At 53.6% G+C, this 115,343-nt stretch carries 95 protein-coding genes (2 of these 95 cut by a window edge); 73 read left to right on the top strand and 22 right to left on the bottom strand.

What is annotated here, in order from left to right:
* Together QSV34_RS01075 and QSV34_RS01070 are read left to right on the top strand one after the other, a co-directional pair.
* On the top strand, positions 1-2,894 hold the 3' portion of the coding sequence (locus QSV34_RS01075; protein WP_289151230.1) for a TonB-dependent receptor. 382 nt of this gene lie to the left of the window's left edge; 2,894 of the gene's 3,276 nt are visible here — the last part of the coding sequence; its start codon lies off the left edge, out of view; its stop codon occupies positions 2,892-2,894.
* A 110-nt stretch (positions 2,895-3,004) separates the two neighbouring features.
* A complete protein-coding gene (locus QSV34_RS01070) occupies positions 3,005-4,369 on the top strand; it encodes a TlpA disulfide reductase family protein (RefSeq protein ID WP_289151228.1) in 1,365 nt (454 codons plus the stop codon).
* 66 nt (positions 4,370-4,435) lie between these two features.
* On the opposite strand, the gene QSV34_RS01065 is transcribed toward QSV34_RS01070, so the two are convergent.
* The 3 genes from QSV34_RS01065 to QSV34_RS01055 all read right to left on the bottom strand — a co-directional run bounded on the left by QSV34_RS01065 (position 4,436) and on the right by QSV34_RS01055 (position 10,444).
* A complete protein-coding gene (locus QSV34_RS01065) occupies positions 4,436-5,512 on the bottom strand; it encodes a CsiV family protein (RefSeq protein WP_289151226.1) in 1,077 nt (358 codons plus the stop codon).
* Complete coding sequence (gene mfd / locus QSV34_RS01060) at positions 5,509-8,955, bottom strand: transcription-repair coupling factor (protein ID WP_289151224.1); 3,447 nt, start codon at positions 8,953-8,955, stop codon at positions 5,509-5,511. The genes QSV34_RS01065 and mfd overlap by 4 nt, the downstream gene beginning before the upstream one ends.
* Positions 8,956-9,244: 289 nt before the next feature.
* Complete coding sequence (locus QSV34_RS01055) at positions 9,245-10,444, bottom strand: NAD/NADP octopine/nopaline dehydrogenase family protein (RefSeq protein WP_289151222.1); 1,200 nt, start codon at positions 10,442-10,444, stop codon at positions 9,245-9,247.
* 114 nt (positions 10,445-10,558) lie between these two features.
* Here QSV34_RS01055 and QSV34_RS01050 point away from each other — a divergent pair, with 114 nt between their 5' ends.
* Complete coding sequence (locus QSV34_RS01050; protein WP_289151221.1) at positions 10,559-10,789, top strand: SlyX family protein; 231 nt, start codon at positions 10,559-10,561, stop codon at positions 10,787-10,789.
* Positions 10,790-10,956: 167 nt separating this feature from the next.
* On the opposite strand, the gene olsF is transcribed toward QSV34_RS01050, so the two are convergent.
* The 5 genes from olsF to QSV34_RS01025 all read right to left on the bottom strand — a co-directional run bounded on the left by olsF (position 10,957) and on the right by QSV34_RS01025 (position 18,671).
* Positions 10,957-12,660: a bifunctional ornithine lipid synthase OlsF gene (gene olsF / locus QSV34_RS01045; RefSeq protein ID WP_289151219.1), complete on the bottom strand. Its 1,704-nt coding sequence runs from the start codon at positions 12,658-12,660 to the stop codon at positions 10,957-10,959.
* Between the two features lie 118 nt (positions 12,661-12,778).
* Positions 12,779-13,780, bottom strand: a complete 1,002-nt coding sequence (locus QSV34_RS01040; RefSeq protein WP_289151217.1) for a YhdH/YhfP family quinone oxidoreductase — start codon at positions 13,778-13,780, stop codon at positions 12,779-12,781.
* A 9-nt stretch (positions 13,781-13,789) separates the two neighbouring features.
* Positions 13,790-15,688: a propionyl-CoA synthetase gene (locus QSV34_RS01035; protein ID WP_289151215.1), complete on the bottom strand. Its 1,899-nt coding sequence runs from the start codon at positions 15,686-15,688 to the stop codon at positions 13,790-13,792.
* 419 nt (positions 15,689-16,107) lie between these two features.
* A complete protein-coding gene (locus QSV34_RS01030; protein WP_289151214.1) occupies positions 16,108-16,797 on the bottom strand; it encodes an exonuclease domain-containing protein in 690 nt (229 codons plus the stop codon).
* A gap of 14 nt (positions 16,798-16,811) precedes the next feature.
* Entirely contained in the window at positions 16,812-18,671 is a 1,860-nt protein-coding gene (locus tag QSV34_RS01025) for a DUF294 nucleotidyltransferase-like domain-containing protein (RefSeq protein ID WP_289151213.1), read from the bottom strand.
* A 186-nt stretch (positions 18,672-18,857) separates the two neighbouring features.
* On the opposite strand from QSV34_RS01025, the gene QSV34_RS01020 reads away from it, so the two are divergent.
* The 16 genes from QSV34_RS01020 to QSV34_RS00945 all read left to right on the top strand — a co-directional run bounded on the left by QSV34_RS01020 (position 18,858) and on the right by QSV34_RS00945 (position 38,498).
* The gene (locus tag QSV34_RS01020; RefSeq protein ID WP_289151211.1) at positions 18,858-20,180 is read left to right on the top strand and encodes a DcaP family trimeric outer membrane transporter; all 1,323 of its coding nucleotides are present in this window, start codon (positions 18,858-18,860) and stop codon (positions 20,178-20,180) included.
* A gap of 75 nt (positions 20,181-20,255) precedes the next feature.
* Positions 20,256-20,528, top strand: a complete 273-nt coding sequence (locus QSV34_RS01015; RefSeq protein ID WP_289151209.1) for a DUF4212 domain-containing protein — start codon at positions 20,256-20,258, stop codon at positions 20,526-20,528.
* 13 nt (positions 20,529-20,541) lie between these two features.
* On the top strand, positions 20,542-22,248 hold the full coding sequence (locus QSV34_RS01010; RefSeq protein ID WP_289151207.1) for a sodium:solute symporter family protein: 1,707 nt from the start codon (positions 20,542-20,544) through the stop codon (positions 22,246-22,248).
* Between the two features lie 229 nt (positions 22,249-22,477).
* Entirely contained in the window at positions 22,478-25,936 is a 3,459-nt protein-coding gene (locus tag QSV34_RS01005; RefSeq protein ID WP_289151205.1) for a PAS domain-containing hybrid sensor histidine kinase/response regulator, read from the top strand.
* Positions 25,933-26,577, top strand: coding sequence for a response regulator (locus QSV34_RS01000; protein ID WP_289151203.1), 645 nt, complete (start codon positions 25,933-25,935; stop codon positions 26,575-26,577). Before QSV34_RS01005 ends, QSV34_RS01000 begins: the two co-directional genes overlap by 4 nt.
* A gap of 140 nt (positions 26,578-26,717) precedes the next feature.
* The gene (locus QSV34_RS00995; RefSeq protein ID WP_289151202.1) at positions 26,718-28,553 is read left to right on the top strand and encodes an SLC13 family permease; all 1,836 of its coding nucleotides are present in this window, start codon (positions 26,718-26,720) and stop codon (positions 28,551-28,553) included.
* A gap of 213 nt (positions 28,554-28,766) precedes the next feature.
* Positions 28,767-30,233 (top strand): glyceraldehyde-3-phosphate dehydrogenase, encoded by a 1,467-nt coding sequence (locus QSV34_RS00990; protein WP_289151201.1) that lies wholly within the window; start codon positions 28,767-28,769, stop codon positions 30,231-30,233.
* Between the two features lie 379 nt (positions 30,234-30,612).
* Entirely contained in the window at positions 30,613-31,962 is a 1,350-nt protein-coding gene (locus QSV34_RS00985) for a Na(+)-translocating NADH-quinone reductase subunit A (RefSeq protein WP_289151200.1), read from the top strand.
* A gap of 5 nt (positions 31,963-31,967) precedes the next feature.
* On the top strand, positions 31,968-33,188 hold the full coding sequence (locus QSV34_RS00980; protein ID WP_289151198.1) for an NADH:ubiquinone reductase (Na(+)-transporting) subunit B: 1,221 nt from the start codon (positions 31,968-31,970) through the stop codon (positions 33,186-33,188).
* Complete coding sequence (locus QSV34_RS00975) at positions 33,181-33,948, top strand: Na(+)-translocating NADH-quinone reductase subunit C (protein ID WP_289151196.1); 768 nt, start codon at positions 33,181-33,183, stop codon at positions 33,946-33,948. Before QSV34_RS00980 ends, QSV34_RS00975 begins: the two co-directional genes overlap by 8 nt.
* Positions 33,949-33,951: 3 nt before the next feature.
* On the top strand, positions 33,952-34,617 hold the full coding sequence (locus tag QSV34_RS00970; protein WP_289151194.1) for an NADH:ubiquinone reductase (Na(+)-transporting) subunit D: 666 nt from the start codon (positions 33,952-33,954) through the stop codon (positions 34,615-34,617).
* On the top strand, positions 34,617-35,234 hold the full coding sequence (gene nqrE / locus QSV34_RS00965) for an NADH:ubiquinone reductase (Na(+)-transporting) subunit E (RefSeq protein ID WP_289151193.1): 618 nt from the start codon (positions 34,617-34,619) through the stop codon (positions 35,232-35,234). The genes QSV34_RS00970 and nqrE overlap by 1 nt, the downstream gene beginning before the upstream one ends.
* 21 nt (positions 35,235-35,255) lie before the next feature.
* Positions 35,256-36,482, top strand: coding sequence for an NADH:ubiquinone reductase (Na(+)-transporting) subunit F (nqrF, locus tag QSV34_RS00960; RefSeq protein WP_289151192.1), 1,227 nt, complete (start codon positions 35,256-35,258; stop codon positions 36,480-36,482).
* 319 nt (positions 36,483-36,801) lie between these two features.
* Positions 36,802-37,716: an FAD:protein FMN transferase gene (locus tag QSV34_RS00955; protein WP_289151190.1), complete on the top strand. Its 915-nt coding sequence runs from the start codon at positions 36,802-36,804 to the stop codon at positions 37,714-37,716.
* Positions 37,717-37,829: 113 nt separating this feature from the next.
* Entirely contained in the window at positions 37,830-38,069 is a 240-nt protein-coding gene (nqrM, locus tag QSV34_RS00950; RefSeq protein WP_289151188.1) for a (Na+)-NQR maturation NqrM, read from the top strand.
* Between the two features lie 222 nt (positions 38,070-38,291).
* Entirely contained in the window at positions 38,292-38,498 is a 207-nt protein-coding gene (locus QSV34_RS00945) for a cold-shock protein (protein ID WP_289151186.1), read from the top strand.
* A gap of 72 nt (positions 38,499-38,570) precedes the next feature.
* Here the strand turns inward: QSV34_RS00945 and QSV34_RS00940 are convergent, their stop codons facing one another.
* Positions 38,571-38,876 carry a hypothetical protein gene (locus QSV34_RS00940; RefSeq protein WP_289151184.1) on the bottom strand — a complete coding sequence of 102 codons (306 nt, stop codon included), beginning with the start codon at positions 38,874-38,876 and terminating at the stop codon, positions 38,571-38,573.
* Positions 38,877-38,957: 81 nt separating this feature from the next.
* Here QSV34_RS00940 and QSV34_RS00935 point away from each other — a divergent pair, with 81 nt between their 5' ends.
* The 3 genes from QSV34_RS00935 (at position 38,958) to QSV34_RS00925 (ending at position 42,344) form a co-directional block, all read left to right on the top strand.
* Positions 38,958-40,292 (top strand): lipoprotein-releasing ABC transporter permease subunit, encoded by a 1,335-nt coding sequence (locus tag QSV34_RS00935; RefSeq protein WP_289151182.1) that lies wholly within the window; start codon positions 38,958-38,960, stop codon positions 40,290-40,292.
* A 140-nt stretch (positions 40,293-40,432) separates the two neighbouring features.
* Positions 40,433-41,125: a lipoprotein-releasing ABC transporter ATP-binding protein LolD gene (lolD, locus tag QSV34_RS00930; RefSeq protein WP_289151181.1), complete on the top strand. Its 693-nt coding sequence runs from the start codon at positions 40,433-40,435 to the stop codon at positions 41,123-41,125.
* Positions 41,118-42,344: an FtsX-like permease family protein gene (locus QSV34_RS00925; protein ID WP_289151179.1), complete on the top strand. Its 1,227-nt coding sequence runs from the start codon at positions 41,118-41,120 to the stop codon at positions 42,342-42,344. Before lolD ends, QSV34_RS00925 begins: the two co-directional genes overlap by 8 nt.
* A gap of 63 nt (positions 42,345-42,407) precedes the next feature.
* On the opposite strand, the gene QSV34_RS00920 is transcribed toward QSV34_RS00925, so the two are convergent.
* Positions 42,408-42,932, bottom strand: a complete 525-nt coding sequence (locus QSV34_RS00920) for a DUF2062 domain-containing protein (RefSeq protein ID WP_289151177.1) — start codon at positions 42,930-42,932, stop codon at positions 42,408-42,410.
* A 209-nt stretch (positions 42,933-43,141) separates the two neighbouring features.
* Here QSV34_RS00920 and QSV34_RS00915 point away from each other — a divergent pair, with 209 nt between their 5' ends.
* From QSV34_RS00915 to QSV34_RS00865, 11 genes are all read left to right on the top strand, one after another.
* Entirely contained in the window at positions 43,142-43,816 is a 675-nt protein-coding gene (locus tag QSV34_RS00915) for a GntR family transcriptional regulator (protein ID WP_289151176.1), read from the top strand.
* A gap of 114 nt (positions 43,817-43,930) precedes the next feature.
* Entirely contained in the window at positions 43,931-44,821 is an 891-nt protein-coding gene (gene prpB, locus QSV34_RS00910) for a methylisocitrate lyase (RefSeq protein ID WP_289151174.1), read from the top strand.
* Between the two features lie 112 nt (positions 44,822-44,933).
* Entirely contained in the window at positions 44,934-46,055 is a 1,122-nt protein-coding gene (gene prpC / locus QSV34_RS00905; RefSeq protein WP_289151173.1) for a bifunctional 2-methylcitrate synthase/citrate synthase, read from the top strand.
* Positions 46,056-46,139: 84 nt separating this feature from the next.
* Entirely contained in the window at positions 46,140-48,740 is a 2,601-nt protein-coding gene (acnD, locus tag QSV34_RS00900) for a Fe/S-dependent 2-methylisocitrate dehydratase AcnD (protein WP_289151171.1), read from the top strand.
* Between the two features lie 121 nt (positions 48,741-48,861).
* Positions 48,862-50,043, top strand: coding sequence for a 2-methylaconitate cis-trans isomerase PrpF (gene prpF / locus QSV34_RS00895; protein WP_289151168.1), 1,182 nt, complete (start codon positions 48,862-48,864; stop codon positions 50,041-50,043).
* 16 nt (positions 50,044-50,059) lie between these two features.
* The gene (locus QSV34_RS00890; RefSeq protein ID WP_289151166.1) at positions 50,060-50,668 is read left to right on the top strand and encodes a histidine phosphatase family protein; all 609 of its coding nucleotides are present in this window, start codon (positions 50,060-50,062) and stop codon (positions 50,666-50,668) included.
* Positions 50,669-50,759: 91 nt separating this feature from the next.
* Complete coding sequence (locus tag QSV34_RS00885) at positions 50,760-51,110, top strand: YciI family protein (RefSeq protein WP_289151164.1); 351 nt, start codon at positions 50,760-50,762, stop codon at positions 51,108-51,110.
* Positions 51,103-52,365 carry an RNA polymerase sigma factor gene (locus QSV34_RS00880; RefSeq protein ID WP_289151163.1) on the top strand — a complete coding sequence of 421 codons (1,263 nt, stop codon included), beginning with the start codon at positions 51,103-51,105 and terminating at the stop codon, positions 52,363-52,365. Before QSV34_RS00885 ends, QSV34_RS00880 begins: the two co-directional genes overlap by 8 nt.
* Before the next feature lie 14 nt (positions 52,366-52,379).
* The gene (locus QSV34_RS00875) at positions 52,380-52,757 is read left to right on the top strand and encodes a YciI family protein (RefSeq protein WP_289151161.1); all 378 of its coding nucleotides are present in this window, start codon (positions 52,380-52,382) and stop codon (positions 52,755-52,757) included.
* A gap of 254 nt (positions 52,758-53,011) precedes the next feature.
* On the top strand, positions 53,012-53,386 hold the full coding sequence (locus QSV34_RS00870) for a BlaI/MecI/CopY family transcriptional regulator (protein ID WP_289151160.1): 375 nt from the start codon (positions 53,012-53,014) through the stop codon (positions 53,384-53,386).
* Positions 53,379-54,575 (top strand): M56 family metallopeptidase, encoded by a 1,197-nt coding sequence (locus QSV34_RS00865; RefSeq protein ID WP_289151158.1) that lies wholly within the window; start codon positions 53,379-53,381, stop codon positions 54,573-54,575. Before QSV34_RS00870 ends, QSV34_RS00865 begins: the two co-directional genes overlap by 8 nt.
* 24 nt (positions 54,576-54,599) lie before the next feature.
* Here the strand turns inward: QSV34_RS00865 and QSV34_RS00860 are convergent, their stop codons facing one another.
* Genes QSV34_RS00860 through ylqF form a run of 3 tightly spaced genes read right to left on the bottom strand, consistent with a single transcriptional unit; the run spans position 54,600 to position 57,114 of the window.
* On the bottom strand, positions 54,600-55,457 hold the full coding sequence (locus QSV34_RS00860) for a CvfB family protein (RefSeq protein ID WP_289151157.1): 858 nt from the start codon (positions 55,455-55,457) through the stop codon (positions 54,600-54,602).
* A complete protein-coding gene (locus QSV34_RS00855; RefSeq protein ID WP_289151155.1) occupies positions 55,454-56,176 on the bottom strand; it encodes a hypothetical protein in 723 nt (240 codons plus the stop codon). The genes QSV34_RS00860 and QSV34_RS00855 overlap by 4 nt, the downstream gene beginning before the upstream one ends.
* Positions 56,176-57,114 carry a ribosome biogenesis GTPase YlqF gene (gene ylqF / locus QSV34_RS00850; RefSeq protein WP_289151153.1) on the bottom strand — a complete coding sequence of 313 codons (939 nt, stop codon included), beginning with the start codon at positions 57,112-57,114 and terminating at the stop codon, positions 56,176-56,178. Before ylqF ends, QSV34_RS00855 begins: the two co-directional genes overlap by 1 nt.
* Positions 57,115-57,239: 125 nt before the next feature.
* Between ylqF and rdgC the strand changes: the two genes are divergently transcribed.
* Entirely contained in the window at positions 57,240-58,175 is a 936-nt protein-coding gene (gene rdgC, locus QSV34_RS00845) for a recombination-associated protein RdgC (RefSeq protein ID WP_289151151.1), read from the top strand.
* Position 58,176: 1 nt separating this feature from the next.
* Here the strand turns inward: rdgC and QSV34_RS00840 are convergent, their stop codons facing one another.
* The gene (locus QSV34_RS00840) at positions 58,177-58,803 is read right to left on the bottom strand and encodes an NYN domain-containing protein (RefSeq protein WP_289151149.1); all 627 of its coding nucleotides are present in this window, start codon (positions 58,801-58,803) and stop codon (positions 58,177-58,179) included.
* Positions 58,804-58,956: 153 nt separating this feature from the next.
* Entirely contained in the window at positions 58,957-60,222 is a 1,266-nt protein-coding gene (locus tag QSV34_RS00835; RefSeq protein ID WP_289151148.1) for a glycosyltransferase, read from the bottom strand.
* Positions 60,223-60,272: 50 nt separating this feature from the next.
* Between QSV34_RS00835 and QSV34_RS00830 the strand changes: the two genes are divergently transcribed.
* Positions 60,273-61,097, top strand: a complete 825-nt coding sequence (locus QSV34_RS00830; protein WP_289151146.1) for a M90 family metallopeptidase — start codon at positions 60,273-60,275, stop codon at positions 61,095-61,097.
* 41 nt (positions 61,098-61,138) lie between these two features.
* Here QSV34_RS00830 and QSV34_RS00825 read toward each other — a convergent pair whose 3' ends face one another.
* Positions 61,139-61,594 carry a YchJ family protein gene (locus QSV34_RS00825; protein WP_289151144.1) on the bottom strand — a complete coding sequence of 152 codons (456 nt, stop codon included), beginning with the start codon at positions 61,592-61,594 and terminating at the stop codon, positions 61,139-61,141.
* 100 nt (positions 61,595-61,694) lie between these two features.
* Here QSV34_RS00825 and rapA point away from each other — a divergent pair, with 100 nt between their 5' ends.
* Positions 61,695-64,589 carry an RNA polymerase-associated protein RapA gene (gene rapA / locus QSV34_RS00820; RefSeq protein WP_289151142.1) on the top strand — a complete coding sequence of 965 codons (2,895 nt, stop codon included), beginning with the start codon at positions 61,695-61,697 and terminating at the stop codon, positions 64,587-64,589.
* Between the two features lie 663 nt (positions 64,590-65,252).
* On the opposite strand, the gene metG is transcribed toward rapA, so the two are convergent.
* Complete coding sequence (gene metG / locus QSV34_RS00815; protein ID WP_289151140.1) at positions 65,253-67,286, bottom strand: methionine--tRNA ligase; 2,034 nt, start codon at positions 67,284-67,286, stop codon at positions 65,253-65,255.
* Positions 67,287-67,369: 83 nt separating this feature from the next.
* On the opposite strand from metG, the gene apbC reads away from it, so the two are divergent.
* Together apbC and QSV34_RS00805 are read left to right on the top strand one after the other, a co-directional pair.
* A complete protein-coding gene (apbC, locus tag QSV34_RS00810) occupies positions 67,370-68,188 on the top strand; it encodes an iron-sulfur cluster carrier protein ApbC (RefSeq protein WP_289151139.1) in 819 nt (272 codons plus the stop codon).
* Between the two features lie 92 nt (positions 68,189-68,280).
* Positions 68,281-68,754, top strand: a complete 474-nt coding sequence (locus QSV34_RS00805; RefSeq protein WP_289151137.1) for a deoxycytidylate deaminase — start codon at positions 68,281-68,283, stop codon at positions 68,752-68,754.
* Between the two features lie 152 nt (positions 68,755-68,906).
* Here the strand turns inward: QSV34_RS00805 and QSV34_RS00800 are convergent, their stop codons facing one another.
* Positions 68,907-70,271 carry an SPOR domain-containing protein gene (locus tag QSV34_RS00800; protein WP_289151136.1) on the bottom strand — a complete coding sequence of 455 codons (1,365 nt, stop codon included), beginning with the start codon at positions 70,269-70,271 and terminating at the stop codon, positions 68,907-68,909.
* Positions 70,272-70,401: 130 nt separating this feature from the next.
* Between QSV34_RS00800 and fliK the strand changes: the two genes are divergently transcribed.
* The 3 genes from fliK (at position 70,402) to QSV34_RS00785 (ending at position 73,823) form a co-directional block, all read left to right on the top strand.
* Positions 70,402-71,763, top strand: coding sequence for a flagellar hook-length control protein FliK (gene fliK / locus QSV34_RS00795; protein WP_289151135.1), 1,362 nt, complete (start codon positions 70,402-70,404; stop codon positions 71,761-71,763).
* Positions 71,764-71,778: 15 nt separating this feature from the next.
* Positions 71,779-72,072 carry an EscU/YscU/HrcU family type III secretion system export apparatus switch protein gene (locus QSV34_RS00790; RefSeq protein ID WP_289151133.1) on the top strand — a complete coding sequence of 98 codons (294 nt, stop codon included), beginning with the start codon at positions 71,779-71,781 and terminating at the stop codon, positions 72,070-72,072.
* 182 nt (positions 72,073-72,254) lie between these two features.
* Complete coding sequence (locus tag QSV34_RS00785) at positions 72,255-73,823, top strand: sensor domain-containing diguanylate cyclase (protein ID WP_289151131.1); 1,569 nt, start codon at positions 72,255-72,257, stop codon at positions 73,821-73,823.
* An 89-nt stretch (positions 73,824-73,912) separates the two neighbouring features.
* Here the strand turns inward: QSV34_RS00785 and QSV34_RS00780 are convergent, their stop codons facing one another.
* Positions 73,913-74,851, bottom strand: coding sequence for a GGDEF domain-containing protein (locus QSV34_RS00780; RefSeq protein WP_289151129.1), 939 nt, complete (start codon positions 74,849-74,851; stop codon positions 73,913-73,915).
* Between the two features lie 244 nt (positions 74,852-75,095).
* Between QSV34_RS00780 and QSV34_RS00775 the strand changes: the two genes are divergently transcribed.
* The 6 genes from QSV34_RS00775 to recJ all read left to right on the top strand — a co-directional run bounded on the left by QSV34_RS00775 (position 75,096) and on the right by recJ (position 84,581).
* Complete coding sequence (locus QSV34_RS00775) at positions 75,096-77,360, top strand: S9 family peptidase (RefSeq protein WP_289151127.1); 2,265 nt, start codon at positions 75,096-75,098, stop codon at positions 77,358-77,360.
* 230 nt (positions 77,361-77,590) lie between these two features.
* On the top strand, positions 77,591-78,004 hold the full coding sequence (locus QSV34_RS00770) for a DUF6210 family protein (protein ID WP_289151125.1): 414 nt from the start codon (positions 77,591-77,593) through the stop codon (positions 78,002-78,004).
* 248 nt (positions 78,005-78,252) lie between these two features.
* On the top strand, positions 78,253-79,263 hold the full coding sequence (locus QSV34_RS00765) for an aspartate carbamoyltransferase (protein ID WP_289151124.1): 1,011 nt from the start codon (positions 78,253-78,255) through the stop codon (positions 79,261-79,263).
* Positions 79,264-79,356: 93 nt separating this feature from the next.
* On the top strand, positions 79,357-80,550 hold the full coding sequence (locus tag QSV34_RS00760) for a 1-acyl-sn-glycerol-3-phosphate acyltransferase (RefSeq protein WP_289151122.1): 1,194 nt from the start codon (positions 79,357-79,359) through the stop codon (positions 80,548-80,550).
* 116 nt (positions 80,551-80,666) lie between these two features.
* Positions 80,667-82,808 (top strand): ATP-dependent DNA helicase DinG, encoded by a 2,142-nt coding sequence (gene dinG, locus QSV34_RS00755; RefSeq protein ID WP_289151120.1) that lies wholly within the window; start codon positions 80,667-80,669, stop codon positions 82,806-82,808.
* Between the two features lie 45 nt (positions 82,809-82,853).
* A complete protein-coding gene (recJ, locus tag QSV34_RS00750; RefSeq protein WP_289151119.1) occupies positions 82,854-84,581 on the top strand; it encodes a single-stranded-DNA-specific exonuclease RecJ in 1,728 nt (575 codons plus the stop codon).
* A gap of 107 nt (positions 84,582-84,688) precedes the next feature.
* Here recJ and QSV34_RS00745 read toward each other — a convergent pair whose 3' ends face one another.
* The gene (locus QSV34_RS00745) at positions 84,689-85,315 is read right to left on the bottom strand and encodes a TetR/AcrR family transcriptional regulator (protein WP_289151117.1); all 627 of its coding nucleotides are present in this window, start codon (positions 85,313-85,315) and stop codon (positions 84,689-84,691) included.
* Between the two features lie 130 nt (positions 85,316-85,445).
* Between QSV34_RS00745 and QSV34_RS00740 the strand changes: the two genes are divergently transcribed.
* From QSV34_RS00740 to lysS, 8 genes are all read left to right on the top strand, one after another.
* Positions 85,446-87,797 carry a TolC family protein gene (locus tag QSV34_RS00740; RefSeq protein ID WP_289151115.1) on the top strand — a complete coding sequence of 784 codons (2,352 nt, stop codon included), beginning with the start codon at positions 85,446-85,448 and terminating at the stop codon, positions 87,795-87,797.
* 145 nt (positions 87,798-87,942) lie between these two features.
* Positions 87,943-89,022 (top strand): efflux RND transporter periplasmic adaptor subunit, encoded by a 1,080-nt coding sequence (locus tag QSV34_RS00735; RefSeq protein WP_289151113.1) that lies wholly within the window; start codon positions 87,943-87,945, stop codon positions 89,020-89,022.
* Complete coding sequence (locus QSV34_RS00730; protein WP_289151112.1) at positions 89,019-92,099, top strand: efflux RND transporter permease subunit; 3,081 nt, start codon at positions 89,019-89,021, stop codon at positions 92,097-92,099. Before QSV34_RS00735 ends, QSV34_RS00730 begins: the two co-directional genes overlap by 4 nt.
* Positions 92,100-92,175: 76 nt before the next feature.
* Positions 92,176-92,574, top strand: coding sequence for a MerR family DNA-binding transcriptional regulator (locus QSV34_RS00725; RefSeq protein WP_289151110.1), 399 nt, complete (start codon positions 92,176-92,178; stop codon positions 92,572-92,574).
* Positions 92,567-93,649, top strand: coding sequence for a permease (locus QSV34_RS00720; RefSeq protein ID WP_289151109.1), 1,083 nt, complete (start codon positions 92,567-92,569; stop codon positions 93,647-93,649). Before QSV34_RS00725 ends, QSV34_RS00720 begins: the two co-directional genes overlap by 8 nt.
* A 196-nt stretch (positions 93,650-93,845) precedes the next feature.
* A complete protein-coding gene (locus tag QSV34_RS00715) occupies positions 93,846-94,994 on the top strand; it encodes a TlpA family protein disulfide reductase (protein WP_289151107.1) in 1,149 nt (382 codons plus the stop codon).
* A 96-nt stretch (positions 94,995-95,090) separates the two neighbouring features.
* Positions 95,091-96,195, top strand: a protein-coding gene (prfB, locus tag QSV34_RS00710; protein WP_289151106.1) for a peptide chain release factor 2 whose coding sequence is annotated in 2 segments (ribosomal slippage) — positions 95,091-95,171 and positions 95,173-96,195 — 1,104 coding nt in all. Because the reading frame shifts where the segments join, the coding sequence is not laid out codon by codon here.
* Positions 96,196-96,293: 98 nt separating this feature from the next.
* The gene (lysS, locus tag QSV34_RS00705) at positions 96,294-97,865 is read left to right on the top strand and encodes a lysine--tRNA ligase (protein WP_289151105.1); all 1,572 of its coding nucleotides are present in this window, start codon (positions 96,294-96,296) and stop codon (positions 97,863-97,865) included.
* A 219-nt stretch (positions 97,866-98,084) separates the two neighbouring features.
* Here the strand turns inward: lysS and QSV34_RS00700 are convergent, their stop codons facing one another.
* Together QSV34_RS00700 and QSV34_RS00695 are read right to left on the bottom strand one after the other, a co-directional pair.
* Entirely contained in the window at positions 98,085-98,735 is a 651-nt protein-coding gene (locus tag QSV34_RS00700) for an energy transducer TonB (protein ID WP_289151103.1), read from the bottom strand.
* Between the two features lie 123 nt (positions 98,736-98,858).
* Positions 98,859-99,296 carry an excinuclease ATPase subunit gene (locus QSV34_RS00695; RefSeq protein ID WP_289151102.1) on the bottom strand — a complete coding sequence of 146 codons (438 nt, stop codon included), beginning with the start codon at positions 99,294-99,296 and terminating at the stop codon, positions 98,859-98,861.
* A 170-nt stretch (positions 99,297-99,466) separates the two neighbouring features.
* Here QSV34_RS00695 and QSV34_RS00690 point away from each other — a divergent pair, with 170 nt between their 5' ends.
* From QSV34_RS00690 to QSV34_RS00605, 18 genes are all read left to right on the top strand, one after another.
* The gene (locus QSV34_RS00690; RefSeq protein WP_289151100.1) at positions 99,467-100,210 is read left to right on the top strand and encodes a beta-ketoacyl synthase chain length factor; all 744 of its coding nucleotides are present in this window, start codon (positions 99,467-99,469) and stop codon (positions 100,208-100,210) included.
* Position 100,211: 1 nt separating this feature from the next.
* Positions 100,212-101,018: a lysophospholipid acyltransferase family protein gene (locus QSV34_RS00685; RefSeq protein ID WP_289151099.1), complete on the top strand. Its 807-nt coding sequence runs from the start codon at positions 100,212-100,214 to the stop codon at positions 101,016-101,018.
* Positions 100,969-101,229 (top strand): phosphopantetheine-binding protein, encoded by a 261-nt coding sequence (locus QSV34_RS00680; RefSeq protein ID WP_289151097.1) that lies wholly within the window; start codon positions 100,969-100,971, stop codon positions 101,227-101,229. The genes QSV34_RS00685 and QSV34_RS00680 overlap by 50 nt, the downstream gene beginning before the upstream one ends.
* Positions 101,229-101,489 carry an acyl carrier protein gene (locus QSV34_RS00675; RefSeq protein ID WP_289151095.1) on the top strand — a complete coding sequence of 87 codons (261 nt, stop codon included), beginning with the start codon at positions 101,229-101,231 and terminating at the stop codon, positions 101,487-101,489. Before QSV34_RS00680 ends, QSV34_RS00675 begins: the two co-directional genes overlap by 1 nt.
* The gene (locus QSV34_RS00670) at positions 101,489-102,055 is read left to right on the top strand and encodes a COG4648 family protein (RefSeq protein WP_289151094.1); all 567 of its coding nucleotides are present in this window, start codon (positions 101,489-101,491) and stop codon (positions 102,053-102,055) included. The genes QSV34_RS00675 and QSV34_RS00670 overlap by 1 nt, the downstream gene beginning before the upstream one ends.
* Positions 102,045-103,814, top strand: coding sequence for an ApeI family dehydratase (locus QSV34_RS00665; protein ID WP_289151092.1), 1,770 nt, complete (start codon positions 102,045-102,047; stop codon positions 103,812-103,814). The genes QSV34_RS00670 and QSV34_RS00665 overlap by 11 nt, the downstream gene beginning before the upstream one ends.
* Entirely contained in the window at positions 103,807-104,577 is a 771-nt protein-coding gene (locus QSV34_RS00660) for a glycosyltransferase family 2 protein (protein ID WP_289151090.1), read from the top strand. Before QSV34_RS00665 ends, QSV34_RS00660 begins: the two co-directional genes overlap by 8 nt.
* Positions 104,574-105,530 (top strand): lysophospholipid acyltransferase family protein, encoded by a 957-nt coding sequence (locus tag QSV34_RS00655; RefSeq protein ID WP_289151088.1) that lies wholly within the window; start codon positions 104,574-104,576, stop codon positions 105,528-105,530. The genes QSV34_RS00660 and QSV34_RS00655 overlap by 4 nt, the downstream gene beginning before the upstream one ends.
* Positions 105,520-107,073, top strand: a complete 1,554-nt coding sequence (locus QSV34_RS00650; protein ID WP_289151087.1) for an HAL/PAL/TAL family ammonia-lyase — start codon at positions 105,520-105,522, stop codon at positions 107,071-107,073. The genes QSV34_RS00655 and QSV34_RS00650 overlap by 11 nt, the downstream gene beginning before the upstream one ends.
* Complete coding sequence (locus QSV34_RS00645; RefSeq protein WP_353738334.1) at positions 107,060-107,500, top strand: acyl-CoA thioesterase; 441 nt, start codon at positions 107,060-107,062, stop codon at positions 107,498-107,500. Before QSV34_RS00650 ends, QSV34_RS00645 begins: the two co-directional genes overlap by 14 nt.
* Positions 107,501-107,504: 4 nt before the next feature.
* Positions 107,505-108,137, top strand: coding sequence for a LolA family protein (locus QSV34_RS00640; RefSeq protein ID WP_289151085.1), 633 nt, complete (start codon positions 107,505-107,507; stop codon positions 108,135-108,137).
* A 2-nt stretch (positions 108,138-108,139) separates the two neighbouring features.
* Positions 108,140-110,467, top strand: a complete 2,328-nt coding sequence (locus tag QSV34_RS00635) for an MMPL family transporter (protein ID WP_289151083.1) — start codon at positions 108,140-108,142, stop codon at positions 110,465-110,467.
* Positions 110,457-111,698, top strand: coding sequence for an NAD(P)/FAD-dependent oxidoreductase (locus QSV34_RS00630; protein ID WP_289151081.1), 1,242 nt, complete (start codon positions 110,457-110,459; stop codon positions 111,696-111,698). Before QSV34_RS00635 ends, QSV34_RS00630 begins: the two co-directional genes overlap by 11 nt.
* Positions 111,699-111,829: 131 nt before the next feature.
* A complete protein-coding gene (locus QSV34_RS00625; protein WP_289151079.1) occupies positions 111,830-112,270 on the top strand; it encodes a DUF3261 domain-containing protein in 441 nt (146 codons plus the stop codon).
* Positions 112,267-113,478 carry a beta-ketoacyl-[acyl-carrier-protein] synthase family protein gene (locus QSV34_RS00620; protein WP_289151076.1) on the top strand — a complete coding sequence of 404 codons (1,212 nt, stop codon included), beginning with the start codon at positions 112,267-112,269 and terminating at the stop codon, positions 113,476-113,478. Before QSV34_RS00625 ends, QSV34_RS00620 begins: the two co-directional genes overlap by 4 nt.
* Positions 113,471-113,917 (top strand): hotdog family protein, encoded by a 447-nt coding sequence (locus tag QSV34_RS00615; protein ID WP_289151075.1) that lies wholly within the window; start codon positions 113,471-113,473, stop codon positions 113,915-113,917. The genes QSV34_RS00620 and QSV34_RS00615 overlap by 8 nt, the downstream gene beginning before the upstream one ends.
* A 22-nt stretch (positions 113,918-113,939) precedes the next feature.
* Positions 113,940-114,665 (top strand): 3-oxoacyl-ACP reductase FabG, encoded by a 726-nt coding sequence (fabG, locus tag QSV34_RS00610; RefSeq protein WP_289151074.1) that lies wholly within the window; start codon positions 113,940-113,942, stop codon positions 114,663-114,665.
* On the top strand, positions 114,665-115,343 hold the 5' portion of the coding sequence (locus QSV34_RS00605; RefSeq protein WP_289151073.1) for a beta-ketoacyl-ACP synthase. The gene runs 548 nt beyond the window's last position; the window shows 679 of its 1,227 coding nt (coding positions 1-679); the start codon lies at positions 114,665-114,667; its stop codon lies beyond the right edge, outside the window. Before fabG ends, QSV34_RS00605 begins: the two co-directional genes overlap by 1 nt.

Raw genomic sequence — 115,343 nt, 5'->3', positions numbered from 1 at the left:
ATGCGACAAAGATTGAGGTGGATGAAGAGGTTGTTATTACGGGTAGTCGTTTGGCGACGGATAAGTCAAAGATTGCTGGTCAAGTATTTACCTATGACAGCTCATATATTGAGGCATCTGGTGAAACATCTCTTGAGCGTTTTTTGAGGCGGTTGCCGCAGAATTTTCAAGGTACATCAGCATTCGCAGGGAGTTCATTAAATGGAGCCACGAACTTAACAGGAGCCTCTACAGTTAACTTACGTGGCTTGGGTAGTAATTCTACCTTGATATTGGTAGATGGTCGCCGTCGCAGCAGCGATGGTCTATTCGGCGGTGTTACCGACGTTAGCGGTATTGTTCCTTTGTCTCAGGTAGAGCGAGTCGAAGTTCTATTGGATGGTGCTTCAGCCATTTATGGCTCCGATGCAGTCGGTGGTGTGGTAAACATTATCACCAAAAAAGACTACCAGGGTGTAAATGTTGGCGTCGAATTTGGCGAACCAGGATCGGGCGGTTTTAATGAATATAAATTCTTTGCCGATGGTGGAATTAGCTGGGAAGGAGGGAGCCTGAAATTAGGATTTGAATATGACCAACATACTGGGTTGGTAGCGGACCAAAGCGGGCTTGGATTAACTGATCCACAAACTAATACCGTGAATTTGTTTAATTTGCCTCGTCCTGGCTTTACGCCACAGGCGGTAGCTGGCCCATTACTGTATAACGGCAATGGCATGAATATCACAGTGAGTGAATTTAATGCCCTTGACCCCGCTGACCAAGCTAACTTCACTGCTATCAACGCAGTGACCTTGCCCACTGGATTTAACCAGGATAGTGATATAAATGACATCACCAATCTAATGGCTACAGATAATTCGGTCACAGGTACTGGGGAGGCAGATGCTGGAACGTTACTACTGCCAGAAGAAGACAGTTATGCCATCAATCTTGCTTTGGATCAAAAGCTGACTGACAGTCTCCATTTCAGAGGTACACTGGATTACTCAACTCGTGAAACTACCAGCAATGGCAGTGTTCCGGGAATCCTTGAACGTGTCGATGATGGCAATCCATTTAATCCATTTGATCGTACATTTAATTATGTAGCCCTGTTATCCGATGCACCAAGAAGTTTTGATTTTGCAGATTCGGATCGTTGGAACCTTGATTTGGAATTGTCCGGTGATATTGGTAACGACTGGCACTGGGATGCAGGCTTTTCTTATGGCCGTAGCACTATCGATGGAATTAGAGGCCCGAGGGTTGATCGGGAAACTATAAGGAATGGATTTGCCAGTAATGGTGGCACTCAGGAAGTTTCTGTTGCTGTAGGAGCGCCAGCGCCCAGTGCGGATTGTGTATTTAATCGTACTCAACCGGGATTTTTTGGTGCACCATCTACAGATGTTTATGACTGTGCTGAACCTGACCCAATTAATCCATTCGCCAGTTTGAGTGGTTTTCTGTTGCCAGAACAGCTTTCGAACACTCGCAATGAATTGACAGTAGTTGATGCAAATATTAATGGTTCTTTATTCTCGCTACCCGCTGGGGATGTTAGTTTGGCCATAGGTGTTCAATGGCAGAGCAGGGAAATTAATTCGGCCTCAGAATTTTTAGTGAGTGCAAACACAGTTTCTGCGGTTGGGGCGAATCCTTTTGATGCCTCTATCAGTCGAGACTCCCAGTCAGTTTACATTGAAAGTCTTGTGCCATTAATTGGCGAGAGCAATAGTTTGCCTTTGATGCAATCGCTTGACCTGACACTGTCTGGTCGTTATGACTCTTATGACGCGCCGGATGCAACTCGTAGTTTGGATGTTCCACTTCCTGATCCCGCTGACCTTGAAGCGGTAGCTGAATTTGAAGCTTTTAATACGCCGGTTGCAGCTGGTGGCGATGGAACTTGGGGTAGTGGTTTAATTTGGGGTGTTAGCGACCAGATTCGAGTTCGTGCCAACTGGCAGACTTCGTTTCTTGCTCCGCAGTTGAATCAGCTTTTTAGGTCAACGGATCCTCGATTTGATGGGCCATTCGCATTTTTGTTTGTAGAAAATGAAGATGGTTCACTCGGTTTTGTTTTCTTTGATCAGCAGCTGGCGGGGGGTAACCCTAGGCTGGAAAATGAAAATGGACGGTCTAGGAATATTTCTATTGAACTGACACCGGATTTTATTCCCGGTTTGACCGCAACTCTTGCTCATTCAAAAACAGATTATGTAAACCGTATTACAACTCTCAACAGTAATGGTGCCATTGTTAGTCTCGATAACCTTCCCAGCGATGTTATCGTTGGTGTTGATGAAGACGGTGAGCAGACATTTACTTTGGATACACGTTTTACTAATGCAGCAAGCCTTAATCGCTCTGGATATGATTTTAATTTGAATTATTTACTGTCTACAGATGCTGGGGATTTCGGTTTTGATTTGTTGTTATCAAAAATCAATAAACATGCCTTTCGGCCAGATGTTGCCGATACGCTCATTGATGTTGTCGGAGTCAGTGAGGATTCGCGTTTTAATGGAGTTCCCAAGTATTCAGGTAATGCACAGGTTAGCTGGTTTGGTGATGGCCTTTCTGCTTCTTTAAACATTAATCAGAGAAGCACTACTAAGAGAAGGACTTTTGGCGGAGGCGGTGATCTTCTATTCACCGAAGTATTTAAAGCTGCAGATACCGTAAACCTTACTTTGAGCTATGACTTTGACAGTGGGAGTTTATTTGACGCGCCAGCTTGGATGGACGGCGTTAAAGGAACCTTTGGTGTTGAAAATCTCACCAACGATTTCAGTGAGAGCAGTGTGGTAGTGGCTGAGACTGGAGATGTAAGGCGTGGAAGTGCCAATGTATTGAATGCACTAGCTCGCGGTCGGGTATTCAATCTCCGCCTGCAAAAAGAGTTTTAATTCTTGACTGATAAGCACACAGGGACGTGTGTATTTTTATTATCGACTGTGTCCGTTGATAAGGACTTTTGACGAACACAGCGATTTTGATATTTTTTTGGAGGGTTCTAATGAACAAATTTTTTGCTTTTACCGCCAGCCTGGCATTTTTAATTGGCGGTTGTAATGCCGATACAAATGCTGGCCAGCAAGCGTCAAACTCAGCGGCAGAAGCGCCATCTCAATCAGGTAGTTATACCTTGTCCGGCGATTTGTCTTCCCGTTACGTCAGTGGCGACCTGGTTATTTGGGTAAATGAGCCCAAGCAAAAAGCCAAGGCAGCAACGATGAGCTCTATGGCTGCAGCCACAACAGCCACCAAAGCCGCTAAACCGGCTAAAGCCACCAAGGCCAGCTCAGGTGCTGTTGCTATGGGTGCGGCAATGTCGATGTCTGCGCCTGCCGACGACAGCGCGTTGTACAACAGCCTTAATGTTGTGGCTGAGGCGAAACTGGAGGATGGCCGCTTTACGCTTTCCGGTGAAGTGGATGAAGTCCGTCAAGTGTACTTTTATGTGCTAAACGCTCGCTCCAAAAGTGGCGCGCGGTTGGCACCCACAAAAGGTCAGGGTTTCATCCTGGAACCGGGCAACCTCACCATGTCGTTTGATGAAAACAGCACCTTTGCTGTAACAGGCGGCACCTATAACGATGCGGTGTACAACTCCTGGAAACTGTCGCCGGAATATCGCGATACTAAAGCGGAAATGAATCGCCTGTATCGCTCGGTAGATGGTGAGTCAGAAGAACAAAAGCGCGCTCGTCTTGATGCTGCAGCGGAAGCACAACACAAGATGCTGAATCTGGAAACAGAAGGCCGTAAAACAGTCGCTATGACTCACCCGGATGTGCTGGCTCGCAAACTGGCTATCCAGACTGCCTGGCTTGGTGGGCGCTGGATGTTGCAGTCGGCCTATCAAATTCGGGAAATGGCCCCTCAGGATGCATGGGTACACGGCTATATCGCCAAACAGGAAGCGTATTACGCCAAGCGAGATCGCAACGAAAGCATCGCTAAAGTCGGCGGTGATATTAAGGACTTCGATGCTGAAACTCTGGCGGGAAAAACGGTTTCTCTGAAAGATGTCCGTGGCAAAAACAAATATGTGTTGCTGGAATTCTGGGCGTCATGGTGTGGCCCGTGCCGAGCAGAAATTCCCCATATGAAAAAAGCCTATGAGGAATACAACGCCAAGGGGTTCGAAATTTTCTCCTTCACCATTGACGATGACAAGGACGCCTGGGCCGATGCTTCAGAAGAAGAACAAATGCCCTGGATCGACACCGGTTTTGGCAGCGAGAGTGAGCCTACGGTGCTCTACGAAGTAACTGGTGTGCCCGCTAACTATCTGGTGGATGGTGAAACCGGTAAGGTGGTTGCTCGCAATCTACGCGGGCATAAGCTAGACGAAAAGCTGGAAGAATTGTTGAAATAAATTGTTACGGTTATTCCTGATTCAAAAAAATCCCCGCAATCGCGGGGATTTTTTTGCTTTGATAATCTACTGACTGCCTTTCAATAACAGTGGTGCCGGTACCGGCTCATCCACTTCAGCCTTCGGCTCCGGCACTTCGTAATGGGTCACCTGCACCAGAACCCCCATTTTCGGGTGATCCAGATAGTGCAGTTCATCGCGGCGCATGCGGCGGCTGGTTTTAAACAGGTTGATTTCGTCCGCTTTGTATTGCGGCCCCTCTGGAATGAGCTCGCCAATCTGGAACAGTGGTTGGCTGTTTAGCGGCTCCAGAGTCAGTTCTTCAAATTCACCAGGATTCTGACTGTCTGGGGACAGCTCCAATTCATCAGTAATTTCCACTTGCGGCTCTATGTCAGCAATGGGGTACTCCGGCAGCAGTGGCCAAATATCCTCGGCGCCTTCGAAGTTTTCAAAGCCTTCAAATCGCTCGAATCCGGGTTGTTGTTGATCCAGGTTTTCCACAAAACGGCTCAGCCACAAGTTGGTTTCCAAATGCAGGTAGCGGGAGCGCACCAGGCGCAAGCTGCCTTCCAGTTGAAAGTGCTCGCCGTAGCGGTCACCGGCGCGTACAAGAATCCAGGGTGCCTGGGCAAAACCAATACCCGGTTGGCGCCAGGCCTGGTGGTAGAGCACCTGATAGCCGGAACGACGGCGCAGGGCGGTGGCGTAGTTGTTGAGTTGGCGCTGGTCCGATTCCAGTACCTGGAAAGGTTTTTCTTTTTCGGGTTCGGGCTGTTCAGGTTCCTGTGTGAATAAAATCGAAGTCGGTGTTTCAGCGGGCGCTTGCTCTACGACTTCAACAACCTCTGAATCGCCTTCCTGACTGTTTTCTTCGCTTTCCGCTTCGTCAATGATCTTGTTTGGATCGAATAGCTCCAGGTGATTGCCAGGGTATTGTAGTGTGACATCCCGGCGCGGCTTTTCCTGACCGTAGTGGTCGGTTTGCTGAAAGATAATGACTTCCACCTGATACCACTTTTCTGCGTCGTCAGCGGCTGTCGCTGGCAGGGCCAGCAGTAGCAGCGGGAGACGAGAGACGAGAGACGGGAGACGCAAAGGCCAACCACTCCCTAACCGGGTTTTCCGTCTCTCATCTCTCATCTCTCATCTCCCTTCAGTGTCTCTAGTAATTTTTTCACAGTATTAATACGCAAATCGCTGGTTTTCATGGCGGCGGAAAAGCGCAGCTCAGTGGCACCCTGGAAACGATAACGGTCTGGCTGCTGTTGCACAAGCTGCACGATGGTAATGGGCTCCACCGAAGTGTTAGGGCCAAAGCTGATGCCGCCGCCTGTGGCGTTGGCCTCGATCTTGGTGATACCCAGCGCTTCCGCCTGTAAGCGCAGCTCAGTGACCCGAATCAGGTTCTTCAAATATTCAGGCAGCAGGCCAAAGCGGTCGATCATTTCCACCTGCAGCTCTTTCAGTTCCGCACTGTTGCGGGCGCTGGCCAGGCGTTTGTACATCTGCAGGCGCATGGGTACGTCGGGCAGGTAGTCGTCGGGGATCAATGCAGGAATACGCAGATTGATCTCCACGTTGTCGTGCATGGCCGCTTCCACGTCCGGTTCTTTGCCATCCTGAATGGCTTGTACGGCTTTTTCCAGCAGTTCCATATACAGGGTAAAGCCGATGCGCTGGATATGGCCGCTCTGTTCGTCCCCCAGCAATTCTCCGGCACCGCGAATTTCCAGGTCGTGGGTGGCCAGGGTAAAGCCGCTGCCCAGGTGGTCGGCGGCGCTGACGGCTTCTAGCCGTTTGACGCCGTCTTTGGTCATGGTTTTCGGGTGGGGTGTCAGCAGGTAGGCGTAAGCCTGATGGTGAGATCGACCCACCCGGCCCCGCAGTTGGTGCAGCTGGGCGATGCCGAATTTGTCGGCGCGCTCGATAATAATGGTATTGGCGCTGGGCACATCGATGCCGGTCTCGATAATGGTGGTGCACACCAGCAGGTTAAAGCGCTGGTGGTAGAAGTCGGACATCACCTGTTCCAGCTCGCGCTCGCGCATTTTGCCGTGGCCGATGCCAATGCGGGCTTCCGGGATCAATTCCTGTAATTCCCGGGCTACATTGTCGATGGTTTTCACTTCGTTGTGCAGGTAGTACACCTGACCGCCGCGCAGGGTTTCCCGCAGTATGGCTTCGTGAATCAGGCGGGTTTCGCTCTGGCGAATAAAGGTTTTTACTGCCAATCGTTTGGCTGGTGGTGTGGCGATAATGGATAAATCCCGTATGCCGCCAAAGGCCATATTCAGGGTGCGAGGAATTGGGGTGGCGGTCATGGTGAGAATATCCACTTCCGCACGCAGCGCTTTGATCACTTCTTTCTGACGCACCCCAAAGCGATGCTCTTCGTCGATAATCAGCAGCCCCAGGTTTTTGTACTTGATGCTGTTATTTAGCAGTTTGTGAGTGCCGATCAAAATATCCACTTTGCCTTCAGCGGCGCGCTGGATTACTGAATCCTGTTCTTTGGCGGTGCGGAAGCGGGACAGCACTTCCACGGTCACCGGCCAGTTGGCGAAGCGGTCTTTAAAGTTTTCGTAGTGCTGCTGGGCCAGCAGGGTGGTGGGCACCAGAATAATTACCTGCTTGCTATTGCTCACCGCAATAAAGGCGGCGCGCATGGCCACTTCGGTTTTGCCAAAGCCCACATCGCCACACACCAGGCGATCCATGGGCTGTTCCGCCAGCAGGTCTTTTTTTACGGCGTCGATGGCGTCCTGCTGGTCGGGGGTTTCCTCAAACGGGAAGTCGCGGCTAAAGGACAGGTAATCCTGTTGTGGGTCACTAAAGCTGAAGCCTTTGCGGGCAGCTCGTTGGGCGTACACCTGCAGCAGCTCTGCGGCGGTATCGCGAATTTCTTTGGCGGCTTTGTCTTTGGCTTTCTGCCAGCTTTCACTGCCCAGCCGGTGCAGGGGTGCTGTGTCTTCTTCAGAGCCGCTGTAGCGGCTGATCAAATGCAGGGAGGATACCGGCACATAGAGTTTGGTGTCGTCGGCGTATTCCAGGGTCAGGAATTCCTGCATTTCGTCGTTGACGCCGATGGTTTGCAAGCCCCGGTAGCGGCCTACGCCGTGGTCGATATGCACCACCGGCGCGCCTTCCCGCAGCTCGGTGAGGTTTTTGATGACGTTGTCCGCCTGATCCTGAGTGCGGGAGCGACGGCGGCGTTGCATTACCTGCTGGCCGAATAAGTCGCCTTCGCTGATCAAGCATATAGACGGCTGTTCCAGGGAGAACCCGCGATCCAGCGGCGCGATAGTAATAGCGCTGGTGTGGTCGCTGCTTAAGAATTCCTGCCAGCTGGAAACCTCTACGGGCTGCTGGCGGATGTCGGCCAGCAATTCCAGCAAGGTTTCCCTGCGGCCAGCGGATTCGGCGCAAAAGAGGATACGCTGCTTTGGCTGTTCCAACAGGTGACTTTCAAGTGCCAGTAACGGGTTGCTGGCGCGAGAATCCACCGCTACTTCCGGTGCCGTTCGTACCGCAAAATTGCTGGCCCCGGCACCACTTTGCTGGCCGCTGTTAATATCTATTCGCGGCCATTGTTTGAGGGTGGCAAACAGTTCGTTGACGGGCACAAACACTTCGGTTGGCGGCAACAGTGGCCGTTCCCGGTCGACGCCGTATTCTTCAAAGCGGCCGCTGGCCTCTTGCCAAAACTGCTCGGCTGAGTTTTCCAGATTCCCACTGGTAAATACTTGGGTATCGCTGGGAAGGTAGTCGAACAGAGTCGCGCACTGCTCAAAAAACAAAGGCAAAAAGTACTCGATACCTTGGGAAGCAACGCCATTGCTGATGTCCTGATACAAGGTGGAGTTGCGTGGGTTTACTTCAAAGCGGCTGTGCCAGTTGTCTTGAAAGCGACGGATGCCGGTTTTATCCAGCGGCACCTCTTTGGCGGGCAGCAGGTCGATGACGTCCAGCTGGTCGATGGTGCGCTGGCTTTCCGGGTCGAAGCTACGCAGGGATTCGATTTCGTTGTCGAACAGGTCGAGGCGGAAGGGGTGTTTGGAACCCATCGGGAAGATATCCACCAGCGCGCCTCGCACGGCGTATTCGCCGTGTTCGTAGACCGTATCCACACATTGGTAGCCGGCCTGTTGCAGCTGTTCCCGCAAGCGGTCCACATCCACAGTATCGCCGGCTTTGTACACAAAGGAGTGGCCGCTGATAAACGACGGCGGCGCCAGCCGGTGCATCAGGGTGGAGGCGGGCACAATCAGAATGCCCTTGCTGACCTGGGGCAGGCGATGCAGGCAGCGCAGCCGCTCGGAGACAATATCCTGGTGAGGGGAAAACAGATCGTAGGGCAGGGTTTCCCAATCCGGGAAGTGCAGTACAGGCAGTTCGCTATTAAAGAACGACAGCTCCGTCTCCAGCTGCGTCGCTGCTTTGGCGGCGTCGGTAATCACCAGCGTCAGGCCGTCAAACTGCTGCGCCGCTTCGCTGATGGCCAACGCCGGGCCAGCCCCTTGCAATCCAGCCCAACGGTGCTTTTGGCCAGCGGCAGGGGGTTCGGGCGGGTGCAGTAACGGCATGGGGTTCTACTTCTGGCGGGTGCGTTGGAGGCGCTATTTTAGCGGGGTGAGTGTTGGGTTAGAAGGGGCTTTCCCCTGTAGGTCGGCCTTTAGGCCGACACAAATGTTTGGGGGCGATCAGAAGCTGGTGGCTTTGGGGTTTGGGTGGCGATCAGGAGCCGGAGAGACTTTTCCAGACACGCCGTGCTTTCTTTCATAAAGTAAGCATCCGTGTAGGCTCCTCTGCGGCATCCCTGCCGCAGAAGATCTGGAAAAGCCTCTCCGGTTCCTGATCTTCATGTCGAGTGCCCTACAGTTGGGCCAGTTCCGTAATCCCAAACCGCTGCGGCGCGTGAGTTTCCCCCACATCTCGACCGCACAGCTTGCCATCTACCACATACTCCTTGCCCATATGCTGTTGGGCCCAGGTAATCACAGTATCAATGGTCGGTGTTGCAACACTAGCCAGGTCGGCAACACCTTTGTATACGCACAATCCCAGAGGAATGTCCTCGGTAAAGTAACGGTTGGCGAAGTCTGGCTCCCAACCACCTTCCACTTCTTTAAAGGGACAGCGAAAGCCTTTATAGGCCGGGTTAGTACGGAAGAATGTCGCCAGGTCTGGCGAATTGTCTTCGTACACATAGCGGGTTAGAAAGTCGTAGATATGGGGTACTTCGATGGCTTCCTTGCCGGCGGCTACCAGCCCGTTACCAATAGCTATAAGGTCTTTATTTAGTGCGTTCATCATGTCCGCTGCAGCTTCGGTCATGCCTTCGTAAAACAGCGGGTTTTCCGGCAGTGTTTGTCCCGGCTGCCAGTCTTTGCAAAGGGTATAGAGGCGGGAAGGATGCAGGATGGCGTTTACCGGGTACAGGGTGGCGCTGAGAAAATGGCCGCAGCTTTCTGTGTGGCCGAACAGTTTTTCATTCAGCGCGATGATGTCGTTGGTGGCGCTGGTGGGTAGCACACCCACCCGGTAGTTATGCTTGAACTCCTGAACTTCCACCTGCTTGCCGTAATCGGTAATGCGGCAGTTAAAGGGCATAGGCAGAATAGCAAATAGCACCAGTTGATCCACCAAGTCTCCAAGCACTTCTCGCGCCACCCAGTCGAAGCCTCCCTGGCCAGGAGTGACGCCGATAGCCATGCCAGGTTTTAGATGCGGCTTAATGGTTTCCAGAACGCTCTGGTAGGCGAAAGAGGGCAATGGCAGTAGCAATACGTCACTACCGGGAATCACCTCTGTCGGGTTGGCGGAGATTATTTCCGGTTTGCCGTTAACAGTACCTTTCACTGGATTGTGTTCGGCAAACTCGGCGCTGATATGGCCTTGTTCGGCAACGCCGTTGGCCATACGCTCCGCCTCGTCCCCAAAGGTGGCCAGTACCCGTGTGCTGATTCCCCGCGACGGCAACAGCGCCGCCAGCACGTGGGCGGCATTGCCACCGCCGATAATGCAAACGGTTGGGGTTTGTGTATTGATGGATATGTTGGCCGTGGGGTTCATTGGGTGGTCTCTGGGTATTGTTATTTTGCCGGCCATGATACCCGCTCATTGCCGCGAATGGACCTATCAAATGAGGTATTATCCCGCCTGATTGACAGAGGACAAACGCCCACCATGAGCACTCCCCCAATGAGTACTGACAACGACCGCATTATTGAGCTGGAAACCAAGCTGGCTTACCAGGAAGATACCATTCAGGCACTGAACCAGGTGGTGTGCAAGCAGCAGGATCAGCTGGATCAATTGCAACTGGCCTGTGAAACTCTGATTGAGCGTTTTAAGGATATAGATGCGGGTGGTGCTGGCGGGCAAGGTGGCGAAGAACCACCGCCACCGCATTATTGAAGTTTTTGTTATTTTGTCATTCTGAGCGTAGCGAAGAATCCTGGTATTCAGCTAAGCAAAGAGATCCTTCGCTTTCGCTCAGGATGACAAAAAATTGAAAAAAAGCCCCCTGTTTCCAGGGGGCAAACTCACTATTGCGAGGGGGTTAATTCGGTTGTGTTTGCGATTCAGGAGCTGATGCCCAGATAGCGTTCCCGGCGGTTGGGCTTTAGCTTGGTCAGGTCGACCATAATCAAACCATCGATGGCGTTTTTGAAATCCGGGTCAATGTTAAAGCCGGCAAACTGCACACCGTTGGATTCGCAGATTTCCGTGTACTGTTTGTACAGGGTTGGCACGCTGCAGTTCATGTGGCTGAGTTGGCTTTTCAGGGCGGCGAATTCTTCGCGGTAGTCCTTGCCAGGAAATTGCTGTTGCAGTTGTACTTTGCGATCCGCGGCGATGGTGTAGGGCAGAGTGCAGTCCACCAGGTTTTGCCGGGCCGGGAAGTGGTTGCTGTAAAAATGCACGATCATGTCTTTGGCGTGCTGGGAATAGGTGTCGCTCAATGTCACCGGGCCGAACAGATAGCGGTATTCTGGGTTTTCACGCAAAAAGGCGCCAATGCCGTACCACAGGTATTCCAGACTGCGTTTACCCCAGTATTTGGGTTGCACAAAGCTGCGCCCCAGTTCCAGGCCGCGCTCGAAATAAGGCTTCATGGTGTCGCGGTAGTTGAACAGGGTGGCGGAGTAGAGGCTGCTTTCACCCATGTCGTCCAGCGCTTTGCGGGCATCGCAAAAGCGGTAGGCACCGGCAATTTCCAGCTCGATGGAATCCCACAACAGCAGGTGCATGTAGTGCTGGTCATACAGGTCGTTGTCGCGGCGGCTGCCGGAGCCTTCGCCCACCGCGCGGAAGGCGATTTCCCGCAGGCGGCCCACTTCGCGCATGATGCTGGAATTGGCCCGGTAGTGGTACAGGTAAATGTGCTTGCCGTCGCTGGTTTCCCCCAGCCGTTTGCACTGTTCAATTTCTTCTTTCAACAGAGCGCGGTTTTCCGGGTGGGAAACCGCCACCTCAGTACCGAATACGCCGCGCTTGCCTTTGCCAATGCGGTACAGGTGGTGTTTGAACAGGCGCACTTTGCCGCGCATGGGTACTGCGACCTGCTGGTAACTGTCGTAGCTGATGGGAGCGCCGATGCGAATGTCGATGCAGCTGCTGGCGTGGCGGAACATCTCCCGTACTCGCCACAGGGTGGAAACGGGCCGCGCCATAAAACTCAACGCGTAGAAGAAGGCGGAGTTGCGGCCGTCCACATACACCGGCAACACCGGAGATTTGGTGCTGCTGGCCAGGCGCAGGAAAGTAGAATTCCACTTTTTGTCGCGCACCCCTTTGATGCTTGGGCTGGAAACATTGTCAGCGGGAAATACGATAAGCGCGCCTTCGTTTTCCAACTGTTGTCGCGCCTCGTTCATCTGTTCGCGATTGCAAGGGTTGGTCAGCAGCAAAGATTGCAGCGGCTTGATGCTGGCGAGTAAATCGTTGGCCAGCACTTTCACGTCCGGGCGAATTTCGCGCACCATTTTCAACAGCGCTAAACCGTCCAGCGAGCCGATAGGGTGGTTGGCAATTATTACTGCGCGGCCGGTATTGGGAATGGATTCGCGCTCGTTATCACGCACCCGGTAACTAAAACCAAAGTGCGCCAGGCACTGTTCGACAAAGTCGAAGCCTTCCAGGTGAGCGTAGTCCTGCTCAAATTGTTTGAAATCCTTTTCGTGAAACAGCAGCCGCAGCACTTTGGTGAGAGGGCGGGCAATCAGCGGTTTGTTTTCTACCGCTTTGGGGCAGTGCTGCTGCACCAGATTTTCCACGTCGAGCATAAGCGAACCTGTAGCCAGTTTTTCGACAAACTAGCGACCCGCAATGACAGCTGTGTAGCAGATTTGTGTCAGTTTGGTGACGGGCAAGGTGTGCTGGGGTGTGACTATCGAGAAGGATTTACCGGTTCAGGTTAATCAGCGTCCTGCCTGTCAGCTGCCCCTGCAAGATACCCTGAATATTTTGTTCCAGCTGCTCCAGAGTAATTTCTTTGTACAGCGCCAGCAATTGTTCTGGCCGCCACTCGTTAGCTAGCTTATTCCAAACCTGGGTGCGCTCTTCTAATGGGCAGTCCTGGGAGTCTATTCCGGTGACGGTGATGCCTCGCAAAATGAATGGGAATACGGTTAACGGCAGGTCGGGAGAGGCGGCATTGCCGCAAAGGGTAGCCACGCCCCAGGGTTTTAAGGATTTGATGATGTTGGCGAGTATGGTGCCGCCAACTGTATCCACGGCGCCGGCGAAGCGCGCTTTCAGCAGTGGGCGGCTGTTATTTTCGTTGAATTCTTCCCGGCTGATGACATCTTGCGCGCCCAGTTGGTGAAGAAAATCCGCATCTTTACCAGAGATGGCCACCACTGAATAACCCAGCTTTGCCAGCATGGCTACCGCCAGCGAGCCAACGCCACCGCTGGCGCCGGATACCACAATGGGGCCGCTCTGCGGTTTCAACTGGTTGCAGATATGGTTGACACACAGGCCCGCGGTAAGCCCGGCGGTGCCGAGAATCATGGCTTGTTTCTGATCGAGCCCGGCAGGCAGTGGCAGTGCCCAGGCGGCCGGTACACGTATGTACTGTGCAAAGCCGCCATCGGTATCCATGCCCAGGTCAAAGCCGGTGACAATCACGGTATCACCGGCTGAAAAATTCCCATTGCTGCTTTGTTCAACAACGCCCACCGCATCAATGCCCGGAACGTGGGGGTAGTGACGGGTAACACCTTTGTTGCCGGTACTGGACAGGGCGTCTTTGTAATTCAGGGACGAATAGCTGACTCGAATCAGTAGCTCATCCGTCAGTGGTTCTGCCAGCAATTCCGTCAAAGAGCGTTGCTGTAACGAACGCTCGAATTGGCCGTTGTTTTCTTCCACCACCAGGGCGGTGTAGTGCTGCTGGTTCATCGTTGTTTGTCAGGCCCCACTGGCTGCTGCCAGTTGTTGTTTGATTTCGTCCAGTATGGCTGGATCGTCGATGGTTGAGGGTACCTGATAGTCCCGGCCATCGGCAATTTGGCGCATGGTACGGCGCAGTATTTTACCGGAGCGGGTTTTTGGCAGGCGATCCACCACCAACGTCGTTCTGTAACAGCTGATGCCGCCAATTCGGCTGCGCACGTCCTGGCGCAGTTGTTCCGACAGGGCCGCGGGGTCGATATCCTGGCCATCTTTCAGCACCACTAACCCCATGGGCATTTGACCCTTGAGTTCATCGGCCACGCCGATCACGGCACATTCGGCCACCGCTTTGTGAGCGCCGACTATTTCTTCCATTTCACCGGTGGAGAGGCGGTGGCCGGCCACGTTAATGACATCGTCGGCGCGGCCCATCACATATAAATAACCGTCGTCATCTTTGTAGCCTTCGTCACCGGTGACGTAGTAGCCGGGGAATTGCTTCAGGTAACCGGCTTCAAAACGTTGGTGATTGCCCCAGATGGTAGCCAGTGTGCCGGGAGGCAGGGGCAGCTCTATGGCGATAAGCCCCCGGTTGTTGGCGGGCAGCGGCTCGCCGATTTCATCGAGTATGCGCACCTGATAGCCGGGCATGGGCACGGTGGCAGAGCCGGCCTTGGGTTCCAGCAGTTCCAGCCCGGCGGGGTTGCCGGCAATGGCCCAGGCGGTTTCTGTTTGCCACCAATGGTCGAGTATCGGCAGCCCGGTATGTTTGCTGAGCCAATTGTAAGTGGAGGGGTCGAGACGTTCCCCAGCCAGGTATATGCGCTCCAGGCTGCTTAAATCCTGCCCTTGTAGCAACAGCCCTTGTGGGTCTTCCTTGCGTACTGCGCGGAAAGCGGTGGGCGCGGTAAACATGACTTTGACGTTGTGTTCCGCGCATACCCGCCAGAACGCTCCGGCGTCTGGTGTGCGTACCGGTTTGCCTTCAAAAAGAATGGTGGTGCAGCCAGTGAGCAGCGGCGCGTAAACAATGTAGGAGTGGCCGACTACCCAGCCCACGTCGGAAGCGGCCCAGTAGGTATCTCCGGCCTGTACGTCGTAAACGGTTTTCATACTGTAGCGCATGGCCACAGCGTGGCCGCCGTTGTCTCGTACCACTCCTTTGGGTTTGCCGGTGGTGCCGGAGGTATAGAGAATGTACAGCGGATCGCTGCCTGAAACCGCTACCGGGTCTGCCGGTTGCGCGTTGGCCATTAGCTGATGCCAGTCTATATCCCGCGGTGTTTGCATCTCGGCCTGGCATTGCTGCCGTTGCAGCAACACGGTGTGTTCCGGTTTGTGCCCGGCTTCGGCAATGGCTTGATCCACCATGGGTTTGTAGGCAATGACTTTGTCTACTTCAATGCCGCAGGAGGCGGTGATCAGCACTTTGGGCTTGGCGTCGTCGATGCGCACTGCCAATTCGTGGGGCGCAAAACCGCCAAAAACCACTGAGTGCACAGCCCCCAATCGGGCGCAGGCGAGCATGGCAACCGCTGCTTCCGGCACCATGGGCATATAAATTACCACCCGGTCGCCTTTTTCCACTCCCAGTTGGCGCAAGCCACCGGCAAGTGTTGCCACCTGATCGCGCAGTTCTTCATAGGTGAGTGTGTATTGGCTATCGGTTACCGGTGAGTCGTAGATTATGGCGGCCTGCTTACCTCGGCCCTGTTCAATGTGGTAATCCAGGCACAGGTAGCTGGTGTTCAATTCACCATCGCTGTACCAGCGGTAGTAGTCGTTGTTGTCTTTGCTGAGAATGGTTTGCGGCTTGCGATACCACTGAATCAAGTCCGCCTGTTCGCGCCAGAACTGTTCCGGGTTGTCACTGAATTGGCGATAGTGCTGTTGGTAAGGCTGTGTGCTGGCCATGGTTGTCTCTCGATTACCGTTCTAATTATCCATTACTGTAGTAGAGAACTGCGGAGGTAAGAATTCGACATTGGTCGGGTTTTGTTTGAAGGGAGCTGTGGTGGCGACCAGAAGCCGGAGGGGCTTTTCCAGACACGCCGTTAATACGTCCATGTAGGCTTGGATGCGACGTCCCTGTCGCATACAGTCTGGAAAAGCCCCTCCAGCTTCTGATCTTCATGCCGGACATCGCGCCTTTTTGTATTTTTGGTTGGAATGACTGACAAACCTGCTACAGCCTGAGGTGCTGAGGTTTTCAGACCTTTGGCCGCAGGGATAGCGGCCAAGGAGCGTACAGGGATGTATTTACAGCGTGTCTGGAAATCTCAGTACCTCGGGCTGACGCCGCATATAAAATGACTGCCACGTTAAAAAGTAATTTATTTTTTCAAAAAATACTTCAACGGCAATTGGCGTTGATCGCAGATATAACTCACTTGCGCCAAAAATAATTCCGCCGTAGCCAGGGCATCTGCCAGGGCGTTGTGGGCGTTGTAGCTGGGCAGGTTGTAGCGCTCCCGGCAATTGAACAGGCGCAGGCCATCCTGGGGCAGTTGTTCCATCTGGCCGTTACCGGCCAGGCGTTTTTTTTCAATCTCCAACGTGTCAACAAGCTGTGCCAGCAGTGGCACGTTAAACAACTGCTTGCACACTGGCTGGATAAAAGACAGATCAATGGCGCCACTGTGTAAAACCAGTACCCGCCCGCGCAAAGCGTTTAACAAGTGTTTTATGGCGTCGGCAATGGGCAGGGCATTTTTCAATTCGCTGTCGTGTATGCCGTGGATGGTGGCGCTTTGCCCAACGCCCAGATGGCTGTTGACCAGAATATGGTTTGCTTCAGCGAGGATGATTTTGCCGTTAATAACCGGCACAAAGCCAATGCTTAAAATGTGGTCTTTGTTCGCATCCAGACCGGTCATTTCCAAGTCCGCTACCAGGTATTCGGCATCGCGAAAGTCTGCCTTTGGTGATGGTGGCAGAGTGGCCAGATAGCTGCGCATGCAGTTGTCACTGCACTGTTGCAGCAGCTGTTGACGACGGTGATTGTTTAACCAACGGCGTATCATTTATATCCGCTCACTTACATCAATCCACTGGTGAATTCCCTGCGCATTACCGACTGCGCATCCACAATCATTGCAAAGGCATCACGCAGCTGGTGACGTACCAGGCTGGATAAAGAACGGGGGTCGATGTGGTTGTCTGCTGTTTTTCCCTGAGTCAGTAACTCGCCTTGATGTTCCAGTCGAAGGTGGGAAATAAATTCCTGGGCATCCAGCAAATTGCGGGCGCTTTTTAACGACAACACGTTGTTGTCCACGGCGTTGAGCAGCCGTTGCCGAGTGCTGATTTCGCTATCGCCACTGGCCAGTGCGTAGATGCGCGCAAGATCGGTAAGCGGCATGATGCCGCGCAGTTTTACGTCAAAGCGGTTTTTGTGCTCACCGCTGTGTTCCAGTACAAAATTTTTGAAAAACCCCAGAGGCGGAGTCAGTTGCAAAGCGTTGGCGGTGAGCTGGGCCAGAAAAATATTGTTGCTGCGAGCTGCGTTTAATATGCCCTGTTGCAGTTCTTCAAATAAATAATCGGCACCGTACACCGGGCGCATGTCGAAAAAAATACTGGCGTGCATTAATGCCTTGCTGGATGGTTGGTGAATCCACTGCATAAACTCTTTGTGCCATTGCTCCAGTGGCTGCCGCCAGCGCAGGGTGCTGGCCATAATGTCGCCGGGACAGTATTTGTAGCCGCACAGGTTGAGGCCGTCGTTGACGTGGCGGGCCAGTTGCTGAAAGTAAGGGGCATCTTGTTTTTTCAGGTTGTTACTGATTAACAGGCCATTATCCTGGTCGGATACGGCGGTCTGGTCACGGCGCCCCTGGGAACCAAATGCCAGCCACACAAACGGCACTGGTGCAGGTCCCAATTTTTCCGTGGCCTGGGTAATTAACTGGCGGGTGAGGGCGTCGGTGACGGAAGTGAGCAAACGGCCAATTTGTTCGGCGGTGGCGTCTGCCTGTATCAGGTTGCGCAATAGTTCGGGAATGTCCCGCGACACTTTTTGCAGGCCTTCGGCGTCTGTTTGTTTGCCCAACTCACCAATTAAATACACCGGGTCGGATTTTTGCGAACGCACCAGGTCTGTGGCGGTGATCATGCCGATTGGTTTTTTACCGTTACCGCCCACAATGGGCACATGGTGAATGTCTTTCTCGGTCATTAACAAGGTGGCTTCGAATACCAGGCTGTCGGCGCTAATGGTGGCCAGGTTGTGGGTCATAATCTCGTGGACCTGGGTACTGTAATCGCGGTTTTCGGCCAGTACCCTGGCGCGCAGGTCGCGGTCAGTGACCAGACCGCAGAGTTTGTCGTCGTCCACCACCATCACCGCCGAAACCCGTTGTTCTGTCATCCGTTGGGCTACCTGGGCTACGGTTTCGGTGTGGTGTGCCACTACAGGTTCGCGGCCAATCAGTTCGGATAATCGCTGGGTTAAGTGGAAGCTGTTGTCACGTACTCGCAGGGCGCCGCGCAGGCGCTTGGCGTGGGCCTGGTTAAAAAAGCGGTCGAAGGGGCGGTTGCTGGCGCGCAGTCTGGCGAATATGTCTTCATTCAGCAGGTACACCAAACCATCTTCCAGAGCGTGAACGTGGTTGGTGATGGCGTGGCCGGTCAGCAGGGAAGGAAAGCCAAAGTAGCCGCCGGGTTCGGCTCGGTCCAGCAGTTCATCGTTTTCATTGCGAATTTCAAAGGCACCACTGCGCACTATGTACAAGCGGGGTGTTTCCTGGGCGGTGAGGTTGAGATCGCTGCCTTTGCGGTAGTAATCAATCTGGATATTGCAGGCGGCCATTGTCACCAGGTCATCCGGCAATTGATCGAATGGCGGGCAGGTTTGAATAAAATCCCGTACTGCCTGAATTTCTACGCTGATGGTCATTGGGCTTCCTCACTTTTTCCCACCACAACTGTCTCTCCTGTGGGCTGTTTGTGCCATTACACAAACGTCTAATAGCAGCGCTTTTTGTCATTAGCTATAAGTCTATTTTGCGACCTTGGTCGTATGGTTGGTGGCAGGCAATTCCCTTACATATAGCGGCACTCAAAAGAACTGCGAGGGGAAGTAATGAAAACCAACAACAAGAAGAAAATACTAATTTCAGCACTGGCGGCGCCAATGGTACTGTGCTCTGCCACTGCACTGGGTGACGATAACAGTCAATTGTTGGAAAAACTTAAATTACTTGAACAAGAATTGAGCGCGGTCAAGTCCGCATTGGCGAAACAGGGCGAAGAACAGAAAAAACAGGCTGCGGCTGTGCAAGCGGCAGTGGCAAAAAGCGAAAACAAAAGTGGCACCAGTTTTAATTACGGGGGCTTTATCAAATCCGACTTTATGTACAGTAACTATTCCGGCGGCGAGCGGGCCAATGCCGGCATCGGTGATGAAATTCTGGTGCCTTCGGTGATTCCGGTTGGCGGCAGCAATGGCGCTTCCCGTTTGGACAGCCATATCAAAACTTCCCGCTTCTGGTTTAAAACCAGCACCGATACCGCCGCCGGAGCCATTGATAGTCATATTGAGCTGGATTTTCTTACCGCCGAAGGCAACGAACGGATTTCCAATTCCGCCGGTGCCCGTGTGCGTCACGCTTACCTGAACTGGCATTACGCCGAAGACGCTTCGTTATTGGTGGGGCAAACCTGGTCTACGTTGATGACCCCCGGTGCATTACCTGAAGCGGTAGATTTTATTGGCCCTACCTCCGGTGTGATTTTCAACCGCCAGTCGCAAATTCGCTGGACTAAAAAGCTGGCCGCTGGCGGCGCAGTAAAAGTGGCTTTGGAAAATCCCTCCAGCAGTGTTCTGGATGCAGGAGGCGGTATTTCTGGTGCCAACTTTGACGACAGCACCCTGCCAGACCTGGTGGTTCGCTATGATGGCAAGGCGGGGAACCTGACATACGGTTTGGCGCTGCTGGGCACCGAAGTGGGCTTTGATAATGGTGTGACTTCCGCAGAGGACTTCGGCGTGGGCTTCAGCCTGGCGGGCAAATACCTGTTTGCTAATGGCGACGACCTGAAATTCCAGTTTAATCATGGTCCGCTGGGGCGCTTCCTGGCGCTGCAACCATTCCGCGCGGCGGCATCAGAAACTGGTGGCGATATATCTACCATCGACCAAACCGGAGGCTACGTGGCTTATCGTCACAAGTGGAACGACAAACTACGCAGCACCTTTATGTATGCCATGGCGGATACCGATATTCCCGCCGGGGCCTCGCTAGCCAATACCGAATCGGTGTCCAACTACAACGTGAATCTGATTTACTCGCCCACGCCGAAATTGTCGTTTGGTGTTGAGTACATCGATGCAGAGAGAGAGTTGGCCAATGGCCAGAGTGGTGACTTAAAGCGCTTACAATTTATGGGTAAGTACGCGTTTTAAACGAACGTCATTCCCGCGCAGGGATGACGATGTAGAGTATTACGAAACAACAAAAGCAACGATAGTGAGGTAGTTATGAGCTTGGTAACGAGTGAAAAATCCAAGGCTTACTGGAAAGAGAATTTGCGGTTGATGCTGATTCTTTTGGCCGTGTGGTTCGTGGTTTCCTACGGCTTCGGCATTCTGTTGGTGGATGCTTTGAATACCATTCCCCTGGCGGGCTTCAAGCTCGGTTTCTGGTTTGCCCAACAGGGTTCCATGTACGTATTTGTGGCACTGATTTTTGTCTACATCCGCGCTATGAAAAAGCTCGATCGCAAATACGATCTTCACGAAGACGACGACTAAGTAGGGGGCAACAATGAGTATTCAAGTTTGGACGTATCTGCTGATCGGTTTGTCGTTTGCGTTGTACATTGGCATTGCCATTCGCGCTCGCGCCGGTTCCACCAAAGAATTTTACGTGGCTGGTGGCGGCGTTCCCGCGGTGGCCAACGGTATGGCCACTGCAGCGGACTGGATGTCGGCGGCTTCATTTATTTCTCTGGCGGGAATTATTTCCTTCCTGGGTTATGACGCTTCCGTTTACCTGATGGGCTGGACCGGCGGCTATGTATTGCTTGCACTGTGCCTGGCACCTTACCTGCGCAAGTTCGGCAAATTTACCGTGCCGGACTTTATTGGCGACCGCTATTATTCCCAGCTGGCGCGCACGGTAGCGGTTATCTGTGCCATCTTTATTTGCTTTACCTACATTGCCGGGCAAATGCGCGGCGTGGGTGTGGTGTTTTCCCGCTTCCTGGAAGTGGAAGTCACCTGGGGTGTGATCATTGGTGGTGTGATCGTGTTTTTCTACGCCGTACTCGGCGGTATGAAGGGCATCACCTACACACAGGTGGCGCAGTACTGTGTGCTGATTTTTGCCTATATGGTACCGGCGATTTTTATCTCCCTGCTGATGACGGGCAACCCCGTGCCACAGTTGGGTTTCGGTAGCGAGTTGGCGGATGGCTCCGGAGTGTCGTTACTGGACAAGCTCGACGGCTTGTCGAAAGAGTTGGGCTTTACCGCTTATACGGATGGCAAGAAAAGCACTATTGATGTGTTCTTTATTACCGCCGCGCTGATGGTCGGCACCGCCGGTTTGCCCCATGTGATTGTGCGCTTCTTTACGGTGGCGAAAGTTCACGATGCCCGCCGCTCTGCCGGTTGGGCGCTGCTGTTTATCGCCATTCTGTACACCACTGCACCGGCCGTTGCCAGCTTTGCACGGGTGAACATGATCGAAACCATTAACGGCACCGACGGCGCTGGTACCTTGCAGGAGGAGTCTCCTCAATGGGTGACCAATTGGCAGGAAACCGGATTGATCAAGTGGGAAGATAAAAACCAGGATGGGCGTATGTTCTATTCCGGCGATGAGCGCAACGAAATGAAAATCGACCGCGACATCATGGTACTGGCCAACCCGGAAATCGCTCAACTGCCCAACTGGGTGATAGCGCTGGTGGCTGCCGGTGGCATTGCTGCGGCGTTGTCCACATCGGCAGGGTTGTTGTTGGTGATCTCTACGTCCGTTTCCCACGACCTGTTAAAACGCAATTTAATGCCCAATATCAGCGATCGCCAGGAGTTGGGTTACGCCCGTATTGCCGCTGCGGTGGCGCTGGCTGCGGCTTCTTATCTGGGGATTAATCCGCCGGATTACGTGGCATCGGTGGTGGCGTTCGCGTTCGGTTTGGCGGCGGCCAGTTTCTTCCCGGCCATTATTCTGGGGATATTCTCCAAACGCATGAACAAGGAAGGAGCGATTGCAGGCATGTTGACCGGTATTATTTTTACCGCCGCCTACATCATCTACTTCAAGTTTGTGCACCCGGAACTGAACAGCGCCGAGCACTGGTGGTTTGGTATTTCCCCAGAGGGCATTGGCACCCTGGGTATGTTGCTGAACTTTGTGGTTGCCCTGGTGGTTCAACGCTTTACCGCCAAGACCCCGGACGAGATTGGCGAACTGGTGGAAAGCCTGCGTTACCCGAAAGGAGCGGGTGAGGCTCATGTGCACTGATCCATAAATACCGTTATCAACTATTACCTACCTGTTTGGCCGCCCTTGTTTGAATTCATGGGGCGGCCTTTTTTTACTTGCCGGATAGGAGGGTTGCTCCACGTCAATAACAAAAAAATGCTGGATGGTAGGATGTTCGACCAATGTCGGATTTTGCGCGGCTGCAAAATCTGACATTTTGTCAGCAAGGTGGGTAGATAGGCGTTTTAAAAGCGCACAAAAATAATACGTGACAACACAATCGTTCTTACTGCTATTGGCGCTGAGTTACATGGTGCTGCTGGTGTCCATCGCCTGGTGGGCAGAGCGTCGTACCGGCTGGTTTTCCCGGCTGCATCCTTATATCTACAGTCTTACCTTGGCAGTGTACTGCAGTTCCTGGACCTATTTTGGCGCGGTGGGCACTGCTGCTCAGCACACCTGGGAATACATGCCCATCTACCTGGCACCAGCGCTGTTGTTTGTGTTTGGTATGGGCTTTTTGCAAAAACTGGTATGGACCGGTGCGCGCCATAAGACCACCTCCATCGCAGATTTTATCGGCACTCGTTATGGCAAACGGCAGATTCTGGCAGGTTGTGTTGCCCTGGTGGCGGTTATCGGTTCTCTGCCCTATATCGCTTTGCAATTGAAAGCGGTGTCGCTGGCCATGGATACCCTGGGCACGCCCATAGACAGCGATGCCATTGCCGGTTACGAATTCGACAGTGTGATGATGGTGGCACTGTTGCTGGCGTTGTTCTCCATGATTTTTGGCACTCGCCACGTTGAGGGCCGGGAGCGCAACCGCGGCATGATGTCGGCGCTGGCGTTCGAATCAGTGGTGAAACTGTTTGCCCTGTTGGCGGTTGCCGGTCTTGCCCTGATGATCGCTTTTGATGTGAACAGCAACCCGGCCGGCATACAGGCCATCGTCGAGAGCAATTATTCAGCCTGGGCAGACACACCCTTTAACAGCCGTTACGTCACCATGGGTTTGCTGGCACTGCTGGCGATTATCTGCCTGCCCAGACAGTTTCATGTGATGGTGGTGGAATACCAGGATCGCCGCGATCTGACAAAATCCCGCTGGCTGTTTCCGCTGTATCTGTTGTTGATTATGTTGGTGGTATTGCCCATTACTTTTGTGGCGCAACATTACTTTTTGGGCAGTGATGTATCGGCAGAAACCTTTGTATTGCGTTTGCCTATGGACAGCGGCTTCCCGCTGTTGAGCCAGCTGGCATTTATCGGTGGTTTCTCCGCCGCCAGTGGCATGGTGATTGTTGCGGTTGTCACCCTGTCGGTGATGATTTCCAACGAAATTCTGGTGCCATTGCTGCTGCGCTGGTGCAGCCGCTGGTTCCGCCCTGAAAGCCTGGGCCGCAATCTGCGCTGGATTCGGCGTATCTGCATTCTCGCCATGATGTGGGGCGGCTGGGCAGTCAACCAGTTGATTATTCGCAACGAAAGCCTGGCGGGAATCGGCCTGGTGTCTTTCGCCTGTTTTGCCCAGCTGGCCCCGGCATTGGTGGCAGGTATTTACTGGCGTCGCATTCACGCCCGCGGAATTTATGTGGGGCTGGTGGTGGGTTTACTGGCCTGGTTTTACTGTTTGTTGTGGCCGCTGTTGCTGGCGGATAACAGCCCCATACTCAGTGACGGCCCCGCCGGAATCAGTTGGTTGCGTCCTCAGGCGTTGCTTGGCGTGGACTTCCTTGACCCGCTCAGTCACGGGGTACTGTGGAGTCTGTTGCCCAATATGTTGTTTATGGTGCTGGTGTCTTATGGCAGCAGGCCTGGCGAGCAGGATATTACCCAGGCAGATGCTTTTGTAGGGCTGGATTTTCAGCCTGGACAATCACAGCAACCGCTGGCGTTGTCCAGTATTCAAACCGGCAGGCTACGCCTGGTGATTGACCCGTTTCTCAGCGCTGAGCAGCGACATCAGTTGTGGCGCGATTGCGAGGAACAGGCGCGCCAGCGATTGCTGGACGACGACTGGGCGCCGGAGTTTGTGGTTAATCGGGTGGAGCAATCACTGGCGGGGTTTATTGGCGCCGCTTCCGCACGCAGCACCATCAAACGCCTGGCCAGTGCCAAACAGCTGCAATTGCGTGATATTGCCGCGCTGGTTGGTGGCGCTTCGCAACAGTTGCAATTCAGCCGTGAACTGTTGCAGACAACGGTGGAAACTGTCACCCAGGGCATTATGGTAGTGGACAGCGAATTGCGAGTGGTTGCCTGGAACCACCGCTATCAGGAGTTATTTGATTACCCACCTCGCTTGCTCTACGTGGGCTGCCCCATTCGCGAGGTATATCGCTACAACGCCGAGCGGGGGCTACTCGGAAACGGCGGTAACACTCCGGCAGAAATCGACAAGCGCCTGGAACAGCTGCGCGCTGGATCCACGCATCGCTCAGAGCGCACTCTGCCCAGTGGCATTACCTTGCAGGTGGTGGGTAACCCCATGCCCAACGGGGGGTACGTAACCACCTATACAGACATCAGTGATTATCAGCTGGTATTAAACGAGCTGGAAAAAGCCAAGGAAAACCTGGAAGAACGCATTGCCGAGCGCACCCTCGAACTGCATCAGGTGCACGTCAGCAAAACCCGTTTTATGCAGGCCACTTGCCACGACCTGTTACAGCCCATCAGTTCCGCACGCCTGTTTCTGGACGTGTTCAAAAATCAGCCGGACAAAACCGATTCTGGAGAAGTTGAACAACAGTTGGGTTATATCGACAAATCGCTCACCGCTGCTGAAAATTTAATTGCCGCGCTGCGGGAAATATCCCGCCTGGATAGCGGCAAGCTGGTGCCGCAATTTTGCAATTTCAATATTGGTGAGTTGTTGGAAGAACTGGCGGTTGAATTTCGCCTGGTGGCAGAAACCAAAGGCATTGCCCTGCATTCGGTGCCTTGCTCAGTGTGGGTGTGGAGCGACCGGCATTTACTGCGGCGAATACTGCAGAATTTTCTCAGCAACGCCATACATTACACCAGACGCGGGAGGGTGCTGTTGGGTTGCCGTCGGGTGAACCGGCAGCTGCGTGTGGAGGTGTGGGATACCGGGCCGGGGATTGGCAGCGATGCCATGGAAAAAATCTTTGAGGAATTTGAGCGCCTGAGCCCAGGAGCCCGCGGAGTCGATAAAGGGCTCGGCCTGGGGCTGACTATCGCCCGCCGCATGGCCAAGTTATTGCAGCACCGTATTCAAGTGCAATCCGAACCTGGCAATGGTTCGGTTTTCAGTGTTGAACTGAATCGCGGCGAAGTGGGCGAGGGAGCAGTGGATGTGCCTTCGGAGAATCAGCAGGCAGTAAATTTGCAGGGACTCAGAGTGTTCTGCGTGGATAACGAGGAGGATATTCTGCGCGGTATGCAAAGCCTGTTGCAGCAGTGGGGTTGTCAGGTTAGTTGCGCCCAAAACCGCACGGAGGTTGAGCAGCTGGTGGCATTGCAGCAACCCCCCCATGTGTGGCTGTTGGATTATCACCTGGAGCAACGCCTCAACGGTGTCGAACTGCTGTCGCAATTACCGCAGCCCTATAGTGATGTGCCGGTGATTGTTATCAGCGCCGACGCCAGCGAACAAGTGGCCAATAAAGTCACAGCTGCAGGCTATCAGCAGATGTTCAAACCAGTGGATACAAAGCGTCTCGCGGCGATTTTACAAACCATTAAAGGTGACAAAACATGAAAAAAACCATCGTTGCTGACGACCACCCGCTGTTTCGCACGGCCATATCCCAATTATTGAACAACCTGGACAGTGACATAGAAATGCTGCAAGCGGACAGTATGCAGAGTTTGCAAACAACGCTGGCAGAGCACCCGGACGCTACCTTGGTGTTATTGGATTTACATATGCCTGGCGCTCACGGTTTTAGTGCCCTGGCTTACCTGAAAGGCCACCACGAGGGTATTCCTGTGCTGGTGGTGTCTGGCGATGAGCGTCCGGAAGTGGTGCGCCGCGCCATGGAGTTTGGGGCGCGGGGCTTTTTGCCCAAATCGTCCAGCCCTGAACAGATTGCCACCGCTATTGAAACGGTGAATAACGGTCAACAATGGTTGCCTGCGGAGATTGGCCAGGGGTTGGCGCCGGATGAAGACGAAACCCGCATCATGGAGGCCATAGCGACGCTGACGCCACAACAGTACCTGGTACTGACCATGTTGGCAGAAGGGCTGTTCAACAAACAAATTGCCTACGAACTGGATGTCACCGAAGCCACAATCAAGGCGCATATGACGGCGATTTTTCGCAAATTGGGAGTGCGCTCACGCACCCAGGTGGCGCTCGCGGTGGGCAAGTTAAACCTTGACCCACCGGAGGCGTGATTTTTTCAGGATAAGGCGAAAATTGCCCTTAAGAGTGCCATTCTTGAATGCCTCTACTTTATGGGTACGGACTGCGGTTCAGTAGCGTGCTTTGACGTGTTAGCATGCCAATCCTCCGGGTCACAATAAAGATAATTACCATGGAAATTGTTTCTGGAACCCTGAATGGCCACGCTATTGCGTCAATGATTTTGACCGCATTTGCGCTGTTTCTGTTTTCCCGTGAACGTATTCCCCTGGAAACTTCCAGTTTGTTTGTGGTGGTGCTGCTTACCATCGGCTTTACCCTGTTTCCCTACACCAGCGCCGAGGGCGTTGCCCTTAGCCCCACCAGTTTTTTCTCCGGTTTTGGCCACCAGGCATTGATTGCGGTCTGTGCGCTGATGATTGTGGGCCATGGCCTTGTGCGCACCGGTGCGCTGGAGCCAGTAGGCCGGGTATTGGCCAAGTTGTGGGGCTACAGCCCGTTCCTGTCGCTGTTTGTGGCCCTGGTGGTGGCAGCGCTGCTGAGTGCGTTTGTGAACAACACGCCCATTGTGGTGCTGCTGTTACCCATTCTGGTAACGGTGGCCAGTCGCACCAAAACGTCGGTATCCGGCACCCTGATGCCCATCAGCTTTGCCACCATTCTGGGCGGCATGCTCACCACCATCGGCACCTCCACCAACCTGTTGGTGGTGAGCGTGGCAGCGGATTTGGGGCTGGAGCAAATCGGCATGTTCGATTTCTTTGTCCCCGGCCTGGTGATGATGGGGGTAGGGGTGTTGTACCTGTGGCTGATTGCCCCGCGCCTGTTGCCCACTCGCGGTGCACTGGTGGACGACGATTCGCCGCGCATTTTTACGGCTCATATTTATATCCCTGAAGACAGCCACTGTGTGGATTGCACGGTGCGCGAGATTATTGAGAAAACCGACGGCAATATTCAGATTACCCGTATACGCCGCAGCAAACAGAACTATGTATTCCCGCTGCCGGATGCCACGGTGCGGGCAGGGGATCGCCTGCTGGTTCGGGATACCCCCAGCAAACTGAAAGAGTACGAATCCCTGCTCAGTGGCAAACTGTTTTCCTCGGGCAAGGTGGTGGATGAGGAAAACCCCCTTACCGCCCCGGATCAACATATGGCGGAGCTGGTGGTGGATCGCGGCTCGCCACTGGTGCGCCGCACCCTTAACGAGATTCGCTTTTTGCACAGTTATCAGGTGGCGGTAATCGCCATTCACCGCAAGGGCCGGGTGCTGGAAGAAATGCCCTATGGCATTGCCAAGGTGAAATTGCGCCTGGGGGATGTGTTGTTGATTCAAGGCCCTGGCGAGAACATTGAAGATATCCGCCGCAGCGGCCAATTGCTGGTGCTGGATGCCACCACCGAATTGCCCCATTCCCATCGTGCCCACCGGGCGTTGTGGGTGATGGCTGCGGTGATTGTGGTGGCGGCGCTGGGGATTTTGCCCATCGCCATCAGTGCGGTCTGTGGCGCGCTGTTGATGATGTTTACCAATTGCCTGACCTGGCGGGATGTGCAGCGGGCCTTGAGTGCGCAAGTGGTGCTGATCGTGGTGGCCAGCTTGGCCTTGGGTAATGCCCTGATATCCACGGGGGCAACAGATTGGCTGGCCTCCGGGTTTGTCAAAGTTGCCGCTTATTTACCCATCCACGGTCTGTTTGCCGGCCTGGTGCTGTTAATGGCGATACTCACCAATGTGGTCTCCAACAACGCCGCTGCAGTTATTGGTACCCCCATCGCCATCAGCATTGCCCAGCAGCTGGGACTGCCCCCGGAAGCCTTTGTGCTGGCGGTGTTGTTTGGCGCCAACATGAGCTTCGCCACGCCCATGGCTTACCAGACCAATTTGCTGGTGATGAACACCGGTAGTTACAGCTTTATGGACTTTGTGCGCGTTGGTGTGCCTTTAACCGTGATTTTGTGGCTCACCATTAGTTGGTTGTTGCCGCAGATGTATGGCTTTTAGGTAACTGTCATCGCGAGCGCAGCGCGGCGATCTCCATCCACAGCGCGCCTGCCTAAAGCACTCCAAAGTCACGAGATTGCCGCGCCACTTCGTGGCTCGCAATGACCGTAAATCGCTACCCCAATTTGATTGCCTGTTTTGTGACCATTTTGTTGCATAGCCGGGTTTGAGCCCGGATAATAACGCCCACTTTTTTCACCGCAATGGCAGGACATGACCGTGACCGACCCAAGACCCCAACCCGCCGACTTCTTCGCTGACTGGAAAGAGCGTGAAGCACTGGCAGAAGCGATGATTCCCATCATTGGCAAGCTCAACCGTGAGCGCAATGTGGGGATTTACCTTTACGATCGCACCCTGGTGAACCAGTCTGTGATCGATATCATGAAGGCCCACCGCCGGGTGCGCCAGGTTGAGCACAACGAGGTTTCTGAGTTTGAAACCTACCCCATGCTGCAAGCGCTGCTGAACCTCAATTTGGGTCACGCCCATATCGACCTGGGTAAGCTCACCTCCAAGCACATGGATCAGGGTAACGGTCAGTCGCCGGAAGAATTCCTACGGGTAGAGCTGGCGGATGCCCTGAATAGCGATTCCAAGCCACTGCCTCAACCTCAGGATGTCGTGCTGTACGGTTTTGGCCGTATTGGTCGCTTGATGGCGCGCCTGCTGGTTGAGAAAGCCGGTGGTGGTGATGTGATGCGTTTGCGGGCTATTGTGGTACGCCGCGGCAAGGCCAAGAACGACCTGGTAAAACGCGCCAGCCTGCTGCGCCGGGATTCGGTGCACGGCACCTTCCACGGCACCATTCGCATCGACGAAGAAAACGAAGTGCTGGTGTGTAACGGCAACCCCATCAAGATTATCTATGCCAACAACCCGTCAGAAGTGGACTACACCGAATACGGTATCAATAACGCCATTGTGGTGGACAACACCGGTGTGTGGCGCGATGAAGCGGGCTTGGGCCAGCACCTGGAATGCCCGGGTGTTTCCAAAGTGTTGCTGACGGCACCGGGCAAGGGTAGCCTGAAAAATGTGGTGTACGGCATCAACCACAAAGATATTCTGCCGGAAGACAAAATCATCTCTGCCGCGTCCTGTACCACCAACGCCATTACCCCGGTGTTGAAAGCGGTGATGGACAAGTACGGCGTTGAACACGGCCATGTAGAAACCGTACACGCCTTTACCAACGACCAGAACCTGATCGATAACTACCACAGTGCCGAGCGCCGTGGCCGCGCCGCGCCACTGAATATGGTGATTACCGAAACCGGTGCTGCCAGCGCGGTTTCCAAGGCACTGCCAGAACTGGAAGGCAAACTCACCGGCAACGCCATTCGCGTACCTACGCCCAATGTGTCTATGGCGATCCTCAATCTGAAGATGGGCAGCGCCAGCAACAAGGACGAGTTTAACGAGTACATGCGTTCCGTGGCGCTGCACTCACCGTTGCAGCAGCAGATCGACTTTACCGAATCTCCGGAAGTGGTATCCAGCGACTTTGTCGGTTCCCGCCACGCCTGTATCTACGATGCCAAGGCCACCATTATCTCCGGTGACAGCGCGGTGCTGTACTGCTGGTACGACAATGAATTTGGCTACAGCTGCCAGGTAGTGCGCTGCTTGGAAGAAATGGCCGGCGTTTCCTGGGATGTGTATCCGAAGGAGGTTTGATAGGGCGTTTTGTCCGATCTGAACCCTTGGAAAACCTCGCTTCGGCGGGGTTTTTTGCTTTTTGTTTCGTGTCGCACGTTACGGGTTGCGGGCAGTTCGCAGCCGAAACCCTAAATCCGCAACCCGAAACACATAACCCGCAACCGATAAGTCTTTGATTTCCTCGGTGCTTCCTGCCCGTTAAGGGTGGTAATAACCCCGACCGATGTCTGGTAATCAAGCGCGCCTGCCTTTATAATTCGGCGCCGTTTGGTCTGTAATTTTCAGGCCGCTGATAATACCTAAAATGCAAATGAATTGGCGTGTTCCGGGGCTCTGACTGAGTGCTACGGAATACCATAAAGTCTTCTTTTTAATACTGCGTGAGTAGGCACCACCTATGAATAAAATCCGTCGCGGATTGGACTTACCTATTGCGGGCGCGCCCGAACAGGTTATTCAGGATGGTCCCGCTGCAGGCTCTGTCGCCGTTATTGGCTTTGATTACCATGGTATGAAACCCACCATGGCGGTCAAAGTGGGGGACAAGGTCAAGCTGGGCCAGGTTCTTTTTACTGACAAGAAAACCCCCGGAGTTAAATACACCGCTCCCGCTGCAGGCACTGTTAGCGCAGTTAACCGTGGCGAGCGCCGTGTGTTGCAGTCGGTGGTGATCGACGTGGAAGGTGACGAGGAAGTCACTTTCCAGCAGTTCGATGTTGCAGAACTCGGTTCTCTGGAGCGGGAAAAGGTTGTCGAGACTCTGGTGGACTCCGGCCAGTGGCAAGCATTGCGCACTCGCCCGTATTCCAAAGTGCCGACACTCGACGCAGTGCCCAGCTCTATCTTTGTAACAGCTATTGACACCAATCCGTTGGCTGCCGATCCGGCCGTTATCATTGCTGATCGCCGTGATGACTTTGTCAATGGTTTGAAGGTGCTGACCAACCTCAGCGGTGGCAAGGTGCACCTGTGCACGGCTGGCGGCGTAGACGTACCGGGTTCAGATATTCCCGGAGTGGAAGCTCACCAGTTTGGTGGCCCACACCCCGCTGGCCTGGCCGGAACTCATATCCACTTTGTGGACCCGGTGGGCGCGGACCATAACAAGTTTGTCTGGACGATTGGCTATCAGGACGTTATTGCCTACGGCGCGCTGTTTGCCACTGGCCGCATCGACACCTGTCGTGTGGTGGCGGTTGCAGGCCCGCAGGTGAACAACCCTGGCCTGGTTCGCACCCGTTTGGGCGCCAATACCGATGAGCTGATCGCTGGCAATGCCAAAGAGGGTGAAAACCGGGTGATTTCCGGTTCTGTGCTGTCCGGCCGTAAGGCGTCCGGCGCATTCACTTACCTGGGCCGTTATCACAATCAGGTGTCGGTGATTGAAGAAGGTGCTATTCGCGAAGTGGTTCGCTACCTGTCTCCCGGTGTCAATCGCCACTCCGCCATGCCTATTTACCTGTCCAGCCTGAGCAAAGGCAAAAAGCTCCACTTTACCGCTAACGTTAATGGTAGTGAGCGCGCCATGGTGCCTCTGGGTCAGTACGAAACAGTGATGCCCCTGGATATTCTGCCCACTCAGTTGCTGCGTGCGCTGATTGTTGGCGATACCGATATGGCGCAAAAACTGGGCTGCCTGGAACTGGACGAGGAAGATCTGGCACTGTGCACTTACGTGTGTGTGGGCAAGTACGAGTACGGCCCCATCCTGCGCAACAATTTAACCCGCATTGAGAAGGAGGGCTGATCGCGATGAGTCTTCGCAATTATCTCGAAAAGATCGAGCCCGACTTCCATAAGGGCGGCAAGCACGAAAAGTGGTTTGCACTGTACGAAGCCATTGACACCATCTGCTTCTCGCCCAAGGCAACCACCAAGAACGCCTCTCACGTGCGCGATGGTGTTGACCTCAAGCGGGTGATGATCACCGTTTGGCTGGCCACTTTCCCGGCCATGTTCTACGGCATGTACAACGTTGGCCACCAGGCCAACCTGTGGCTGTCGACTCTGGCAGATCCTGCAGCGGTTGAAGGCTGGCGTATAGCGGCTACTGCTTCGCTGGCGGGTTTTAGCCCCAACAGCATTTACGACTGCATCATTCACGGTGCCATGTACTTCCTGCCTATTTACGCTGTCGCCTTTATTGTCGGCGGTTTCTGGGAAGTGCTGTTTGCCATGAAGCGCGGTCACGAAGTCAACGAAGGCTTCTTTGTAACTTCTATCCTGTTCGCCCTGTCTTGCCCACCTGACCTGCCCCTGTGGATGGCCGCCATCGGTATTACCTTTGGTGTGGTGATCGGCAAAGAGGTGTTTGGCGGTACCGGCAAAAACTTCCTTAACCCGGCGCTTACCGGCCGTGCCTTCCTGTTCTTTGCTTACCCGGCGTCTATGTCCGGTGATGCGGTATGGGCTACTGGCGCTGCCACTATGGTGGATGGCTTTACTGGCGCTACGGCGCTGTCTATTGCCTACAGCGACGGCATTGCCGTGCTGGAGCAGCAAATCAGCTGGCTGGATGCCTTCTACGGCAATATCCAGGGTTCCATTGGCGAAACCTCTACTCTGGCCATCTTTATCGGCGGCGCCATTTTGCTGGCCATGAGAATTGCCTCCTGGCGCATTATGCTGGGTGTGATGCTGGGTATGATCGGTCTGTCTACGTTGTTGAACGCAGTGGCCGGCGACAGCTCCAACCCGATGATGCATATGCCCTGGTACTGGCACATGGTTGTTGGTGGCTTCGCGTTCGGCATGGTGTTTATGGCCACCGACCCGGTGTCCGCTTCCATGACCGATACCGGCAAAGTTTACTTCGGTATGCTCATCGGTGTGATGGTAGTACTGATTCGTGTACTCAACCCCGCATTCCCTGAGGGCATGATGCTGGCGATTCTGTTCGCCAACCTGTTCGCGCCCCTGATCGACCACTTTGTGGTGGAAAGCAACATCAAACGGAGGCTGGCACGTGGCTAAAGATACGGTAAAACATACGATACTGGTTGCCCTGATACTCTGCCTGGTTTGCTCCGTGGTGGTATCCGGTGCAGCGGTTGGCTTGCGCGATATGCAAAAAGCCAACAAAGAGGAAGACAAGAAGGGCAACATCCTCAAGGCCGCTGGCCTCTATCAGGAAGGTGTGTCCATCGACGAGCAGTTTAAAACTGTGACCGCGAAGGTGGTTGATCTCAGCACTGGCCGCTTTACCGATGCGGTGGATGTGGCCAGCTTCGATCAGCGCAAGGCGTCGAAAGACCCGGCACTGTCGGACAAGCTCTCCGCTGACCAGGACATAGCCAAGATTGGTCGCAAAGAGAAGTACGCCACCGTATATATGGTGGAAGGTGACAACGGCATTGAGAAGATGATTCTGCCCATCAAGGGTTACGCCCTGTGGTCTACCCTGTACGGCTTTGTGGCTTTGGAAGGTGATTTCAATACCGTGGCCGGCCTTGGCTTCTACGAGCACAAGGAAACGCCGGGACTGGGTGGTGAAGTAGATAACCCCAGTTGGAAAGCCCTGTGGGTTGGTAAGCAGATCTACAATGGCGACCAGACGGCGATTTCCGTTATCAAAGGGGCTGTGGACAACAGCAAGCCCGAAGCGCTGTACCAGGTGGACGGCCTCTCCGGCGCCACTCTCACCAGCAAGGGCGTTCACAATCTGATGCAATTCTGGATGGGCGACAGCGGTTTTGCGCCTTTCCTGGCAAACCTGAAAGCAGGGGAGGCCTAAGCTATGTCGAGTAAAACCAAAGACACTTTGTTTGACCCGGTATTCAAGAACAACCCCATTGCCCTGCAGATTCTCGGTATCTGTTCGGCGCTGGCGGTTACCTCCAGCCTGAGCGTTTCTCTGGTGATGTGTGCGGCGCTGACGGCAGTTTGTGCGTTTGCCAACCTGTTCGTGTCCCTGGTGCGCAACCACATTCCTGGCAGCATCCGCATTATTGTGCAGATGACCATCATCGCCTCTCTGGTGATTGTGGTGGATCAGATATTGCAGGCGTTCAGCTACCAGATCAGTAAAACCCTGTCGGTATTTGTGGGCCTGATTATCACCAACTGTATTGTGATGGGTCGCGCCGAAGCCTTTGCCATGAAGAACCCGCCGTTGCCCAGTTTTATCGACGGCATCGGCAATGGCCTAGGTTACAGCTTTATCCTGATCGTGCTGGCGGTAATCCGCGAACTGTTTGGTTCCGGCAAGCTGTTGGGCTACGAGATTTTCGTCACTGTAAACAACGGCGGCTGGTATGTGCCTAACGGCATGATGCTGCTGCCACCGATCGCGTTCTTCCTGATTGGCCTGATTATCTGGGCTATTCGTCAGAAGCACAAAGATCAGGTTGAGGAGCCAGAATTTAAAATGGCCAAGAATTCAGCACCGGCGGAGGTAGCGTAATGGAACAGTATTTGAGTTTGTTCGTTCGCGCGGTGTTTATTGAAAACATGGCGCTGGCGTTCTTCCTGGGGATGTGTACCTTCCTGGCCATCTCCAAAAAAGTACAGGCTGCACTGGGCTTGGGTATCGCCGTTATTGTGGTGCTCACCATTACCGTACCGGTGAACTACCTGATCTATTCTGGTTTGTTGGCCGAAGGGGCGCTGGCCTGGACTGGCATTCCCGGTGCCGAATCCATTGACCTGAGCTTTCTGGGGCTGTTGTCCTACATCGGCGTAATTGCCGCCATTGTTCAGATTATGGAAATGGTGCTGGATAAGTACATGCCTGCGTTGTACAACGCCTTGGGTGTGTTCCTGCCGCTGATTACGGTGAATTGCGCCATTATGGGTGCCTCGCTGTTTATGGTTGAGCGGGATTATGACTTCGGCGAGTCTGTGGTGTTTGGCTTGGGCTCCGGCGTTGGCTGGGCACTGGCCATTGTTGCCCTGGCGGGTATCCGCGAGAAAATGAAGTACAGCGATGTCCCCGATGGCCTGCGTGGCCTGGGCATTACCTTTATCACCGTTGGCTTGATGTCGTTGGGCTTTATGTCCTTCGGCGGCATCGACCTGTAAGCGATAGGAGTAGATTGCACTATGGAAAATATGACTATCGTTATCGGCGTGGCTATGTTCACGATCATCGTGCTGGCGCTGGTGGCGTTTATTCTCAGCGCCCGTTCCAAGCTGGTTTCCAGTGGTGACGTGGCTATCGACATCAACGGCGAGAAAACCATTCATGTTGCCGCTGGCGACAAATTGCTGCAAACCCTGGCGGAAGCCGGCCTGTTCCTGCCCTCTGCCTGTGGCGGCGGCGGCAGCTGTGCCCAGTGTCGCTGCGTCGTGCAATCCGGTGGTGGCTCTATTCTGCCCACCGAGGAATCTGCTTTCACTAAACGTGAAGCCAATGAAGGCTGGCGCCTGTCCTGCCAGGTTCCTGTCAAGCAAGACATGAAGATCGAAGTGCCGGAAGAAGTGTTCGGCGTCAAGCAGTGGGAGTGCACGGTGGAATCCAACCCCAACGTGGCCACCTTTATTAAAGAGCTGACCCTGAAACTGCCTGAGGGAGAGAACGTAGACTTCCGCGCTGGTGGTTACGTGCAGCTGGAGTGCCCGCCCCACCACGTCAAGTACAAAGACTTCGATGTTGAAGAAGAGTACCGCGGCGACTGGGAGCGCTTTGGTTTCTTCGATCTGGAATCCAAAGTGGATGACACCGTGATTCGCGCTTACTCCATGGCGAACTACCCGGAAGAAAAGGGCGTGGTGAAGTTCAATATCCGTATCGCCACACCGCCTCCCGGCTCCAAGGGCATCCCTTGCGGCAAGATGTCTTCCTACGTCTTCAATATGAAGCCTGGGGACAAAGTGCGTGTTTATGGCCCCTTTGGTGAGTTTTTCGCCAAAGACACCGATAACGAGATGGTGTTTATCGGCGGCGGTGCCGGTATGGCGCCCATGCGCTCGCACATCTTCGACCAGCTCAAGCGCCTCAAGAGCAAGCGCAAGATGAGCTTCTGGTACGGTGCCCGTTCGTTGCGCGAATGCTTCTACGACGACGAATACGACATGCTGCAAGCAGAGAACGACAACTTCGAGTGGCACCTGGCCCTGTCTGACCCGCAACCGGAAGACAACTGGGACGGCCTTACCGGGTTTATCCACAACGTGTTGTACGAGCAATACCTCAAGGACCACGAGGCGCCGGAAGACTGTGAATACTACATGTGTGGGCCGCCCATGATGAACGCCGCCGTGATCAAGATGCTTGAGGATATGGGTGTTGAGCCCGACCACATCTTCCTGGATGACTTTGGTGGTTGATTCTCGCTACTTCGTAGTTAAAAAACAGGGCCTTATGGCCCTGTTTTTTTGGCTGGACGTCGGACGTCGGACGTCGCACGCTTTTGTTTGGCACTCCGTAGGTCGGCCTTTAGGCCGTCAAATAAGGAGCTACGTAGTACAATCCTTTGACGGGCTAAAGCCCGACCTACAGGGTGCTTGGTTTTGGCGTGCGACGTGCGACGTGCGACGTGCGACCACTCTAACAAAGCTCTTTTCTGTCAGCCTCCTAACAGTTTTGCTTACAGCGTTAACCGCCTGCCAGCCCACTCCAAAAATCCACAAATTCGCCGGTGCCACTATGGGCACCACTTATCACGTCACAGTGATTGCGGCTGACTTGCCCGCTGATTTGCCGAAGCAGATTCAGGCCGTGTTGGATCGGGTTAACAGCCTGATGAGCACCTATTCACCAGATTCCCAATTGAGCCAACTGAATGATTTACAGGTGGGTAAAAGTATGGTGTTGGCACCGGAGCTGATGGAAGTTCTGGCCATCAGCCAGGGCATATATCGTGACAGTGAAGGGGCATTTGAGCCAACAGTTGGAACTTTGGTCGAGTTGTGGGGGTTTGGAGCTGCTGAATCTCGCAGCTTGATACCCAATGAAAGCCTGATTACAGAGGCCAAAAGCCGTATTGGCTTTGATAAATTAATCTTGGAAGGCCTGAAAGCCCACAAAACCGCTGATATTCGTATTGACCTCTCCGCTGTGGCCAAGGGCTATGCGGTGGATTTGGTGAGTGAGTTGCTGATCTCCCATAGGTTGAGCAACTTTTTGGTGGAAGTGGGCGGTGAAATGCGCCTCAGCGGTACCAAGGACAACGGTAAATCCTGGCGTATCGGCATCGAAAAACCTACCACAGGCCCTAGAGCTATTCGTATTGGCGTGGACGTTACCGATGCAGCGGTGGCCACTTCTGGGGATTACCGCAACTATTTCGAGCGCGATGGGGTGCGTTATTCCCACACCATCGACCCGCAAACCGGCTACCCGGTCACTCACAAACTGGCGTCGGTGACGGTAATCGCCGATAATTGCGCCCGCGCTGACGCCCTGGCTACGGCGTTTATGGTGATGGGTACCGAGCGCGCCCTGGCCCTGGCGGAAAAGCTGCAACTGCCGGTGTATTTGCTGGTCAAACAAGGTGATGGTTTTGAGGCCCGCCATAGCACCTATTTTGAGCCGTACTTGAATTCTTCGCCGTCATCCTGAGGAGGCGCAGCCGACGTGAGGATCTCAAAGTGTGAAAGTTGTGAGATCCTCACGGTCGCCTTTCTTTATATGGAAAGGCTCCCTCAGGATGACAGTGCTACAGAGACAACCACATGCTGACATTTCTACTCGCCATTGGATTGATTATCCTGCTGATTGCCGGCATGGCCATCGGTGTGATTATGGGCCGCAAACCACTGGCGGGTTCTTGCGGTGGCGTTGGCGCCGCCCTGGGGGAAAAGGATTACGAGTGCGATCTGTGCGGCGGTGACCCGAACAAGTGCGAATCCCTGCAAAATGGTGAGCCGGATACCGCTGATTTGTCCTACGACGCCACGAAAAAACGCCCTTAATGCCCGCAATGCAGCCGCTACTAGCGGCTTGTTTTGTCACAATATAGTCATTGACCCTCTCCCCCTGATAGCTATAATCCCGGCTGGGATTCAGTTTTTACCTTGGTACGTTAAAGGTCGTGTACTCTTTCCACAGATACACATTCGTTAAGCTCCATAGGCAACACCTGTTTTCCATTCCACGCCGGAAGGCAGTAATGTGTAATTTTGAAGGAAAGATCCATGTCTCAAACTACTGGTAAAGTAAAGTGGTTCAATGAATCCAAAGGTTTTGGTTTTATTGAGCAAGAATCTGGCCCCGATGTATTCGTACACTTCAGTGCGATTCAGGGCGACGGCTTTAAAACCCTGGCCGAAGGCCAAGCGGTTAGCTTCAACGTTGTTCAAGGCCAAAAAGGCCCACAAGCAGAGAACGTAAATCCTGAATAAGGTTTACCTGCTGGATAACGAAAAACGGGCACTCCATTGAGTGCCCGTTTTTTTATGTTCGTTCCATAATGCTTAATTGACGGCCTTGGCAGAACCTTTCAACACCGCGTGCAATACCCGGTCGTGCTCAAAGTACACCACGTAGTCGCTGTATTCCCAAGAGGAGATCGGTGGGTCGCCCACCGGGCCATTTTGTTTTTGAGGCTCGCCAAATTTGTCCTGAACTTGCTGCTTGGTCTGGCCGTTGCGGGGTTTTTCAATGTTCTGCTTTTCGGCCCCTTGTTGACCTACGGGAATGCGAACTTCATCGGCGCTGGCGGTGCTGCAAAATAAAGCAGTGCCTGCGATCAGGGAGAGAGTCGTTATTGTTATTTTCATAAGCTTGTCCACCATCGGTTCATCCACTCAACCCTTATAGTAGGTGTTCGGCGTTAAAGTGCAAGTAAAGACTGATATAAGTTGCGCCACATCACAGTTGTACTGGCACCGTTAATTCGCTTTAATCCCGGCACTTTCCTCAAAAACTATAGCGCCCACATGATGCAAAATCTGCCCCTGTTTATCGGCTTGCGCTATATCCGCAGCAAACGTCGCACCGGCTTTGTGTCTTTTGTTTCCGGCTTTTCCTTTGGTGCCATGGCGCTTGGGGTGATGGCGTTGATTATTGTGCTCTCGGTAATGAACGGTCTGGCGGGGCAGATTTACAGCCGTGTGCTCAACGTGGTGCCTCATATGGTGTTGCAAAGCGCCGACGGCACCAGTGCACCACTGGCGGATATACAGCGTCAGGGTGAGCAATTGCTGGCAGATGACTCGGTGCAGGCTGTGGCGCCCTTTGTGCAAGGCTACGCCATGCTGCGCCTGCAAAACCGCAGCGAAGGGGTGCAGGTGCAGGGCATCGATCCCGCTCGTGAGCAAGCGGTCAGCGAGATCGACAATCAGATGTTGCTGGGGGATTTTTCCCTGCTGGCTCCCGGCGAGTTCGGTGCCATTATCGGCGCCCAGACTGCCCGCACACTGGGCGCTGTGGTAGGGGATCGTATACGCATGACGCTGCCGATTGTGTCTGCCACACCCATGGGCGTGTTTGCTCGCGAAAAAAATATTACCGTGATCGGCGTATTTGAAGTGGGCGCTCAAGTGGACAGTGGCTTGCTGTTTCTGCACCTGACGGATGCCCAGCGGCTTTATCGCCGTGGCGATAATGTCGATGGTTTGCGGATGCGTTTGGCAGAGCCTATGGCGGCAGTGGATATCGCTCAAGGTCTGCGTACCAACTTGCCTCAGGAATATCGGCTGGTGGACTGGCAGGAGCAGTTGGGCAGTTTGTCCGCCGCCATTCGTATGGAAAAGGTGGTGGTGGGGTTGTTACTGGCCATTGTGATTGCGGTAGCGGCGTTTAACATCGTTGCCAATCTGGTGATGATGGTGTCGGAAAAACGCAAGGATATTGCTGTATTGCGTTCCATGGGTACCTCTGCCGGGCAGGTGGTAGGTATCTTTATGGTGCAGGGCACCATGACCGGTTTGTTTGGTATTGCCGTGGGGGCGTTGGTTGGTTGCCTGCTGGGGGCAACGGTGGGGGATGTGGTGGCCTGGTTCGAGCAGTTGTTGGGGGCTACGGTATTTGACCCGGATGTGTATTACACCACCACGTTGCCTTCCATATTGCTGTCCCAGGACGTGCTGGCAGTCTGTGGTGGCGCGGTGTTGATGAGCTTGCTGGCGACGGTGTATCCCGCCTGGCAGGCGTCGCGAGTGCAGCCGGCGGAGGCGTTGCGATATGACCATTAGTTGGCAATACGCTAAATGCAGGGTTAAGTATTTGCGACACGCCGTAAACCCGTCCATGCGGGCTCGTTGCCAGCATCCCTGCTGGCAACGGTCACAAACACTTAACCCAGCATTTAGCTTGCCCTTTTCTGGAAGAGATAATGAATAAAAGCGCCGTACTGCAATGTGCCGACCTCACCAAAACCTACCGCCAGGGGCCGGAGACCATCGATGTGCTCAGTGGCTTGAATTTGGACGTGGCGCGTGGTGAGTCCATTGCCATTATTGGTGCTTCCGGTTCTGGTAAAACCACATTGCTGAACTTGTTGGGTGGGCTTGATGATCCTACTGAGGGTACGGTAAGCATTGCCGGTAAAGATATTGGCCCCTGTTCGGAAAATGAGCGTGCCAGTTGGCGCAATCGCCACTTGGGTTTTGTCTATCAGTTCCATCATTTATTGCCGGAATTTACTGCCCTGGAAAATGTGTTTATGCCGTTGCTGATTGGCAAAACCCCTGTGGTTGAAGCCCGTGCCAAAGCGACTGAAATACTTTCCCAGGTTGGCCTGGCAGAGAGGCTGAAGCACAAACCGTCGGAATTGTCTGGCGGTGAGCGCCAGCGAGTGGCCATTGCGCGCGCATTGGTAACCGGGCCGAGCTGTGTGCTGATGGATGAGCCTACCGGCAATCTGGATTCCGATACCGCAGAATCCATATTGGAGCTACTGCTGCGCCTTAACCGGGAGCGGGAAACCAGCTTTGTGATTGTCACCCACGATCGCCATGTGGCGGCGCAAATGTCTCGTACCTTGAAGCTGGACCACGGGCAACTGCTGGAAGTCAGTGGTGTTTAAATCAATCCCGCTGTTTATTGGCCTGCGCTATTTCTTTGCCAGCTCTGGCAACAAACTGGTGTCGTTTATCTCCGGCCTGGCAGTGACAGGCCTGGTGTGCGGTGTGGCGCTGTTGATTGTGGTGTTGGCGGTAATGAACGGTTTTGATCGGGAACTGCGTACCCGCATTCTCGATCTGGTGACGCATATTCAGGTATACGAGCACGGTGGCATTGATGACTGGCAATTGCTGGCGGGCAAAGTTCGTGAACGACCGGGGATTCTCTCGGTAACACCGTTTACCGATGTCACCGGTATGCTCAGTCATCGCGGCCAGGTTCAGCCTGTGGTGCTGCATGGAGAGCAATTTGGCGCCGGTAACCCAGCCCTGCAAAACCAACTGGACTTAACCGCTGCTGAAGGCATTGATAAGCCCCTTTATATCAGCGAGAAGATGGCTGCCGAGTTACGTGTTGCCGTTGGCGAGCGATTGCGTATGGTGGTACCTGCGGCTACCGATTACAGCGGTGGTGGCCGTGCCTCCCGTATTGTGGCGTTTACTCTGGTGGGGTTGTTCAATACCGGTACCGAACTGGATCAACAACTGGCCTTTACCCACTTGCAACTGGCCAGTGAGTTAGCGGGGCAGGGGGGCAGACCGCAGGCGTTGCAGGTGCAAGTGGAAGATATTTTTACCGCCAGCCAGCAGGGCTATCTGCTGCAACGAGATATTCCCGGCACCTTTGTGCGCAACTGGAGCAGCCGCTACGGCAATCTCTACCAGGCCATTCAAGGCTCGCGCAATTTGGTATTGATTCTGATTTTCCTGATCGTCGCTATCGCTGCTTTTAATGTGGTTTCCATGCTGGTGATGGCGGTGTCGGACAAACGCCCAGCCATCGCCATCCTCAAAACTCTTGGGTGCAGCACCCGCGACATACTGGGTATTTTCTTTGTTAAAGGTACCTTGATTGGCCTGATGGGCTGCACCATTGGTGCTGGCCTTGGAGTTTTGATTGCCAGCTATGTGGGCCAGTGGGCCAAATGGTTGGAAAACAAATTGGGTGTGACATTGCTCAACACAGAGGTTTACCCGGTAGATGTGTTGCCATCGCACCTGATGTGGAGCGATGTGGGCGTGGTGGTAGCGGTGGCTTTTACCCTGAATATGTTGGCTACTTTGCATCCGGCCTGGCGGGCGGGCAAGGTTAGGCCGGCGGATGAGTTGAGATACGAGTAAACAGGTTACAGGGCGCGCTTTGCGCTTACAGGCTACAGGAAAGTCTGGCGTTCCTGTCACCTGTCACCTGTCACCTGTCACCTTTCTTTTCCTTTTCTCCCAGTTATACACCACATGCCAGCGCCACAGCAGGCGTATCGCCCAGTAGCTCAGTACACTGAAAAACACCCCACAGCTCAAACTGCCAATCAGCAGCGGCTTCCAGATTTTTGCCCCTTCGGTTTTTAACCACTCCCAATCCATTTCAATGGTCAGCTCTATGGGCTCAATGCCCATCAATAAAGTGCCTACCAGATAGGTGCCGTAAAACATCGGCGGGATGGTGAGGGGGTTGGTAATCCATACCAGACCCACGGAGATGGGCAGGTTGCAGCGCCACCACAGGGCCAGCAAGGCCGCGACCACCATTTGCCCCGGGATGGGCATAAACGCCATAAAAATCCCCACCAGAAAGGCCAGCGATACGGAGTGGCGGGTGAGGTGAAACAGGTTGGGGTCTTCCAGCAGGGGGCCGAGCCAGCGCAGCCCCCGTTGACGGGTGACTTTTTCGGGATCGGGCATCCAGCGGCGTATCAGTTTTCTTGGCATATGGTCGGTAAGACAGGGTTGTTGTTATCTGAGTTCCAGTCGATCCCGCAACCATTATGACGCCAATGTGGAGGCAATGAAACTACCTGGTCAGATTGCCGGGCTTTCAATGTGTTGTTAGACATATGTCGACAATAAGTGCTTTTAAATTGCTTAATTTCATTTTGAGGCGTAATATCCGCTCAAATTGTCAGACAATCTTGAATGTTATGTCTTTAGCCAATTGGTCAGACTCTCCTCAGTCCGCAGTGGATCAGGTCTACGCGGCACTGATGGCCCAGATAATTACTGGCGAAATTGCCAGTGGCTCCAAAATCAGCGAACCGGAATTGTCTCGTAGCCATCAGGTAAGTCGCTCCACGGTGCGCGAAGCCATCAGTCGCCTGGAAGCATCGCGCTTGGTAACCCGCCGTATCAACGTGGGTGCACGGGTGGCCACGTTGAGTGTGGATGAGCTCTGGGAGTTGTACGAAATTCGTGAATCCCTGGAAGGATTAGCCTGCCGTTTGGCAGCACGCAATATGGATGAAACAGAAGTAATGGCACTGCAACAGCTGGTAGAAACCAGTTGTCAGCAGGCGGATAACAGCAATCAGGAGCACTACCGCAGCGGCGACCTGGATTTTCACTACCAGGTGATACACGGCAGCAAAAACAGCAACCTGATCAAATTGCTGTGCGATGAGCTTTACCCCAAGGTGAGCATGTACCGCTACCAGTTTTCCATGGGCACCCCGCGGGTCAAAGCGGGCTTCAACGAACACCGTTTTATCGCCGATGCCATTGCCGATGGTGATGGCGAAATGGCAGAAATGTTGATGCGCCGCCATATTCGCACATCGCGACGTCATGTGGAGATGCAACTTAAACAGCTGTCATCCTGAGTAGCCCCATCCTTTATAAGAAGGGGGCGACGTGAGGATCTCAATATTAAAAGGTCGTGAGACCCTCACGTCGCTTCGCTCCTCAGGATGACAAAACCAACCAGAGACCAAATTATGACCAACACAGCCACCCCTGGCGCCCGTTTTCGTCAGGCAATTGCCGATAACAAACCCCTGCAGGTAGTGGGCGCCATCAACGCTTATTGCGCGATGATGGCGGAGCGAGTAGGGCATCGCGCCATCTATCTTTCCGGTGGTGGTGTTGCCAACGCTTCCTACGGTTTGCCGGACTTGGGTATGACCAGCCTTAATGATGTGCTGGAAGATGTGCGCCGTATTACCTCGGCGACTGAACTCCCCTTATTGGTGGACATCGACACCGGTTGGGGGGGCGCCTTTAATATCGCCAAAACCATCAGCGACATGGAAAAAGCCGGTGCCGCAGCAGTGCATATTGAAGACCAGGTGGCGCAGAAACGCTGTGGTCACCGCCCCAATAAAGAAATTGTTTCCAAACAGGAAATGGTGGATCGGGTGAAAGCGGCCGTGGATGCCCGCACGGACCACAGCTTTTTTGTCATGGCGCGTACCGACTCCTTCGCCCAGTGTGGTTTGCAGGAAGCCATCGAACGGGCGCAGGCGTTTGTGGAGGCGGGTGCAGACGGCATCTTTGCCGAAGCCATTACTGAGCTGGAGCATTACCGCGCCTTCCGCGATGCACTGGATGTGCCCATCCTCGCCAACATTACCGAATTCGGCCAGACCCCGCTGTATAACAAAGATGAGCTAGCCGCCAATGGCGCAGATATTGTGCTGTATCCACTCAGTGCCTTCCGCGCCATGAATAAGGCGGCGCTGAATGTGTATCAGCACTTGCTGGACGACGGGGATCAGAAGGCAGTTGTCGACAGCATGCAAACCCGCATGGAGTTATACGACTTTTTGAACTACCACGACTACGAACAGAAGCTGGATAGTTTGTTTGCGGAAGGGAAAAACAAGTGACAACCGCTGGTTGTCATCCCCGCGAAGGCGGGGATCCATTTGTACAAATACTCAAATGGTGGATTCCCGCCTTCGCGGGAATGACGAATATTTTAATCAAGAGGTTTTTGTAATGACAAAAGAACTCGGCGGCGCTGGCCTGCGAGGCCAGGTGGCGGGCAAAACCGCATTGTGTACTTGTGGCGTGGAAGGCTCTGGTCTGACCTACCGTGGCTATGAAATTGAAGATCTGGCGGCCAATTGCGAATTTGAAGAAGTGGCCTATTTGATTCTTAAAGGCGAATTGCCCAACAGCCAACAGTTGGCCGATTACAAAGCCAAACTGAAAACCCTGCGCGGTTTGCCCCAGCCTTTAAAAGATGTGCTGGAACGCATTCCCGCCGATGCCCATCCCATGGACGTAATGCGCACCGGCTGTTCCATGCTGGGTAATCTGGAAACAGAAAACGACTTCTCTGAACAGCAGGAAAAAACCGATCGCCTGTTGGCGGCTTTCCCCAGCATTATTTGCTACTGGTACCGTTACAGCCACGACGGCGTGCGTATAGAAACCGAAACCGATGATGACTCAATCGGTGGTCATTTCCTTAATATGCTGCATGGCAAAGCCCCTCGTGACCTGCATGTAAAAGTGATGCATGCCTCGCTAATCCTGTACGCCGAGCACGAATTTAACGCTTCCACTTTTAATGCCAGGGTAACTGCATCGACGCTGTCTGATCTGCATTCTTGCATCACTGGTGCTATCGGCACACTGCGTGGCCCTCTGCACGGCGGTGCCAACGAAGCCGCCATGGCGATGATTGAAAACTGGAAAAGCCCTGACGAAGCGGAAGCAGCGATCATGGGCATGCTGGAACGCAAAGAAAAAATCATGGGCTTTGGTCATGCGGTGTACCGCGAATCCGACCCTCGCAATGCCATTATTAAAGGCTGGTCAAAACTGCTGTCTGAGGATGTAGGCGATGAGTCGTTGTACGAAGTGTCTGCACGTGTGGAAGCAGTAATGAAACGGGAGAAAAACCTGTTTTGCAACGCCGACTTTTTCCACGCTTCCTCCTATCACTTTATGGGCATTCCCACAAAACTGTTTACACCAATTTTTGTGATGAGCCGTGTCACCGGCTGGGCTGCACACGTGTTTGAACAGCGTGCCGACAACCGAATTATTCGCCCTTCGGCGGAATACACCGGGCCAGAGTCACGTACTGTTTTACCGATCGCTGATCGATAAAACGAGAGATGTAAGACGGGAGATGGGAGACGTAAACTCCGCACAACATCTCTCGTCTTTCGTCTCCCATCTCACGGAATTATTATGAACTCCCAATACCGCAAAAACCTCCCCAACACATCTCTCGACTACTTCGACACCCGCGAAGCAGTAGAAGCTATCGAGCCTGGTTCCTACGAAAAACTGCCTTACACTTCCCGCGTATTGGCAGAAAATCTGGTGCGTCGCTGCGATCCTCAAACCCTGACCGAATCCCTGAAACAAATCATTGAACGCAAACGTGAACTGGACTTTCCCTGGTTTCCGGCACGTGTGGTGTGTCACGATATCCTTGGCCAAACCGCGCTGGTGGATTTGGCGGGCCTGCGGGATGCTATTGCCGATAAAGGCGGCGACCCATCGCAAATTAATCCGGTAGTGCCCACCCAGTTAATTGTGGATCACTCCCTGGCTGTAGAGCACGCAGGTTTTGAGCAGGATGCCTTTGAAAAAAACCGCGCCATTGAAGACCGCCGCAACGACGACCGCTTCCACTTTATTAACTGGACAAAAACCGCCTTTGAAAATGTCGATGTGATTCCCCCCGGCAATGGCATCATGCACCAGATTAATCTGGAAAAAATGTCTCCGGTGGTGCAGGTGCGCGATGGCGTGGCCTTCCCGGATACCTGCGTGGGCACCGACAGTCACACGCCCATGGTGGATGCTCTGGGTGTTATCTCTGTGGGCGTTGGTGGGCTGGAAGCGGAAAGCGTGATGCTGGGTCGCGCCTCTTGGATGCGCTTGCCGGATATTGTCGGCGTTGAACTCACCGGCGAACTGCAACCGGGCATTCTCGGTACCGATCTGGTGCTGGCGCTCACCGAATTCTTGCGCCGCGAGCGAGTGGTGGGCGCCTACCTGGAATTTTATGGCGAAGGTGCATCCAAACTCAGCTTGGGTGATCGCGCCACTATCGCCAATATGACACCGGAATTCGGCGCCACCGCGGGGATGTTTTTTATCGATGAGCAGACTATCGATTATTTAAAACTCACCGGCCGTGACGACGAACAAGTGCAGTTGGTGGAACAGTACGCCAAACACACCGGCCTATGGGCGGAAAGTTTAAAAAACGCCGAATACGAAAGAGTTTTGACGTTCGATCTGTCGTCTGTAGGGCGCAACCTGGCCGGGCCATCCAATCCTCACGCCCTGCTACCAGCGGCACAATTGGCGGAGCGCGGCGTGGCAGCAAACTACACCGAAACCGAAGGTGAAATGCCCGACGGCGCGGTGATTATCGCCGCCATCACCAGCTGCACGAACACCAGCAACCCGCGCAATATTATTGCCGCCGGCCTGCTGGCGCGAAACGCCAACCGCCTGGGCTTAACCCGCAAACCCTGGGTAAAAAGCTCCCTGGCCCCCGGCTCCAAAACCGTAAAAATGTATTTGGAAGAAGCGCAATTGTTGCCGGAGCTGGAACAGCTGGGCTTTGGTGTGGTGGCTTTTGCCTGCACCACCTGCAACGGTATGAGCGGCGCTCTTGATCCAACTATTCAGCAAGAAATTACAGATCGCGATTTGTACACCACGGCTGTGCTCTCCGGTAACCGTAACTTCGATGGTCGTATTCACCCCTATGCCAAACAGGCGTTTCTGGCGTCGCCGCCGCTGGTGGTAGCCTACGCTCTTGCCGGTTCTATTCGCTTTGATATTGAAAAAGATGTGCTCGGTCATGACCAAAACGGCAATCCCATTACTTTGAAAGATGTTTGGCCCAGCGACGCAGAGATCGACGCTATTGTTAAACAAAGTGTTAAACCGCAACAATTTCGCGACGTCTACATACCAATGTTTGATCTGGAAAAAGGCGAATCAGAGCGAAGCACGCCGCTGTACAACTGGCGCCCGCAAAGCACCTATATTCGCCGCCCCCCGTACTGGGAAGGGGCTCTGGCTGGTGAGCGCAGCCTTAGCGGGTTAAGGCCATTGGCGGTGCTGGGCGACAATATCACTACGGATCACCTGTCACCCTCCAACGCCATTCTTGCCAGCAGTGCCGCTGGTGAGTACCTGGCGAAAATGGGCCTGCCGGAAGAAGATTTTAATTCCTACGCCACCCACCGGGGCGACCACCTCACCGCCCAGCGAGCCACCTTTGCCAACCCGAAACTGTTCAATGAAATGGTGAAAGAGGGGGGCGCCCAAAAAGATGGCGAGGTCGTGCAAGGCTCACTGGCTCGCATTGAACCGGAAGGCAAAGTCACCCGCATGTGGGAAGCCATCGAAACCTATATGGATCGCAAGCAACCGCTAATTATTATTGCCGGTGCGGATTATGGGCAGGGCTCATCCAGAGACTGGGCGGCCAAAGGCGTTCGCCTGGCTGGGGTGGAAGTGATTGTGGCGGAGGGTTTTGAACGCATACACCGCACCAACCTGATCGGCATGGGTGTGTTGCCTCTGGAGTTTCAGCCTGGCGTGACTCGCCATACCCTGAAGATCGATGGTACTGAAACCTACGATGTGGTGGGCCAACGTATCCCCGGAGCCACATTGACGCTGATTATTACCCGCAGTAACGGTGACAAGAAGGAAGTGCCGGTTACGTGCCGTTTGGATACCGCAGAAGAAGTGTCCATTTACGAAGCCGGTGGTGTGCTGCAACGTTTTGCCCAGGATTTTTTAGAAGCATCTTGATGTAGTGAAGTAGGGGGGATTAGCCGCAAAGCGGCGTAATCCACCATGAGCCGCTCGCAAATACACGGCGGATTACGCTAACGCTAATCCGCCCTACAGGATAGAACCCAAAGGCTTAATCATGCCCCACAAACCCCAACTAAAAATCCCCGCCACCTATATGCGCGGCGGCACCAGCAAAGGCGTTTTTTTTCGCCTTCAGGATTTACCCGATTCCGCACAGGCGCCCGGCGAAGCCCGCGACCAATTACTGCAACGGATAATCGGCAGCCCCGACCCCTACGGCAAACAAACCGACGGCATGGGTGGCGCCACGTCCAGCACCAGCAAAACCGTTATTGTCTCTAAAAGCAGCCAGCCGGGTCACGATGTGGACTACCTGTTCGGCCAGGTGTCTATCGATAAACCCTTTGTCGACTGGAGCGGCAACTGTGGCAATTTATCGTCGGCGGTGGGGCCGTTTGCTATTCACAGTGGTTTGCTGAACCCGGATCATATTCCTGAAAATGGCGTGGCAGTTGTGCGTATCTGGCAGGCCAATATTGGCAAAACCATTATTGCCCATGTGCCTATTACCAACGGTCAGGTGCAGGAAACCGGTGACTTTGAATTGGATGGCGTCACCTTTCCGGCAGCAGAGATTAAATTGGAATTTATGGAACCGGCAGACGGCGAGGGCGCACTGTTTCCCACCGGCAACTTGGTAGATAAACTGGAATTGCCAACAGAGATTGTGGCCAGTGGCGAATTGGAAGCTACATTAATCAATGCCGGTATTCCCACCATCTTTGTCAATGCTGCAGACCTGGGCTACAACGGCACCGAACTACAGGAGGGTATCAATAGTGATGAAAAAGCGCTGGCACAGCTGGAAACCCTGCGCGCCTATGGCGCATTAAAAATGGGGTTGATCCATTCGCTGGAAGAAGCCGCCCAACGCCAACACACCCCAAAAATCGCCTTTGTCGCTCCGCCAAAAAGCTACACGGCTTGCAGCGGTAAAAACATCGAATCGAGTGACATCGACCTGAATGTGCGCGCACTCTCGATGGGTAAACTCCATCACGCCATGATGGGTACTGCTGCCGTGGCTATTGGCACAGCAGCGGCTATTCCCGGCACCTTGGTTAATCTGGCTGCGGGTGGTGGCGAGCGCAATGCAGTTACTTTTGGGCATCCATCCGGTACTTTGACAGTGGGGGCCGAGGCAGTAGAGAAAGCTGGCCAGTGGAGTGTGACCAAAGCCATAATGAGCCGTAGTGCACGGGTTTTGATGGAAGGCTATGTACGGGTTCCGGGTTAATAATATTCAGGCGAATGTGAAAGCACATTTTTTTATATCAGTACTGTTGGCAGTATTGGTCACTGTCTTTTTCGGTGGCACTGTCGCAGCAGAACACTTAGCGGAAAATCGCACCAAACCTTATCAGGTAGTGATCGTCAGGCATGCGGACAAAAAAGACAAAAGCAAAGATTCTGCCCTGTCTGTAGCGGGGAAAAATCGTGCTAATGCTTTGGGCGAAATTCTTGAAAAATGGAATGTACAATACATCCACTCCACCAAATGGCGAAGAACCTATCATACGGCTTACCCCGCCGCGGAATCTGCCAGTAAAGAAATAATGATTTACCAGAGCCTCAGCCAACTGGCAGAACAAGTACAGTTGTCAGGCGGCAAACATCTGGTAATTGGCCACTCAAATACAGTCAATGAGATTGTTCAAAACCTGGGTGGCACACCGGGAGGTTCAATAGACTCCAAAGAATATGACCGACTATATTTGCTGGAAGCCAATTGCTCCGGCCAGGTCGCGACAAAAATATTCAGTTATCCGGCGCAAAAAGAGCATATTCAGGCGGCTTTACTGAAGGGTTTGCCAGAATGTCAGGGTATAGGTGCATCTGAGGCCAGATTGCCCAATCCGTAACTCCGAATAAAAAGCCTGTCGAAATCTCCCCGCCTTATTCGTCATACTGCTACAGTCACACGGGATGGCTGCAACAGATGAGGAATACACCATGCAATACATGCTTTTGATCTACAGCGCCGAATCCGCTGAGCCGGCTCCTGGCACCCCTGAATTCGAGGCCATGATGGGTGGCTATTACGCTTTTACCGAGAAAGTAAAAAGCGATGGGGTGATGGTGGCTGGAGATGCTTTGGAAAAAGTTTCTACCGCTACTACAGTTCGGGTTCGCAACGACAACACCGAAACCACCGACGGCCCTTTTGCGGAAACTCGCGAGGTATTGGGTGGTTACTACCTGCTGGATTGCAAGGACTTGGACGAAGCGATCCAGTACGCGTCGCAAATCCCCTCCGCCAAACACGGCTCCATCGAAATACGCCCGGTAATGTTGTTTGATTAAGCCACTTAATCACCAGCTGGTTATTGAGCAGACGGTCAGGCAGCACTGGGGCCGTCTGTACGCCAGCCTGGTAAAACAGTTTCGCGATTTTGATCTTGCTGAAGACGCATTGCAGGAGGCATTGTTGTCCGCCATGAAAAAATGGCCTGCGGACGGTGTGCCCGATGCTCCGGCGGCCTGGCTGTTGCAGGTGGCAAAACGCAAAGCCATTGACCGGCTGCGTCGCAACGCGCTGCACAACAGCAAACAGCCAGAGTTGAAACAGGAGCTTGAGCAGCTGCAACAATTGGAGCAAGGCGAAGCAGTGATCAACGATGAAGCTATTGCTGATGATCGCTTGCGATTGATTTTTACCTGTTGCCACCCGGCATTGGCAGAGCCGGTGCAGGTGGCTCTGACCTTGCGCACGGTGTGCGGTTTAACCACCAGTGAAATTGCCCGTGCTTTCCTGTTGCCGGAAACCACCCTGGCCCAGCGTTTGGTACGTGCCAAACGCAAGATCAAAGCCGCCAATATTCCCTATCGGGTGCCGGATAAAGAGCAGTGGCCTGCGCGCCTCAATGCTGTTCTGGGGGTGATCTATCTGATATTTAATGAGGGTTACAGTGCTACCAGCGATGAATCATTGGTGCGCACCGAATTGGTGAATGAAGCGGTTCAACTCTGCCATACACTGATGCAGCTGGCGCCAGAAGAGGCCGAAATAGAAGGCTTGCTTGCGCTGATTCTGTTGCACCACGCTCGCAGCCCCGCACGCCTGGATAACCAGGGAAACATTCAAACTCTTGAGCAGCAAGATCGAGCTTTATGGAATCGGGAATTGATTGCCCACGGTGTGCAACAGCTTGATCAAGCGTTGGCACGTAAAACTCCCGGCCCTTATCAAATACAGGCCGCCATCAGCGCGCTGCACAATCAGGCCGCGAATTTTGCCAACACCGACTGGCAACAAATTGAATTGCTTTATTGGCGCTTGCAGCAGTTGCAGCCATCTCCCGTGGTGGAGCTTAATCGGGTTGTTGCCCACAGTTTCAGTGTTAGCCCGGCGTCGGCACTGGATCAATTGCAGCCTTTACTGGAATGCCAGGAGTTGGCCAGCTACCAACCGTTACACGCTGCTCATGCGGATATACTAAGGCGCGCTGGTCAAGTGAATGAAGCACATCAGGCCTACAATCACGCTATTAAGTTCTCCACCAATGCAGCAGAGCGCCAGTTTCTTGAGTCCCGCCAGGCATCCTTGAAAACAGACTAAAGTGGAATTGAGTCATGTATTACGCGTTATTGATTTATCAGGAAGAAGGGCTATTCGAGTCTCTCTCAGAAATAGAGCGCAACGACATTTTGCAGCGCCACCACCAGTTACAACAGCAAGGCAAAGCTAACGGCCAGTTTGCCGCTGCCACCAAGTTGGCACCGGCCAATACGGCGAGAACGGTAAATAAAGATGGCGAAAATGTCACCGTTACCGATGGCCCCTATGCGGAAACAAAAGAGGTACTGGCGGGCTTTTATGTGTTTGACTGTGGTTCTTTGGAAGAGGCGGAAAACTACGCTCGACAGATACCACATATCAAAGCGGGCAGGGTGGAAGTGCGGGAGGTAGCATTTTCGGATAGTGGTGAATTACGGGTACATACAGAGTAGCTCGCCATATTTTCGTGGCTAAAGGGGAGCAATCGTGGCGATTTTAAGCCAAGTATTCCTGGATCATGAGATTTCTTGTGCCGTTGCAACGACGGCATGAGGTTTTATGTTATTTAAGCTGATCCACGCTATATAGATCATCTTTTTATCAAATTTCTGTTGAAGATTTTCGATTACATCTGTAGTATCGGTCTTGACTACATGTGTAATCTATTGCTTGGGTGTCCTTTTTTGTAATACCGAGAGAGTGAACAATGAATGAAATATCTGATGCCGAACTTGAAGTTATGAAAGTGCTTTGGAGTCAATCGCCTCTCAGTGCTAACGAAGTTGTTGATTGTCTTTCCAAAACAAAAACATGGCATGAGAAGACAGTGAAAACTCTATTGAGTCGCCTGGTTAAGAAGCAGGTGGTGAATTTTCACAAAGATGGTCGCCGTTACCTTTACTTTCCACTTTTAGAAAAATCTGAATATAGGCAAAAAGCCAGCAAGAATTTTATTAATAAACTTTTTTCTGGCCGCCTGGCTCCTTTTGTTAGCGGTTTTTCTCAGTCTGAAGGTCTGTCAAAAGAGGATTTAGAGGAACTAAAACAGCTGATCCAGCAATGGGAGAATAGCGATGGTTGATTGGGTGGTAAGCCAAACACTTCCTGTACTACTATGTATAGGTAGCATTCTCTTGTTTCACAAAAAGATATCTTTTTTTCTAGGTTACAGAGGAATATACATACTATGGTTGATAGTTCCTGCAATTCTTCTGGTTTCCCTGCTTCCACAGTCCAATATAGTAGAAATATCTCCATTAGGTTCCGTTGAAGGTTTGTCAGTTCTGGTAAAAGAAACCAGTGAGCAGTCTGAAAAAATTGGATGGTTGCCACTGGCTTGGCTTGCTGGGTTTATGTTGGTGGTGAGTTATTTTTTGATAAATCATTGCTTCTATATGCGGAAAATAAAGAAAGGAGTAGTTAATGTTGATGCACGTCAGTATGGCAATGTTGGGGGCTACAGGGTTTTTGAAAATAGCCATGCATCATCACCTATGGCTATAGGTGTTCTATTTCCTAAAGTCGTATTGCCAGTAAATTTTTGCCAGCAATATACCGAGCTGCAAAGATCGTTGATCTTGAATCATGAGCTTTGCCATTTAGAGAGGAAGGACTCGTTTTGGAACTTGTTGGCTCTATTCATACTGTCTGTTTTTTGGTTTAACCCGATTGCGTGGGTGGGTTTTTTCAGGTTCAGAAAGGATCAGGAGTTATCCTGCGATGAATTGGTTTTAGCGGATGAAAGTGAGGAGGTGAGAATAGCCTATGGTAAGGCGTTGCTGCTGACGAAAGCTGATGCTCAGCAATCAAATATTCTAGGAGTGAACTATGGAGATAAAAAAATGTTAAAAGAGCGAATTGAAAAAGTCCGATTTTATGACAGTAAACCTATATGGAAAGCATGTGTGACCAGTATGGCATTGATACTTGTTTTTGGAAGTTTCGGTATTAGTCATGCGGAGAAAGGCCCCAGTAAAGTTGTTAATAATGGCGCCATTCCTGAAAAAAGGGTAGCTCCAAGGTATCCGCTAGAGGCTTTGAAAACCGGCTTGCAAGGGCATGTGGTTCTTGGTTTTACTGTTTCGGAAAAGGGGGTAGTTAAAGATCCATGGATAATTGAGGCAGTGGATTCTGATAAAAAGCCAACAACAGTCTTTAATGAATCTGCATTGCAGGTTGTGAAAAAGTTGAAGTTCAAGCCGATGATGGTTGATGGTCAGGCAGTCGAGTTTGAAAGTAACTATCAGGTTACATATCAGCTTTCTCGGTAAATACTTTTGATAAAAAGTCCAGGTTTAGTATTTGTTTAACGAAATCTGATCCGTCTCGATGCGGATCAGTTTTTGTTTGTAGAGACCACCAAGTGCTTTTTTATAACTCCCCTTACTCACCTTAAACTGCGCATAGATCGCTTCTGGCAGGCTTTTATCTGTAAGGTAAGAGACTCCATCCTGAGATTCCAGGTAATCCAGAATTTGTTGCTGCAGTTGATCTCGTGACGCTTTGTTGTGTTTTTGCAGGCACAGGTTAATGCGGCCATCGTCACGAATGTCTTTGATAAAACCATCGATTTTTTTGCCGATCTGTATGCCTTGCAGGGCTTCGCTTTTGTGCAATAGTCCCAAGTGAGTGCCGTCAATGACGGCTTTGTAGCCCATGTCGGTGCGGCCGCTGATCAACAGTTTTACCGGCAGTCCGGGGCTGAAGTTGCCATCTGCGGTTTCTGGCAAAAAACGGTTGAGTTTAGTGCTTCCAGCAATGCGTTGACTGGCGTTGTCGATATAGGCAAACACGGTGTAGCTGTAGCCTTCGCGCATAGGCTTGCTCTGTTCGCCAAAGGGCACCAGCAAGTCTTTGGCTAACCCCCAGTCCATAAAGGCGCCAATTTTATTCACTTCCACACACTTTAAATGGGCGCAGCGGCCCACTTGAATCCGCGGGCGCTGGGTGGTAGCGATGGGCTGGTCGTCGCTGTCCAGGTACACAAACACTTTAACGAGGTCGCCGGGTTTGCAATTTTCCGGTATGAACTTATTTGGAAGTAGAATCTCACCCAGCTCGCCACCATCCAGATACAGTCCAAAATCCAGTTGTTTTACCACTCGAAGCTGATTGGTTTTGCCAAGTATGTCGCTGCTATTTAGGTCGCTCATTGGGTTTGCTCGGTGCTCTCTTTTTGCTCAAGACTGTTTTGTTGCTCAAGACTGCGCTGCTGCAACTGTTGCTGTATAAGAGGCTGGCGCAACAGATGAAAGTGTTTGGGGGCAATATACTGCAGGGTTTCTTTACCGTTGGGGTTAAGTGCAATATCCAGCCCTTTTTCCGGGTACAGGAAGTGTCGGCTGTCACCCAGTTTTATAATTTCAGTGGCTTTGCCGAAACGGCCTTCAATAATATCCGCATCCAGGTTGATGGTGGGAATAAAACTCAGGGTTTTAACCGCCAGTTCCTGGTGGCTGTCTATTTGAGATAATTCGATATCAAAGCGGCGAGAGCCGGTGCCCAGGTATTCGCCGCCAGCAGACTGCTCCGCAAGTTGTGCGGCAATTTGTGGCGAGGCATCGGAGGCCACTACCAGCTTGCCGGTAAAGGCGCCACTGCGAAAACGGCTGTAGTACATTTCCAGGCTGGCGATATCGTCGTTGCCGATCAATACCGCCACTTCCCGATCCCAGCCCAATAATTGAGCAGCGTCGACGAACTGTGTTTTGCCAAGTTGAATACCTAATACAGTACTGCTGCCATCGTCGTGCACCGCAATATCCCATGGCGGGGTGATTTGGTTGCCATTGCCAGAGGGCTCTGGTTTAAACAGAAAAAAAGCACCCACCACAAAAGCCGCAGTGAGGATAACAATGGTTAAAGACTTCATTAATGATTTCCTTTACGCCGCTGTTTACGGGCTTCTTTTTTGGCGGCTTTTTTAGCACGGATAACGTCTAGCTCCGCCAATTCTGTTTCCATTTCTTGTGGGGTTTCCAACGTCAGCTGGCCAACAGTACCGGCCCGCAATTCCGTGAGAAGAATCTTTGATACTTTGTCCAAATCCACCCGGCCACCACCGCCCAGACAACCGCGCCGGGCACCGATAAGTTCCAGTAACTCCAGAGCGGGAGAGGGACTGTGCTCATCGGGCAGCTGGGCAATGCCATAGCGTTCTGCCACTTGTTCCGGGTAGTTGGCCAGCAAAAAGTCGGCAGCAAAAAAGGCCACATCGTCGTGGTCGATGGCGGTGTCTTTGATGGCACCGGTTACTGCCAGCCGGTAGCCGGTATTGCGGTTTTCCAGATTGGTCCAGAGCACACCCGGTGTATCGTGCAATACGATGCCGTTACGCAGGTTAATGCGCTGCTGCCCTTTGGTCACCGCCGGTTCGTTGCCGGTTTTGGCAATGGTGCGCCCGGCCAACAGGTTGATCAGGGTGGATTTGCCCACATTGGGAATGCCCATAATCATGGCGTTGATGCTTTTCGCCCCTTGGTCTTTATGGGGTAGCATCTTGCGGCACAGGTCAGTGATCTGCAGGGCCCGGCTGGGATCGTCAGTGGTAATCGCCAGAGTTTTTACCCCTTGTTCTTGCTCCAGATACGCCTGCCACAGGGCGGTGCGTTCAGGGTCTGCCAGGTCGCTTTTGCTCAGCACTTTGATGCAGGGCTTGTCGCCGCGAATACTGCGAATCATGGGGTTTTCGCTGCTGAACGGAATGCGCGCGTCCAACACTTCGATAATAAGGTCCACCTCCGGCAAGAGTTTTTTCATCTCTTTGCTGGCTTTGTGCATATGGCCGGGGTACCACTGGATTTGTTGCATGGCAGGTGCTGGCTGTGAGCGGGGTGGCCATTTTAGCAGAGCGGTTAATTTTTTGTGGCCAGAGAAACAGCAACTTTTGCTATAGTGCGCCGCCTCAAAATAATGACTATCGAGCTGTTTGATCTATGTGGTTTAAAAATATTCAGGTTTTCCGTTTTACCAAGCCCTTTGATATGGACGAGAACGCGCTGCACGACCAGCTGGCGGAGCAGGCTTTTACTCCTTGCGGCAGTCAGGATGTTAGCCGCACCGGTTGGGTACGGCCCATACCTGGCAATGAAAAGCATGGGCAGGATGGGTTGTTTCTGCACAGCAGCAACGGCTTTCAAATGCTGGCGGCCAAACGCCAGGACAAAGTGCTGCCTGCCGCTGTGGTGAACGAGCAGGTGCAGGAGAAGGTAGACGATATCGAAGCCGAGCAGGGCCGCAAGGTAGGCCGTAAGGAGCGCCAGGAAATTAAGGATGAGATGATCTTCTCCTTGCTGCCAAGAGCGTTTGTACGCTCGCGCATTCAGCATGGTTACCTGGACAACAAACGACAAATGCTGGTGGTGAACTCCGCCTCGGCCAAGGGTGGTGAAGAATTTTGCGAGGGGCTACGCGCGGCGGTAGGTTCATTGCCTGTGATACCGTTGACTACCATGGATACTCCGGCCCAGGTGATGACCAGCTGGCTGCTGTCTGGTAATGCTCCAGAAGGCTTTGAATTGGGCACAGAATGCGAATTGCGTGACCCCAGCGACGAGGGCGGGGTGATCCGTTGTAAAAACCAACTGCTGACCGCCGACGAAATCCGCAATCACATTCAGGCGGGGATGTATGTCAGCAAGATTGAGCTGGTATCGAAAAGCGGCATTTCCTGCCTGGTGGATGACAAATTCACAATCAAGCGCATTCGCTACGGCGATATGATTCAGGACAAGGCGGATGAGGTGTACACCAGCGATGCCACCGAGCGCTTTGATGTGGACTTTTCCATTATGACGCTGGAGCTGGCGGAGTTGATTAATGGGTTGCTGGCGGCGTTTGGTGGGGAGAATACGGGCGGGCTTGGGGAGTAGTTCAATCCGTAGCAGCTGCTTTGATATCCAGAAACAAATCAGCGTGCTCGAAAAGGTCTGTATGTACACTGTGGTCAAAGGTTACCAAGGCCAACTGCAGACCTTCCTTTCGAGCAAATTTCATGGGTGGTACGAAGTCGCTGTCGCCGGTAACCAACACAATTATATCCACCTGTTGCTTGAGACTTAGAGAGGCAATATCAAGACCAATGCGCATATCTACGCCCTTTTGTTGCAAGGAGGGCCTGAGATATTCAGAGGTGATCTCGCACCGAGAGCTATCGGTTGGCAGTATGTTGCGCTTAAGCTCCCAGCCGCGAAAACGCACTTCGCCCATACGCAAGGCAAAGTAATCTTCTTTGGCAAGTTCAGCCAGCAGTTTACGGTTATGAATAGTTAAACGTGCTTTTGCGAACGAATATTTGCCGCCATTTAGTGGCATATTGCGTGATTTTGCGTAGGGAGGGGCGTCGTAATAATAAACCCGGTAAAGGTATTTATCAGACAGGAAAGGGTGTTGAGAAATTTGTTTTACTAAACCGGTGAAGTCTTTTGCTGTTGCAGGCGTTTCACTGGTGCCAAGTTTGGTTTTGGCAAAACCCGCATCGATTAAAACCGCGAAGCGCATCTTTATCATCCTTGATTGAAGGTGCCAGAGCCACACGTGGAAGCATTCGCTTCACTTGGAAAAAACGTGTGGGTGGCAGCTTTTCAGTTAGCCTTGGATACCGTGGCAATAGACGCAGTATAGGTAGATGGGAATTTGCTTGCAATAGCCCTGTTAGTTAGGGTTTTGCCGCTCCGCCAACCGATTCTTGGCCTCAATCCACTGCCCCATAAACTGAGTGCTGCGGTGGTGATGGTGGCGCAGCATGGCGCCGATAAAATTGCCTTGGCGGCGCTGTTCACGCTCCGTCATCGCCTGCTCAAGGATGTCGGTTAACTCCGAATGCAGGCGCTGCTTGTCAAACAGCTGGCGGGCAATAGCAAGCCCGTTTTGTTGGGCGCTGAGCCAGCTGCTTTGATCTTGGTAGAGTCTTACCGCAGCTTCGGCAAACCGCTCTGGGTCGTTGGCGATTTCACCGCCCCAGGGCAGCCCGGCAGTCATACTCTCCGTACCAATACCCGTAGTGATCGATGGGGTGCCACAGAGCATACCATCCGCCAGTTTGCCCTTTATACCCGCACCAAAGCGCAATGGCGCCAGGTTGATACGGGCATTGCGCACTACGTGGAAAGCATCCTCCGCCCAGCCTTTCACCAGAAAACCATCCCGCTCGTTGTGCAAGGCAGTGGCTTTGGGGGGCGGATAGGCGCCGTAGATATGCAGTTCCGCGTTGGGCAGTTGCTTGCGTGCTAACTCTTTTTGAATCAAGGGCCAGATGGTTTGTTTCAAGAACAGCACCGCATCCCAGTTGGGGGCGTGGCGAAAATTGCCGATGGAAACAAAGTGCTGGCGCTGCTCGAAAGTGGGCAGGTCACTGTTATCCAGCCCCTCTACATCCAACATAAAGGGGCAGTGGTGCAACAGGGTGACGGGTACTGAAAAACGCTCTGTCAGCAACTGAATCTCGTAGTCAGAAATCATCAGGCTCAGATCGCTGCGGAAGATAGCTGCAACTTCCCGCAATGCCATTTCGCTGTTCAGATCGGCATCTTCCATGGCCCGGTTTTGCCGGTGGGCCTTATGGCGAGCATCCCGCAAACAGTGCAGGTCTTCGCTGTCCAATACCCGCAGCGCATCCGAGCACTGTTTTTCCACCCGCCAGCCGTATTGCTCTTCGCTGACAAAGCGGTCAAATACCACAATATCCGGTTGCAGGTCGTGCACGTACTGGTCGAAGCTGGCGTCATTGATCAGAATGTTCTGTATGGCAACACCCATGGCATCCAAGTCAACCATATGCTCAGTAGGCGCAGCTGCACTGGCAAAGTGCACGTTCCAGCCTTGCTCCTGAAAACACTCAATAAGCTGCGTAATCCGCGCGCCTGCTGCGGAAGAGTTGGGCTCTGGCCAGACGTAGCCAATAATCAGGATAGTTGTCACAATGGCTGCCATGAAAAAATGGTGGCAGGCATCATAAAGGAATCCTTGGTGTGGCAATAGAACTCTATTTTGCAATGATGGCGTTGATTGTGGCGTCGGTGGTGTTCTGGGTGTGGCTGCTGCCGAAATGGCGTCTGCAGCGGGCGATTAAAATGCCGTTCCCCGATGAGTGGGAAAAGACACTCAGCCGCAACAACACAGCCTATCAACGACTCTCCCCAGCGCAGCAGAGTGAACTGCAACACCTGATAAAAATATTCCTGCACAACAAACATTTTGTGGGCTGCGACGGACTGGTTATTTCTGATGAAATCCGTTTGACCGTCGCCGCCGAGGCTTGCCTGTTATTGCTTAACCGGGTTACCAGCGTTTATGGCAAGCTGCGTTATATCTACGTGTATCCGTCTCCCTATGTCGCGCCCCACCAGGAGTTAGGCGAAGGCGGTGTTGTCAGCCACCAGATGCAGGGGCGGGCAGGGGAGTCCTGGCAAAGTGACAAGGTGGTACTGGCCTGGGATGAGGCGTTGCACGGAGTCCGAAATTTTGATGATGGTCGCAATTTGATTCTCCATGAATTTGCCCATCAGCTGGACCAGGAATCCGGCAGCGCCAATGGCGCCCCGCTGATGGAAAAAGCTTCCAGCTATCGCAGCTGGGCACGGGTACTTTCCCAGGAATACGAAACCTTGCAAGAGGATATGGTGCGCGGGCACAGCACCTTGCTGGATCACTACGGCGCGACCAATCCAGCGGAGTTTTTTGCGGTGGTGACGGAAACTTTTTACGAACAACCTGAGCAAATGGCTCAGCAGCATCCGGCGTTGTTTAAGCAGTTGGTAGGCTATTACAAGGTTGATCCGAGGGAGTGGCAGTAAAGTACTACTTTCACCCTGAGATCCTCACGTCGCTGCGCTCCTCAGGATGACGTGGAGAAGTGACATTTCTTAAATTTCTTGCCACTGCCGCAAGGGCAGGAGTCATTGCGACTGATTTTTGGAGCCGGTAACAAATCGCCATCCAGGTAGTACCAATGGCCATTTTCGTGCACAAAGTTGGAGCGCTCGTGTAACTGGCCCAATTTGCCGTTTTCTTCGTAAGTGGCGATAAATTCAACCCTGTCGTCAGGCTCACTGTCGAGAATTTGCAGATTCAACCAGCGGGTATTTTGCATTGATTGCTGCAGCCCCTGGCGATCGTTTGGACTGTGTTTGCTCGGGTGGTGGCTGGCGATGAGGTAGTCAACCAACTCCAGGGAAAATGCGCTGTAGCGGGAGCGCATCAGAGCCTCGGCGCTGTCAGCGGTAGCCCCAAGATGCAGCGGCTGACAGCAATCTTGATAGTTGAGTGATGATCTACAAGGGCAGGGTTGCATTGGTCAAATTTCCGGTTGCAGGCGGCAATTGTGTCACAACTTTCACACCCCAGCGGGTATAATCTGCGCCCCTCCCATCCTTGTTTTATGTGAGTGTTTCTTGAGCAACTCCCGATTTATTCCTGGTCAACGCTGGGTCAGCAATACCGAGTCCGACGCCGGGCTGGGTATCGTCGTAGAAGCCGGTAATCGCCGGGTAACCGTGAGCTTTCCTGCGATTGGCGAACAGCGCACCTACGCGGCAGATAATGCGCCCCTGAGCCGGGTGCTCTACAACGTGGGTGACCGCATACGCAGCGCCGATGGCGATTTGCTGGACGTGTTGGAAGTGCGGGAAGAGGGCGGTTATATCACCTACCTTGGTCGCGACCAGAGTGGCAACGAGCAGTGCCTTGAAGAGCTGGAACTGGACAGCTTTGTGCAATTCAGCAAACCCCAGGATCGGCTGTTTGCTGGCCAGATCGACAAGCTCAGCCGCTTTGAACTGCGCCAGCAAACTCTCGCCCACAATCACCGCCACCAGCAGAGCCCGGCTCTCGGTTTGCTGGGGGCTCGGGTGCAATTGCTGCCTCACCAACTCTATATTGGCCACGAAGTGGCCAATCGCCACGCACCGCGAGTGCTGCTGGCGGATGAAGTGGGTCTGGGGAAAACCATTGAAGCGGGGCTGATTATTCACCAGCAGTTAGTGTCGGGGCGCGCAAGCCGAGTGTTGGTAGTCGTCCCCGACAGCCTGGTGCATCAGTGGCTGGTGGAAATGCTGCGCCGCTTTAATCTGATGTTCACCATTCTCGACGAGGAACGCTGTCAGGCGCTTACTGGTGAGTGTGATGGTGACGAAGACGGTGCAGTAGACGACCAAATCAACCCCTTTGAAAGCGCCCAGCTGGTGCTTTGCAATTTGTCCTTTCTCACCAATAGCGAACAGCGCCTGCAACAGGCCGCTGACGCCAGCTGGGATTTGATGGTGGTGGATGAAGCCCATCACCTGCAGTGGAGCGAACAGCAAGCCAGCCCGGAATACCAGTGCATTGAAACCCTGGCCAAGGCAGTCACCGGACTGTTGTTGCTGACCGCCACCCCGGAGCAGCTGGGTATCGAAAGCCACTTTGCGCGCCTGCGATTGCTGGATCCGGATCGTTATTACGACTTGCAAAAATTTTGCGATGAGGAAAGCGACTATCAACGGGTGAGTGAGTTGGTGGAGCAACTGACTGCCTCTGATTCGGCGGAAAAACTGCGGCAATCGTCCCTGTTAAAGCGGGAGCTGGATCATTACCTGGGTAACCAGGCGGATGATTTGTTGGCGGCGTTGAACACGGACAGTGAAGACGACAAGCAACATGTGATGGACGAGCTGGTGCACTCGCTGCTGGATCGCCACGGTACCGGGCGAGTACTGTTCCGCAATACTCGAGACGGTGTGGCGGGATTCCCGGAGCGGCGCCTCAACCCCTATAAACTGGCGGTGCCAACAGAGTATCTCAATCGCCTGGATGGCGCCGATCTGGAGCAGCGCCTGAAGCCGGAGCAACTGCTGGGAGAGGGCTGGTTAGCCCATGACCCTCGCGTGAAATGGCTGGCGGACTGGCTGGCGGACAACCGCGACCAGAAAGTGCTGGTGATTTGTGCTCAGGCCAGCACGGCGGAGCAGCTGGAAGGCCACCTCAATGTTCGCTGTGGCGTGCGCTCTGCGCTGTTCCATGAAGGTATGAGCCTGGTGCAGCGGGATCGAGCTGCCGCCTATTTTGCCGACGAGGATGAAAGTGCTCAGGCGTTGATCTGCTCGGAAATTGGCAGTGAGGGGCGCAATTTTCAATTCGCCCGTCACCTGGTGATGTTTGACCTGCCGTTGAATCCGGACTTGCTGGAACAGCGTATCGGCCGCCTCGATCGTATTGGTCAGCGCCACTGCGTGCAGATACACGTGCCGTTCTACGACAACAGCCCCCAGTTCACACTGTTGCGCTGGTATCACGACGGACTGAATGCCTTTGAGCGGGTGTGCCCGGTGGCCAGTGCCGTACACACCCAGTTTGGCGACCAATTGCGAGCCTGTCTGTTGGCAGAAAAGACCGACGTCGACAGCCTGGTGGCGAATGCCCGCGTGGCCACCGACGCCGCTTTGTACGAATTCCAGCAAGGCCGCGACCGCCTGTTGGAAATCAGCTCTTGCCACCCGCAAAAGGCCGAGCAGGTGGTTGAACAGTTGGTGGAGGCGGAAAGCCCGCGCCAGCTGGAAGCCTATATGGAACAGGTATTCGACCAGTACGGCGTGGAACACAACCACCACAGCCTTGACGCCCTGGTATTGGAACCGGGGGATCATATGGCGGTGGAGCGCTTCCCCGGCTTGCTGGACGACGGTATGACCGTCACCTTTAATCGCCACAAAGCGCTCAGCCGGGAAGAAATGCACTTCCTCAGCTGGGAACACCCCATGGTGGCGGGTGCCATGGAAATGATTCTTGGCAGCGATTTTGGCAACACCGCGCTTTGTACCCTCAAGCTGCCACCCTTGAAACCGGGCACATTGCTTCTGGAAACCACCTTTACCTTGCACTGCAGTGCGCCCAAAGCACTGCAGGTGCAACGCTATTTACCGGTAAGTAGCCTGCGAGTGGTGGTGGACAGCAATGGCCGTGACTTGAGCGGGGTGCTGACACCAGATCACCTGCAACGGCTGGGCAAGAAAGTGGCCATTGCCACCGCTCAGGAACTGGTGCGCCAGGTGCGACCTCAGATCAACGAGCTGATTGAACAGGCGCAAACCCTGGCTGGCAAACAGCAGGGTGGGCTGGTGGAATCTGCATTGGAAAAAATGCAGCGGCTGCAAAAAAGGGAGTTGCAGCGTTTGCAGGCTCTGGCAGAGGCAAACCCCAATATCCGTCAGGAAGAAATTGAGCATATTCGCGATACCAGCGAGCAGCTGGCCGGTTATCTGGAAGCGGCGGAGTTAAGGCTGGATTCGTTGCGGGTAGTGGTGACGGTTTAAACTGTCATTGCGAGGAGCGAAGCGACGTGGCAATCTCCTGATTCGAAGGGGACTGGCGTTCCAATTCAATTTTCAGAACACGCAGCACTTTCGTTTCTGAGAAAGTATCCTTGTATGCTCGTCGCCAGCATCCATGCTGGCGGCGGTTCTGAAAACTGAATAGGTACGCTTTCTAAAGATTTCACCGTAGGTGGCTGCAAGGAGCAAAGGATTGTATGGAAATAATAAGAAAAACTACCTTTCAAAAACAACCGCACATCTCGATTCCCATATATGTTGCGGTCTGTTTATTGAGCTTGTATTTGGCAGGCTGCTCTCTCCCTGGACATAGTTCAGATTTAATCGGCTCTGTTATTGTGCATGCTGTGCTTTAGATAGCTGTATTTATCTGGTGCTTCTTTGAGTACAACAAAGGAAGGTTCAGTTTTGGATTGGGCCATGCTCTGTGTATTTATCTTTTCCACTTTTTTGTTTGATTGCGTATGCAATTATTTTAAAAGGCTGGAAACGTGGTTTATTAATTGGTGGAGCTGGTGTGTTGTTTGCGATGGCCTTTATTTACATGGATGTATATGTTTTTGGAAACGAGGTCGCCACCAACCTGTCGGAAAGTGCCAGGTAGGCTGATGGCGATTGAGGAGTTAAGAGCTTGCGTCTGTCTGTTCAGGTAACTCTCTGCCCTGGCATCGCACCAGAATCCGGCGACATCAAATAAATCCCTTTCTTATCCCCAGACGCAATCACCATTCCCTCTGATAAACCAAAGCGCATTTTCCGTGGTGCCAGGTTGGCGACCATCACGGTTAAACGGCCTTCCAGGTCTTCCGGTTTGTAGCTGGATTTGATGCCGGAAAACACATTGCGGGTGCGGGTGTCGCCGATATCCAGAGTGAGTTGCAGCAGTTTGTCGGCACCTTCCACGTGTTCGGCTTTGACAATTTTGGCAACGCGCAAATCCACTTTGATAAAGTCATCAAAACTGATTTCTGCGGCCAGTGGCTCGTCAGCCAGTGGCCCGGTCTGGGGTGCAATGTTGGTCGGAGCGGCTGCGACCGCTGCTTCTTCTTTTCCAGCGTCCACCATGGCGTCTACCTTGTCTTTTTCGATGCGCTGCATCAGCGGTTTGAATTTATTGATGGCGTGGCCCAGCAGTGGCTGCAAGCCTTCGCTCCAGGTTAGTGAATCGTTAAGGAACGCTTCGGATTGTTCTGCCATGGCAGGCAGTACCGGTTTCAGGTAAAGCATCAGGGCGCGGAATAGGTTTATGCCCAGGGAGCAGATGCCCAGCACTTCTTCGCCACTGCCTTCTTCCTTGGCAAGTTTCCAGGGTTCTTTGGCGGCGATGTATTCGTTGGCGGCATCGGCCAGCCCCATAATTTCCCGCATGGCTTTGCCGAATTCACGGTTTTCGTAGTGCTCGGTGATCACTGGCTCCGCATCCACAAATTTCTGCCAGAGTTGTGGCTCGATAATATTGTCAGCCAGAACGCCGCCAGATTTTTTCACAAAACCTGCGCAACGGCTGGCGATGTTTACCACTTTGCCCACCAGGTCGGAATTTACCCGCTGCACAAAGTCATCCAGGTTCAGATCCATATCGTCCACACCGTTGGTCAGCTTGGCTGCGTAGTAATAGCGTAGGGGCTCCGCCGGCAGGTGATCCAGGTAGGTTCGAGCGTTGATAAAGGTGCCTCGCGCCTTTGACATCTTTTTACCGTTTACGGTCACAAAGCCGTGGGCGTTGACTTTGGTAGGGGTGCGGAACTGGGCGCTGGTCAGCATGGCGGGCCAGAACAGGGCGTGAAAGTTGATAATATCCTTGCCGATAAAGTGGTACAGCTCGGTACTGGAATCAATGCCCCAGAACTCATCGAAGTCTAAGCCTTCCCGTTCGCACAGCACTTTAAAACTGGCCATATAGCCGATGGGGGCATCCAGCCACACGTAGAAATATTTGCCCGGCGCATCGGGGATTTCAAAACCGAAATAGGGGGCATCGCGAGATATATCCCACTCTTGCAAGCCGCTCTCAAGCCATTCGCCCAGCTTGTTGGCTACTTCTTCCTGCAGGTGTCCAGCGCGAGTCCACTCTTTTAAAAAGGCCTCAAATTCCGGTAGTTTGAAAAAGTAGTGGGTTGATTCTTTTTCAATAGGTGTGGCGCCGGAGATGGCGGATATCGGGTTGATTAGGTCTGCCGGTGTGTAGGTGGCGCCGCAGGCTTCACAATTGTCGCCGTATTGGTCTTCGGTTTTACATTTTGGGCAGGTGCCCTTGATATAACGGTCTGCCAGAAACAGCCCCTTCTCTGGGTCATATGCTTGTTTGATATCTCGTTTGGCAATGTGGTCGTTATCCCTAAGACGACTGTAAATTAGCTTGGAAAACTCTTTATTCTCTTCCGAATGCGTGGAGTGGTAGTTGTCGAAGGCGATTTGGAAATCAGCAAAATCTTTCTCATGTTCTGCTTGAACATTAGATATTTGTTGTTCTGGTGAAATACCCAACTGCTCGGCCTTCAGCATAATGGAAGTGCCATGGGCATCGTCGGCGCAAACGTAGTAACATTCGTGGCCGCGCAGGCGCTGGAAGCGAGTCCAGATATCAGTCTGGATGGCTTCCATCATATGGCCAAGGTGAATGGAACCGTTGGCGTAGGGCAGGGCGCTGGTAACGAGAATTTTGCGGCGGTCGGACATTGCGGAGTGATTTCTCTGTACGGTTGGAAAGACGCGCAACTATACCGTTTTTGTAGTTGTTTTTCAGGTGTTGAGTACAGGTGATGAGCGATTTTCCGGAAGGTTTGCAACAGGTCAAATACATTGTGGCGGTTGCCTCTGGTAAGGGCGGTGTGGGCAAGTCCACTACTGCCGTTAATTTGGCGTTGGCACTACAGGCGGAAGGCTTTGCCACCGGCCTGTTGGACGCGGATATTTACGGCCCCAGCCAGCCCTTGATGCTGGGAGTGGCGGACGGCACTCGCCCGCAAGTGGTTGATGGAAAAGCCTTCCTGCCCATCGAGGCCCATGGCCTGAAAACCATGTCTCTGGGGTATCTGCTGGAAGATAAAGCCCCCGCCGTATGGCGCGGCCCTATGGCCAGCGGCGCGCTGCAGCAGATGTTGGGACAAACTCGCTGGGGTGAGCTGGATTGCCTGATTGTAGATATGCCTCCAGGCACCGGTGATATTCAACTGACTCTGGCTCAGAAAGTGCCAGTGTCCGGCGCGGTGATTGTCACTACCCCCCAGGACATTGCACTGCTGGATGCGGAAAAGGGCATCGAGATGTTTCGCAAGGTCAGTATTCCGGTTATTGGCGTGGTGGAAAATATGGCCATGCACACCTGCAGCCAGTGCGGTCACAGCGAACATATTTTTGGCGAAGGTGGCGGTGAGCGCATTGCCCGTGATTATGAAACCGAATTGCTGGGAGCACTGCCGCTGGATCGCAACATTCGTGAGCAGACGGATAGCGGTCAGCCTACCGTGGTAGCGGAACCAGCAGGGCAAGTGGCAGGGGTTTACCGGGATATTGCTCGCAAGGTGGTGGAGCAGCTGCAGCAAAGCGCAACCGCAATGCCGGAAATTGAAATTGATTGAACGTAAGACGAGAGATGTGAGATGAAAGACGTAGATCGAAGTGCTGTTTTTACATCTCCCGTCTCTCGTCTCCCATCTCACGAGGAATGACCATGAGACCAGACTGGGACCAGTACTTTATCGACATGATGGACACGGTGGCCACTCGCGCTACCTGTGATCGGGGCCGTTCCGGCTGCATTATCGTTAGAGACAAACGCATTATCGCCACTGGCTATGTGGGCTCTCCTTCAGGACTGCCCCATTGCGATGACGTGGGCCACCTGATGAAGCAGGTGATCGACGACGATGGCACCACTCGCCAGCACTGTATGCGTACCATTCACGCGGAACAGAACGCCATTTGCCAGGCAGCTCGCCATGGCATCTCACTGGCGGGCAGTACCCTGTACTGCAAGATGGAACCCTGCCGGGTGTGCGCCATGCTGATTATCAGCTGCGGCATTGAAAAAGTCGTAGCCAAATCCATGTACCACGCTGCTCAGGAAACCCGGGATATGTTTGCTCAGGCGGGGGTGGAGTTGGTGGTGGTTGAGCAGGCGGTGGAGGATTATGCGAATCAGTAATTATTGGCTGCGAGCCCCGGGCTACGGGCAGATCGAGTGGGAAATGGCCTTGTATTCTGTAGGTCGGGCTTTAGCCCGACACCTTGGGCGCTTTTTATGGCTGTTTTTGTCGGGCTAAAGCCCGACCTACATTGCTCGTCGCCCGTAGCTAATTAGTCAATCTTCCGAACAATCAATCCGCTCATATTCAATCCGTTTTGCAAACGCAACGCCGCTTGCTCGGCGGCGCTTTGGCTGTTGTAGCCAAAGGCCCGTACCCGATAGAGGGTGCGTCCTTGGGAAGGGTAGGATTCCATTCGCGTGTCTGTGCCCAGAGCCTTGGCTTTATTCACCAATTTCAGGGCGTTGTCGCGGTTGGAGAGCGAGGCGATATTGATCACCCAGCCGCTGGGTTTAGCCACTGCCGCCACTGGTTTGCTGGTTGTCGCTGGTGTTGCTGATTTGGCCTGCTGCTGAAGTGTGGCAAGGGTGGATTGCAATTGCTTTTGCTGTTGTTGTACTTGGTTTTGCAACTGGCCGATTTGTTTTTGCAGTTGGGCTACGGTTGCATCCTGATTGTTGCTGCCCGTTTTAGGTTGCTGCTGTATACGACTTTCCAGCGCTTGGTAGTTGTTTTCCAAGCGCGCCAGTCGCGCTTCCTGGCCGCTGTCTGCAACAACGGCGGCGGGCTGTTCCATCTGTTTTACATCATTGTTCAAAGCAGCCAGTTGTTCCTTTATGCCAGACAGTTGGATCATGCTCCAGGCAGCCAATAGCACTGCCATGGCCAGCAGAGTCCACAGCGTCAGGCTGGTGACGCCGATGGCAGGTTGTTGGCGGCGGGCAAACTCTGGTGGAGCAGCTTGCGGTGCCGGTTCTGGCTGTGAGGGTTTTTCCCTATCCAACTGGGGGCGTCTTGGCTCTGGTTGTGGGCGCTCATCTACCAGTGGTTTTTGCGGCACATAGGGTGAGCTGGGCGCTTGTCGGGCCTCTGCTTGGGGCTGGCTTCGCTGCGGCTTCTCACTGTGTTTGGGTTCACTGACTTTGACGCTTGCTGGCTTTTCGCCTGCCAATTTTTCGCCGGGGAAAGTCTTGCTTTCCGGGACTTGTCGGTTGATGACAGGGGGCGTTTGAGCTTGTGTTTGTGCACGTTTGGCTGGCGCCAGAAATGGGTTGTCTTCGACAGCTGTTCGGGTTGTCTCGGTACTGTTGGCAAACGGGTTGCGGGTTGGCTGAGGGTCGGCTTTTTGGACCCTGACTGGCTTTTTTTCCACTTTGGGTGTTTCGCTGCTCGGCGTCTGTGCCGGGCCGTTGTCGCGAATTTTGTCCAGGCTGCTGCTCAGGTGGCGATTGCGCTTGCGATCCAAGGGTACGAAGTCTTCTTCATCCAGAGCCAGTTCGTCATCGTCCAGCTCGCTGCCTGTCTCCATTAACGGTTCCAGTCGCTCATCGGGGTCTGCAAAGGGGTTTTTGTGGGCTTTTTTGCCCGGCTTGGCGGTTGCGACTGGTTCTGCATGATCGTCATCAAAAATGCTCATAGAAATTCCCTGGGAATTCGGCTTAAGAAACCGCCATTTATGCCGCTAAAGTTTTACTAGCAACAGGTCGAAAAATTAAGGCAGCAATTATTGCATAGATAAGGCCAAGTGCCAGGAGATTTTATAACCCATGCTGGGGGAAATAACGCTCACTGGGCTGACGTCTCAGGGGGCGGTAAGCAGCCAGCTACACAACTGGCGTGTGGGGCAGATTCTGGAGGCGGTGGTGATGGCACGTCCCGCTGCGGAACGTCTGCAACTGCGCATTGGCAATACCCAGCTGGAAGCTCGCAGCCAGGCGCCCATTCAGGCTGGTGACCGGGTACTGCTCAAAGTACTCAGTACTGGCACTACACCCACGTTGCAGGTGGTGCCTGCGGCGGTGGCCAGCGGCAGTGCCAGCGAGTTGGTGAATCAGGCATTACGCCAGCTGTTGCCACGCCAATTGCCGACGGAAAAAGTGCTGAATAACTTGTTGGCCATTTTGGGGAAGCCCCCGCAAACGAAGGACGATGGTGGTTCACAGAGAGAGGTGTTGCCTGCCCGTACCCGCGGCCTTATCGAAACATTACTGGCGCGAATTCCCAATGGCGAAAAACTGGCTGATCACGCCCGCCTCAAACAATTGGTGCAGGAGTCAGGGTTGTTCAATGAACAGCGCCAGGCTCAGCGCGGTGGCGAAGGGGCACAGAGAGATGTCAAGCAGGCTCTGGTGCAATTGGCTCGCCAGTTGGGGGTTCAGAAGCCCACCAGTGGCGATTCGACACCTGCGGCCAAAAGCCCGGCAACTGAGGCGGCAAGGCCTGCCAGTACTGCAATGCCGAGTTCTGCGCCAACAGCGCAGGCGCCTGGCGGTGGGGGCACACAGCCAGTTGATGGGATCAAACCCCAGACAGCTACCCAGCCTCAGACGCAGCAGCAAGCATTGCCTGCAGAGGCTGGCCGTCAGGCAAACCAGCTATTGCCGCAGGGTACACAAAGGGAAGGGCAATTGAATCAGTCTGTCAGCCAGACACAAATGCCCACTGTGCAGGATTTGCAACGTCAGGTTGAAGGCGCAATTGCTCGCATCGTTTCCCAGCAGGTCCAAAGCCTGCCACAGCCTGGCCAGGAAGCGGCTCGTTGGGTTTTTGAATTGCCCTATCGCCAGGGTGATGAGTTTCATAGCCTGCCGATGGTGATCGAAAGAGAGGCCAGCAACGGTGATGGCACTGAACTGGAGCCGGGCTGGCAGGTGGAACTTGCCTTTGAGTTGGCAGGGTTGGGGCAGATACGGGCCAAAGTATTGTTGCGAGGTGACAAGGTCTCGGCATCGCTGTGGGCGCAGAGCGATGAAACGGCACAGTTGGCGGAGTCAGAGTTGCCGATGCTGGAAACAGCCCTTGAGGCCAATGGCTTGAATGTGGGGGCATTGGTGTGTCGTCAGGGGCAGCCCGTGGATCAGCAGGCGCCGCTGAGTTTGGCCAGCAGTTTGCTCGATTACCACATATAGACTTTAGAGGCATCCATGTCAGAGGAACAGCCACCACACAAACCACCGAAGTTGGCAGCAGCCCTCAGCTACGACAACAGCGGGGAAAATAAAAAGGTGGCGCCGGTGGTGGTGGCCAAGGGAGAAGGAGCGGTTGCCGAAGAAATTGAGGCGCTGGCCAGGGCACATCAAGTGCCGGTAGAGCAGGATACGGTGTTGACCGCCGCATTGAGCGCTGTACCCGTGGGTGAGGAAATTCCCCGGCAACTGTATGTGGTGGTGGCTGAGGTGCTGTCATTTGTCTATTACTTGAAAGGCAAGGCACCTTAAAAGGCAAAAAACCGGGCTGATAGATGCAGTGCAAATGTAACAAAAATGATACGTGACCATGGATGCCACCTCGGTTGCGTATTGTGCGCCAGTTGGCTTGCCGGGGTGCTGATGGCGAGTAGAATCGAAGGTGTGGGGATCAGGGATAGAAATCAGTGACTATAACGATAAAGAGCAAGGCTATGAATCCGACTGCCGGCACGGCCACAAATGAGAAGAACGAACGGGAATTGTTGCTGCAGCGCATTGGGGTAGAACTGAGCTATCTCGCTGCCAAGGGCATTCAAGACAGCAAGCTGGAAAACATTCTCGAACATCTGCGCATCGTCCTGCGGGAACGGGTATCCAGCGACGATGAAGGCCTCACCAAAGTCTCCACCATGCTGTTTGGCCATCTCAAAGAGATGCCAGACTCGGATCAGGTGGGTACTAACATCCAACCACTGGCGGAAGCGTTGCAGGCACTGTTGCAGGAAATGCGCGTGCCCATGGCGAACTACAGCGATGCCCAGAAAATTGCCGTTTCCGCTGCCCGAGCCAAAAGCCAGGATGAGATTGTCGAGGTACTGCAGCGTGGTTTGAAATTGCTGCGCACCATCAACGAGAGCTCGGTAGACAGTGCATCCCCCAAAGCCGCGAGCGACTCCTCCAAAGGCAAAAGTCGCGGTTGGCTAAAACGCTCCGGCAGCAAGGCGGATAACAGCGCCAGGGATATTTTTGATGCCCTGCGCCCGGTGCTGGATAAGGTGCTGGACAACCTGGCATCGCTGGATGATGTATCGCGTCAGGTAGTGGTTATCAAGGCGGAGCTGCCCACGGTTAACACCACCGAGGGAATGCAGCATATCTTGCAGCAAGTGTTGGAGTTATTAGGGGGTATTGCCCGCAGTATCGGCATTGAACGCCGGGATACGGAGCAGTTTCTTGGCCAGTTGCGGGAAAAGCTGCAAGGTATAGAGCAGGGTATTGTTGGTACGCTCGACAAAGGCTCACTCAGCCGTGCCGAACAACTGCAGAATAATATTGGCGAGCAGGTCAGTGATATTCAGCAAGCGGTGGCCGGCGAAAACACCCTGGACGGGTTGCGACAACTCATCGAAACGAGAGTTGAAAAAATTGGCAACACGCTCGATGAATACCTCAACGACGAACAGGAAAAGCACCGCCAGTCCGAGCGTCAGGTGCGCGATCTCACCCGCAAGCTGCGGGAGATGGAATTGCAAGGCCAGCAGTTGCGGGCCAAAGTACACGAAAAACAAGCCGCTGCATCAAAAGACACCCTCACCGGCGTGCTCAACCGCTTTGGTTACGAGGAACGGGTGATAGAGGAATTTTCCCGCAGCCGCCGTATTGGCTTCCCTCTGACCATGATGGTAGTGGACGTCGACAAGTTCAAAACCGTTAACGATACCTATGGTCACAAGGCCGGTGACCTGGTGCTGCAAAAAGTGGTGGAAACACTTTCCTCAAGCATTCGTAAAACCGATTGCCTGGCGCGTTTTGGTGGCGATGAATTTGTGCTGTTATTGCCGGACACCGATGCGGAAGGTGCCAGGGTGGTGGCGGAAAAAGCCCGCGCCGGGGTGGAAAAATGCGGTTTCCACAGCGGTGGCCAACCAGTGAATGTCACCATCAGTTGTGGCATCACCGAAGTTCAGGACGAAGACACCCCTGAGAGCGCTTTTGAACGGGCAGACCAAGGCATGTACAAGGCCAAGCGCAATAATCGTAATAGTAGTGTGGTGGTTTGATCGGTCACGGGTTGCGTGATACTTCGCTCGTGATTACGAGATTCTTGCCGCAACCCGCAACCCGCAACCCGCAACCCGCAACCCGCAACCTACAAAACACAAATCCGATTTCTGCCTTCCTCTTTCGCTCGATACATGGCTCGATCAGCACGCTCGATCAGCGAATGAGCGTCTTCGTTGTTGAGGGTGGTGGCGCCGATACTGGCGGTGACCGGCAAGGCTTTGCCGCAGGGGGCAAAGTGCAGGTTGCCAATGCCGGCAAGAATTTTCTCTGCTACCAGACGCGCGCCTTCGGCACTGGTATCTGGCAGCTGCACAATAAATTCCTCACCGCCATAGCGGTAGATGCAGTCTGAGCCGCGAACCTGGCTTTCAAGCAGCAGCGCCAGCTGGCGCAACAGACGATCACCACTGGAATGCCCGTATTGGTCGTTGATGGACTTGAAGTGGTCCAGATCGATAAACAACAGTGATAGCGGCTCGTTACTGCGTTGGGCGCGTTTGATCTCTTTACCCAGCAGATGACTCAAGGCATTGCGGTTAAGCAGCCCGGTAAGGCTGTCGGTATAGGCGCTGCGGGCCATTTGGTGGTAGTCCACGGCGTTGCGCAGGCTGTTGATAAAAGTGCCCAGAATTCGCTCGATAGTGGTCAGCTCTGCTTCCGAGAAGCGCTTGCTGCGGGTCATTTCCAGCTGCCCCAGCTGGCGACCCTGCAAGTTCAGTTTATAGCTGCAACTGTGCTTACCCCCTTGGCCAACTCGTTGCTCCAGGGCTTGCTCTGGATGGTAATAGCTGAAACTGTCGAACGGCACAAAGCGGGGCAGTTCGCCGATCAGGCGATCCAGCAGGGCGTACACATCCAGCGTGGTTTGCCACAGTTGCGACAGCCGCAGCAGGTCCGCTTCTGCCAGCAGGGGTTCCGGCGTACTGGAACGGGCCGCGACCTTAAGGCGCTGATTGCTACCGCTTTTGGCGAGCTTCTTGGCGGCGGCGCCTTTACCACTGTTGAATTCCGCAATATCACTCATGATTACATGGGCCTTTAGCAGGGGTTACCAAAGCCAATAAGCAATCCATATGCCACATTCTATATGCCACAGTTGCAGGCGATTTTTAGCGAAATTTTGCCTTCGCTGGATTGCAAGGCCGCTGGAAAAATGACGCTGCCGTTTATGGGGCTGGCTTTCAGAAAAAGATGACGGAATTTTGACTTTGCCTGTGAGGTCGAGGTTTCGGTAGAGTGGCGCTTTTACTTCACTTGGAAAACTCACCATGTTGCGCCGTGCTCACTTCTGTATTGCCGCTGTTTTGTTGATGTTGTGTTTACCGGTTGCCGCCGAGCCGCTGACCATTGAACGCTTCGTGGCCAGCCCGTCGTTGAGTGGCCCTGCAATAAAAGGCTTGAAGCTGTCTCCCGACGGAACCCTTGCGACCTACCTGAAGGGCAAGCCGGATAACCACAAGCAGCAGGACTTGTGGGCCTACCACATCGCCACAGACCAACATCGTTTGCTGGTGGACTCGGTACAGCTGACGGGCGGTGATGAGCAACTGTCGGAAGTGGAGCGAGCCCGACGCGAGCGCCAGCGTATCAAAGGCAGCGGCATTGTTGAGTATTACTGGTCGCCCAATAGCGATGGTTTGCTGTTTCCCATTGGCGGTGATCTTTATTACCTGGGTCTGGAAGCAGCAGGGCAAAAGCCAACACCACGGCGCCTTACCAATAACCCGGCATTCGAGACCGACGTGCGCTTTTCCCCCAAAGGCAATTTCGTCTCCTTTGTGCGTGAGCAAAACCTCTACGTGATTGACCTGGCAAAGGGGCGCGAGATTGCCATTACCAAAAAGGGTGCTGGTGCCATCAGTTACGCCACTGCGGAATTCGTCGCTCAAGAGGAAATGGGCCGCAATACCGGTTACTGGTGGGCGGCTGACGAAAGCCGCATTGCTCTGACTCGAATTGACGAGTCTCAGGTCACCCTGATGGATCGCTACGAAGTGGCCACAGATGGTTCCGTTACCGCTATCCAGCAGCGCTATCCCTTTGCTGGCGAGGTCAATGCCAGACTGCAACTGGGGGTGGTGAAAGTAGGGCGCCGCACGCCGAAAATCCGCTGGATGGACTTGGGCGACAACCAGGATATTTACCTGGCGCGAGTCAACTGGCTGCCAGACAGTAAAACCCTGGCCATACAGCGGCTCAATCGTTCACAAAGTAAAAACCATTTGTTGTTTGCTGACAGCGCTACCGGCAAAAGCTGGCGGGTACTGACAGAAGCGTCGCCGTACTGGATCAATTTGCACGATGACCTGAAATTTCTCAAAGACAGTCAGCAATTTGTGTGGGCCTCTGAGCGCAGTGGCTACAAGCATTTATATTTGCTGGACTACCAGGGCAAAGTCATTCGCCAGCTTACCTCTGGCGATTGGGTGGTGGACCACCTGGTGTCTGTGGATGAAAAGCGTCGCCAGATTTACTTTATGGCCAATGCCGACGGTGTTTTGGAGCGGCATTTCTACAGAGTGCCTTTGGATGGTGGCGATGTTCACCGCCTGACCAAAGAGCCCGGCTGGCATAGCGTGGATTATGGCTGTATCCGCAAGGATGGAGACTGCCAAAAGCCCCTGTTTATCGACAACTTCTCAGCAGATGGTCGCCCGCCAGCAGTGGCGCTTAAAGATGAAAAAGGCGGGTTGATTACCTGGCTGGAAGAAAATCCTCTGGACGACAACCATCCCTACAGCCCGTACCTCACAGACCATGTTCCTCTGGAGTACGGCACACTGAATGCAGAAGATGGCAAAACCCTGCATTACCAGCTGATGAAGCCCAAAAAACTGGAGCCGGGAAAGCGCTACCCGGCGATCGTATTTCTCTACGGTGGACCCCACAGCCAGCTGGTAAAAAATGCCTGGAACACCCGCTGGTTTAACCAGTTTCTGGCTCGCAACGGTTATGTGGTGATTACCATAGACAACCGCGGCACCTACAACCGAGGCGCCGAGTTTGAGGGAGTAATCAAAGGCAGGTTGGGGGAGGCGGAAGTGACCGATCAACTGGCCGCTGTAAAACTGCTGAAAACTCTGCCTTATGTGGATGAGCAGCGACTGGGGGTTTACGGCTGGTCTTACGGCGGTTATATGAGCCTGATGAGCTTGTTCAAGGCGCCGGATACCTTCGCCGCCGCAGTGTCCGTGGCCCCGGTTACCGACTGGCTGTTGTACGACACCTGCTACACCGAGCGTTATATGGGTGTGCCAGAAAAGCCTGAAGATTACCAACAGGCGTCGGTGTTCCCCTACATCGACAACTACGTAGCCAGTGACAAGCGCGGTGATCTTCTGTTGATTCACGGCATGGCAGACGACAACGTATTCTTCGACAACGCAGTGAAGTTGATGGGCCAATTGCAGGAGAAACGAGTGGATTTTCAGCTAATGACCTATCCAGGAAAACGCCACGGTATTCGCGGAGAAGATGCCCAGGCTCATTTGTGGCAGATGGTGTTTCGATTTTTTGAGGGTAAGTTGAAGTAGCCAGCTGCCTCCGTCATTGCGAGGAGCGCAGCGACGCGGCAATCTCGTGATGCAAACTGCTAACATTAAGTTGCTTGGGAGTAGAGCATGGCTTGGGCGCAACTTGCTGTGTCATGCCGCTTTCTTTTTCAAAACAAGCACTTCCCTGTAGGCTCGTGGTCAGCATCCATGCTGGCCGCGGTCACAGCAAGTTACCTCCAAGCCATGCAGGCAGCTAGGATGTTCGGATTATGAAAAAAGTTAAGCTGTGGGAAATAAGTGGCGCAGCTTTAATTGTGCAGGAAAGCACGGGTGTGTATTTCACAAATCAAGTATGTGGCACTGCCTGTCTGCAACGAGAGCTTGAAGGTGTTCTTATTCCTATCAATAACGATATGGTTTTAAGTGATCCTGAACATTTGGAAAATCAACTCTGCTCCTTGTTCCCTGATGGAAGCGATGGTCTGCTTAACGAGGAAAAAGCAGATGGTATTGATACGATTTTGCAAAAGTACCCAGAGACTAAAGGTATCAGGGTGAATCGTAGTTTGATACATCAATCTGTTGAGTCATGGATCTTTGTCATAGCAAAAGAAACTGAATTTGGCTGCTACAGCGGTTTTGGAGAGATAAAAGGAGTTCTCACATGGCAAAACAGCGATTAAATACACTTCAGACATCTGTTTTTCATAATTTTTTCGACGGGACAGACGGACTACCTAAACCATAAGGCATCGGGGTTTCCAGACCTTTGGCCGCAGGGATAGCGGCCAAGGAGCGTACAGGGATGTATTGACAGCGTGTCTGGAAACCCCGCTGCCTTGTGGCGACTCTACACAGCTCGACCGCCGTATTTATTCCCCACCCAAAAGTGCTAAAATCGCCCACCAATTCAATCGGCAGGGCACTTATCTTGGAATTCAAAGGCTCCCATATACTCTCTATCCGCCAGTTTGAGCGGGGTGATATTGACACTTTGTTTGCCACCGCTGACAGCATGGAGCCCTACGCCCAGCGTCGCCGGGTGACACGGGTGTTGGAGGGGGCCATCCTTGGCAATATGTTCTTTGAACCCAGTACTCGTACCCGAGTGAGCTTTGGCTGTGCTTTCAACCTGTTGGGCGGGGAGGTGCGGGAAACTACCGGTTTTTCCAGTTCGGCAGTGGTGAAAGGTGAGTCGTTGCAGGACACTGCACGTGTGTTATCTGGCTACAGCGATATTATCTGCATGCGCCATCCGGATTCGGGCTCGGTGGCGGACTTTGCTTCCACCAGTCGGGTGCCGGTGATCAATGGCGGCGATGGCCCTAACGAGCACCCCACACAAGCCCTGCTGGATTTGTACACCATTGAAAAAGAACTTTCGGCTCGCGGCCGCAATCTGGATAACTTGCGTATCGCCATGGTGGGTGACCTCAAATTTGGCCGTACGGTGCACTCCCTGTGTAAATTGCTGATGCTCTATAAACAGGTGAGCATTACGCTGGTATCACCGCCGGAGCTGGCTATGCCCGCCGAACTGGTGGATGAAATGCGCTCTGCAGGTATTGCTGTTGAACAGACTGATCAACTGGATCAGGGGATTGCCCGTGCCCACATTGTCTATTCCACCCGCATTCAGGAGGAGCGATTTGCCAGTGTGGAAGAGGCGGACATGTATCGGGGCAAAATGCGCATTAATCAATCCATTTACACTCGCCACTGCGAACCCAATACGGTGATTATGCACCCGCTGCCCCGTGATTCCCGCTCCGACGCCAATGAACTGGATACGGATCTGGATGACAACCCCAATCTGGCTATTTTCCGCCAGGCGGACAACGGTATACTGGTGCGGATGGCGTTGTTTGCTCAGGTTCTTGGGGTTGCCCATATGGTGGATCAATACAGCCATGATGTTCGCTGGCACCATCGTCGCGGCTGACTTCCTGTATTAAAGAGTTATATGAAAATTCATATAAAAAATAAATAAAAACAAAAAGTTAAAGTCATTTTTTAAATTTGGGGTGAACATTAGATGAGCGCTGATTTTGAAGATATTCGCCCCTATAAGGACAGCGAAGTGCCTCGGGTTTTGGCGCGTCTGGTTGCCGACCCGGAGTTGCACGACACCATTGCCCGGATGAAATACCCACGCCTGGCTCGTTGGCTACCCTGGGTCTTTCGCGGGCCGATCAAGGCCCGGCTTGAGGAAGCCTTTGCTGGCGCCAGTGACGTAGCCAGTTTTCAGCAGGTGATCGGCCACTACTGGTGGGGTCTGATGGAAAAGCAGACCAGAGACATTACGGTTTCCGGGCTGGAAAAGCTGAACCCGAAAGCCTCTTACCTGTTTATCTGTAATCACCGGGATATTGCGGTAGACCCTGCGGTGGTGGGTTTGTGCCTGGATCGCGGCGGTTTTGGCACCCCGCGTATTGCCATTGGCGACAATCTGCTGACCAAACCCTTCACCTCTGACCTGATGCGTTTGAACAAGAGCTTTATCGTCAAACGTTCAGTGAGTGGTCGCCGTGAAAAACTGGCAGCGCTGCTGCAGTTGTCTGGTTATATTCGCCACTCCATTTGCCAGGAAAACAGCTCCATCTGGATTGCCCAGCGGGAGGGGCGCGCCAAAGACGGCTTGGACCGCACCGATACCGCACTGATCAAAATGCTTTCGCTCAGCAAAGGCAAAGAGCAGGAATTTGCCGAGGCCATGGGGCAGCTCAATATTGTACCGGTAACCCTTTCCTACGAGCTGGATCCCTGCGATGGCTACAAGGCCCGTGAACTCTATGAAGTGGAAAAACACGGCAGCTACCAAAAGTCGGAACACGAAGACCTGAAAAGTATTTACAAAGGCATTGTGGGTGAGAAGGGACTGGTGCATGTGGCCTTCGGCGAACCACTGACGGCAGACGAGTTGGAAAGTGCAGATACCATCGCCGCTGCCATCGATCAGCACGTGATTGAAAATTACCACCAGCACAGCAGCAATCTGATTGCTTACAACGTCCTACATGGGGATCATCCCAATCTCAGCACCATGCGTGAAAAGCTGGCTTTGAGTGATCAGGAGTGGGCAGAACGGGAGCAGCAGTTTAAACAGCGCATGCAAGAATTACCTGCCGAACACCGCAATATTGCCTTGGCGGGGTATGCCAATTCGGTGGTGAGCCAAATCGGTTTACAGGGCCAGGAAAGTCATCCCCGCGAAGGCGGGGATCCATAAAGCTCGAAGTACCAAGATACATGGATTCCCGCCTTCGCGGGAATGACGAGCTTTTTCCCTGTAAGCGCGCAGCGCGCTCTGTTCCCTGTCAGCGAAGCGTCCTGTAACCTCTCTCTATGCCTCTTTCCGACGACCTCAAACAAACCATCCAAAAAGGCTATCGCGACTTTCTCAACGCCCGCGAGCTTAAGCCGCGTCTGGGCCAAAAGCAGATGATCGCCGCGATCGCCAATAGTTTGGCGGCCATTGAGTTGGATGGCGACAACAATCGCGTTCTCTCCCCACAGGTGGATGGCAGCGGCCTCTGTGTGGTGGAGGCGGGCACTGGTACCGGTAAAACCCTGGCCTACCTGTTGGCCACCTTGCCCGTGGCCAAGGCGTTGGATAAAAAAGTGGTGATCGCCACCGGCACCGTTTCCCTGCAAGAGCAGCTCGTGTTACGGGATATTCCCGAACTGCTGCGCCACACCGGTTGGAATACCCGCTTTGCCCTGGCCAAAGGCCGTGGCCGTTACCTGTGCCCATTGAAGCTGGAACAGTGCCTCGATCAGGCCGCCGATACCCAGGCGGGGCAGGGGCTGTTTCCGGATGAGATGCTGTTTAACCCCAGTGCCGACAGCATCAAACTCTACAACTCCATGGCGGATGCTCTGGCCGCCAACCAGTGGCAGGGGGATCGCGACAGTTGGCCTGATGGGGTACCCCAGGAGCAATGGCAGCCGCTGACCGTAGACCGCCGCCAGTGTGCCGGACGCAGTTGCCGACATATCAATAACTGCTGTTTTTTCCGCGCCCGCGATGACTTGGGTGAAGCGGATTGCATTGTCGCTAATCACGATCTGGTGATGTCTGACCTGGCACTCGGCGGCGGTGCAATACTGTCGCCGCCAGAAGAAACCATTTATATTTTCGATGAAGGCCATCGCCTGCCGGACACAGCACTGCGCCATTTTGCCAGCCACTGCCAACTGGACAGCACCGGCAAGTGGCTGCAACAAATCGATAAGCAATTGAAGGCCAGCGCCAGTAATTTCACTCTTGCGGAGGATTTACACAGCCTCTGTGTGGAGGTAGGCCAGCAGGCATTGGAGTGCGCCAGCCAACTGGCCATTGCCAGCCCGCAATTCAACGAAGTGGCGGACAGAATAGATTCCGTTGGTGATCAGCAGTATCGCTTCGTCAACGGTGATATTGGCCCGGAATTAAGAGACGTATCGGCGTTATTGGGTGCTCGTTTTGCGCAACTGGAAGTGCGACTGGAGTCCCTGAACGACCGCCTCAATGATTTGCTGGAAGAGCCACACTGTCCTGTGCCCAGAGTCGACTTGGAGCAGTTGTATCAGGTAGCTGGCGGCTGGTTGTCGCGCACTGAATCCAGTGCCGCACTGTGGAGTGCCTTTGCCAGTGCCGATCCGAAACAGGGTGCCCCCAGCGCTCGCTGGTTGTCCGTGGAAAGTGGTGCCGGCGGCAATATAGATATTCGCCTCAGTTGCAGCCCCATCGTTGCCGCACCGCTGCTGCGGGAGCAGCTGTGGAGCCGGGCCTTTGCCACGGTGATTACCTCCGCCACTCTGTGTGCGCTAAACAGCTTTGACCGTTTTCGTGCCCATGCGGGCACTTTTTCCAAAGCCCACTACCAACAAGTGCCCGGCGCCTTTGATTACGCCAATGCCGGTGTGCTGGCAGTGCCCAATATTGCCGATGCCAGTGATGCCTTTGCCCACACCGACGATTTGATCGACAAACTGCCGGACTGGATTGATAGCAATGAAGGCACTTTGATGCTGTTTGCTTCTCGTCGCCAGATGGAACAGGTGTTTGACGGGTTGCCTGCAGATGTGACAAAGAAAATTCTGGTGCAGGGTGATTACTCCCACGCGGAAGTGATTCGCCGGCACAAAGAGCGTATCGATGCCGGGGAGGGCAGTGTGATTTTTGGCCTGGCCAGTTTTGCCGAAGGGGTGGATTTGCCCGGCGATTACTGCCGCCATGTAATTATTGCCAAAATACCCTTTGCTGTGCCCAATGAACCGATTCAGGAAGCCCTGGCAGAATGGGTGGAAAACAAAGGCGGCAAACCGTTTTTTGAAATTTCCTTGCCGGATGCGTCCCTGAAATTGATACAGGCGGCGGGGCGACTTTTGCGCACCGAACAGGATGCTGGCAAGGTCACTGTGCTTGACCGCCGGGTAGTGACCAAGGGCTATGGTCGTCAGTTGCTGGATTCGCTACCGCCGTTTCGGCGGGAGATTGAATAGGCTAATAACTTACTCTGCAACTATTGCACCAGCTACATTTTTACCATGAAAAAACTTGTTAAACGCCGTCAACCGGATCTTACTAGCGCCACTTTTTCTGACGACATACCGCCATTGTTGCAGCGCGTCTACGCCGCTCGTGGGGTTACGGACGGCAGTGAGCTGGAAAACCATCTTAAGCACCTCCCCACTCCCAATCAGTTAAAAGGTGTTGATAAAGCGGTCGAGTTGTTGTGCCTGGCACTGCAGAACCAACAATCCCTGCTGATCGTTGGCGATTTCGATTGCGACGGTGCTACCAGCACCGCTCTGGGTATTCTGGCGTTAAGGGCGATGGGCTATCAGCGGGTCGATTATCTGGTGCCTAACCGTTTTGATTACGGCTATGGCCTGACGCCAGAAATTGTCGAACTGGCCTCAGCCAACAAACCGGATTTGATCATCACCGTGGATAACGGCATATCCAGTATTACCGGTGTGGCTGCGGCCCAGCAGATGGGCATCAAAGTGATTGTTACCGATCACCACCTGCCGGGTGAGCAACTGCCGAAAGCCGATGCCATCGTCAATCCCAACCAGCCGGGTTGCGATTTTCCCAGCAAAAACCTGGCGGGTGTTGGCGTTATCTTTTACCTGCTGAGTGCACTCAGGGCCAAGTTGCGGGACAGCAACTGGTTTGCCGGGCAGGGCATCGCTGAGCCGAGTATGGCCACTTGGCTGGATCTGGTTGCATTGGGCACGGTGGCGGATGTGGTGCCTCTGGATCGAACCAATCGCATTCTGGTGCACCAGGGGTTGCAGCGTATTCGTGCTGGCTGCTGCCGCCCCGGCATATTGGCGTTAATGGCTGCCGCCGGGCGCGATTATCGTCGAGCGGTGGCCATGGATTTTGGCTTTTTTGTAGGGCCACGTCTGAACGCGGCAGGCCGATTGGATGACATCAGCCACGGCATTGAATGCCTGCTTACCGACAGCCCGGATATTGCTCGTGAATTTGCCCAGGAACTGGACGGCTTAAACCGCGATCGCAAGTTGATCGAAGCCCAAATGCAAAAAGAAGCGGCCGCGCTTGTGGATCAGTTGCAACTGGATAAGCAGGGTTTACCTTGGGGGCTGTGCCTTTACAACCCAGACTGGCATCAGGGGGTTGTTGGCCTGCTGGCATCCCGCATCAAGGAAAAGGTACATCGCCCGGTTATCGCTTTTGCCGATGAAAGTGACGGTGTCATCAAAGGCTCCGCCCGATCCATTCCAGGTTTGCACATTCGCGATGCACTGGATGCAGTGGCTGCACGCCACCCCGGTTTGTTGAGCAAATTCGGTGGCCATGCCATGGCAGCCGGTATGAGTTTGCCCCTGGATAAGTTGGACGAGTTTAAAGCCGCATTTGATGATGAAGTGCGACGCCAGCTTTGCGATGACGATTTACAGGCGGTATTGCACTCCGATGGCGAAATGGCCGCAGGGGATTTTACCCTTGAGCGAGTACAGCAGTTGCGCGACGGCGGCCCCTGGGGGCAGCAATTTCCGGAACCGGTATTTGATGGTGAGTTTCGCCTGGTGCAGCAACGCATTGTCGGTGAGAAACATCTCAAACTGGTGGTGGCCAATGCATCCGGCGAGGCCATAGATGCCATCGCTTTCAATATTGATCTCGGCCAGTGGCCAGCCACGGATGTGGAGCGGGTGCGTTGCGTGTTCAAGCCGGATATTAACGAGTGGCGTGGAAACCGTTCAGTACAATTGATCGTAGAGCAGCTTGAAAAACTGTAGCTGTATCAGTGGCGAGCCAACTTAGAGCCTTGCCCATTAGTTATTATCACCGCGAATAAAAACAGGTTATGCCGTAATCCTGTGTAGATCTCAATCTGTATTCCGGGCTATTCGCTGCCCGCTTGATAACGCCCCAAAAACACCGCAACAATTTCCGTCAGGGTGTGCTGCTTTTCTTTTTTGCTGGGGGCGGGCATACCAAAAAACAACATGGGGTGATGGCCGTATTCGTGCACCATGCCGCGCAACATGGTGGCGGCAAATTCCACATCCACTGGCTTGAGGCGCTTGTCGGCAATGGCGGCTTTTAGCCAGATGTTCATGCCTTCTTCACCTTTGGTGATACGCTCCATGGTTTCCCGCGACATGGCGGGGTTCAGCATATATTCACTGGTAATTACCCGCACCAGCTCAATCAGTTTTTGGGATGTGAGCGCATCCCAGGCGCCAGAGAGAATGTCAAACAGCTGTTTGTCCAGAGGCTGCTCGCGGTCGTAAACAACGCTGCTGGAACGCACCACCTCTTCAATCAGCAGATTGGTGATGTGTTGAAACAGCGATTCTTTATTATTGAAGTGATTGTAAATAGTGCGCTTTGACACCTGCGCCCGCTCGGCAATGGCGTCTACGCTGGCGCCACGGTAGCCACATTCAATAAAAACCTGTTCGGCGGCGCGAACAATGTCCTGTTGCTTTTGCTGGGATCGGGTGACGGGTTTTGTTGTTGAATTCATGCTGTCTCCACAGTGCTGACAAATAATACACTGAGTAGTTTACTTTTTCAGATAAATATGTAAACTGCGCGGTGTACTTGATTTGTTGGCTACTGACTATACTCAATCAGTAGCCTCAGGAATCCCAGATATGACTCTTTTTAACCATACCCGCCTTGGGCCTCTCTGGCTGTTGGCGGCATTACTGTTGATGAAACTATTGTTTGCCCAAACTGCGGCGGCCAATAGCTACCGAATTGCGGTAATCAGCGACGGCCCCGACCGCCAGCTTTCATTTATTGAGCAGCAATATCGCCAGGAATTGGTGGCGTTAACGGAAGGGGAGTTCGCTATCACTTTCAAGCCCTTCCGGGCAGATTGGAGCGCCGCCAGTATACAAAGCGCGTTTGACCGGGCCTATAGTGACCCAGAGGTGGATATGCTGTTGGTGTCCGGCCTTGCCGCCAACCAGATTGGCGCAGCCCGCAAGCAATTCCCCAAACCCACATTCTTGCCCCTGGTGTTCGACGCCCAGCTGTTGGGGGTTCAGGCCACTGGCAGAGGCTCCGGGGTGAGCAATCTCAACTACCTGGTGGACCGGGTGGAGTTTACGGAGCAGTTGGCCAGCTTCCAGCGGGTGGCGCCGGTTAAAAATATTGCCCTGTTGGTAGACGAAGCCATCCTGGCGGCGGTGCCCAGCCTGGCCGCCAAAGCCCGCCAGCTGGCCGCGCAGCGGGGCATTACCATGCACTTTATTGGCCACGATGGGGTTGACCACAAGCTGCTGCAACAGCTGCCCCAGGGGGTGGATGGTTTGATGATGGCGGGGTTGCCACGCATGCCCAAAGTGGCCATGGGGGAGCTGCTGGAAAATATCAATCAACGCCAGCTGCCCAGTTTCAGCTTGCTTGGCTCTGACGGCGTGCGCCTGGGCATGCTGGTGTCCGATTCGCCGGCCACCGACTGGCAGCGCATCGCCCGCCGCAACGCGCTGAATATGCAGGCGGTGATGCTGGGTGAAAAAGCCGGCGACCAGCCGACCCTGTTCCAGGGCAAACGGGAACTCACCATCAATATGGCCACTGCCCGCCAAATTGGCATTTCCCCACGTTTTGACGTGCTCAGTGAAGCGGTTCTGCTGAATCAGGAGCAGTCGGATGGCGGCCCACTGTACGACCTGACCACGGTGGCGCAGCTGGCGGTGGCCCGCAATCTGCAACTGAGTGCGGAGGCCTACGGGGTTGCCGCCGGGGAGCGGGATATTGCCAGCGCCCGCGCCAACCTGTTGCCGCAGCTTTCCCTGGGGGCCGCCAATACCCGCCGCAAAGTGTCGCCGCTGGTATCGGCGGGGCAGCAGGCGCAGCGCTCCCGCGATGGTTCACTCACCCTGAGCCAGTTGCTTTATTCAGACGACGCCTGGAGCAACTTCCAGATTCAGGGGCATTTGCAGAACAGCCGCGAGGCGGGCTTTGAGCAATTGCGCCTGGATATTATTCAGGCGGCCACGGTGGCTTACCTGAATGTGCTGCGCGCCCGGGAGCAGCTGCGCATTCAACAGGACAACCTCAGCCTGACCCGCAACAACCTCAGCCTGGCTCGGGATCGGGTTGCCGCTGGTTCCAGCTCGGCGGCGGACCAGTATCGCTGGGAGAGTCAGCTGGCCACCGACCGCAGTGAGTTGCTGCGCGCCCAGGCCGGTTTGCGCCAGGCCCAGGAAAACCTCAACCGCCTGCTGCATCGCCCCATTACCGAGCCATTTCAGTTGGCCGGTGCACAAATTAACGAGCCTTTTGTGATGACCGAGGCGGAGTTTAACGAGCTGATCGACAACCCCCGCAACCTGGGTTTTCTCACCGATTTTTCCGTGCAGCGGGCTATTGAACTGTCGCCGCAATTGCGCCAACTGCAAGCGCAGCTGGCGGCCAACAAACGGGAAGTGGTCAACCGCAAACGGGATTTCTGGCTGCCGGATTTCAGCATCAGCAGCCAGTACGGTAAAAACTTCGACCAGGCCGGTGTCGGCGCCGGGCCGGGGGAATCTCTGGATGACTGGTCTGTGTCCATCAATGCCAGCCTGCCACTGTTTCAGGGGGGAGGTCGCAAATCGGCACTGTCGAAAACTAAACTGGAAGGCCAGCAGTTGCGCACTCTGATCAACGCCACCCGAGAGCAGATAGAGCAACAGGTGCGTGCCGAAGTACACAGCACCAGCGCCTCTTACTCGTCCATTGAACTGTCCCGTCAGGCGGCAGAGGCGGCGGATAAAAACCTGGATTTGGTCGGCGACTCTTACGCCAAAGGAGTGGTGTCAGTAATCGAGCTGCTGGATGCGCAAAACGCCGCCTTGCAGGCCCAGGGCGCCGCCGCCAACGCGGTGTACGATTTTTTGATCAATGTGATGAACCTGCAACGGGCGGCGGGGGAATTTGAATTCCTGCTGCCCCCGGACAAGCGCGGACTACTGGCGGAGCAGTTGCGGGAATATATAGGTTCAAGGCAGTAAGCACTGTCATTGCGAGCGTTGCGACAAATCTATGATTTGGGCAACCGTCAGGTTGAGCGCAGCGTACAACCAATCCAGTGGCTTTCAAAACCAAGACACTGGATCGCCGCGCTGCGCTCGCAATGACGCTATGAAGGAATTAATTATGAAATACAAACTTGCTTTCACTTTCGCCGCTGTATTACTGGCCGGCTGCGACGACAAGGCGGTGGACACCGAACCCCAATTGCGCCCGGTGCGCACCGTCACTCTGGATGCCCCCAGCTCATCTCGCACCAGGGTATTTTCCGGCAGCAGTCAGTCCAGCCAGGAGTCGCGGCTCAGTTTCAAGGTGTCTGGCACCATTGTGGAAATGCCCGCGCAGGTAGGTGATCGCCTGCAACCGGGCACCTTGATCGCACGTCTGGACCCCACTTCGTTCCAGTTGAAGGTGCAACAGAGCAGCGCTTCGCTACAGCAGGCGGAAGCCAATGCCCGCAGTGCCGATGCCAGTTATCAACGCACCAAGGATCTGTACCAAAACAACAACGCGTCCCGCAACGACTTGGACAGTGCTCGCGCCCAGGCGGAATCCACCAAAGCGCAACAGCGGGCGGCGGAAAAAGCCCTGCAACTGGCGCAGCTGGAGCTGTCCTACACTCGTCTGGCGTCGGACGGCGATTGCACAGTGGCGGAATTGAGCGCCGAGGTGAACGAAAACGTCAGCCAGGGCAGCCCGGTGGCCAAGGTCAACTGCGGCGACGAAATTGAAGTTACCGTCAATGTGCCGGAAAACCTGATTGCCGGTATCCAATCCGGCGCCACGGTGTCGGTGGCCTTTGATGCGGTGCCCGGCGAACAGTTTGCCGGGCGTGTTAGCGAAGTGGGCGGCGTGGTGGATGGTGCTGCCTCGGTGTTCCCGGTGATTGTCAAAGTGTTGCAACCATCCAGCACCGTGCGCGCCGGCCTGGCTGCCGAGGTGACCTTTGAGTTTGCCGACAGCGGCGACCAAAGCACGTACCTGTTGCCTCTGTCCGCCATTGTCAAAGGCGCTGATGCCACCTTTGTGTTTGTCGCCGAGCCAGGCAGTGATGGCAAGCAGGCCCAGGTTAACCGCAAGGTAGTGGAACTGGGTGAATTAACCGAGGCCGGGGTGCAAGTATTGGGCGGGCTGACTCGCGGCGATCAAGTTATTACCGCTGGCGTCAGTGTAATTCGCGATGGCCAACAGGTGTTGTTGCCATGACCCAAAAAAACACGCTGACCAGTTTCGCCATCGACAAAAATCGCATCACTTTCGCCCTGGTGGCGGTGCTGTTTATCTCCGGCCTGGCGGCTTATTACGCCCTGCCCAAGGCCATGGACCCAGGCTTTACCGTGCGCACTGCGGTAATTACCAGCCGCCTTCCCGGTGTGGCTCCGGAGCGCATGGAGCAGCTGGTCACCGACAAAATCGAGAAGAAAGCCCAGGAAATGCCGGAGGTGGATTTTATTGTTAGCGAATCCCGCACCGGCATTTCTGTGGTCAATGTGAACTTCAAAGAAAGCTACAAAAACATGCGCCCGATTTTCGACGATCTGCGGCGCAAGATTGGCGATGTAGAAGGGGATTTGCCCAAAGGGGTGGACGGCCCTCATATCAACGATGAATTTGGCGATGTATTTGGCAGTGTCTACACCCTGACCGGCGACGGATTCAGTTACGCGGAGTTAAAAACCGTGGCGGATGAAATCCGCGATCGCCTGTTAAAAGAGCCGGATATTGCCAAGGTGGAATTTCACGGTGCCCAACAGGAAGTGGTATTTATCGATTACAACAACGCCCGCCTGACGGAGCTGGGGTTGTCGCCGCAGCAACTCAGCGGCGTGCTCAACAGCGTCAACATTCTCTCCTCCGGCGGCAATATCACCAGTGGGCGAGAGCGCATCGCCCTGGAGCCCACCGGCAATTTTGAATCTCTGGATGACTTGCGCAGCACCGTTATCGAACTGCCCAGAGGCGGGTTGGTGTCACTGGGAGATATTGCCCGGGTATACCGCGACTACCTGGACCCGCCATCCAGCATGGCCCGCGCCAACGGGGTGGCGGCGCTGACCCTGTCCATCTCCATGACCGACGGCGGCGATATTCTCAAACTAGGTAAAAAACTGAATCGGCTGATTCCCGAAATCCAGCAGCAATACCCCTGGGGTATCGAACTGGAAAAAGTCTGGTTCCAGGCACAGCTGGTGGAAGAAAACGTCAACAACTTTATGTCCAGTTTGTTGCAAGCCATTGCCATTGTGGTGCTGGTAATGGTGGCGTTTTTGGGGTTGCGCACCGGCGCGGTGGTGGCAATCCTGATTCCCGCCACCATGGTGATTACTTTTTTTGTCATGCAGCAATTCGATATTACCGTCAATCAGATTTCCCTAGCGGCGCTGATTATTTCCCTGGGCCTGCTGGTGGATAACGCCATTGTGATGGTGGAATCCATACTGCTGAAACGGGAAGGGGGAATGGGCGCCATTGCTGCTGCCATAGAGGCGGGTAGCGAGTTGAAAATCCCCCTGCTGGTATCGTCCCTTACCACCGCCGCCGCCTTTATGCCCATCGGCCTGGCAGAATCCGCAGTGGGAGAATACACCGCGGATATTTTCTACGTGGTGGGTATTACCCTGCTGTGCTCCTGGGGGCTGACCATGACCCTGATTCCGGTGCTCACTACCTCACTGCTCAAGGTGAAACAAAAACACAGCGCCGAAGATGAGCTGTTCGATGGCGGTGGCTACCGCTTTTATCGCCAATTTTTGCTGGCCTCCTTGCGGCGCCCGAAAACATTTTTGCTGGGGGTTGTGGTGGTATTTGTGCTGGCCATGCAGGGCATGGGGCTGGTACCGCAGATATTTATCGCGCCATCGGAAGACCCGGTGTTTACCGCGAAACTGGAGATGCCCCTGGGTACCGCCATTGAAACTACCGAGCAGGTGGTTGCTGAACTCGACCACTTTATAACGGAGCAGTTTTACCGCCCTCAGTCTGGCGATGCTGCGGTCAGCAACTGGATGACGTTTATCGGCGACGGTGGCCCACGTTTTGCTTTGGGCCTGGACCCTGCCAACCCTAACCCTGCCAATGCTTTTATGATTGTGAATACCAGCAATGGCCGAGTGGTGGATGACGTTATTGCCGGCATCAACCAGTTTCTGCGCAACCGCTTTCCCGATCTGGCCACCCAGTTGTCACGTTTAGAAAATGGCCCGCCGGTGGGTTACCCCATTCAAGTACGTTTGTCTGGCAGCGGTTCGGAGCAGCTGTACCGCATGGCGGAGCAAGTGACCGATCAACTCTACGCCAGCCCCGGTGTCAGCTCGGTGAAAAATAACTGGGGCTTGCCCACCAAAAAACTGCTGGTGAATGTGGATCAGGAACGGGCGCGCTTGGCAGGGGTAACTAGCGACGATGTGGCGTACTCACTGCGCACTGGCTTGGCGGGTATTGAACTCACCCAGTATCGGGAAGGGGACAAGCTGATTCCGGTAAAACTGCGCACTGTGGCTAGCGATCGCCAGGATGTGGGCAAGCTGGATGGCCTGAGTATTTACGCGCAATCCTCCGGCGACCGGGTGCCGCTAAAACAAGTGGCGGATGTGGAATTGGTATTTGAACCGGGGGTGGTGCGCCGTCGCGACCGGGAGCGTACGCTCACCCTGAATGTGCAACTGCAGGATGGTGTAACCGCCGCCGAAGTGAACAGTACACTTGTGCCCTGGTTAAAACAAAGCGCTGAAAAATGGCCTACGGGCTACCGCTTTGAAATGGGTGGCGAGTCGGAATCCTCCGGCGATGCCAATGCCTCTATTGCCGCGAAACTGCCACTGGCGTTGATGGTGATTGTGCTGTTGCTGGTGGCGCAATTTAACTCCATACGCCGGCCGGTTATTATTTTAACCACCATCCCACTGGGGCTGATCGGCGTGACCATTGGTTTGCTGGTGGCCAATTCCTCCTTCGGTTTTTTTACCATTCTCGGGGTGATCTCACTGGCGGGGATTATTATCAACAACGCCATCGTATTGATCGACCGAATCAAAATCGAAATCGAAGAACAGGGTAAAGCTCCGGCCGATGCAGTAGTGCACGCCTGCCTGCAACGGCTGCGCCCCATAATGCTTACCACCGCCACCACCGTGCTCGGCATGATGCCCCTGTGGTGGGGCGGCACCGCCATGTTTGTGCCTATGGCGGTGACTATTATCTTCGGTCTGGCGTTTGCCACCTTGTTGACGTTACTGGTGGTGCCTGTGTTGTATGCGGTGTTTTTCAGAGTTCGGTTTAACTGATAACTCTTGACGTTCCTGCTGCTGGAAGGTTTATAGTGCCATTCACTAAGAGTGGCACTAACCTTGGGGCAGTACTTTGAATATTGGCGATCTATCCAAACAAAGCGGCATATCTGCCAAAACCATCCGTTACTACGAAGCGCAGGGCTTGTTGCCTGCGCCACCACGGCTTGAAAATGGCTACCGGGATTATCCGGATTCTGCAGTTTCTGAATTGGGCTTCTTGCGCCGTGCCAGACAGTTCGGTTTTTCTCTGCAAGAGTGTGGTCAATTGGTGCAACTGTGGCGCAATCCCAAACGTCGCAGTGCGGAAGTTCACCAATTGGTCACCGAGCGCCAGCAACAGGTGGCTCAACAAATTGCTGAACTGCAGGAAACGCAGCAGTTGCTAACTGATCTACTTTCTCGTTGTGCCGATAACAACTCGCCCCATTGCGCCATTATCGATTCCCTGTCGGAGCGTTCCAATGGCTAACTGCTGCTCACCAAAACCACAAAAGCCGGCAATCAGCTGCTGCCCAACCCCGCAAGGCGAAAAGGTCAGGCCAGATTATCTGTTGTGGGGTTCGGGTCTTATAGTGGCAGTCAGCTATGGACTGTATTGGCTGTTTGGGGATAACTCAGTTCCACAATGGTTATGGGTGATCACTTCTGGCACTGCCCAGCTGCTTCACGAAATGTGGTGGGGGTTGTTGGCGGCGGTGGTGTTTGTTGGGCTATTGGAGCGGGTGCCGCGAGAGTTGGTGATGTCGGTATTGGGGCAGGGCGGTTCCGTGCGTGGTGTGGTACGGGCTACCGGTGCCGGAATATTACTGGATTTGTGCAACCACGGCATTTTGATGGTGGGCGTCAAACTCTACGAGCGCGGTGCCAGCCTTGGCCAGCTAATGGCGTTTCTGATTGCCAGCCCATGGAATTCCCTGTCGCTGACCATTGTGATGATTGCCTTGATTGGCTGGCAGTGGACGCTACTGTTTATTCTACTGTCAGCGGTAATTGGTATTACCACGGGAATCATCTTCGATCGTTTGGTGGCGCGGGGGACGTTGCCTGCCAATCCCAATCAAGTAGAAACCACTGAGTCAGTAACATTCTGGCCAGAGCTGAAAAAGCTGCTGAAGTCTGCGGAGGTCACGCCGAAGTCCGTCAGCGCAGTTCTGAAAGATGGGCTGCGGGATTCAAAAATGGTGTTTCGCTGGCTGCTGTTCGGCATTGTGCTGGCGGTATTAATCCGTGCCTTTGTGCCCATGGATGTGTATCAGACCTATTTCGGCCCCACGCTGATTGGGCTGTTTCTGACCCTGTCAGCGGCCACCATTATTGAAGTGTGCTCCGAAGGTTCAACACCCATTGCGGCGGATTTACTCACCCGTGCCGCCGCACCGGGTAACAGTTTTACCTTTTTGATGGCGGGTATTGCTACCGATTACACGGAAGTAATGGTGCTGAAAGACCTGGCCAAATCCTGGAAGGTGGCGCTGTTTTTGCCATTGGTGACCTTGCCTCAGGTGTTGGTCTTGGGCTGGATGCTAAATACGCTTGGAACCTGATCTCCCTGGATATTTTACATTTCTTTACTGCGTTTGAAGTTCAATGGGTCTAAGATGTGAGCCATTATTAAAAATTTATACTAATTTGCAGGCTTTTTAAGTGTTCGACGTTTTTAGGGTTTCTATAATTTCAGTGCCTTGAACGCTTGCTCCCTGTTTCTCAGCTAACGCTGATTCCACAACAAGAGACCAGAGTATGAAATTCCTGAAGTTGAGTTTACTGGCACTGTACGCAGTAGTTAGTGCGGCCTGTGCCTCAAGCCCGAACACGTTCGAAATCAAAGTAACCGGCGCACAGCACTTCCCCGAAGGGGCGAGAGTTCTGGTGTATCGCAGTAAGACAATAGAAGCCCCTAAGAACATTGAGTTTTTGAAGGACGCGCCTTTTACTAATGGTGTCGTCACACTAACTGGAACGGTGGAAAATCCTTATATCATTGCTTTGGATGTGGTGCCGTCTGATAGTGAATATCCGTTCCATCGTGTTACCTTTCCACTGGAGCCGGGGGAAACCGTCATTGAATTTACCGGGGAAAAATACTTCAGTTTAAAGGGGGGTAAATACAGTGAACTAGTGGTGAATTCCTGGAATAACAACTCTGACTTTCAGGACGTCTGGAAAGCACTGCTTGAATTTGACGGAGATGTAAAAATTCCTGCCATTCGTGAAGAGTATATGACGTTAAATACAAGAGTGAACGACCTGAAATCGGAATTGCTCACAAAGGCGTATAAAGGTACCAACGACCCAATGGCAAAACTGTTGTTACACGGCGCGGGCTATTGGGATAAGGACGTTGAACAAAACGCCCAGAGCATTATGTCGCTGAGTAAGCAGCTGGAAGGTACTCGTGAGGCAAAAGTTGCCCTCAAGCGTCTGTTGAAAGCTCAGGAATTTCAGAAGGCGCGTTCCGCTGTTCAAGTTGGTACGGTGATCAAAGACTTTACCGCTGAAGACCTCTCTGGACAGGAATTTCATCTGGCCAACGTGCTGAAGAAGAACAAGTATGTTCTGGTAGAGTTCTGGGCTTCCTGGTGTGGCCCCTGCCGCGCAGAGATTCCTCACATGAAGACAGCGTATAAACACTTTAATAAAAAAGGTTTTGAAATCGTTTCTTTTACCCTGGATAGCGAACGGGAAGACTGGGAAGAAGCCTCGGAAGAAGAGGGCATACCCTGGATTGATACCGGTGACCTGCTGGCCCGTACCAGCCCGGTAGTGAAAATGTACGGCGTATCTGGTGTTCCCGCTAACTACCTGGTGGAAGGCGCTACCGGAAAAATCGTTGCCAAGGATCTTCGCGGTGAAAAACTCGACGAAAAGCTGGCTGATTTGTTGCCTTAAATAACCATAGGCTTCGACACGGCCAAGGCGGTGGTTCACCGGAGCGCTTTCCGGTAGAATCGCCGCCTTTGTTTTCTCTATGAAAAATTGTGGAATATGGCCGTGTTGGAAGTAGCCCCCCTGAAAAATACCCTCGACGATCTGCAAGCGCGCACCGACGTGCTTAGGGGGTATCTTTGACTACGATAACAAGAAAGAGCGTCTGGCCGAGGTAGAACTGCTGCTGGCAGAGCCGGATGTCTGGAACGAGCCAGAGAAAGCCCAGGAACTGGGCCGCGAGCGCTCCATGTTGGAGTCTGTTGTCAAAACCATCGACGACCTGGATGGCGGTGTGGACGATGCCCGGGAACTGCTGGAATTTGCCGTGGAGGAAGACGATGCTGACGCGGTGGCGGATATCCAGGGTGAAATCAATACCATGCAGGCTCAGCTGGGTAAGCTGGAATTTCGCCGTATGTTTTCTGGCGAGATGGACCCCAACAACGCATTCTTAACCATTCAATCTGGTTCTGGCGGAACCGAAGCCCAAGATTGGGGCGAGATGCTGCTGCGTATGTATTTGCGCTGGGGCGAGGCTAAAGGCTTTAAAACCACGTTGGAGGAGTGCTCCGCCGGTGAAGTGGCGGGTGTTAAAAGCGCCACCATTCGCTTTGAGGGCGAATACGCCTTTGGTTGGCTGCGCACCGAAACTGGTGTTCATCGCCTTGTGCGCAAATCGCCGTTCGATTCTGGTGGCCGCCGCCATACGTCGTTTACCTCTGTGTTTGTAACTCCGGAGATCGACGACAATATCGACATCGATATCAACCCCGCGGATGTGCGTACCGACACTTACCGCGCTTCCGGTGCCGGTGGTCAGCACGTGAACAAAACTGATTCTGCGGTGCGTTTGACTCACGAACCTACGGGCATTGTTGCCGAGTGTCAGAGTCAGCGCTCGCAACACAAAAACCGCGACCAGGCCTGGAAAATGCTGCGCGCTAAGCTCTACGAGCTGGAAATGCAAAAGCGCAATGAAGAGAAGCAGGCCATGGAAGACGGCAAGGCCGATATTGGTTGGGGCAGCCAGATTCGCTCCTACGTGCTGGACGATTCCCGTATTAAAGACCTGCGTACTAGCGTGCAGACCAGTAACTGCCAGGCGGTGCTGGATGGCGACCTGGACCAGTTTATTGAGGCCAGTTTGAAGGCGGGCCTGTAACCTATTACGTCATCCTGAGCGCAGCGAAGGATCTCACAACTGCAGAGTTTGAGATTCTTCGTCGCTACGCTCCTCAGAATGACAGGAGAACGAGAAAAATGACCGAACAAAACACCCAATTGGATGAGAACAAGCTAATCGCCGAGCGCCGCTCAAAGCTGCAAGCCATGCGCGACGAAGTGGCTACCAGTGGCGGCACCGCATTCCCCAACAGCTTCCGTCGCGACAGCTACTGTGGTGATCTGCAAGTGGAATACGGTGAAAAATCCAAGGAAGAACTGGCGGAGTCCGGCCTGGTGTTTGCCGTCGGCGGCCGGGTAATTCGCAACCGCGGTGCCTTTATGGAAATCCAGGATATGAGCGGCCGTATCCAGTTGTACGTCACTAAAGACGCGCGCCCGTTTGCCAAATCCCTGGATTTGGGCGACATCATCGGAGTTAAGGGTGAGTTGCACAAATCCGGCAAAGGCGACCTGTATGTCCAGCTCGATGAATACCAGCTGCTGACCAAATCCCTACGTCCGCTGCCGGACAAATATCACGGCCTGGCGGATCAGGAGCTGCGTTATCGCCAGCGCTACGTGGATTTGATCGTCAACCCAGAAGTGAGAGATATCTTTAAAATTCGCTCAAAAGTTATTGATTTTATTCGTAGTTATCTTAACAATGCAGACTTTATGGAGGTGGAAACCCCCATGCTGCAGGTGATTCCCGGCGGTGCCACTGCGCGCCCCTTTGTTACCCATCACAACGCGCTGGATATCGATATGTATCTGCGCATCGCGCCAGAGCTCTACCTCAAACGCCTGGTGGTAGGCGGCTTTGAACGGGTGTACGAGATCAACCGCAACTTCCGCAACGAGGGTTTGTCCACCCGCCATAACCCCGAATTCACCATGCTGGAGTTTTATCAGGCTTACGCGGATTACAATGACCTGATGGATCTGACCGAAGATATGTTGCGCAAGTTGTGTGAATCGGTATTGGGGCGCACCGATGTGGTGAACACCACCAGAAATGCCGAAGGCGAGGTTCTGAGTGAAGTGACTTACGACTTCGCCAAGCCGTTCGCCCGCATGACCATGGCGGAATCCGTTAAGCACTATGGCAGCGACGATGCCGAGTTGTGCGAAGCTGTTGATTGGCTGGTGGATCGTGAAAAGCGCGATGCGCATGCAGATTTGATTCGGCAGCGTTTCTACAGAGTTCTTGATAAACACGTTGTGAAGCTGCCAATTGATAGAAATAAGTTGGGGTTAGGAAAGCTCCTCACTGAGGTGTTTGAAGCGATTGCTGAAGAACAGCTGATTCAGCCCACCTTTATCACCGACTACCCGGCGGAAGTGTCGCCGCTGGCCCGTCGCAGTGACAATGATGCCTTTGTTACCGATCGCTTTGAGTTCTTTATCGGCGGTCGCGAAGTGGCCAACGGTTTCTCGGAGCTTAACGATGCCGAAGACCAGGCCGAGCGCTTCCAGGCGCAAGTGGTAGAAAAAGACGCCGGCGACGATGAGGCCATGCACTTCGACGCCGACTATATCCGCGCTCTGGAATACGGCTTGCCACCCACCGCCGGGCAGGGCATCGGCATCGACCGCCTGGTGATGATGTTGACGGACTCTCCATCAATTCGTGACGTGCTGTTGTTCCCTCATATGCGGCCGGAATAAATGGCGAGAGACGTAAAACGGGAGATGGGAGACTTGTAGCTCTGTGGCTAGTGCGAAGCGGCCCGTCTTTCGTCTTACATCTCCCGTCTCACAAACATAAAAAAAGCCCCGCCAAGGATGGCAGGGCCAAAAGGCTGGATGGATGCCCAGCCACTCATACGCTACGTAAACTTCCCGGCGTTTACTGTGATCTGAGTTGTTTCTGTCTGCTAACTGCGGCTACTTTTCCAGCTCAAAGTGAATTCTGGCCACCACGTCGGTCACCATCACGGCTTTGCCGCTCTCAACCTGTGGGCGATATCGCCACTTTCTCACCGCCTTAATGGCATTGCGGTTAAAAACCCTTGCGGGCTCCGCCGCCAGCACGCGAATATTGGTGGTGGTTCCTGTGATAGTGATGTCAAAAATGACATCCACATAACCTTCCAGCTCCTTTTCAAGCGCCTCTCTGGGATAGCGCGCAGCTACCGGGTTGGTCAGGCTGGCAGTGTGCTCGCTTCCTCCGTTCAACAGACTCTCCTGAATGCCTTCCAGACCAGTATTGCTGCTCATGATGTCGCTTTCGGTTATTGAACTCTTGTCAATGGCAACGGGAGTAAGAGGCGTTTCAGTAGCGTTGATCGAAGTCATTGGTGGCGCTGGCTTGAATATAGGTTTTGGAATTTCAGGGGTAAGGCGCTTTTTAAAAACATCATCGATTTTTGTTGGTGGTTGAAACGGGTCGATAGGCAATAAATCAATAATTTGCCCTTCTTTTTGGACATCAGAATTTATCAGCGATGTCATAAAAAACAGCAGCCCCAAAGTGATGCTTGTACCGGCAAAAATGGCTTTTAATGGACGTATTGAAAGTGGTTGCGAAAGCAGCATAGATCCCCCGATTAGTTGTTTTGTATTACAGGGGATTAAACGTGGACTGTCTTGAAATCGGGTTAGGATTAACTGTGCAGATAAAAATGCGGGCTGTTTTTCAAAGCAGCCCGCATTGACGCTTTACTTCAATTTAACAACCTTTCCCACCAGTGTCACACCCGCCATAATTGCTCCAGCGCCACACTCGTATTCGGTGCTACTTTTGACGGTATTCTTCTTGTAGTAGCTGTGAATAATGACAGCATCTCCACCTTCATTTACCGCGCGGTTCTGCATCGACAGCATGGCAGACAGGAAGGCCCACTCGCAGGCTTTTTTGTCGCTCTTGCCAAAGGCATTGGTCTTTTTGTTGGCGGTATAAGTGCCCAGATCTTTGGCAACTGCAGGCAGGTTTTTGTCGCCAAAATAGAATTTGATGCCCTGATTGAGCTTTTCTTGCGCCGCCGGTGTATTGAGTGCGTCATCCAGCGGGTACATATGCTTTGTGTCCCGAGCCATGGCGGGAGCGCTGAATGCCATCAGTGCGGCGAGAATGGTGGATATAGTGGATATTTTCATTGTGGATCCTCCTCGAGTCTATGGTCCTTTGCCGGCGTGGCAATGCAATCATAACCCTGTTGTCTGGGCAGGCATAGAGGTACTCAAGAAGGGAGGTAGTGAGGCTGTTGGCATGATGTGCAAATCCGTATAATAGCCGGCTTGGAGAAGTTCCTGTCGGGATACGGGTTATGACACTGACACTCACTATTGATCGCTGGAGTGCCTGGGCGCCGGGTTTGGAAACCAATGCCCAGTGGCAGCAATGGGCTGCCTCTGGCAATCCGGTAGTGAGTAGGCCAAAAAATCCGGTGCCAGAGGTTCCCGATGTCTCTTATATGCCAGCCATGTTGCGGCGCAGGCTATCTCCACTGGCAAGAGCCGCAATGCATGTGGCCTGGCAGTGTCTGGACGATTGCCAGCAAGTGCCGCTGATTTTCAGTTCCCTGTATGGGGAGAGTGACCGTACCTTTGCATTAACCGAGGCTGTTGCCAAACAGGAACAGCTGTCCCCGGCGTCTTTTAGCCTGTCGGTTCACAACGCTATTGCCGGGCAGTTGAGCATTGCCCGCAACATTACTGCTGAAATTTCCTGTCTGTCCCCTCTGGGTGCGGGTGTGGTCCCTGCCTTGCTGGAGGCGATGGGCATTTTGAACGAAGGGCAATGGCAACAGGCGCTGCTGGTTTTCTATGATCGACCACTGCCAGAACTCTACCAATCAACGGTGCCAGGTCCAGACGGTATGCTGGCCTGTGCACTGCTGGTTTCGAAAAGTGGCCCGGCTAACCTGACTTTGCAGATGCAAGCAAATGAAGGCGCGGCTGATATACAAGAGCAGGAGAGCCAGCTACTTGATTTGATCCGCGTACTGGCCGGTGGCGCTGACAGCGCTCTGTGGCACTGTTCCGGCGCAAACTGGCGACTGGCAAGCTGATATGAGGCGGTTGAACCATATCTGGCGTCTGATTGGCACTGCGCTGGGCTTTTTTTTCTTTGGTTTGGGCGGCTTCCTGTTGGGCATTCTGGTATTCCCCCTGTTGAAGCTGTTGTCCCCGGCCAGCCAGTTGCAGAGGCGTTCGCGGCTGGTGCTGCACTATATTCTACGCGCCCATGTGTGGTTGTTGCGCAGCCTGGGTGTGCTGAAACTGGAGATTGTTGGCGCCGAGAAGTTGAACCGGGAAGGGCAGTTGGTGCTTGCCAATCACCCCTGTTTGTTGGATGTGGTATTTTTAATCAGCCAGATTCGCAACGCCAATTGCGTTGTCAAAAACGCCTTGTGGAATAATCCATTCACCGGCGGCCCGGTGCGTGCGGCGAACTATGTCAGCAATGGTGACTCCCAGAAAATGATTCAGGGGTGCGCTGACAGCCTGGACAGTGGTGACAGCCTGATGATTTTCCCGGAAGGAACCCGCACCACACCAGGCAAACCATTGCGCTTTCAGCGCGGTGCTGCCCAGGTAGCATTGCGCTCTGAGGCGACCATAACCCCGGTGGTTATTCACGGGGCGTTGCCGGCAATGACAAAAGATATGAAGTGGTTCCAGATACCTGAACGAAAAATGCACTTCACCCTGTATGTAGGCGAGGATATTGATATTTCCCATTATCGTCGGGAGCCCAATATTACCGTGGCCGTTAGGCGAGTGACTGAACTACTGCAAAATCATTTTACCGAGGAGCTGGAAAAGCATGGTGGAACTGGAAAACGAACTGAAGCGGATGATTGTCGATACGCTTAATCTGGAAGATATATCCATTGAGGAAATCGACTCGGAAGCGCCTCTGTTTGGCGATGGCCTCGGCCTCGATTCCATTGATGCACTGGAGCTGGGTGTCGCCATGCAGAACAACTATGGCATCAAGCTGAACTCTGAATCAGAGGAAACCAAGAAGCACTTTGCCTCGGTGCGTAACTTGGCGTTGTTGGTGCAACAATCGAGGGAAAAATAATGGCTTATTCGATGAATAATCGGGATGAGATTTTCGATACGCTCTGCGATGTATTGGTGGAAATGTTTGAAGCCGATCGGGCAGATATCAGTATGGAAGCGCGCCTCTACGAAGACCTGGATATCGACAGTATCGATGCCATTGACCTAGTGGTGAAAGTGAAAGACATCACCGGCAAACGGGTGAAGCCTGAAGACTTCAAAGCCGTGCGCACCGTGGGTGACGTGGTGATAGCCATAGAGCGATTGCTGGGTATTTGATGCGCCGCCTGTTAACCGGGCTTTTGGTGATTGCCACGGCACTGTATCCGGTGATGGTTTACCTGTGGGTTGGCGATATTTCGCCGCGTGTTATTGGCGGCGCCTTGTTGTTGATCCTGCTGATTCGCTTTGCCCTTGCTGGAAACTCAGCATCTGCCAAACCGATGCGCAAGGTGTTTCCCTTACTGTGTTTGTTTGCCTTGTTGTTAATGTTTTTTAACCACCAGCAGCTGTTGCTCTGGTATCCAGTGTTGGTCAATTTCCTGATGCTGCTGGTGTTTGCTTATACGTTGATGTGCCCACCGTCGTTGATAGAACGCCTGGCTCGCATTCGTGAGCCGGAGTTACCAGCAGCTGCCGTTATTTATACTCGCAAAGTGACACTGGCATGGTGTGTGTTTTTTGCGCTCAACGGGTTGGTGGCGGCGGTAACTGCAGTATGGGCTAATCTCGAAGTCTGGACGTTATACAACGGCCTCATCGCTTATCTTTTGATGGGGTTAATGTTTGTCATTGAATTGGCCGTGCGACGCCGGGTGCGCAACAACAATGAACATGCGCACTGATCATTTCCTGTTATTGCAAAAGCTCCTTGTGATCGGGCGGGATCCGTCTTGTGAAGTGGCTTGGTGCAGTGGGAGAAAGGTGCTTTGGGGCGAATTTGCCAGTGACGTAAGTCGATTGGCCGCGCAGCTGCAGCAACGTCCGGAAGTTCGTTGGGGTCTCTACCTGAAAGATGGTTATCCGTTTGCAGTTGCCCTGATGGCCTTGCTTCACTGCGGCAAAATCCCGGTACTTGCAGGCAGTGGCCGCCCCGGTGCAGGGGCAGGGTTAGCCACTCAAGTGGATGCTTTGTTGGGGGATTTTGAAGCCGCTGATGGTGTCACGGTAAACAACATCAAGCAGCTGATTGACTCCTCTAATAATCACTCAGAATTTCTATTTGCAGAGCTGAATGCCACGCAAACTCTGGAACTGTTTACTTCCGGTTCCACCGGAGAACCCAAGTGCGAAGTAAAGCAACTCAAGCAAATTTTTGCGGAGCTGGAAACGCTGCAAAACAGCTGGGGCAATCGTCTGGGTAATGCGGTTACCGTCGCCACTGTCAGCCACCAGCATATATACGGACTGTTGTTCAAAGTGCTTTGGCCGCTTGCAGCGGGCAGAGCCTTTGTCAGCAACAGTTATCAGGACCCTCAAACGCTTCTCGAAGATGCCAGTAACTACCCCTCTATAAATTGGGTGGCGAGCCCGGCTCACCTCAAGCGATTGCACGAGGCGCTTCCCTGGAATACAGCAAAATACCATTTAACGGCCTTGTTTTCTTCCGGTGGACTGTTGCCAGCTGACAGTGCTGGGCAGTTGCAACAATGGTTAGGTGAGCCCCCGATAGAAGTGTATGGCAGCACCGAGAGTGGCGGCATTGCTTGGCGCCAGCAGTGGTGCGACCGGAGTTGTTCTGATGATTGGCAGGCTTTTCCGGGCGTCGAGTTGTCCCAGGGCGAGCGAGGGGAATTGCAGCTGCGTTCACCGCATCTGCCTGAAAATGTCACACTCGTCATGGCAGACGCCGTGAAGATAACCGGCGAAAACAAATTCCAATTGCTCGGCCGCCTGGATCGCATTGTGAAAATCGAAGGCAAGCGATTGTCGTTGCCAGAGCTGGAAAACCGTTTGCAACAAGATTCCAGTGTGCAGGAAGCGCGCATGCTGTTACTTGAGCAAGGCGGGCGCCAACAGGTTGGTGCTGTGGTTGTGTTGAGCGATAAAGGTCAGGTTGACTACAAAAAGCAGGGAAAGGCGGCGCTGGTACGTCAGTTAAAATCGCAACTGGGTTTTTACTACGAAGCGGTTTTGCTGCCGAGAAAATGGCGATTTGTCGAGCAAATGCCCATGAATTCACAAGGCAAACTGCTGCAAAATAAGTTGCAAGCGTTGTTTGTTGAGCCCTCTATGGAACATAAAACCGTGCATTCAAAACAGAAATTAAAAACCCTGCCTCTTATTTTGTCGGAGCAGCGCCTGGATAACAGTGTGACACTCAATCTGCGTGTTGAGTCGGATCTGGCGTACCTGCCAGGTCATTTCCCTTCGACGCCCATTGTGCCCGGTGTGGTGCAAATTCGCTGGGCGGATCACTTCAGCCGACAGCAATTTCCGCTGGGCGTTTTTGCGTCTATGGAAGCGATCAAATTTCAGAAAGTACTGCGCCCGGAAACCGATTTTCAACTGACATTGACCTTCGACGAAACCAAAAAGACGATCACTTTTTGCCTGCAATCCGACAATGGTGTGCACAGCCAGGGGAGGCTGAAGTTTGTCTGAAAGCAGCCGCGCAACATTCAAGCTATGTGCCGTGGTGCCGGTATACAACCACGAAGAAGCGATTGGCACCGTTGTCGCGCAGTTATTGAATCATCAACTGCCCTGCATACTGGTTGACGATGGCAGCAATGCCCGTTGTGCTGCAGTGCTTGATCAGCTGGCAACTCAGCCAAAGGTGAGTCTGGTGCGTAGGGAAGTGAATGGCGGCAAGGGCGCTGCAGTTATGTCTGGCTTTGAAGAAGCCTGGCGTCAGGGTTACAGCCACGTTCTTCAGATTGATGCCGACGGCCAGCATGATGTGGCTGATGTGCCTCGTTTTATAGAGCATGCACAGGGGAACCCCGGATCCGTCATTAACGGCGAACCCCGTTTTGATGAATCGGTGCCCAAGGTACGCTTTTACGGCCGTTACCTGACCCACGTGTGGGTATGGATCAATACATTGTCTACGGCCATTGGCGATACCATGTGCGGTTTTCGCATATACCCGTTGGCAACAGTGGTTGAGTTGACGGAAAACGTCAATCTTGGCAAACGAATGGATTTTGATACGGAAATACTGGTGCGCCTCAGTTGGCGGGGTGTGGATGTATTACCGCTGAAAACGGCAGTTAGTTATCCTTTGGATGGCGTTTCCCATTTTGATTTGTGGCGAGACAATGTGGCCATATCCGCTATGCACGCCAGACTTTTTGTTGGCATGCTGATTCGGCTGCCTATGCTGTTAGGGCGTAAGTTACTGGGGCGCAAGTGCTACTCATGAACGACGCCAATTCCCACAAAGAGCAACACTGGTCAGAGCAGCAGGAAATCGCCAACCCTCTGGGGATTCGCATATTGCTGTTTTGCTATCGCTACGGTGGGCTGCCACTGTTTTGGCTGTTGGCCTGCCCGGTAGTGCTGTACTACTTTTTGCTCGCCGGCAAAGCCCGGCGGGCATCCCTGGATTATCTGCGGCTGTTGCATATTGCCAGTGACGGTAAAACTCCAAAAAGCAGTTGGTGGAACAGTTATCGGCACCTGCTCAGTTTTGCGCAAAATTTACTGGAAAAATTTTCTGCCTGGATTGGTGGTGTTACCGAAAGAACCGTGCAGTTTCCACAGCGGGATGTGTTTACCCAACTGCAAGCTCGGCAGCAGGGCGCGGTGCTGTTTATCTCACACTTGGGGAACACTGAAATGTGCCGTGTTCTCTCTATGGTCGATAACGGTGCCCGGCTCAATATATTGGTACATACCCGCCATGCAGAAAGTTTTAATAAGTTGCTGGAAAAGGTGAACGGCCACCGGCAAGTGGAGCTGTTGGAAGTAACCGAGCTGGACGCGGCGGTTGCCGCCATGCTGTCGCAACGGGTTGCCAATGGCGAATTGCTGGCGATTGCTGCCGACAGAACGCCGGTGGGCGTTGAAGGGCGTCGTACGCAAGCCAATTTTCTGGGGCGCACAGCGCCTTTCCCGCAAGGGCCGTATATACTCGCTGCACTGCTGAAATGTCCGGTGTACAGCCTGTTCTGTCTACGCCAGAAAAAAGGCTACCGGGTTTACATAGAGCATTTTGCAGAGCAACTGGTATTGCCGAGGGGGGCGCGTCAGTCGGCGTTGGCAGAATACGCTCAGCAGTACGCCGATCGGCTGTCCCATTACTGCCAGCAGGCGCCATTACAGTGGTATAACTTTTTTGATTTTTGGCAGGGATCCGATTCACGTGAGCACTGAAACTAAACCGGCGGTGGTATTCGATACTACGCCGTTGACCATCGAACAGGTTGTGGCGGTTGCCGAAAGCAAAGCCATTTCCAGATTGAGTGACGATCAGGAGTTTGTCGACTACATCCGCCGGGGTTCCAACTTTCTGGAACAACTGCTGGAAGAGGAAGGTATGGTTTACGGGGTGACCACCGGCTATGGGGACTCCTGTACGGTCGAAGTTCCCCTGCACATGGTGGAGGCTCTGCCCCAGCACCTCTATACATTCCACGGTTGTGGTTTGGGTGCAGAGTTGGATGCCGCTCAGGTTCGCGCTGTACTGGCAGTCAGACTAACCAGCCTGACAAGGGGCTATTCCGGTGTTCGCTATCGACTGCTGCAGCAAATTGCGCAACTGTTGGAGCACGATATTTTGCCGGTGATTCCCGAGGAAGGCTCGGTGGGGGCCAGTGGCGATTTAACGCCGTTGTCGTATTTGGCAGCGGTACTGGCTGGCGAGCGTGAAGTGCATTTTAACGGTCAGCGCCGCAACACCGCAGAGGTGTTTTCCGAATTGGGTATAGAACCGCTGAAGTTTCGCCCCAAAGAAGCTCTGGCGATTATGAACGGTACTGCAGTGATGACGGCGCTGGCTTGCCTTGCCTACAAGCGCGCGGAATACCTTAGTCAGCTGGCTTGCCGAATTACCTCATTGGCATCGGTTGCACTGGCCGGTAACCGCTACCATTTTGATGAATTGCTGTTTTCGGTAAAACCCCACCATGGGCAGATGAAAGTGGCGGAACGCATTCGCCAGGATCTGCATGTGGGGGAAGCTCCCAGGCACAGCCATCGTTTGCAGGATCGTTATTCACTGCGCTGTGCGCCCCATGTTATTGGTGTGCTGGAAGATTCATTGCCCTGGTTGCGGCAATTTATTGAAGGGGAGCTGAACAGCGCTAACGACAACCCGATTATTGATGGCGAAGGGGAGCACGTTCTCCACGGCGGTCACTTTTATGGTGGCCATATTGCCTTTGCCATGGATGGTCTGAAAACTGCCGTTGCCAATATCGCCGATCTGCTGGACAGGCAAATGGCGCAGATGGTGGACGTGCGTTTTAACCACGGTTTGCCCGCCAACCTTTCCGGTGCTGACAGCGATACCGCCATGATCAATCACGGTTTCAAAGCTGTACAGATTGGTGTGTCCGCCTGGACGGCAGAGGCGTTGAAACTGACCATGCCCGCCAGCGTGTTTTCACGCAGCACGGAATGCCACAACCAGGACAAAGTCAGTATGGGCACCATTGCTGCCCGTGACTGTTTGCGGGTATTGGAACTCACTGAGCAGGTGGCAGTGGCGGTGTTGTACGCAGCGGCTCAGGGGGTGGAGTTGCGCTCTGCCCAGGGGCAGCTGCAGAGCGAACTGCCTGCAGAACTGGCAGACACGGTGGCGCAAATACGTGAGGTGACTCCATTCCTTAAGGAAGATCGTGCTCTTGAAAAAGAGCTGCGCCAAGGACTTGATGAAGTGCGTCAGCGAAACTGGGAGCTGTATGATGAAGCCTGACTGGCAGGCGGAAGTGGTGCTTGAAATACCCTTCCACGACGTGGATATGATGGAAGTGGCCTGGCACGGCCACTACGTAAAATATTTTGAAATTGCCCGCTGCGCGTTGTTGGACAAACTCGATTACAACTACCGGCAAATGAAGGCGTCTGGTTACGCATGGCCAGTGATTGACTTGCATGTTCGCTACGCACGACCTGCGTATTTTGGTGCTGCCATAAGGGTGTTGGCGGAAATTGCCGAATACGAGAACCGCTTGAAGATCAACTACACCATTTTTGATCAGGCCAGTGGTGCCAGACTCACCAAAGGGCACACCTGCCAAGTCGCAGTGGATATAGCCAGCCGTGAAATGTGCTTCGCAAGTCCTCAGGTACTTTACGATCGCCTGGGCGTTGAAGTAGATGCTGAGATGGGTGGAGAGTAGAACATTGCGTGCCTTATTGCGTGTGCTGGTTTCAGGGATGTTGGCGTTGTTGATGTGCTTTTCTGCGGTTGCGCAAACGGCAGAAGAACAATCTTTAGCGACTTTGCAGGATATCTCGCAACGGCTGCATCGCTCCGATACGGTGCGAGGTGAGTTTGTTCAGCACCGCTATTTGAAAATACTCAGTCGCCCGCTGACATCAACTGGTGATTTTTACTTCCAACAAAATCTCGGCGCTCGCTGGCGAGTTGTTCAACCTTATCCATCCACGATCCATATAACCGCCGAAGGTAAGGTATTTACCTCGGAGCAGGGCCAGCCCATGGCCGAGGAGTTTGGTCAGCTGCTATTGGCGTTGTTGCTGATTGATAGTGAACAGCTCAGTCACCATTTTCAGGTGAAAGCAACGACTGTTGATAGCCAGTGGAGCCTTACCCTGACACCTCATTCCGACCAGTGGCAACAGGTTGTTCGGGAAATAAGTGTCAACGGTGACAGGGCTGTGCGCTCTATCGAAATCCATGAAAACGGTGGTGATCGCACAGTCGTGTCAATTGACAACGTCAGCCATAAGCCGTTGTTAAGTGACACGGAGAAAAGCGAATTTCTTCAGATCGTGGGTCAACCTGCGCAGTGATGTTGACCGGAGAAAAACGTGGCGCCATTGTATGGCTGTTGGCTGTGTTACTGGGGGCCGCGTTAGTGTGGTGCAAGGGTGCCGACTTGTATCGCGTTGAAACCGACCTGATGCAATTACTGCCTTCTGTGGATCAGCAGCCAGCGGTGAATCAGGGGCGCAAACGTTTGGCGGAAACCGCGGAACGCCGAGTGCTGTTTATGGTAACCGGCGATAAGCGCAGCGACGTTACCGATGCGGGCGTGCAGGTACAAAGTACAATTCGGCAATCGGGTTTTCTGCAATTGCTGGATCAGTCAGTTGCTCAGCAGCAGGCAGCTGATTTCTACCAACAACTCCTTCCATACCGCTATCAATTGTTGACCGGGGCAATCGTCGATCAACTGGAGCGGGAGCCTGAAAAATACCTGCAAGATAGCAAACAGCTGTTGTACAGCCCCGCGGCGTTCGCCCGTACACGCAGCCTTGAACGCGACCCTCTGTACTTGTTTGGCAGCTATTTTGAGCAGCTGTTTCCAGCTTCATTGAATGCTAACAAAGGCGTTCTGCTTGGGGAGTCGGCTGGCGTTTATCACGGGCTGGTGGTTGCCGAAGTCGACAAGGGAGCTTTCGATCTGGATCAGCAGGAGCGTTTGTTAGCGCTGATTCAGACCCTGCGTGCCGAGCTGGCTGGCGACCTGAATCTGCATGTCACCGGTTTGCCGGTGTACGCGGCGTCCGGTTCCAACCGTGCACAGCGGGAAATTCGCCTGGTGGGCATGGGTTCCCTGGTTGGCGTTGTATTGCTGTTAATCGCCACCTTTGCAGCCATTCGACCTTTGCTGCTGGCAATATTGGCCATTGCTACCGGTATCGGTGCTGCCTGGACCCTGAGTGGTTTTTTATTTGGCCAGCTGCATATTCTGACCTTGGTATTTGGTGCCAGTCTGGTGGGTGTCGCTGTGGATTACTGCCTGCATTATTTTTGCAGCCACTTACCTGGTGCGGTTGGTTATGAGGGGAGTAGCACAAGGCGACGCCAGGTGGTGCGCAGTATGACCTTGGCCCTGGTTACCACGGTGGTGGCCTATCTCACCATGGCGTCGGCTCCGTTTCCGGGCTTAAGGCAAATGGCGGTTTTTTCGGCAACTGGTCTGGTGTTTTCCTGGTTGACGGTGGTGCTGTTATTTCCGTTTTTTCTGCGTCGCTTCTGCTGGCCTCGCCGCCAGCATTTGTTATCAGCGGCAAGCGGCCTGGCAGAGCGCTGGGGACAGTGTGTGGTGGCGAGGCGATGGTTTGCAATGCCACTGGTGCTCGCAGTGATTTTGGGAAGCGTCTGGTTGCACAGTGAAGATGATGTGCGCCAGCTGCAGATGCCGAATGCGGATTTGAAAGCTCAGGAGGAGTCGATTAAATCCGCGTTGCCATCGAACTTCGACAGCCGTTTTTTTGTGGTTGAAGGCACCTCTGAAACTGAGCTACTTGATCGGGAAAGAAAATTCGCCAAAGGGCTGCAAAACCTGCAAAGGGAAGGGGATATCTCTGGCTATCAAGGCCTGTCTCAACTGCTCCCCAACAAGCAAAAACAGCGTGAAAACTATCGTTTGTTACAACAGGGCCTGTACGACAGAGGTGCGGTTGCTGGCTACTTGGCGGATTTGGGCTTTGACGACAAACTGATTGCCGCGGAAATCAGCGCATTTAAACAGTCCGGCGAACGCATCTTGTCATTGGGCGAGTTAATGGCTGTTGCCCCGGATCATTGGAAAACCCTGTTTCTGGGTTGTGAAGGGAGCAACTGCCGTTCTATCGTGCGTTTGCAGGGGGTACGTGATGTAACCGCCTTGCAGCAGCTGCAATTGCCAGCTGGCGTGTATTTTGTGGATACGGTAAATGACGTATCCGATGTGATGGCAACGTATCGCCAGAAAGCATCGCTTTTGTTGTTGCTCGGCATTGTGGCTGCAGCCGTATTGTTGAGTTTTTGGTTGGGCAAAAGGCGTGCCTTGCTCGCCATTGGTGTTCCTGCTGTCGCGATTGCGATTACTCTTGGGGCGCTGGGTTGGTTGGGTGAAACCCTCAATCTGTTTCGAATATTTGCCTTGCTGCTGTTGTTGGGTATTGGTGCGGACTTTGGCATTTTTGCGGTTCGCCAACGCCATTTGGCCGCCCATACAGCGCTGGCAATCGGTTTGTCGGCAATCACCACTTTGCTGGCTTTTGGCCTGCTGTCAGTGAGTGATACCGGGGCGGTGAGGTCGTTTGGGCAAACATTGCTGATCGGCATTGCGGTTGCGCTGCTACTGTCACCGGTGGCCGCCAGGTTACAGGAGCAAAGGAATGGGGAATAAACTGCACAGCGATGTGCTGGTGATTGGCGCAGGGCCGTCGGGTGCTGTGGCAGCAGCGTTGCTTAAACAACAAGGCTTTAGCGTTATTGTTCTTGAAAAAGAACACTTCCCCCGGTTTTCCATCGGTGAGAGTCTGTTGCCTCAATGTATGGAATTTATCGAACAAGCGGGGATGTTGGATGCGGTGAAAGCCGCTGGTTTTCAGCTCAAAAATGGCGCAGCGTTTAACTGGCGCGAGCGTTACACCGATTTTAATTTCAGCGATAAAATTTCCCCTGGTTGGGGAACCACCTACCAGGTAGAGCGTGCCAGCTTCGACAAGGTTCTTGCGGACTGCGCTGCTTCTCAAGGCGTGGATATCTATTACGACCGGACAATCGAGCAAGTTGCGTTTGACGACGATGGTTGCACGGTGCATGCCCGTAATAGCAGCGGTGAAACTTTTGTTTGTACAGGCCGATTTTTGCTGGATGCCAGTGGTTTTGGCCGGGTATTGCCACGTTTATTGGACCTGGACAGGCCTTCCAGCTTTCCGTCGAGGCGGTCGCTTTTTACTCATGTTGAGGATTGCATTGACTCCCCGGATTTTGATCGCGACAAAATACTGATTACCGTGCATCCGGATCGCCGGGATGTCTGGTACTGGCTGATTCCGTTTGCCAATGGCCGAAGCTCTGTGGGTGTTGTTGCTGAAGATGCATTTTTTGCGGAATTCGAAGGCGACGATCAGGGTATTTTGTGCGATTTGATTCATCAGGATCCGGTGCTGTCACGCCATTTAAAGCAAGCCCGTTACGATACGCCAGTCAATACCATTGTTGGTTACTCTGCCAACGTTTCCCGTTTGTGGGGCCCTCGCTTTGCCCTATTGGGGAATGCCGGTGAGTTTCTCGATCCGGTATTCTCTTCCGGGGTCACCATCGCCATGAAGTCCGCCAAGTTGGCAGCGGAGGCATTGACCAGAGAGTTGCGAGGTGAGCCGGTGGATTGGGAGGCCGACTACTCCCAGCCACTGCAGTGCGGAGTGGATACATTCCGCGCCTTTGTTGAGATGTGGTACGAGGGCAAATTGCAGGATATATTTTTCTATCCCGGTGCAGACCGTATTTTACGGGCGCAAATTTGCTCCATTTTGGCCGGTTATGCCTGGGACAATAAAAACCCGTTCGTGCGTAGCTCCAGAGGGCGGCTGGATGTGTTGGCCAAAGTTTGCCGCGAGGCTATGGTTTGAATTTGCGAATACTATTTACCACGTTATTGCTTGCCACCATGCTGTTGGCAGGGTGCAAAAACGCGCCTCAGCAGCATTTTCCGAAACACGGGACAATGCCGCTATTGGCGCCCGCTGATTTTGCGAGTTCAGTGCAACTGCAGCAACGGGTTACTGGCGAATACGCAGGTAAACGACACGAGATGCTTTGTGTTCTGGAAGTGAATTCAGATACCCTCAGCCTAGCGGCCCTGTCGCCCCAGGGAATAAAGCTGTTTGCCCTGCAGTACGACGGTGATACCGTGCAGCAGAACCGCAGCCGCTGGGTGCCAGAGCAGCTGCAACCGGTCCAGGTGTTGAACGATATTCAGTTGGCTCTTTGGCCGGCGGAGAAAATTATTGCCCGGCTACCCAGCGATTGGCAGTTGCAGCATTCAGGGGTTGAGCGCAAGTTGTTTGAACGTGGCCGGTTGCGTGCCACAGTGATCTATACCCAGGGAAAGCCCCTTGCAAAAGATGGAGAGTATCAATTGGTGAACCACCTTTATGGTTACAGGCTTCAGGTCAAAACTCTGGAGACCGCGACACTGTGACCAGCTGTTATCTCAATGATCTCGGTGTGGTCTGTGCGTTAGGTCAGGGCAAAGACCAGGTGTCGGAAGCCTTGTTTCGGGGTTGCCGGGAAGGCATGCGTTTTAGCGACCGGTACAGCCCTCAGGGGGATACGCTGCCAGAGGGCGTGGTTGTGGGTGAGGTACGCGCTGATCTGCCCAGCGTGCCAGCGGAATTGCTTGAATTTCAAAGCCGCAACAGCCAGTTGCTAATGGCGGCTTTGCAGGAGATACAGCCCTCACTGGATATCTGCCTGGCTAAATATGGGCACCATCGCATTGGTGTGGTAATTGGCACCAGTACTTCCGGAATCGCCCAAGGGGAAGCAGCCCACAGGGCTTATCATGGCACCGGTGAATTGCCAGAAGGTTATAGCTACCTGCAGCAGGCTGTTGGTACTCCAGCGGAATTAGTACGGCGATATCTGGGAACCAGCGGGCCGGCGTTTACCCTTTCAACCGCCTGCTCATCCGGAGCCCGGGCGTTGGTGTCTGCCCGCAGGTTGTTGGCACTGGGTGTGTGCGATGCGGTGATTGCCGGTGGTGCCGACAGCCTGTGTGGCATGACGGTTCAGGGTTTTTCCGCCTTGGAGGCGGTTTCTGCCAGCCACTGCAATCCGTTCAGTGCCAACCGGGACGGTATTAACATAGGAGAAGGGGCAGGACTTTTTCTGATGACCAAAGAGCCTGCAAATGTGGCTTTCCTGGGGGCGGGCTCAAGCTCCGATGCTTATCATATCTCCGGCCCTGACCCCACCGGTAATGGCGCGTTTCGCGCCATGCAATTGGCATTGCAGGATGCCGGAGTATCCGCTGATCAGGTAGACTATCTCAACCTTCATGGCACAGCGACACGGCAGAATGACGCCATGGAAAGTTTGGCCGTGGAGCAGCTGTTTGGCAGTGATCTGGCCTGCAGCTCTAGCAAGCCGATGGTGGGCCACACCCTGGGTGCTGCCGGGGCGATAGAAGCGGCCTTTTGTTGGCTGGCACTGAATCGCAAGGATGGCGCGTTGCCCCCTCATTTGTGGGATGGCATTAGAGATGACTCTTTGCCGGAACTCAACTTTGTGGCGCAGGGGGATAGCCTCAATAGAGCCGTTAAACTCTGTTTGAGTAACTCTTTTGCTTTTGGGGGCAACAATATATCTGTGGCTCTGGGGCGAGGCTTGGGAGACAACTATGAGTGAATTTTGGCCTGTGGATGAACTGGTGCCCCACGGTGGCGATATGATTTTGCTGGACGAGGTACTGGAATCTCGCGACAAAGGTGTCACCGTAGCCCTCAGTGTTCGCGAAGACGGATTGTTTGATGTTGATGGCCGTGTTCCCGCCTGGTTGGGTATCGAATATATGGCCCAAACTATTGCGGCTTTTGCCGGTATCAGAGCCAAAAAGGCCGGAGAGCCAGTCAAGCTGGGTTTTTTGGTGGGTACCCGTCGCTACCAGAGCCCGCGGGATCATTTTCGCTGCGGCGAGCAACTGACCGTCAACGTGGATGAGGTGCTTTGCGGTGAGAATGGCTTGAGTGTATTTGAGTGCGAAATCAATGGCGATGGCTACTCGCTGACCGCGAACCTCAATGTGTTTCAGCCTGAAGACGTCGAGCAGTTTCTGGAACAGCAGTAATCTTGAATCGAATGGACAATGTATGACAAAAACAGTTTTGGTCACTGGCTCCAGCAGAGGTATTGGTCGCGCTGTAGCGCTCAAATTGGCCTCTGATGGTTACGACCTGGTTATCCACCATCGCAACTCTGCGGATGCGGCCGAAGACGTTCGAGCAGCCATTGCTGCCATGGGGCGCGAGGCCCGGATACTGCGTTTCGATGTGTCTGACCGCGCGGCAACAGAAGCGGCTTTGCTGGCGGATGTTGAGCAGCACGGCGCCTATTACGGTGTGGTATGCAACGCTGGTATTGCTCGCGACAATGCCTTCCCCAGTTTGACTGGCGATGAGTGGGATCAGGTGCTGCACACCAATCTGGACAGTTTCTACAACGTTCTTAATCCTCTGGTTATGCCGATGATTCGACGCCGGGAACCCGGCAGGGTTGTGACCATGTCGTCTGTTTCCGGAGTGATGGGCAATCGCGGCCAGGTTAACTACAGCGCGGCAAAAGCGGGCATTATCGGTGCCACCAAAGCGCTGGCGTTGGAGTTGGCGAAACGCAATATTACGGTCAATTGTGTGGCGCCGGGACTGATTGAAACGGAAATGCTTGGTGAACTGCCGGTGGATGAAATCAGCAAGATAATCCCTTGCCGTCGTTTGGGCAAGCCGGAAGAGGTGGCTTCAGCAGTCAGCTTTTTGATGTCAGAAGGCGCAGCGTATATCACGCGGCAGGTGATCTCGATTAATGGTGGTATGTGTTAATGAAAAGAGTGGTCGTTACCGGAATGGCAGGGCTGTCTCCTATTGGGCAGGATTGGTCGAGGGTATCCGACAATCTTCGTGCCGGACAAAGTGGTATTCGCTACATTGAAGACTGGGACAAGTACGAGGGCTTGAATACCCGCCTGGGTGGCCCGGTGTCCGATTTTCAAAAACCCGCTCACTACAGCCGCAAGGCAACCAGGGGCATGGGCCGGGTTGCCATAATGGCTACCCGTGCTACGGAGCTGGCCCTGGAAGATGCGGGATTGCTTGGCGACCCGGTCATACAGGATGGCCGCATGGGGGTTTCCTACGGTTCTTCCACCGGCAGTACCGATGCTATTGCTGACTTCGGCAAAATGCTGCTTCACCATTCCACTGACGGCCTTAATGCCTCGTCGTATATCCGCATGATGAGCCATACAGCGGCGGTCAATATCGGTGTGTTTTTTGGTTTAAAAGGGCGCGTTATAACCACCTCCAGCGCTTGCACATCTGGCAGCCAGGGTATTGGTTATGCCTATGAAGCAATCAAGTACGGCCGCCAGAAATTGATGGTTGCCGGTGGTGGCGAAGAATTGTGCGCTACCGAGGCCGCTGTTTTTGACACTCTGTTTGCCACCAGTACCCGCAATGATTCCCCGCAATCAACCCCTTCGCCTTTTGATCGTAACCGCG

The organism is Porticoccus sp. W117 (assembly GCF_030341905.1).
Lineage (GTDB): Bacteria > Pseudomonadota > Gammaproteobacteria > Pseudomonadales > Porticoccaceae > SCSIO-12696.
Note: the sequence above shows the minus strand (reverse complement) of the source record. Positions and strands in the feature narration are given on the sequence as shown.

Excerpts from the sequence above, each read along its gene's own strand:
- QSV34_RS00865 (WP_289151158.1), top strand. The coding sequence starts at position 53,379 with ATGGTTGATTGGGTGGTAAGCCAAACACTTCCTGTACTACTATGTATA.
- QSV34_RS00690 (WP_289151100.1), top strand. The coding sequence starts at position 99,467 with ATGACACTGACACTCACTATTGATCGCTGGAGTGCCTGGGCGCCGGGT.
- olsF (WP_289151219.1), bottom strand. The coding sequence starts at position 12,660 with ATGCTCGACGTGGAAAATCTGGTGCAGCAGCACTGCCCCAAAGCGGTA.
- QSV34_RS00730 (WP_289151112.1), top strand. The coding sequence starts at position 89,019 with ATGACCCAAAAAAACACGCTGACCAGTTTCGCCATCGACAAAAATCGC.
- QSV34_RS00985 (WP_289151200.1), top strand. The coding sequence starts at position 30,613 with ATGAATAAAATCCGTCGCGGATTGGACTTACCTATTGCGGGCGCGCCC.
- QSV34_RS00800 (WP_289151136.1), bottom strand. The coding sequence starts at position 70,271 with ATGAGCATTTTTGATGACGATCATGCAGAACCAGTCGCAACCGCCAAG.
- fliK (WP_289151135.1), top strand. The coding sequence starts at position 70,402 with ATGCTGGGGGAAATAACGCTCACTGGGCTGACGTCTCAGGGGGCGGTA.
- QSV34_RS01020 (WP_289151211.1), top strand. The coding sequence starts at position 18,858 with ATGAAAACCAACAACAAGAAGAAAATACTAATTTCAGCACTGGCGGCG.
- QSV34_RS00790 (WP_289151133.1), top strand. The coding sequence starts at position 71,779 with ATGTCAGAGGAACAGCCACCACACAAACCACCGAAGTTGGCAGCAGCC.
- QSV34_RS00735 (WP_289151113.1), top strand. The coding sequence starts at position 87,943 with ATGAAATACAAACTTGCTTTCACTTTCGCCGCTGTATTACTGGCCGGC.
- QSV34_RS00780 (WP_289151129.1), bottom strand. The coding sequence starts at position 74,851 with ATGAGTGATATTGCGGAATTCAACAGTGGTAAAGGCGCCGCCGCCAAG.
- QSV34_RS00875 (WP_289151161.1), top strand. The coding sequence starts at position 52,380 with ATGTATTACGCGTTATTGATTTATCAGGAAGAAGGGCTATTCGAGTCT.
- QSV34_RS00840 (WP_289151149.1), bottom strand. The coding sequence starts at position 58,803 with ATGCGCTTCGCGGTTTTAATCGATGCGGGTTTTGCCAAAACCAAACTT.
- QSV34_RS00645 (WP_353738334.1), top strand. The coding sequence starts at position 107,060 with ATGATGAAGCCTGACTGGCAGGCGGAAGTGGTGCTTGAAATACCCTTC.
- ylqF (WP_289151153.1), bottom strand. The coding sequence starts at position 57,114 with ATGCAACAAATCCAGTGGTACCCCGGCCATATGCACAAAGCCAGCAAA.
- QSV34_RS00940 (WP_289151184.1), bottom strand. The coding sequence starts at position 38,876 with ATGAAAATAACAATAACGACTCTCTCCCTGATCGCAGGCACTGCTTTA.
- QSV34_RS00995 (WP_289151202.1), top strand. The coding sequence starts at position 26,718 with ATGGAAATTGTTTCTGGAACCCTGAATGGCCACGCTATTGCGTCAATG.
- lysS (WP_289151105.1), top strand. The coding sequence starts at position 96,294 with ATGACCGAACAAAACACCCAATTGGATGAGAACAAGCTAATCGCCGAG.
- acnD (WP_289151171.1), top strand. The coding sequence starts at position 46,140 with ATGAACTCCCAATACCGCAAAAACCTCCCCAACACATCTCTCGACTAC.
- QSV34_RS00785 (WP_289151131.1), top strand. The coding sequence starts at position 72,255 with ATGAATCCGACTGCCGGCACGGCCACAAATGAGAAGAACGAACGGGAA.
- metG (WP_289151140.1), bottom strand. The coding sequence starts at position 67,286 with ATGTCCGACCGCCGCAAAATTCTCGTTACCAGCGCCCTGCCCTACGCC.
- QSV34_RS00740 (WP_289151115.1), top strand. The coding sequence starts at position 85,446 with ATGACTCTTTTTAACCATACCCGCCTTGGGCCTCTCTGGCTGTTGGCG.
- QSV34_RS00955 (WP_289151190.1), top strand. The coding sequence starts at position 36,802 with ATGGGCACCACTTATCACGTCACAGTGATTGCGGCTGACTTGCCCGCT.
- QSV34_RS01065 (WP_289151226.1), bottom strand. The coding sequence starts at position 5,512 with ATGAGAGATGAGAGACGGAAAACCCGGTTAGGGAGTGGTTGGCCTTTG.
- prpF (WP_289151168.1), top strand. The coding sequence starts at position 48,862 with ATGCCCCACAAACCCCAACTAAAAATCCCCGCCACCTATATGCGCGGC.
- QSV34_RS01070 (WP_289151228.1), top strand. The coding sequence starts at position 3,005 with ATGAACAAATTTTTTGCTTTTACCGCCAGCCTGGCATTTTTAATTGGC.
- QSV34_RS00945 (WP_289151186.1), top strand. The coding sequence starts at position 38,292 with ATGTCTCAAACTACTGGTAAAGTAAAGTGGTTCAATGAATCCAAAGGT.
- QSV34_RS01000 (WP_289151203.1), top strand. The coding sequence starts at position 25,933 with ATGAAAAAAACCATCGTTGCTGACGACCACCCGCTGTTTCGCACGGCC.
- QSV34_RS01025 (WP_289151213.1), bottom strand. The coding sequence starts at position 18,671 with ATGACCATCAGCGTAGAAATTCAGGCAGTACGGGATTTTATTCAAACC.
- nqrE (WP_289151193.1), top strand. The coding sequence starts at position 34,617 with ATGGAACAGTATTTGAGTTTGTTCGTTCGCGCGGTGTTTATTGAAAAC.
- QSV34_RS01050 (WP_289151221.1), top strand. The coding sequence starts at position 10,559 with ATGAGCACTCCCCCAATGAGTACTGACAACGACCGCATTATTGAGCTG.
- QSV34_RS00715 (WP_289151107.1), top strand. The coding sequence starts at position 93,846 with ATGAAATTCCTGAAGTTGAGTTTACTGGCACTGTACGCAGTAGTTAGT.
- nqrM (WP_289151188.1), top strand. The coding sequence starts at position 37,830 with ATGCTGACATTTCTACTCGCCATTGGATTGATTATCCTGCTGATTGCC.
- QSV34_RS01010 (WP_289151207.1), top strand. The coding sequence starts at position 20,542 with ATGAGTATTCAAGTTTGGACGTATCTGCTGATCGGTTTGTCGTTTGCG.
- QSV34_RS00665 (WP_289151092.1), top strand. The coding sequence starts at position 102,045 with ATGCGCACTGATCATTTCCTGTTATTGCAAAAGCTCCTTGTGATCGGG.
- QSV34_RS00825 (WP_289151144.1), bottom strand. The coding sequence starts at position 61,594 with ATGCAACCCTGCCCTTGTAGATCATCACTCAACTATCAAGATTGCTGT.
- QSV34_RS00760 (WP_289151122.1), top strand. The coding sequence starts at position 79,357 with ATGAGCGCTGATTTTGAAGATATTCGCCCCTATAAGGACAGCGAAGTG.
- rdgC (WP_289151151.1), top strand. The coding sequence starts at position 57,240 with ATGTGGTTTAAAAATATTCAGGTTTTCCGTTTTACCAAGCCCTTTGAT.
- QSV34_RS01035 (WP_289151215.1), bottom strand. The coding sequence starts at position 15,688 with ATGGCCAGCACACAGCCTTACCAACAGCACTATCGCCAATTCAGTGAC.
- QSV34_RS00745 (WP_289151117.1), bottom strand. The coding sequence starts at position 85,315 with ATGAATTCAACAACAAAACCCGTCACCCGATCCCAGCAAAAGCAACAG.
- QSV34_RS00655 (WP_289151088.1), top strand. The coding sequence starts at position 104,574 with ATGAACGACGCCAATTCCCACAAAGAGCAACACTGGTCAGAGCAGCAG.
- QSV34_RS01055 (WP_289151222.1), bottom strand. The coding sequence starts at position 10,444 with ATGAACCCCACGGCCAACATATCCATCAATACACAAACCCCAACCGTT.
- QSV34_RS00695 (WP_289151102.1), bottom strand. The coding sequence starts at position 99,296 with ATGAAAATATCCACTATATCCACCATTCTCGCCGCACTGATGGCATTC.
- QSV34_RS00970 (WP_289151194.1), top strand. The coding sequence starts at position 33,952 with ATGTCGAGTAAAACCAAAGACACTTTGTTTGACCCGGTATTCAAGAAC.
- QSV34_RS00680 (WP_289151097.1), top strand. The coding sequence starts at position 100,969 with ATGGTGGAACTGGAAAACGAACTGAAGCGGATGATTGTCGATACGCTT.
- QSV34_RS00860 (WP_289151157.1), bottom strand. The coding sequence starts at position 55,457 with ATGAGCGACCTAAATAGCAGCGACATACTTGGCAAAACCAATCAGCTT.
- QSV34_RS00675 (WP_289151095.1), top strand. The coding sequence starts at position 101,229 with ATGGCTTATTCGATGAATAATCGGGATGAGATTTTCGATACGCTCTGC.
- prpB (WP_289151174.1), top strand. The coding sequence starts at position 43,931 with ATGACCAACACAGCCACCCCTGGCGCCCGTTTTCGTCAGGCAATTGCC.
- QSV34_RS01030 (WP_289151214.1), bottom strand. The coding sequence starts at position 16,797 with ATGATACGCCGTTGGTTAAACAATCACCGTCGTCAACAGCTGCTGCAA.
- QSV34_RS00630 (WP_289151081.1), top strand. The coding sequence starts at position 110,457 with ATGGGGAATAAACTGCACAGCGATGTGCTGGTGATTGGCGCAGGGCCG.
- QSV34_RS00885 (WP_289151164.1), top strand. The coding sequence starts at position 50,760 with ATGCAATACATGCTTTTGATCTACAGCGCCGAATCCGCTGAGCCGGCT.
- lolD (WP_289151181.1), top strand. The coding sequence starts at position 40,433 with ATGAATAAAAGCGCCGTACTGCAATGTGCCGACCTCACCAAAACCTAC.
- mfd (WP_289151224.1), bottom strand. The coding sequence starts at position 8,955 with ATGCCGTTACTGCACCCGCCCGAACCCCCTGCCGCTGGCCAAAAGCAC.
- QSV34_RS01015 (WP_289151209.1), top strand. The coding sequence starts at position 20,256 with ATGAGCTTGGTAACGAGTGAAAAATCCAAGGCTTACTGGAAAGAGAAT.
- fabG (WP_289151074.1), top strand. The coding sequence starts at position 113,940 with ATGACAAAAACAGTTTTGGTCACTGGCTCCAGCAGAGGTATTGGTCGC.
- QSV34_RS00980 (WP_289151198.1), top strand. The coding sequence starts at position 31,968 with ATGAGTCTTCGCAATTATCTCGAAAAGATCGAGCCCGACTTCCATAAG.
- dinG (WP_289151120.1), top strand. The coding sequence starts at position 80,667 with ATGCCTCTTTCCGACGACCTCAAACAAACCATCCAAAAAGGCTATCGC.
- QSV34_RS00670 (WP_289151094.1), top strand. The coding sequence starts at position 101,489 with ATGCGCCGCCTGTTAACCGGGCTTTTGGTGATTGCCACGGCACTGTAT.
- recJ (WP_289151119.1), top strand. The coding sequence starts at position 82,854 with ATGAAAAAACTTGTTAAACGCCGTCAACCGGATCTTACTAGCGCCACT.
- QSV34_RS00720 (WP_289151109.1), top strand. The coding sequence starts at position 92,567 with ATGGCTAACTGCTGCTCACCAAAACCACAAAAGCCGGCAATCAGCTGC.
- QSV34_RS00775 (WP_289151127.1), top strand. The coding sequence starts at position 75,096 with ATGTTGCGCCGTGCTCACTTCTGTATTGCCGCTGTTTTGTTGATGTTG.
- QSV34_RS00700 (WP_289151103.1), bottom strand. The coding sequence starts at position 98,735 with ATGCTGCTTTCGCAACCACTTTCAATACGTCCATTAAAAGCCATTTTT.
- QSV34_RS00915 (WP_289151176.1), top strand. The coding sequence starts at position 43,142 with ATGTCTTTAGCCAATTGGTCAGACTCTCCTCAGTCCGCAGTGGATCAG.
- QSV34_RS00855 (WP_289151155.1), bottom strand. The coding sequence starts at position 56,176 with ATGAAGTCTTTAACCATTGTTATCCTCACTGCGGCTTTTGTGGTGGGT.
- QSV34_RS00770 (WP_289151125.1), top strand. The coding sequence starts at position 77,591 with ATGAAAAAAGTTAAGCTGTGGGAAATAAGTGGCGCAGCTTTAATTGTG.
- QSV34_RS00685 (WP_289151099.1), top strand. The coding sequence starts at position 100,212 with ATGAGGCGGTTGAACCATATCTGGCGTCTGATTGGCACTGCGCTGGGC.
- QSV34_RS01040 (WP_289151217.1), bottom strand. The coding sequence starts at position 13,780 with ATGAACCAGCAGCACTACACCGCCCTGGTGGTGGAAGAAAACAACGGC.
- QSV34_RS00920 (WP_289151177.1), bottom strand. The coding sequence starts at position 42,932 with ATGCCAAGAAAACTGATACGCCGCTGGATGCCCGATCCCGAAAAAGTC.
- QSV34_RS00870 (WP_289151160.1), top strand. The coding sequence starts at position 53,012 with ATGAATGAAATATCTGATGCCGAACTTGAAGTTATGAAAGTGCTTTGG.
- apbC (WP_289151139.1), top strand. The coding sequence starts at position 67,370 with ATGAGCGATTTTCCGGAAGGTTTGCAACAGGTCAAATACATTGTGGCG.
- prpC (WP_289151173.1), top strand. The coding sequence starts at position 44,934 with ATGACAAAAGAACTCGGCGGCGCTGGCCTGCGAGGCCAGGTGGCGGGC.
- nqrF (WP_289151192.1), top strand. The coding sequence starts at position 35,256 with ATGGAAAATATGACTATCGTTATCGGCGTGGCTATGTTCACGATCATC.
- QSV34_RS00615 (WP_289151075.1), top strand. The coding sequence starts at position 113,471 with ATGAGTGAATTTTGGCCTGTGGATGAACTGGTGCCCCACGGTGGCGAT.
- QSV34_RS00990 (WP_289151201.1), top strand. The coding sequence starts at position 28,767 with ATGACCGTGACCGACCCAAGACCCCAACCCGCCGACTTCTTCGCTGAC.
- QSV34_RS00805 (WP_289151137.1), top strand. The coding sequence starts at position 68,281 with ATGAGACCAGACTGGGACCAGTACTTTATCGACATGATGGACACGGTG.